The following is a 115,343-nucleotide window of genomic DNA, read 5'->3' as shown; positions in this document are numbered from 1 at the left end:
CTTGGGTGCGGTTATAAACATTGAGTTTGCGTAAAATCGCTGACACATGTTGTTTGATTGTGGTTTCTTGAATCGACATTTCAAAGGCGATTTGTTTATTCAATAAACCGTCGGCAATCATCGCTAGTACGCGGTATTGCTGTGGGGTTAGTTTTTCGAGGTTACGAGCAAATTCGCTTTGTTCGTCGTTGATCACCACATCGGTTAAATCTACTTCAGGTGGTAACCAAGTGTCGCCGTTGAGTACATGGCTAATTGCTTCACTGATGACATCTAAAGAAGATGACTTTGGAATATAGCCTGCAGCGCCAAGGCTCATCGCTTGTTTGATTATGGCGGGTGTCTCATTGGCAGAGACCATAATCACTAAGATATCAGGGTAATGGTTACGCAGTTGCGAAAGGGCTTGTAGGCCATTTGCACCTGGGATCGTAAGGTCTAAAAATATTAGTTCAATCTCAGGGTGAGCGCTTAACAGTGCAAACAAACCATCAATGTCACTGGTTTCTTTAATATGTTCTTCTGGCACTGATGTCGCGGCAGCTTGACGCAGCGCACTTCTAAATAACGGGTGATCATCGGCGATTATGGTGTTCACAGCTAAAGACATTCCCTCGATTCTCCAATGCGTTATGTTATAAGTGATTTTGCGCTTTGAAACAAGGTTTGCCTGAGGGGAAGTTTCAGACAAACCTTTCTCACACAAGGATTTAGATTCTATTTTAGAAACGGTAACCAACAGTGAAGGCTACAGTGCGAGGGTCGCCGTAGTAACCAATCAGGGTATTATCACCACCTAAACCTGGGGTGTATTTGCTGATATCAGTTGGGTCTGTTGGATCAGGTGCCACGAATTGGTAGCCACCAATCATGTACTCTTCATCCGTTAAGTTTTTACCGTAAAGACCTGCAGTCCAGTGACCATCTGTGCTGTACCAAGTGATACCCATATTAAAGATACCGTAAGCATCTTGCGTTAATAGGCTATCTTCTTCGAATAGCGCGTAGTCGCCTCTGTGGTAGTAGTTACCATTGACAACAAAGTCACCCATTTCTGTGTACATACGGTACGTTGCACCCAGGTTAAAGGTTAAATCAGGTGTGTTTGATACCGTAAAGCGATCTGATTTATCGAATGCTTCACCGGTTTCTGGGTCGTAATCAATTACGTTATCGAAGTTACTATCGATGTAACCTACTGATGCATCAAAGCTGAGTGACTCTGTTGCAACATAGTTTAGTTCAAGCTCAATACCATCTGATGTTGACTCACCAATGTTACCCAAGCGTTGATTTAGATCTGCTGCGCTATCGCCCGGTAATACAGAAATGTATTGACGGTCTTTATGGTCAAGGGTGAATAAAGTGACGTTTGCACGTAAGTTGTTGTTCCACTCACTCTTCATACCGATTTCGAATGAATCAACGATTTCTGGTTTTGCTGCTGGCTCTGCAGTGGTTGCACGTGGGTTGAAAGTACCTGACTTAAAGCCTTGCGCGTAACTAGCAAAGAACATGATGTCACGATTGTACTGGTATTCAACACCTGCACGTGGTGTGAAGCGTGACCATTCTTCTTCATCATCGAGTACTGTTGGAACCAGTTGACCTTCTGGGCGAGTGTAACCTGGTACCCAACCTGATTCTGGATAAACAATGTCAAAGATTAGGCCATTGTTAACCTGTGCTTCTTTTTTGTCTTTGGTGTAACGCGCGCCGAGTGTCATTGACCATTTATCGGTTAAATCAATTGAGCTTTGGATATACGCTGCTTTACTGTTTGAGTTACTACAGCCGCTTACTTCACGAGTCAGACCCGGGGCACCTAAGCTTTGACCTAAGATACCTAAAATAGCCTCAAATTGACCGCAAGATTCACCATCATAGTAGTAAAGGCCCGAAACCAATTTGTAGTTATCGCCTTGATGATTTAGCTGTAACTCATGAGTGGTTTGTTCATCATCGTAAATAGCAGGTACATCGAAAATTTGAATTGACGTGTTATCAAAGTCGATATTAGTCGGTGAGTAGCTCTCACGGCTTGAACCAATATATTTAATGCTAGTACGGTCAGTCATATCCCAACGAGCAGTTAGGCTATAGCCTTCTAGTTCAACTTTATTCCATGTTGGTAAGCTGGTGTAAGAGTCATACACGCTGTCTGGAACTGGTGCATCAGTAAGAATACTTGGTAGTAAACGGTAACCACCTTTTGCGTTTGATTTGTCTTCTGTTTTATCCCACGCGAAACGGAAGAATAAGTCGTCAGTCGGAGTGTATTCGAGTGTAACGCGTGCTGCTGTTACGTCTTTGTTGTAGTTTTCGCGGTCTTGGTTATCAAGAGCCGATGTTAAAAACTCGCCAAAGCCATCACGGTTAAGCGTCGCAAAACCAAAGCCAACGTAAAGTTTTTCGTCAACAATCGGTAATTGGCCAGTGATTTTTAAATCTTTCTGGTTATAGCTACCTACAGTGCCTTGAATATTTAAGGTAGCATCACCGCTCATTTCTTTGGTGACGTATTTAATCGCACCACCTATGGTATTTTTACCGTAAAGCGTCCCTTGTGGACCACGTAATACTTCGATTTGTTGCACATCAAGAAGGTCAAGCACGGCACCTTGAGGGCGAGCAAGGTAGACATCATCAATATAAATACCTACGCCTGGCTCATAGCCCCAAAGTGGATCTTGTTGACCTACACCACGAATAAACGCGGTAATTGTAGAGTTAGTGCCACGGCTTGCTTGCAGGGTGGTATTTGGCGAGAACTGCTGAACTTCGGTCATAACGACGATGCCATTTTCTGCCAGTTCTTCAGCACCCACTGAGGTTACAGCAACAGGAACTTCTTGCAGGTTTTCAACAGTTTTACGTGCTGTTACCTGAATACGTTCAAGTTCACCTTTTTTTGCTGCAGGTTCGGCTTGTTCTGCCGCTTGAGCACTGACACCTGCCAAAGCAAGTGATACAGCCAGAGTAAGTGGCGCGACTTTTGGGTTAAGCTTTATCATGTTGTATTCCTTGTTATTGTTGTCATTAGTCTTATGGCCACTCACATTGATGTTGCCGAAGACTTAATAAGATTTGCCCGTGTCACCTGTCAGTTAATGTAGAAGATAGTTGCAAAAATTGAATTAGTACCATAGTGCTATACCCGCCGCAGCCCTTTATTTATCAAGCAATTAAGCTATTTTTAAAGCAGATAGTACCTTAGTGTTATGTATTTTTTGAACGCTTAGGGTAAGACTGAAAGCATTATTCCGATGTCACCTCATCTGTGTAATAACAATAATTATAGGAATGTCTATGCTGAGCATGATAGGACTGTTAGGCGGTTTAATACTGCTGATCATTTTAACGCTGCGTGGGGTAAATTTATTTATCGCTGCGCCAATCTGTGCACTGTTAGTTGCACTTAGTAGTGGCATGGCCATTTTCCCTGTATCGGCAGATACAAACTTTATTAACGCCTATATGGATGGCTTTGCAGGCTTCTTAAGCGCATGGTTCTTTATGTTCTTACTGGGTTCTTTATTCGGTAAGTTCATGGAAGACACCGGTGCTGCTGACAGTGTTGCGAGCTACATTGTGGGTAAACTAGGTATGAAGCACGCCGTTCTTGCGGTTGTGATTGCCTGTGCAGTTTTAACCTACGGTGGCGTGAGCGTCTTTATTGTTGCGTTTTCTGTCTACCCAATGGCATTAAGTCTGTTTAAAGATGCAAACTTACCGCGCCGCTTTATTCCAGCAACGCTGGCATTTGGTTCGGTGACCTTTACCATGACTTCGGCAGGCTCGCCAGAAATTCAAAACTGGATCCCGGTTAAGCACCTTGGTACGTCACCCTATGCGGCTTGGGAAGTGAGCTTAGTGGTGGCTATATTCATGGCGACAGCAGGTTACTTTTGGTTAAACAAGATGATCAAAAAGGCCGTTGCTAACGGCGAGACCTTTGAAGCGCGTGATGATGACCCTGTCATTATTGAGCGTCGTCGTCCGCATCCAATTACGGGTGTGATCCCGCTGATCGTGGTGCTACTTTTATCATTTACGCTACATGATGTACTACAGCAAACCGCGCTTATTGTTGCCTTACTTGGTGGTGTACTGAGTATTGTGATTATTAACTTCAAGCATTTTCACGATATGGGTAACGCGATTAATGTTGGTACAACTGGCGCTTTAGTGGCAATCGGTAATACCGCTGCTGTGGTTGGCTTTGGCGCTGTGGCGAAAGTATCACCAGCATTTACCGCCGCTGTCGATGTGATGACCCATATGCCGGGGAATGAGTTGGTTGGTGCTGCGGTTGCGGTCAGTGTAATTGCTGGTTTAACTGGTTCGGCTTCTGGCGGGCAAGCTATTGCATTACCGCTTGTCGCACCGGGTTATTTAGACATGGGTGTAAACCCTGAACAACTGCACCGAGTAGTGGCAATTAGCTCTGGAGCCCTAGATACCTTGCCGCATAATGGTTATGTGGTCACAACAATACGCGCTATCTGTAAAGAAACGCATCAACGAGCGTATTGGTCAATGGCAGCGCTCACTGCGGTTATTCCGCTTATCGGTGTCGCCTTGGCACTTGGACTCTTTATTATCTTTTAAGGAACAGCAATGAAAACCAAATTAATAATTTTGCTATGGCTGGTTGTATTTAGTAGCACTGCGTTTGGCGCTGCCAACAAAGCCGACACCATGCTGGTGGAAAAACAGCATTTTACGACAAAAGATTTTACCACTGTGTCTGGTGTGACTTTAGAGCAAGTGGACATTGGCTGGGAAAGTTACGGAAAACTAAACGCCAATAAAGATAACGTGATTTTAATCACTCATTATTTCTCTGGTACTTCTCATGCCGCAGGTAAATATAAAGCGGATGATGCCCTACCGGGTTATTGGGATGCGATTATCGGCCCAGGTAAAGCTATCGATACGAATAAATATTATGTGATTAGCTCAGATACCCTAGTGAATGCCAACTGGCATGATGAAAATGTAATTACGACAGGCCCTGCATCAACTAATCCAAAAACAGGCAAACCTTATGGGTTAGATTTCCCTGTGGTTACGATTACTGACTTTGTGAATGTGCAAAAGCGCTTACTCGACAGCTTAGGTATCACTAAATTACATGCTGTGATGGGCGCATCAATGGGATCGTTTCAAGCACTTGAGTGGGCAACACGTTATCCAGATAAAGTAGAGCGTTTAATTCATGTGATTGGCGCTGCAACTATGGATGCATGGACAGTCGCGGCACTTGAAAAATGGGCGTTACCAATTCGTTTAGATAAAAACTGGCAGCAAGGTAATTACTACGGTAAAGAGCGCCCGTTAGATGGCTTAGCAGCAACCATGCTTAATATTACACAAGATGCGATGCATCCAATTATTTATAACGCGAGCTTCCCTGACTTTAATGTATTGGATGAAGGTGCGTTAAAAGATATTCGTACCTTGCCTAAGTTAAACCAAGTACTCGCTCAGCGCGCAATGGCACGAGCGAAAACGCAAGATGCCAACCATGTACTTTATTTGGTCCGGGCATCACAACTATTTACCGCTGGCATGCAAAGTGATTTAACAACGGCGCTTAAAAATGTCTCTGCCAAAACATTATTACTACCCGCAACGAACGACTTACTGCTTCGCCCTGAAAACATGCGTACAGTGTTTGACACCATGAAAGCGGCAGGTAAAGACGTTGAGATTTCAGAAATTGAAGGGGGTTGGGGACACCTTGATGGCATTTTCTCAATCGCCACGAAAGCGCAGCTTATCAGTGAGTTTTTAGAGGAGTAGCCCGATGAACAAAACAGTTTTAATTACTGGTGCAGCCAGTGGTATTGGTCTATATGTTGCCCAGCAACTGGCGATGCAAGGTCACACTATTATTGTGACTGATTTAAATCAGCAAGCAGCACAGCAAGCGGCAGCAGGCATTGTTGAGCAAGGTGGTAGCGCCGAAGGGTATGCACTTAATGTGGCAGACAGTGATGCAATAGAGCAGTTTTTTACTGAGCTTAATCAGCCAATTGATGTACTTATTAATAATGCAGGTATTCAGCACGTTGCGAAGCTTGAAGATTTTCCGGCTGATAAGTGGCAGTTCTTACAGCAAGTTATGCTCGTTGGCCCGGCGATGATGACCAAGGCAGTACTCCCTCGCATGCGTGAGCAAGATTTTGGTCGTATCATTAATATTGGCTCAATTCATGCGATGGTGGCGTCTAAATATAAGTCGGCTTATATCGCTGCAAAACATGGCTTAATCGGCTTTGCTAAAACCATGGCGCTCGAAACGGGTGATGCCAACATCACGATTAATACTGTGTGCCCAGCCTATGTAAAAACACCGCTTGTGGAGCAACAAATTGCCTCGCAAGCCAAAGAGCATGGCATTTCAGAGCAACAAGTGATCGACACAATTATGTTAGCACCGATGCCGAAAAAAGCATTTATCGGCTTAGATGAGATCCTGCATACCGTTAGCTTTTTAATGGCCGATGCAGCACGCAATATTACCGCCCAAGCAATTGCCATTGATGGCGGTTGGACTGCACAGTAGGAGGAGCCAATGGCAGGTTTTGATAAAGTAGTTACAAGTTACAGCGAAGCGATGGCTGGTCTTGAAGATGGCATGACAGTGATAGCCGGTGGTTTTGGCTTATGCGGTATTCCTGAAGGACTTATTGCGCAAATTAAACGTCAAGGCACCCGTGATTTAACCGTGGTATCGAATAACTGTGGTGTTGATGGTTTTGGTTTAGGAGTGCTACTTGAAGACAAGCAAATCAGCAAGATGGTTGCCTCTTACGTTGGTGAAAACGCGCTATTTGAGCAGCAACTATTAAATGGTGAACTTGAAGTTGAGCTCACACCGCAAGGCACTTTAGCTGAAAAAATGCGTGCTGGTGGTGCGGGTATTCCTGCATTTTATACCGCAACGGGTGTCGGTACACCGGTGGCTGACGGTAAAGAAACCCGCAATATTAATGGTCGCGATTATTTATTAGAGCCAAGCATTACTGGCGACTTTGCGATAGTTAAAGCGTGGAAAGCAGATCGCTACGGTAACTGTATTTATCGTCATACGGCGATGAACTTTAATCCGATGGCAGCAACCGCAGGCAAAATTACGGTTCTTGAAGTTGAAAAAATTGTTGAGCCAGGGGAGCTAGAGCCAAGCCAAATTCACACGCCGGGTATCTATATTGACCGAGTGATTAAAGGTGAATTTGAAAAACGCATCGAGAAAGTTACCACTAAGCAAGAGAATCAATAAGGAGCACGCTGATGGCATTATCACGAGAACAAATCGCTAAACGCGTGGCGATGGAACTACAGGATGGTTACTACGTTAACCTAGGCATAGGTATTCCAACCTTGGTCGCTAATTATGTCCCTGATGGCATCGAAGTGATGCTGCAATCAGAAAATGGTTTACTCGGTATGGGGCCATACCCAAGTGCAGACCAAGTTGATGCCGATATGATCAACGCAGGTAAAGAAACGGTCACCGCTGCAACGGGGGCGGCTATATTTAGCTCCGCAGAAAGCTTTGCCATGATCCGCGGCGGCCACGTTGATTTAACCGTGCTGGGCGCGTTTGAAGTAGATCAAAACGGCAACATAGCCAGTTGGATGATCCCGAAAAAGTTGGTTAAAGGGATGGGCGGTGCGATGGATTTAGTGGCTGGTGCTAAAAACATTATTTGTACTATGACCCATGCCAACAAGCATGGTGAATCAAAACTGCTGACCGAATGTAGTTTGCCGTTAACGGGCGTTGGTTGTATCAATAAAGTGATCACCGATTTGGCACTTTTAGAAATTAAAGACGGTGCATTTCATTTATTAGAGCGTGCTCCAGGTGTCTCGGTTGATGAGATTATTGCTAAGACACAGGGCAAACTTATTGTCTCTGGTGACGTTCCTGAGATGACTTTTAGCTAGTTTTGCGACTTTTAAGCAGCTAATTTGCCTAGATTTTATACTAACCCCCAGTAATGTGCTTTTTGTTCATGAGTTTTATGAACAAAAAGCCATTTATCACCATCAATGCAACTTACCCCCTAAACATTTCGTTAATCTATCGTTAACACTATGCTCCAAACCAGATCGCCATTTGCAGTAGGCCGATCAACGACAACAAATAATTATAATCTGGTGTGGAGTAATTCATGAAAGCAAGTAACACACAGCTCGCTTTAGCCGTTGCAGCGGCGTTAGCAAGTACATCAGCATTCGCACAAAGCGACACTGAACAACTACAGCAACAACTCGATGCACTTCAAAAAGAAGTGGATTCATTAAAAACATCTAGCGGCTTCAACCTAGAATTTGGTGGCCGCGTGCAACTTGATTACAACTATTTCGACGGTGCTTACAATGCCGACAATGATGGCGCTGGAGGCAGCGACTTCTTCCCGCGTCGTATCCGTACTTATGTTGAAAGTGAACATGGTAACTGGGATCACAAATTACTACTCGAATTTTCTGAAGGCACGGCTGAAATCGTGTTAGCGCGTGTACGTTATGCATTCGACAACGGCTTAAAAGTAAAAGCCGGTAAAATTCGTGAAGACATGTCGCTCAATGCGCTAACCAGTTCTAAACACATTAATACCATTGAGCGTAGCACCCTTGCTAACACCTTCTCGCCTTTCTTCCGCTGGGGTATCTCGGCTTATCAATACTTTAAAGATTCAGGCTTGCGTTACGCCGTGGGTGTTTACAAAAACGATGCATTTGGTGCCTCAGGCCATGACGAAGATGACAAACTGACATTGGCTGTAACAGGTCGCTTAACTTGGTCTAGTGCAGCGCCGGGTGATGTGATTCATTTAGGTGCTTGGCACTCTTATCGTGATATGGGCGACAATGATTTAAGCGCTCGTTTTGCCCGTGGTGAAGTGCGTGAAACCAATGTTCGCTTAGTGGATTACGCAGTCGGTGGTGAAACCGCAGCGCTAAATAGCATGTCACAAAGCGGTCTTGAATTTGCCTACCAAGCAAATGCATTCACTCTAGAGGCTGAATATGCCAGCCGCTACCTCGATACGGTAGATAGTAGTAACGAACTTGATGGTGAGCGTTTTGATGGCTTTCATGTCTCGGCAAGTTACTTCTTAGGCGGTGAGCAGCGCCGTTACAAAGCAGGCTCTGCATTATTTGTACAACCAAAAGGGATTAAAGATGCATGGGAGCTGGTTGCACGTGTGTCACAAATGAATGCTAGCAGCAAACAGCAAGGTACCGACGTAACCACTTATACATTAGGCACATCATATTACCTAAGCAGCGATATCAAATTTATGGGCAACCTGATTTACAGCGATGTTGATGGTGCCGGTGCTTCTACGCTGGTAGGTGATGAAGATTCAGGTATGGGCATCAGTGCTCGTATGCAGTACTTATTTTAGGAGTCGTGCATTATGACTATGTTTAAATCATTAAAAAGATCTGTTTTAGCAGCTTCATTATTAGTAGCCAGCCCACTGGCATTAGCAAACTTACACTTTTTGGTACCGGGTGGCCCAGGCGGCGGTTGGGATACCACAGCACGTGGTGTCGGTGAAGCAATGGTAAAAGCGGGCATTGAAGATAATGCATCGTTTCAGAATATGTCGGGCGGCGGCGGTGGCCGTGCAATTGCTTACTTGATTGAGTCGGGCACTAAAAAAGGCGATATGTTGATGGTTAACTCAACGCCTATCGTACTGCGCGCATTATCAGGCAAAATTCCTTACAGCTATCGCGATTTAACACCAGTTGCCAGCATGATTGCTGATTATGGTGCATTTGTGGTGCGTAATGACTCGCCATTTAAAACATGGCAAGACGTTATTGATGCAATGAAAAAAGACCCAGGCTCTGTAAAAGTAGCAGGTGGTTCTGCGCGCGGCAGCATGGATCACTTAGTGGCTGCACAAGCAGTTAAAGCGGCGGGTCTTGATGGTCGTCGATTACGTTACATTCCTTACGATGCCGGTGGTAAAGCGAAAGCAGGTTTATTGTCGGGCGAGGTCAACTTACTTTCAACAGGCTTAAGTGAAGCTCTCGAAGTCGCTAATGGTGGCCAGGCACGTATTTTAGCGGTGACTTCTGCAGATAAATTGCCAGATTACCCAGCAATTCCAACCTTAAAGTCGCTAGGTTACGACATGGAGTTCGTAAACTGGCGCGGCTTTTTTGCAACCCCAGATTTACCAGCAGACAAACTAGCCGAGTACACAGAAAAGCTACGTAAGTTGCAACAAACCCCTGAATGGGAAGCGGTTCGTGCCCGTAATGGTTGGCTAAATCTATTTCAAGAAAAAGAAGCGTTTATTAAATCGCTTGAGCAGCAAGAAGCGCAATTACGCGTTGTAATGAAAGAACTTGGTTTTATCCGAGGCTAAGGTTAGACGATGTTAAACCGTGAACTAATTGGACCAAGTTTATTCTTGGTCCTCTTTACCCTCTACGCCCTTGTGGCTTGGCAAATTCCACTTATGCCATTTGAAGAGTACGAAAGCGTTACTTCTGCAACCTTACCAAAAGTGTATGCGGTATTCGGTATCGTGGTGTGTGTACTATCGATTGGTGCCAACTTATTAAAGCAAGCACCTGCAGAAAAAGCAGAGCTACTCAGTAAGGGCAACTTACTACGTACCTTTGCACTGTTGGTGTTGATGGTTGCTTATAGCGCCATGCTTGAACCGTTCGGCTTTTTAATTGCCACCAGTGCATTTTTAATTACGGGCTTTTTTATCATGGGCGAACGCCGTAAGGCAGTGTTGTTGTTTGCTTCTGTGCCTGTGGCCGTGGTTTTTTGGTTTTTAATGACACAAGTACTGGGCATTTACTTAGTACCTGGCAATCTGTGGAGTTAAGTTATGCTTGATGGAATTATGTTAGGTTTGTCGACCGTACTCGACTGGAACAACTTGTTATATGTGATCGTAGGCTGCTTTGTTGGCACGTTCATAGGTATGCTACCGGGTCTTGGTCCAATTACTGCAATTGCGTTGATGATCCCGATCACTTACAGCATCGGTGCTGATTCGGGCATGATTTTAATGGCCGGTGTTTACTACGGGGCTATATTCGGTGGCTCTACTTCTTCTATTTTGATTAATGCGCCGGGTGTGGCGGGGACGGTAGCATCATCGTTTGATGGTTATCCGCTAGCAAAACAAGGTAAGGCAGGTAAAGCCCTTGCGATTGCAGCTTATTCATCCTTTATAGGTGGGACCATTGGCGCCATTTTATTGATGGTGGCTGCGCCATTATTAGCGAAAGTGTCATTAAGTTTCCAATCGCCTGATTATGTTGTACTGATGTTTTTAGGCTTAACGGCGATTGCTGCGTTCTCTAATAAAGGGCAATTTTTAAAAGCCATGATGATGACGGTATTTGGTTTAATGCTGGCAACGGTAGGTATTGATCCCTCTTCAGGTACCGAGCGCTTTACTTTTGGCCAAGCTGATTTATTAGATGGTATTAGCTTTTTATTAGTAGCAATGGCAACGTTTGCGTTGGCTGAGGCACTGATTAATGTGGCGCGCCCAGAAGCTGAGCCAGATAAAAAAATTGACGATCCTGATACGCCAAAAATTGGTTCAACAAAACTGACTAAAGAAGAAGTCAAAGATATGGCTCCTGTGGTTGGCCGCTCATCTTTACTTGGCTTTATAGTCGGTGTTTTACCGGGCGCAGGGGCAACCATTGCCAGCTTTATGGCCTACGCTACTGAGCGTAACCTTGCTCCAAAAGCGCTGAAAGATAAATTTGGTAAGGGTTCGATGCGTGGCTTAGCGGCACCTGAGTCGGCTAATAATGCAGCTTGTACTGGCTCATTTGTACCACTACTGACTTTAGGTATTCCAGGCTCTGGTACAACAGCTATTATGCTAGGTGCATTAATTGCCTACGGTATTCAGCCGGGCCCTATGTTAATGCAAGAAAACCCAAGCGTGTTTTGGGCTGTCATTGTCAGTATGTACTTTGGCAATATTGTACTGCTGATTTTGAATCTGCCGTTGATCCCATATTTCGCTAAAGTGTTGGCAATGCCTAAATCTGTGCTGACCGTGATGATTTTATTCTTCAGCTTAATTGGTGTGTATTTAGTGTCATTTAACACCTTTGATTTATTTATGATGGTGGGCTTTGCGCTGGTGGCCTTGGTGCTTCGCTTGTTAGCTTTCCCTATGGCGCCTTTATTACTTGGCTTTATCCTCGGTGATATGATTGAGCGAAACTTCCGCCGTGCCATGATGATTTCAGATGGTTCACTAAGCTTTTTATGGGACCGCCCATTAACACTAAGTATTTTTGTGATTTCGATCTTAGTGTTGTTGTTCCCACTGAAAGACTATATTGTCCAACGTCGTAAAGAAAAAGCAGCTACGCAAGCAGAGCAACATGCGTAGAACAAGGCACTGATATGAGATACACCAATAAGCTAAATCCATTTCAGCATGTGGTTAAAAAACCCAAGCGCTTAGAAACGCGACTCATTATTTGGGTTACCGGTCTATGTGTTTTACAGGCTGTATTGTTTGGCGCATTGGTGTATCAGATCACCGCAGAAAGCTTACATAACCACATGGGTGATAAAGCGCTTGCGCTCGCAACCAGTATTGCCTCACGGGATGACGTGCAAAATGCATTGCAAACCAAGCAAGGGCTTGATGAGTTAAATACGCAAATAGAGCATATTCGTGAACTCACCGCAGCCAGCTTTATCGTGATTGGCGATAAGAATACCCGTCGCATTGTTCACCCAGACCCCGACAAGCTCGGTAAGCCGATGGTGGGTGGTGATAGTAAAGCGGCGCTGCGTGGTGAGCGGTATGTGTCGATTGCTAAAGGGAGTTTGGGCGAATCTATCCGTGGCAAAGTCCCTGTGCTCTCAGAGCGAGGCGAAGTCATCGGCTTGGTATCGGTTGGCTTTTTAGTGCAATCAATTGAACCGCTTATTCGTGCTCGCAGTGCAGAAATCATGCTTTGGGGTTTGTTGTTAGTCGGTTTAAGTATTTTGGCCGCGGTGTATATTGGTCAACGGGTTCGTAATGCTATTTTTGGGTTACAGCCTGACGAAATAGCACGGTTGTTCTCTGAGCAAGATGCTATTTTGAATACTGTTCGTAGCGGCATTATCGCCCTCGATCCTGAAGGTAATGTACGTAACTTAAATCAACGTGCCTGCGAAATCCTCGGTAAACCGACCAGCTGTATTCATCAGCCACTTAAGCTTGCAGATTTGCTTCCTGAACATAGCGAGTTTTTAATGCATAACCAACAGCGTCCGATTGTTGGTTTTGAATTGTTTGCCGCCGATAAACGCATTGTGTTGTCGCGATATGCATTGCAAGTGCAAGGTCAGGCTGATGGCATTTTGCTGAGTATGCGCCCTGCGGATGAACTTGAATATTTATCGCAGCAATTAACCAAAGTGCAGGCCTTTGCTGAGTTATTACGAGTGCAAACGCATGATTACTCGAACAAGCTAAACTTAATTGGTGCGTTAATTCAGATGGGGCAAACGGATCAGGCGATTGAGCTAATTGGTCAAGAAAGTAAAGGCTCGCAAGCGCAGATCCATCATTTGCTCGAAAGGATCCAAGATCCGGTACTAGCAGGTTTATTGGTTGGTAAATACCATAAAGCCCGTGAATTAAACGTGATACTTGAGCTTAATCCAGATAGCTTATTAGGATCGATCACCCGTAAAGATATGCTTGAACGGGTTGTCTCGATACTTGGCAATTTGATTGATAACGCAATTGAAGCTGCTATTCGAGCTAGCGATACACGTACCCCTAAAGTTCGTGTTACGGTTGATGAAACCAGTAAAACATTATTGTTTGATGTTGAAGACAGCGGCTTTGGTTTAGGCGATGACAAGGATGTGATATTCACACCACAATACAGTTCTAAGTCAGGGGCAGAGCATGGTATTGGCCTTTATTTAGTTAAAACCAACTTAGATTCGTGTCGTGGTAGTTTAGAAATAGGTGAGTCTGATCTGATGGGAGCACGTTTAAGTGTCTACATTCCAAAATAATAAAAAATGATCAGCCTATAAATAAAAGGTAAAGAACATGACTTACTCAGTTGTCATTGTTGAAGACGAAGTAGAAGTAGCCCAATTATTGGCGCAATACTTATTACTTCCTCATGGCGTTGCTGGCCAACAAGGGGCGCGGCAAACACTGCGTCAGGGGCAATATCAGGTTGTGGGTATTGCAGGCAATCTTGCCACTGCGAAAGCGCTATTATCGGCGATTAATGCCGATTTAATTTTGCTCGATATTCATTTGCCCGATGGCAATGGTCTTGATTTACTTAATGAATTACGCCGCGAAGAAATGAAAAGCGAAGTAATGCTATTAACCGCAGCAAAAGAAGTAGAAACACTGGAAAAAGCCATGCAACTTGGTGCCTGTGACTTCTTAGTAAAACCATTAATGCTAAATCGTTTAGATCAAGCGTTGGCGCGATTCGAAGCAAGGCAACAATGTTTGTCAGATGCCGATGAAGTAACCCAATCTATGGTCGATACTTTATTTGGATCGCAAGAACAGTTAAAAGCCCCAGTCAGGTTGCCAAAAGGGGTGGATCAGCTTACTTTACAAAAGATCTTAAAAGCTTTTAAAGCGAATATTGGCACGGCTTTTACTGCTCAGCAAATGGGTGATTTAGTCGGCGTAAGCCGCTCAACAGCCCGTCGTTACCTAGAATACTTGCTTGAAGCTGAGCAAGTCAGTGCTGATCAGAGCTATGGAAGTATCGGGCGACCTGAGCGCTGTTATAAAATGACAAGTAGCTAATCGCATCATTTAATAGCCAAATCAGTGCTAAATTAGCGATTTTAGTAGCATAAACTCATTGTTCGGCACGTTAAAAAGTGCCGCTTATCCTGAGCATAGAAAAATTTTATAAAATTGATTGCATTTTAAGCGACTTCGATGGTGATGTTCGCTTTAAGTAATGCTATACTCCCGCCGAATAATTTTTCGACTTTATTAAGAGTAAAATAATGGCAGATTTATCGAAGTACAGAAATATTGGTATTTTCGCCCACGTTGACGCGGGTAAAACTACCACCACTGAGCGTATCCTTAAGCTTACGGGTAAAATTCATAAGACTGGTGAGGTACACGACGGTGAGTCTACTACTGACTTCATGGAACAAGAAGCTGAGCGCGGTATTACAATCCAATCAGCAGCTGTAACTTGTGAGTGGAAAGGCCACCGCTTAAACGTTATCGATACTCCGGGACACGTTGACTTTACAGTAGAAGTATACCGTTCACTTAAAGTACTAGACGGTGGTATCGGTGTATTCTGTGGTTCTGGTGGTGTTGAGCCGCAGTCAGAAACTAACTGGCGTTATGCGAACGAATCAGAAGTTGCACGTGTAATCTTCGTAAACAAATTAGACCGTATGGGTGCTGATTTTTACCGCGTTGTAGGTCAAGTTGAGAAAGTACTAGGTGCTAACCCACTAGTTATGACTTTACCAATCGGTATCGAAGACCAATTCACTGGTGTTGTAGACGTACTTGAGAAAAAAGCATACGTTTGGGACGAGACTGGTCTTCCTGAAAACTACGAAGTACAAGACGTTCCAGCTGACATGGTAGACAAAGTTGACGAATACCATGAGATGCTTGTTGAGTCTGCTGTTGAGCAAGACGAAGACCTAATGATGGCTTACATGGAAGGTGAAGAGCCTTCACTAGAAGACATCAAACGTTGTATCCGTAAAGGTACTCGTGATCTTGCGTTCTTCCCAACATACTGTGGTTCTGCATTCAAAAACAAAGGTATGCAGTTAGTATTAGACGCGGTTGTAGATTACCTACCTTCGCCTACAGAAGTTGACCCACAACCTCTAACTGATCCTGAAACAGGTGAGCCTACTGGTGAAGTAGCAACTGTTTCTGCAGATGAGCCACTTAAAGCGTTAGCGTTCAAAATCATGGACGACCGTTTCGGTGCACTTACGTTCATCCGTATCTACGCTGGTCGCATGAAGAAAGGTGACACAATCCTTAACTCAGCAACTGGTAAAACAGAGCGTATCGGCCGTATGGTTGAGATGCAAGCTGACGAGCGTAACGAACTTACTGAAGCACAAGCGGGTGACATCATCGCTGTTGTTGGTATGAAGAACGTTCAAACTGGTCACACTCTTTGTGATCCTAAGCATGAATGTACACTTGAAGCGATGATCTTCCCTGATCCAGTAATCTCAATCGCTGTTGCTCCTAAAGACAAAGGCGGTAACGAGAAGATGGGTATCGCGATCGGTAAAATGGTTGCAGAAGATCCTTCATTCCAAGTTGAAACTGACGAAGATTCAGGCGAAACCATCCTTAAAGGTATGGGTGAGCTTCACTTAGATATCAAAGTAGATATCCTTAAGCGTACTTACGGCGTAGACCTAGTTGTTGGTCAACCTCAGGTTGCTTACCGTGAAACTATCACGAAAGAAATCGAAGATAGCTACACGCATAAGAAACAATCTGGTGGTTCTGGTCAATTCGGTAAGATCGATTACCGCATCAAGCCAGGCGAGCAAAACTCAGGTTTCACGTTCTCTTCATCAGTTGTTGGTGGTAACGTACCTAAAGAATTCTGGCCTGCAGTTGAGAAAGGCTTCGCATCAATGATGCAAGAAGGTGTTCTAGCTGGCTTCCCAGTATTAGACGTTGAAGTTGAACTTTTCGACGGTGCTTTCCACGCAGTTGACTCATCAGCAATCGCGTTCGAAATCGCTGCTAAAGGCGCTTTCCGTCAGTCTATCCCTAAAGCGGGTGCACAACTTCTTGAGCCAATCATGAAAGTTGATGTATTCACTCCGGAAGACAACGTAGGTGACGTAATCGGTGACCTTAACCGTCGTCGTGGTATGATCAAAGACCAAGAAGCTGGCGCAATGGGCGTTCGCATCAAGGGTGATGTACCACTTTCTGAAATGTTCGGTTACATCGGCCACTTACGTACTATCACTTCTGGTCGTGGTCAGTTCTCTATGGAGTTCTCACACTACGCACCATGTCCTGCAAACGTTGCTGAAACAGTAATCGCTGCAGAAAAAGAGAAAAAAGCTGCTAAGTAATTAGCCTCTTAACTTCTTTTAAAAAAACCCGCACATGCTGCGGGTTTTTTATTACCTAAAAATCGTAAATATATTGTCGTAATTTTTTCGATTACAAAGTAATCATTTCTTTCCTTTGTATGTTAATTAACCATTCAGCTTTGAGTTATTAATGTACCGGTACAGGTATCGCACTTTTAAAGTATTTTCTAAATAGCTAATACGATTTAAGTGCTGCTGCTCTTAAATTGTACGATTTTAATACAAATTTCATTTTCAAGAAATATATAAGGTTATTAGTAAGTTGTAAGCTAATTACTTTGTTCTAGTAAAAAAGTGCTTTTTTGTACCTTGTGTACCTTTTTTAGTCTATGTAAAATGGCGCCCGAATGATTTTTTAATCATTTTGTATTAAACGTCTGCTTATTAAATATTACAACTATAGAAATATACTCATGAAAACGATTAAGTTAAGTCCTAATTGGACTCTACAGGGAAGCAAGATAGCACTGGCTATTCTTGTTGCATTAAGCGTTACTTTGCTAGGAGCATCAATTTTGATGCTATTGTTGCCTGTTCTGCTATTTATTACTCTATTAAATTTTTTAGAATTGCGCTTCTTACACTGTTACAAGGCGGGGATTTGTTATTCGCGAGGATTAGGTAAGCGTTACATCAACGCTGAAGATATTGTCACTGTTGAATTTAACCCAATGGCATTCATCACAGTATTTAAAATTACCTTAGCGAATGGTAAAACACACCAGTTTATGAACTGGCAGATTGATGAGCAGCAACAGATTGACATTGCTAAGCTCTATAAGTCAAAAGCAGGTTGTGCCATAAAGCCTAATCTGCAATGTAAAGCCTAATACTAGCAAGCCTCAATAATGCTAAATTAAGTGAACTGAAATAAAAAGGCCGCGAAATGCGGCCTTATTTATATATAGCGTCGTTTATTTTTTCATACGACGACGAAGTGCAAACGGTAAAGCAAGTAAGCTTAACCAAGCAAATGAACCAGAATCATCATCTTTTGACTCTTCTTCTGTTTCTTCTTCAACTTCTTCAGCTACATCTTCTACTTCATCATCAGCTTCATCGTTTGTGATGTTGATGTATAGCAGTTGTGCTTCTGATAGATTACCAGCGCTATCTTCTGCACGGATCATCAGCGTAAGCTTGTCTTCTTCTTCGAAGTCTAGCTCTTTAGCCACTGTGATTTCACCTGCAGCACTGATTGCAATTGCATCAGCATGCTCACCTTCAATGCTAAAGCTTACTACTGGGGTGTAATCAGCATCACCATCAGAGAAAACTAGTTGGCCAATCACAGCGCCAATTTCACTATTTTCTACGATTTCGAATGATTGACTCGCTTCGATTACTGGTGCCTGCTCTGCAGGAATAGGCTCTGCAGATTGAATATCAACAATTACTGGGTCGTGATCAGATGCGCGGTATGCATTGTCAGCGTATAGGCTAGCTTGTTGTGTCGATGACTTATACTCAAGGTTGTAGTCTAGGCTAATTGGCTCATCGGCATTGATATGCCAATCCGTAGCAGCAACAACTTTAGCTAGCATAGATTCAGAGACTAGTGCGTGGTCAAGGCTACCAATGCGGCCAGAGAAGCTATAAGAGTAACCTAATGTGTCGCCATCTAGTTCAGCAACCGCACTCTTCAGACCTTTATCTGCAAATGCACGAATAGGATCTTCCATCGCATAAGAGTTCATATCACCGACTAGGATGATATCTTCATCTTCAACTTCAGTTGGGTAAGTTGCTAACCAATCAGCATATGCATTTGCACCCGCAACACGGATTTCATTCCAACATGCTTGACCATCGCCTAAGTCAGCATTATTACCTTCAGCGCTACCACAGCCGCCTTTAGATTTTAGGTGGGCAACGGCAACAGTGAAGATTTCTTCGCTTTCAAGAGATTGGAAGCTTTGTGCAATTGGCGGGCGATTACTGTAATCGAAAGGTTCTACTGTAGTATGAGCAGCCTTACCAACTTCAGATACTTTATTTGAGCGATAAATCAGTGCTGTAGTGATTGCATCAGTACCAATTTGGTCAACACCGAAATCAACAAATGCGTAGGTATTTTCTGCATCTTCATCATTAAGTGCAGATACTAGGCTAGCAATAGCGCTATTTTCACCGAAACCGTCATTTTCGATTTCCATTAAGCCAATAACATCAGCGTTAATAGCTGTAATTGCACTAACTAATTTAGCTTCTTGGCGAATCAGCTCTTCTTCGCTATCTGCACCACGGCTAGTAGGGAAGCCTGCGCCTTGGCCATCACCATTGAAATAGTTTAAGACGTTGAAGCTTGCTACACGTAGGTCTGCATCTTCGTTAAGCTCTGGTGCATCTGTACGAGGGTTAGTCGCAGTGAACTCAGGTTGTACTGTAGGGTGAATACGGTAACGGTTGAAGCTGTAACCCATTACACCAGTAATCGTATTAACAGTATCGCCTAAACGTAACGTGTTATAGGCATCAAGGCCGGTACCTGGGTAGGCAATAGGATCAAGGTTTTGCTTTGTTGAACCATCGTCGATTAAGATTTGTTTTTTTAGGTTTTCAGCTTCAACAGCATTTGCTGCATCACCTGGTAGCGCAACTTGAGTACCTTGGTATAAACGCTCAGTACCTAAGTCAACTTCACCATAGCGACCAAGACCGTAGTTGTTATTAACGACTAAAGGTTGATCTATAGTTACTAACATACCTTCGTAAGCTTCAAGGTCTGCCACGTCAGTAACTGGTAAAGAAATAGCGGTTGCGTCAGTAGATAAACCTGTCGCACAGATCTCAACTTGGCTAACATCGCCTAGTTGTGTTGCGCTGTAGTATTCAGCCACGCTACCTTTAACGCGCACATGGTCACCAACAGCAACGTCGGTATCTGCGAAATAAACGAATACACCTTCAGAAGTAAGTGCATTTTCATCAATATCAGCAGCAAGTGAGCTAATGAAGAAGCCTTTTAGTTGATCATCACCTTGGAAGTCAGCTGTAACAACACCTTCAACTTCTACTTCAGTGTCGATAAGCGGGCTGTCGCCGCCTTCACCTTGAATTGCGCTGATTAAGGTTTTTTCTGCACCACACTCAAGAGGAGTAACTGGCTCTGGTTCAGGCGTTGGCTCTGTGCTCTCACCATATTGACCTATATTGCTGAAATCGTCTTGGTCGAATTGCTCCCACTCATCGCTTGGGTTAAACGCTGAGGTTGCATCAGTACGGCCTGAAGTGATTGAAGCTTTACGGCGAAGTGTTTTATTTTGTGTTGAAACGCCGCCTTCATCCCATGCTGAACCTGGATCTACGCCCAGTTGACCAAAGCTATCAACAATTGCACCATCTTTAGTTAGCACTAATGCGTCATCACCGTTGAAATAAGTGATTGTTGATTCAGTGTCCGCGTTGGCTTTTAACTCATCTGCAGAGCCTGCATTAACAATAACGTAAGTTGCGTTTGCTGCAAGAGTACCGGTTAAAGCTAAGCTGTTATTCGGGTCTGCTAGATCGCCGTTACCATTTGAGTATAAAGAGATGGTGTAACCGTCAAGCGATAGCTCAGCACCAGAAGTGTTGTAAAGCTCTACCGCTTTATTGTTAGAGCTTCCTTCAACGTATTCAGAGATGATTAGGTTGGCAGAAGCAGGTGCGCTCAGGCTTGCAATCACAAGCGCGAGCGGCGTTAATTTTGTATTTATCATTATTTTTCCCGTGTATGTATTATAAAAGTCCCAATATGGGACACAGTACTTTAAGAAAAATCTATGACAAATTAAATACAAAATGTTAATAAAATAGGAATAATTACCAATTTTTAGAACATTTACTTTAGATTAGTTATTTTTTAACCAAATAGCTGCTTGTTTTGCAAAATAAGTCAGGATGCCATCGGCGCCAGCACGTTTAAATGCTAGTAATGATTCCATGATTATTGCTTCTTCTGCAAGCCAGCCGTTATCAATGGCTGCTTTATGCATGGCATATTCACCACTTACTTGGTAAGCAAAAGTGGGTACACCAAACTCATCTTTTACGCGGCGTACTACATCTAAATAAGGCATACCTGGTTTTACCATCACCATGTCTGCACCTTCTTGCAGATCGAGGGCTACTTCACGAATTGCTTCATCAGAGTTCGCAGGGTCCATTTGATAGGTCTTTTTGTCGGCACCTTTTAAGTTGCCTGCAGAACCTACCGCATCACGGAATGGGCCATAATAGCTAGAGGCGTATTTAGCAGAGTAAGCCATGATACGAGTGTGGATATGGCCTTCGGCTTCGAGTGCTTCACGAATTGCACCAATACGTCCATCCATCATGTCTGATGGTGCAACTACATCCGCACCCGCTTCGGCATGCGATAGCGCTTGTTTAACTAAGATTTCAGTTGTTACATCGTTAATCACATAACCGTCTTCATCGATAATGCCGTCTTGACCATGAACGGTGAACGGGTCAAGTGCAACATCTGTGATCACACCTAATGTAGGAAAAGCTTCTTTAAGCGCACGAACAGTGCGTTGTGCTAATGCATCTGGGTTATAGGCTTCTTCAGCAAGTAGAGATTTTTTATCGCTCGGTGTTACCGGGAAAATAGCCACTGCAGGAACACCTAATTCAACAAGCTCTTTTGCTTCTTCAAGTAGTAAGTCGATAGAAAGACGCTCAATGCCAGGCATAGACTCAATAGCTTCGCGGCGGTTTTTACCTTCTAACACAAATACAGGAAAAATAAGGTCATTAACAGTTAGTTGGTTTTCAGCCATTAGGCGACGAGAGAAGTCATCACGACGCATGCGGCGCATACGTGTATAAGGGAAAAGGTCGAGTCCTGATTGGGCCATGCTTTGTATACTCCTAGTCTGGTAGAGGATAACTCACTACGCGATTTCGACCTGTTTGCTTGGCATGATATAAGGCTTTGTCGGCATAGTCAGTGAATAAACTTGGGTTATTAATGTCTTCAGCAATTGCGCTGTAAACACCTGCACTCAAAGTAAATTTAATCGTTGTTCCGGCAACTATTATATCAGTATTTTGGGCTGCTTTGCGTATTTGTTCGGCAATTTCTAATGCACCTGTCAGTGGCGTATTAGGCAACAGCACGACAAATTCTTCGCCTCCGTAGCGCGCCACTTCATCAAGAGGTCGTTTCAGGTGCTGTTTAATGACATCGGCAGCTGATTGAATGGTTTGATCACCGGTTAAATGACCGTAGGTGATGAGATGGACGCTCCCCTAAACGGCGTCAATGCGCCAAACTGGTTAACTCACACTCAGTTAAAAGGGAACGTCCGTCATGAAAATTAGCACATTATCAATTGATTTGGCAAAAAATGTATTCCAAGTCGCTGGCTTTAATTCTAACTATAAAAGAGAATGCAATAAACGTTTAAACAGAGCTAAACTCAACGCCTTCATGGCGAATACCCCTCCGTGCCGCGTGGTGATGGAAGCCTGTTATTCTTCCCACTACTGGGGAAGAGTATTTTCGTCTTACGGTCATACCGTTGACCTTATCCCTGCACAACACGTTACCCCCTTTGTTCGCGGTAATAAAAACGACAGTAACGATGCCCTTGCTATCTATGAAGCAAGCTTACGCCCTCATATTAAATTCGTTCCTATTAAAACCGAAGCTCAGCAAGAAATACTCATGCTCCATAAGATACGTGAGCGACTTCTGCAAAACAGGATTGCTGCAACCAACCAGTTACGCGGTTTATTGGTCGATTTTGGGTATGTATTTCCTGTCGGTATGAAGGCATTAGAGCAAGGGATAATTGCCTTAGAAAGTGATTCTGAGCTTCGCCCTCAGCTGCGCATAATGGTGAGTGATATTTACACTGAGTACAAAACCCTTGTTAAACGCATTAAAGCCATTGAAGCGATGCTTACTGCACACGTTGAACGGGATACAAACGCTAAAATACTTCACTCTATTCCTGGCGTGGGTGTACTCAATGCCTCGGCCTATGCAGCGTCAATCGGGAACGGTCAGGCATTTAAAAATGCAAAAGAGCTGGGCGTCTGGCTAGGATTAACTCCAAAACAATACGCGTCAGGCGATAAAAGTAAAATGTCTGGTATTACTAAGCGAGGTAACAGTTACCTGCGAAAACAACTTATTCACGGTGCTCGCGCCCTTATCGCCAGAAGCCACCATAAAACAGATGCGCTAAGCCAGTGGATAAACCAGTTGCGCGAGAAAAAACACTTTAATTGTGTGGTGGTCGCCACCGCACACAGATTGGCTCGACTGATGTGGATATTGCTGACCAAGCAAACTCTCTACTCTCCTCAGTATGTGCAGAATACACAAAAGGATGCTTAATTATGCGTATTTTACACACCAATCACACCCGAGTTTACGACTTAAGACAGCCTGGTTATGACATAGGTTTTAAAACCTGAGTGGGTGTTTGGGCACTTAAGTCGTAACATACGCTTATCCTGTATGTACTTCACTTATAATGAAACAAAAAGCGCACGCTAACCAAGGTTAACCAGATAAAGACACGAGATTAAATCTCGTTTGGGTGAATATTTTTTAGGTCCCTTGGTACGAAGCTCATTAGGAGCATGGCGCATGATAACCATGACACCATAGCTCGAATATATGTCAGTACCTTTGCTTTTCAGCAAGCTTGTGACGCATCATTACTGTGATATGAGATACATGATAATAAAATAAAGGCATCAATTTTGATGTTTATACATTAGCTCGTCTTGACTTCAAGGGAGCGTCCATATATGTCATTAATTACTTTGAAATGGTCAATATCTAACATGATGATGGCTAAAGGTGTTTGTTCACGTCGCGAGCGACGAATATCCATTAGTAGCTTTTTATCGAAGTAACGGCGGTTCTTGGTTTTTGTCAGCGCGTCTTCCATATTGAGTTGTTCAAGCTCTCGGTTTTTCTCTTCAAGCTCGCGTAATGTCACTTGTAACTCAAAGGTACGCTCCTCGATATTCGCTTCAAGGTCTTGGCGAGCTTGTTCTTGCAGTTCAAGGCGCTCGCGCATTAAAGTATCTTTAGCTTTGCTCTCAGCTAAGGCATTTTGTTGTGCTGCAACTTCAGCATCGCGCTGCATCAAAAACAGTTTTATAACTGCATAGCTTAAACTTAAGCTACAAACCAAAAAGCAAATAAAGGTAAGTGACAGCACTCCGATATTTAAATTAAACGGGTTAAATACCCCAAGTGCGCTGTAAATAATGGCGCAGAAGAAAGCGAATAGGGCGATTAGAAAAGCGCTACAAGGCTGTTTATACTCACGGTTAAACTGCTTTAGAGCAATACTTGCAAAGATGATAAGCACCACAGGTAAACTTAATAAGCAAAGTGTAATTGCAATATGAATTGGTAAGAGCCACATTATTACGGTGACAAGCACTACGACCCACGCTAGCCAATACTGAAAGCGATTTAAGCGAGATTTGGTAAAGCCGAATATATAGCCTTGCAAGGGCACAAATAACGCACCACAAATGAAAAATAGGCTCGGTATGGTGAGTTGTTGAAACGATGAACCGCTCGGTTGTAAGTAACGATAACCATAGCCATAAAGGTAGGCTAGCGACAACCAAAGTAAGGTAAGTAATAACCCAGTGTAGGCGAAATAGCGGCGTCTAGAAAAGCCATAAAGTACTAAATTAGTGAGTGCGAGCGATAAAATAAAACCGACTAATAAGCCGTACAATAAATTGAACTTACTTTTATGTTTTAGGTATTCAGAGGGGCTCCAAAGGCTTAGAGGTACTCTTAGGCCACCGTTGTTTTTAATTTTTAGGTAGATTTCGGAATGACTGGCTTTTGGAATAGTTAATGAGGCTAGCAGCGATTCATTTTTAATTTGCCGATTGGCTAAAGGAACGGCGTCACCTATTTTTGTGTTAAATAACACATGCCCACCTTGCAGGTGAAAGACGCTCACTTCATCGAGTAAAGGGTTATCTATCGATAATATCAGCGGTACATCATCTAATGAGGTGTTTTTTATCGATAGCTTGAGCCACAGAGGCTTTAAAGTCATGCCTAGATTTAAGGTTTCACCTCGGTTTTTCAGCCATTTTACATTAGCATTGCTAAATGCTTGTTGTTGAGTAATAGGATCAAGGGTGTACTCAACATTTAGCGTATGTTGAGACTTAAATTGTGAGCTAACAATAAGTGGGTTAGCCAATAAATAAGGAGTAAATAAAAAAACGAAGAGTACGCCACAAAGTGACCATAGGCGCTTCATCTTAACCCTTTATGGAAAATAATTGCTGAAAGTTTAGTGTAGTTTGTTTTGCCACTTCAGTAAATTCACAGCCTTTTAAATCAGCAATTTGCTGACACACATAAGGAAGGTTCTGAGGTTCATTGCGACGAGACTTCGGTCTTGGTCTAATATTTCTTGGCATTAAAAAAGGCGCATCAGTCTCGATTAACAAGCGTTCTAAAGGGATTGATGGCACTAAGGCTTGTAATTGCTCACCGCGGCGTTCATCGCAGACCCAACCCGTAACACCGATATAAAGCCCCATTGCTAGGTAACTTTGGAGCGCTTTTTCATCCCCCGTAAAACAGTGCAATACGCCTCGTACTTTGAAGTCACTTAAAATTGCGAGCATATCTTCACTAGCATCTCGCTCATGCAAGTAAACTGGCATATTCAGCTGCTCAGCAAGCTGCAGTTGGCGTCTAAAAACGCTACGCTGAACGTCCCGAGGAGAAAAGTCACGATTGTAATCGAGGCCACATTCACCAATAGCAACTACTTCATGGTTTTGGCTAAGCGTTGTTAAGTGTTCTTCAAGGTGTTCGTCGGCGGTTTTTGCATCATGAGGGTGAATTCCTGCAGTGCAAAATTGCTTAAATTGTTTGGCGAGGTTAAGAGAGGCTTGGCTACTTTGCAGATCGCAGCCAATAAGAAGCAGCTGCGTTACATTTGCCTCAGCGGCACGTTGTAACACAGCTTCATGAATATCATCAAATTGATGATTGCTTAAGTTGACGCCAGCATCAACCAGCGAAATGCTCATTAGTTAGTGCGCTTAACACGAATCGAACGGTTTTGGCCTTCAACTTTTAAAAGGAAAGAATTGAAAACGCCACGTTCAATAACCACAACATCTTGTTTTTTTAGACGTAAGCTATCAGAGCCAACTTGACGCCATTGTTGACCATTATCAAGTTCGATGATGAGTTCACCGTAAGGGGCTTTTTTCACGCTTTTTACACTGGCGCTAATTTGGTCATCGTTTACTTTAGCAACTTCTTTATGCTCTAAACCAAAGTCTTCATTTTTTGTTCTTACGATTTGTTCGTTTGTAGCTCCTGCTGCGGCAACAGGCGCTGGGGAAGCAGCTGCAGCTGAGCTTGCAACAGGTTGTTCAATTTGTTTTTTTGTCGCAGGCTTTGATAGTGATTTACCTGCCATCACGTTGTCGTAACAAAGTAAGCGGTTAAAATCATTTTCAACAAAAGTACACGCTTGTAGTGCTTGTAAGTTAACTTCGTTTGCTTGTGCAGTGCCAGTAATCGTTAACAGTGCAACTAATGGAATGAGTTGTTTTTTCATTTATTCCTCTGATTCCTGTTGAGGTTTGGCGGTATAAAATGCAGCCAAAATTAAACCTAATTCAAATAATAACAGCATGGGTAATGCTAGTAATGTTTGTGACAGTACATCAGGAGGTGTTAAAAACATGGCAACCACAAATACACCTACCACGATATAAGGTCGTTTTTCTTTTAAACTTTTTGTTGTTGTTGCGCCACTCCAGCATAACAGCATGATTGCAACTGGTATTTCAAAGGCAATACCAAAAGCAAAAAAGAGCTTTAAAGCAAAACTTAAGTAGCTACTAATATCAGGCGCTAATGTCATCATATCAGGGCCAGTGTTAGTGAAAAACCCTAAAATAATGGGTAGCACTACAAAGTAGCAAAATGCGATACCACTATAAAATAGCAAGATGCTAGAGGCCAAAATTGGCATTAGCATACGCTTTTCATGTTGATACAAGCCAGGTGCTATAAAGCTCCAAACTTGGTGCAGTATCATAGGAATAGCAGCAAATAACGCCACAAATAAGGTGAGTTTAAACGGTGCAAAAAAAGGTGCCGTTACATCCGTTGCGATCATGGTGGCAGTGCTAGGCAAGTTTGCAATAAGTGGTGCTGCAACAAAGCTATATATATCGTTGGCAAAGTACACCAAGGCGATAAATATTAGCAAAATGCTTAACAAAGCTTTCATGAGTCGATTTCGTAACTCAATTAAGTGGCCAACAAAGCCTGTGTGAGCTTGCTCGGTCATAGTTTACTATTCATCATCATTGTTATTGACCACAAAAGCAGAGATTAAATTCACTTTTTTTCGTCATTATTGTTACTTTCTGCTTTTTCAGGCGTGTCTTTTTTGTAACTGTGGGTGACTGACTGAGCAGCCTTTTGAAGTTCGTTTACAGAGTCTTGCAGATCTGGAGATAGTTCTTGCAAGTTTTGTTGCTCTGCTTTTTTTAAGTTTTCGTGAAGCTCATGGATACGGAGTTCTTCGTTCACTTCTGCTTTCACTGAGTTGGCGACTGACTTTAAGGTTTTTACCCAGCGGCTAACCGTGCGAATTGCCACAGGCAAGCGCTCTGGGCCTAATACAATTAGACCCACGATCAGTACGACAACAAGTTCCCACATCCCCATGTTGATTAAGCCTTATGGTCGTCTTTGCTTTTCTCTACGGTTTCTTTGTTTTGCGTGTTAGAAGCTTGTTCTATTTGCTCGCTTTTAGCGCTAGCTTGGTCATCATCAGATACGGCTTTTTTAAAGCCTTTTACTGCGCTACCTAAATCACCGCCGATGCCACGAAGTTTTTTTGTGCCAAATAACAATACGATGATTGCCAAAATAATGATTAATTGCCAAATACTGATACCACCAAAACCCATGGGTTACTCCGTTTTTTCAAATTTATCGAATAGACTTGTCTCGATTATACTCACCAAAACATAAATAGCACTTAGTTTATGCGCTACGCCATGCTGCAATAAAGCCTGCTACAGCAAAGCCTGCGGTAATTGCACTGGCAACTAAGTCATGCTGTAAATAACACAAGCCTGAAACAATCAAACAGCTACCAGCAAAGATGCTAAGTAACAAAGGTTTAGCAGATTGCGGTGCTGGCAATTGTACAGGTTGTTGTTGACGCTTTAAGTTTTGATAAATTAAATCAGGTAATTCAGGCATTTTTTCTGCCCAAAATGGCAAGTTCGCATACATTTTTTTCATTACTGCAAGCGGACCAACTTGTTCTTTGACCCAATCTTCTAGAAAAGGTTTAGCGGTTTTCCATAAATCAAGCTGCGGATACAGTTGCCTGCCAAGGCCTTCAACATACAACAGCGTCTTTTGCAGTAACACTAATTGCGGTTGAACTTGCATATTAAAGCGACGAGCCGTATTAAACAGGTTGACTAACACATGGCCAAACGAGATTTCGGCCAGTGGTTTATTGAAAATTGGCTCACACACAGTACGAATGGCAAACTCAAACTCTTCAATGCTGGTATCGGCGGGTACCCAGCCAGAATCAACGTGTAGTTGTGCTACTTGGCGGTAATCACGGTTAAAAAAGGCAATAAAGTTTTCTGCTAAATAGCGCTTATCTTCACGATTAAGGGTGCCTACAATACCGCAATCAATACCGATATATTTTGGGTTATGAGGGTTTTCGCGAGAAACGAAAATATTACCCGGGTGCATATCAGCGTGGAAGAAACTATCACGGAATACTTGTGTGAAAAATACTTCAACACCGCGCTCAGCTAGCAGCTGCATATTGGTATTTTGTGCCAGCAATGCTTCGGTATCAGATACTGGAATACCGTAAATGCGCTCCATTACTAATACGTTACTGCGGCTGTAGTCGCTGTAAACAAAAGGAATGTAGAGCGAATCTGAGTCTTCAAAGTTACGGCGTAGCTGAATCGCATTCGCCCCTTCACGCATTAAGTCGAGCTCATCGAGCAAGGTTTTTTTGTACTCGTTTACTACCTCAATAGGGCGTAAACGTTTGGCTTCTTTTAATAACTTAGCAACTAAGCGTGCGACTTTTTGCATTAGCATTAAGTCGGCATCAATTTGCTCTTTAATGTTAGGGCGAATGACTTTAATCACCACATCTTGTGGCGCGCCATGCTCATCAATTAAGGTTGCCGTGTGAACTTGTGCAATCGAGGCTGATGCTAAAGGTGTTTGCGAAAAATCACTAAACAATTCACTAATATCATTAATACCCAGCGCTTTTTCAATAAGCTGCTGGGCAAGTTCACCTTCAAAAGGTTCAACCTGATCTTGTAGTAGTGCAAGCTCTAATGCGACATCATGAGGGAGTAAATCACGGCGTGTTGAAAGCATTTGGCCAAACTTGATCCATACAGGGCCAAGCTCTTGCAGAGCAAGTCGTAAGCGCATACCTGCAGGTTTATCTTTATGTTGGTTGCGTAACCAAAATAAGCTGCCACGGGCGAGTTTGGCAAACCAAGGCACTCGTTTACGTGGAATTAATTCGTCTAAGCCATAGCTCAGTAGGGTTTTAGTGATGTAATAAAGACGAGCAGACGACACACAAGTTCCTTAGCGCATTAGCGAGACTGTAACAGCGCGTTAATTCGCATCTCTAATTGAGATACTTGGCTTTTTAATTGGCGGTTTTGCTGTTTAAATTCAGCAAGCTCAAGAGGGTGTATGGTCACTGCTAACTCATCTTGGCAAAGCGTTGTTAAGGTGTTTTCTAACTTACTTTTTGTTTGTGAACCACGACGCTTTAAAGCTTGAATAGAGAGCCACAACTGTTGTGCTGGGGCATCGCCAATGTACCGAGAAAAATGTTCTGGCCAATCAATATCAAGCTCAGCAAAGGCATTGCTAAAGCCTTGCGCAAGATTTAAATCGCCTTGTAAGTCGAGCTTATCTTGGCGAATGAGTTGCGTGAGCATTGATGGATCTTTAAGCGCCAACAAGGTGTCGATATCGGCGCTGATCATGCAATCAAAACTACGCTCTTGCGTACTGTATAAGTGAATTTGCTCGTCGCTGTAAACACACAAAATTGACTGTTGCCAATCACGTATCTCAATCAACAGCTGTTTATCAGCAATTGCTGCAAGCTTACCCTTTAACTGAGGGTCTAACTGCAGCAGTTGATTAATGATTCGTTCGACTAGTGATAACAGAGCGTTTGCTAACATCGCGTTACCTACTTAATTTACAGAATTTTTAGTATTTAAAACCACGGTGAAGGGCAACAATACCGCCAGTAAGGTTTTGATAACTGGTTTGTTCAAAACCAGCATCTTCCATCATGCCTTTTAATGTTTCTTGATCTGGATGCATACGGATTGATTCAGCAAGATATTGATAAGACTCGCCATCATTCGCAACCAGCTCACCCATCTTAGGTAAGATATTAAATGAGTAGAAATCGTAGGCTTTGCTTAATACTTCTTGTTCTGGTTTTGAGAACTCAAGCACGAGTAAACGGCCACCTGGCTTAAGAATACGATACATTGAACGCAGAGCTTTATCTTTATCGGTCACGTTACGAAGACCAAAGGCAATCGTAATTAAGTCGAAGCTGTTATCAGGAAATGGCAATGCTTCTGCATTCATTTGAACATATTCGATATTGCCAACACGACCTAGGTTACGCAGTTTCTCACGGCCAACTTTCAGCATCGAAGAGTTAATATCGCCTAAGATAACCTGACCGGTTTCACCCACTAGCTGACTAAATTTAGCGGTTAAATCACCTGTACCGCCGGCAAGATCTAATACATAGTGACCTTTGCGAACACCTGAACTTGCAATAGTTTGGCGTTTCCATAAACGATGAATACCGAACGACATAAGATCATTCATTACGTCATACTTTGCAGCGACTGAGTGGAATACATCTGCAACCATTGATGCTTTGTCGTTTTCAGCAACGGTTTTATAGCCAAAATGCGTGGTCTTTTCTTGATTCTCGTTCATGATTAATCTCTATCGTGGCAATAAAGACTAGTGTACTTGATTGTAGCTGTGGGGTGCAATTTGATTATAACTAAATCATCAGATTAGCGTGGCTTTTCATGACTTAGCGCAGTTTTAAACTTTATTGGCCGGCAATAAAACTACTTTGCCCTAGCGACTTGGCTTTAGCGGCTGCTAAAGAGGCTTTACGGGCTAAACTGTTAAAGTCGCCATCGCCTTCATGTTTAGCGATGCCTAGGGCTAGGGTGATAGCTGGAAGTTTGGTGCCATTTTTTGAGCTGACAAAGCGCAGCTTTTCTACACCATTTCGTACTTTTTCGGCAATTAAGTTGGCAGTTTCAGGCTCTATATCAGCAAGTAGGATGGTAAATTCATCTTTACTTGTGCGCCCAGGTAAACCGCTTTCTTGTACGTATTTTTGCACTTGCTTGGCGACTTTACTCAAAATAACTTCACCAATGACATCGCCATAGTTTTCAATAAAATGGTTTAAGTTCTCAATGTGAATAGAGATAGCACAAACCGCTTTATTTTGGCCGACCCAGAGCTGGGTTTGTTGATTCAAGTAATGGCGCTTGTATAAGCCGGTTTGTTGGTCGGTAATGTGTTGTTTGCGTAATTGAGTGAGCTGTTTTTGGGTTTTTTCTTGCAGCGATTTGGCTTTTGCTATTTCTTGCTTAAATTGACGGTGTTGATTGAGCAGCACTTCTGATTGCTTACCGAGCATTTTTAATGCGTGACGCGTTTGCTCAATATTGTTTTCATCGATTGAATGCACACAGTCACTAACTTGATCAGCAAAGCGCACAATATTTTGTTCGTTATTGCTAGCATTACGTGAAAGAGTGTTAATAACGGAATCAACGTTGCGAACAATGGCGGTTTTCATTTTATGGCCTTGCTCTATAAAATCGAAATAAAGCTGTTCTACATAGACACAATCGATGGTTTTTCTTTGTGCGATGGCACGGTCAATAGCGGCGTTAAGTTTTGGGTTAGACTGACTGACGTAGGTGTAAACAACTTGGTAGTTAAGTGGTGACGGCGGTAATGCATGATGTTCTAAAAAGATACATACCTTTGTCATTTTTTCTTGAGCAATAGCCATGGGATCATGGAACATCATTTTTCAATACCACTAAATACGCATATCAACCAATTAATCATCTCTTCCGTAAAGTTTATTTGCTTCCAAGCATAAATACCGAGTCTACAGTAATCTGTAATCAGTCTATTTAAAAGCAAAATCGCTAATTTTGGAACTTAAATTTGTTTCGTTTGTGTCTATTAGCTGATTTTCTCAACAACTTTAACAAGTGTAATTAAAAATTGCTTAAACCTTGCTCATTCTTATTTACACAACGCTGTTAATTTGAGCGTATTTAACCTGAGCTTGGTCGCATTTGCTTGGGTTTTAGCCAGTGCTGCGCTATTTTAGCGATACTGATTAAAACTAAAAAGAATGCTATGAAACAAACACTGTCGCGAACTTTAAACCGCTCTGTTATTGCGGTTGCTTTAGCTTGTACTTTAAGCGCTTGCCAAGTCACAAATATTGATGCTGATCAGCAATTTACTCAAGTAGCCGAAAATATTGTTAATTACCGCCAAAGCATCAGCCCATATGGTAAAGAAAATGGCGTTGATGGTTATTTATTAGAAAATCTATCGGCTGAATTTTTAGAACAAAAATACAAGAAGAATACTGAGCTACTTGCCGAGCTAGACGCTATCGACCGTGATAAGTTATCGGAAGAAAACCGCATTAACCTGACTATTTTGCGTGGCCAAGTGCAAAATAGTGTCGATGAATATGTGTTTAATGCGCATTATATGCCGCTGACATCTGAGTATGGCTTCCATTCTAGCCTATCATTTATGATATCAAGCTCAGATTACACAAAACCACAAGATTACCAGCTATATCTTGCTAAATTACAACAAATTCCCCGCTATTTTTCGCAAAATATCGGCTGGATGCGTAAAGGTCTTGAAGTGGGTTTAACTCAACCAAAGGCTGTTTTAGAGGGCTATCAAGACTCAATCACGGCTTATATTGTTGATGATGCGACACAGTCTGAATTTTACAAACCATTTTTAAATAACACGGCAGGTTTAAGTGATAGCGAGTTTGCAGCGCTACAAAAGCAAGCGCAAACCATTATCAAAGAACAAGTTATTCCGGCATATCAAGGTTACTTAACTTTCTTTAACAATGAGTATCAACCGGGTGCACGTACAGATATTGGTATTTCAAGTACGCCGAATGGCAAAGCGTTTTACGAAAATCGCGCTAAGTACTACACCACCACAGATATGACGCCAAAAGAAATCCATGAGCTAGGTTTACAAGAAGTGGCGCGTATTCGCGCAGAAATGGAAAAAATTATTGAGAAAGTAGGCTTTGAAGGCTCGTTTGCTGATTTTGTGCACTTTTTACGTACTGATCCGCAATTTTACGCAAAAACACCAAAAGATTTACTAAAAGAAGCGTCTTACATCGCCAAGAAAATGGATGCGCAGTTACCTAAGTTATTCCACACCTTGCCAAGAATGCCGTACGGTGTTGCACCGGTGCCAGAGAGTATTGCCCCCAAATATACAACCGGCCGTTACTCAGGTTCTCGCCGTGATGATCAAGCGGGTTATTACTGGGTTAATACCTATGCGTTAGATAAGCGCCCGTTGTATGTTCTTGAAGCATTAACTTTACACGAAGCTGTACCAGGGCATCATTTACAAATCTCGCTAAATGCTGAACTTGAGTCATTACCAAGCTATCGCCGTAATGCATATTTGTCGGCATTTGGTGAAGGTTGGGGCTTATATTCGGAGTTTTTAGGTATCGAAGCGGGCTTTTATCAAGACCCATACAGTGATTTTGGTCGTTTAACCTATGAAATGTGGCGTGCAGCACGTTTAGTGGTTGATACAGGTATGCATATGTATGGCTGGAGCCGCGAACGCGCAATGAAATTTATGAGCGAAAACACCGCGCTATCATTACATAACGTGAAGACCGAAACTGACCGTTATATTTCATGGCCTGCACAAGCGTTGTCATACAAAATTGGTGAGCTAACAATTAAACGTTTACGCCACGAAGCTGAGCAAGCACTTGGTCAAGATTTCGATATTCGCGAATTCCACCATCAAATATTACGTCATGGCTCAGTGCCAATGTCAGTGCTTGAAGAGCAAATTCAACTTTATATTAAAACTGAATTAGCCAAACGAGCAGCATAGCGGCATAAAAGAAACGAAAAGGCGTGACTTACATCACGCCTTTTTTGTTTATTGCACGTAATATAAACACCTTATATGCTTTGAAGGATTTCATTTCACAAAGGGGCCTTGGATGAGTGATTTTATAATTTTTAGTATCGATGTTTTTGCCAGCTTGTTTATTTTTGCACTCGGCATAGGTTTGCTGGTGATTGTGTGCTTTTACATTAGTGATGTGACGCAATCTAAGCAGGCGATTCGCCGTAATTACCCGGTAATCGGCCGCTTTCGTTATTTTTTTGAACGCCAAGGTGAATTCTTCCGACAATACTTTTTTGCCATGGATAGGGAAGAGCTACCATTTAATCGTGCTGAGCGAAGCTGGGTTTACCGCGCTGCGAAAAATGTTGACCGCACTACGGCCTTTGGTTCAACCCAAAGTCTTGAAGCAACGGGAACGGTGATGTTTATGAACTGTGCGTTCCCAACTTTAGATGAAGATGCACTCGACCCGAGCGAAGTCACGTTAGGGCCTTATTGCCAAGCTCCTTATACAACAAACTCGTTATTTAATATTTCTGGCATGAGCTTTGGTGCCTTATCTAAGCCAGCGGTGCGCGCACTATCGCGAGGTGCAAAGTTAGCGGGCTGTTGGATGAATACCGGTGAAGGAGGGCTCAGCCCTTACCACCTTGAAGGTGGTGCAGATATTGTGTTTCAGATTGGCACGGCAAAATATGGTGTTCGAGATGAGCACGGTAAATTAAGCACCGAAAAACTCAAAGCGATTGCTGATCACGAACAAGTTAAAATGTTCGAAATTAAAATGAGTCAAGGTGCTAAACCCGGTAAAGGGGGTATGTTACCAGGGCGCAAAGTGACCGCTGAAATTGCAAAAATTCGGGGTATTCCCGAAGGGCATGACTCGATTAGTCCAAATGGTCATCCAGAAATTAAATGCCCAGCAGATTTACTCGATATGATTGAAACGGTACGCAGTACCACAGGTAAGCCAACCGGTTTTAAAGCGGTGATTGGTGAATACACTTGGCTCGAGACCTTGTTCAGTGAAATTAATAATCGTGGTATTGAATCAGCGCCTGATTTCATCACTATTGATAGTGCCGACGGCGGTACGGGCGCAGCTCCTCAACCCTTGATGGATTCAGTTGGTTTACCGCTACGAGAGAGCCTGCCTTTGGTTGTTGATCTGCTAAAAAAACATGGTCTCAGAGAACGAGTGAAAGTGATTGCATCAGGTAAGCTAATCGTACCGTCAAAAGTGGCTTGGGCACTTGCATTGGGTGCTGATTTTATTGTGTCGGCGCGTGGTCATATGTTTTCGCTTGGTTGTATTCAGGCTCTACAATGTAATAAAGATACCTGCCCGACCGGTATTACGACTCATAATGAACGCTTACAGCGAGGCCTCGATGTGACCGATAAGGCACAACGTGTCGCCAATTATAATAAGTTTATTCATTATGGTGCAGGGCTGATTGCTCATTCATGTGGTGTATCAAGTGCCCGCGAGTTAGCTCGCCAGCATGTGCGAGTGGTACAAGAAAATGGTTTATCAGAGCCGCTCGATAAAATGTATGAGCACTACAATAAATAATCTTGTTGAATAATTAAAAGGCGCATTGAGCGCCTTTTTACTTTTTGACTATTAGTTTAATAAACTGATTAATAAAGAAAAGAATTCATCTTTATTGTTACAGCTTGTGGCATTGAGCATCAGTTGCTCGCCGAGTACGAGCGTTTGCTGTTGTACTGCTAAACGAGCTTGTGCATCTTCAATACCGTCTATATCTGCAACATGGGCTAAACCAATAGTACGGCGAATAAGTTCAGCGCCACAGTAACCAATTGCATCACGCAATACGTGTTGTAAGTAATCTTCGATAAAGGCGCGGTTTGCAAAGCTAATATCAGTTGCTTCGCTGCTTGCTAGGTTTAACCAATGTTGCTCAAATTGGCTATAACAGTCTTGTAAGCAGGTTAATAAATGGGTTTGATACTGGCGGCGTTTTGCTTGCTCTGTAATGCGGGCGTTTTGGGCACAGTAATTTAGTAGCAAGTTACCCATAAATGAGCCGATATCAAAGCCAACAGGGCCAAAAAAGCCAAACTCAGGGTCGATCATTTTAGTTGTTTTGCTATCAACAAAAATGCTGCCACTGTGCATATCGCCATGCAATAAAGTTTGTGGGCAAGATAAAAATTTAGCTTTTAATTTGGCCGCGGCCAGTTTTAAACCATCATTATTTCGAATACTTTCGACGTGTTCATTAAGCTCAGCAGGGAAATTATTGCGCTCATGCTCAATGTAAGGATCAGTAAAGAATAAGTCTTCTGTGATCTTACATAAATCAGGATTAATAAATTGACTGACTTTGGCTTTTTTATCTTCAGCAGATAAGTAAAAGTCTGAGTTATAAAAGCCTGTACGGCTTAAGTAGAGCGCAACGTGGCTGGCCAATAATGGAAATTGCTCTGCGTTGATTTGTGCACCACGTAAAATTTGTAACTCACCTAAATCTTCTAACACGGTTAATGCCAGCTCGACATCGTGATGCAATATCGCCACGGTATGCTCTGGGCACAACTTACCATGATTAATCAATACTTCGGCTTCGACTCTTGCGCGGTCTAACGATAATGGCCATGACTCACCTACGCAGCGGGCATAAGGGAGTGCTTGCTTTAGAATTACACTGTTGTTGTGCTGATCAGCAACCCGAAAAACTAAGTTTAAGTTTCCGTCTCCAAACTCGTATGCAGTCAGTGTTGCATCAGCAGGGAAGACTGAAATTAGTTCACTTTTAACAAGTTCTTTAATGTAATCAACAGCATGCTCTGCATTAAAGGCAGTGTATTTAGCCATGGCTCTATCTCGTAATACAATTAACTTTGAGCATTCTATACCTGTAACCGTTTAGATGTCCATACATCTAGCTTGTTAGTTGTCAAAACTGATGTAAAATAACTATTCACTTAAATTAGTTATTCATTAGTTATTCGGATTCAGTATGCAAGATCTCATCGCCAGCAGTATTAAATATCAGCAAGGTACGCTAACCGTGCTTGATCAGTATTTATTGCCACATCAACAGCATTGGCATGTATGTAACGATGTTGAAACGATGAAAGATTTGATTTTGACTTTGAAAATCCGGGGAGCGCCTTTAATCGGCTTAGGTGCTAGCTTATTGGTTGCACACCTAGCCGAGCAGGGCATGAGTCAATCAGCACTTGCGGTTGCTATAGATGAACTAGAAGCAACACGCCCAACAGCGGTAAACCTTATGCACTGCATGGCCAAGTTACGTGCAGCGCTTGCAGAGACTGATTATGTTGCAGCTGTTGTCGCAACTGCTGAGCAGTTATTTAAAGAAGATATTGCCCTTTGCGATAGCATGGCAGAACGTGGTGCGGCTTTGGTAAATAAGGGAGATAACATTTTAACGCACTGTAATACTGGTGCGTTAGCGACTGCGGGTGTCGGCACTGCATTAGGTGTGATTTATAAAGCGCAGCAACGCCATGGTGATATTCATGTTTGGGTTGATGAGACACGACCGTTACTGCAAGGCGGCCGCTTAACAGCTTTTGAGCTTGAGCGTTGGCAAATCCCTTATACTTTGATTTGCGATAACATGGCAGCCAGTTTAATGGCTGCGGGCAAAGTAGATAAAATATTTGTAGGGGCAGACCGTATTGCTGCAAACGGTGATTTTGCCAATAAAGTCGGCACTTATAATCTCGCTGTGTTAGCGGATTTCCATAACATTCCATTTTATGTCGTTGCACCACTTACGACACTTGATACACAAACGTTGTGTGGTGCAGATATCGAAATTGAGCAACGCAGTCCTAATGAAGTGCGCGGTGTTAGTGGTAGTTTTGGTGAAGCGATGTGGGCACCGACTAACGCGAAGGTTTATAACCCGGCATTTGATGTGACACCGGCGAGCCTAGTCACAGGTTGGGTGCTCGATAGCGGCGTTTATAACCAGTCCGATATCGAGCAAGGTATTCTAAAACAGTTAAAGTCGTAAATTACTCTGCGCTTTTTTTAGTGTAGAGCTCAATGCTATTTTGATTGTTGGCAGTTAAGAAGGTCACTGCCAGCTTGTCGTTTTTAGCATTAAGGCGCGATATATAGTGAGAAGGCTTCATTTGAAGTACTGACTCAACGCCCTGCATTGTGGCTAAATTAATGCTGAAAACTTCAGTATCAGTGGCGATATACAAACTATGTAGGTTACTTGCCATCGACACAATAGAAGGCTTTAACTCAGTTAGTTTGTCTGGTGTAGTCAGCTCACTATAGGTGTTGTTATCGCTGTCTAAAAGCAGGTATTTATCGTATTTAGAATGCACAATCAGCTGTGTATCGTCATACCATGCAATAGCTAGGGGTGTATCTATAGTGCTTTTAATCACTTCATCGCTGTTTGTGTGAAGAATCATTATTTGATTTAGCTGATTGCTAAGATCGGTATATAGCACGGCAACCTTGTTACCCCTTATAGCTGCCAGCTTGGTACTACCAGGAAGTGTCCAGTGCTTAATTTCTGAGAAATCAGCAGCATTTAATAATGTTAATTGCTGATCGGCTTTATTAAAGCTAACAAGTCGGCTACTGTCACTATTTGCTGCAATTACTGAACTATCTTCACCAATTTTGCCAGTGATATTGATGTATTGGTTTGCTTTTCTGAGCCAGTGTTGTCGTTCTGAAAACTCAAAGTCAGAGAAGTACACATCATTATTGGCTAATGCGACTAAGTCGTCTTCATGCTTATTCGCTGTGGCGATGTAGCTCATTGTTTTTGAATTAAGGTCAAAGACTGCGGCATCTTTATCGTGAAGGTCAGTACTGATCAACACACTTTCTTTGCTTAAAGGGTAAGCATAATTTGCTCGTTTTACTGGCGCTGTTATAGCGGGTTGTCGACTCATACTATCAAAAGAGAATGATTCAATAGTTGATGTGCCGCGGCTATACCAAATTAGTGAGTTGGTCTGCTCATCATATGTGGCTACCCATGCACGGTAATCGTTGGTAGTTAAAAGCTTTAGCGAGCTGCCATCTAAATTCGCCATGTATATCTCTACTTGGCCAACATTATGGCGCTCAAAGATGATGCGGCTCGGGTTTTTTATAGTTGTTAAAATAAAGTCCCCAGTGCCAGTGATATTGGGTGTGCTGATGCGAATTTCTTCACCGGTTTTTAAATCTTGTGCATATAAAGCATATAAATGTGTTAAGCCACGGTAATTATTACGCCTCGAAATTGCGACATCACCCACTTCAATGTACTGACTTGGCTGAGAATTAAGTAAAGATTGGTTGATACGTGGCTTTATTAACGCTTCACTTGATAACAGGTTGCTTGCTTGCCAAGTGATGCAATCGCTGTAGTCTTTGTTTTCACAAGAGCCGTAAAATAATCGCTCTCCATCCTCAGACCAACCCTGTAAAAAGATATTGCCAGAGGCAATCACGTATTCTTTTTTAGTGGTTAGGTCGACGACAAAAAGACTTTGACCATCATTTTCTAGAATATAAGCAAGCTTAGTTTTGTCATGGCTTAGCATTAAACGATAGTGAGAGCCTTTATGCCATGAAATGGTTTCAGCTTGCAGGTCTAAAAATGGCGCTTCGTTTTGTACTTCATCATTTGCTTTAGGCTGTTGTGAAAATAACCAAATAGCAGTAATCAATAAACCAAGCACTAACGCTGCAAAAGGCCATGGCCAGCGTGAAGAATGCGCTTTTTGTTCATTAATGGCCGTAGGTTTAACTTGAGTATCAGCGTCTTTATCTACTGTTATTACATTTTCTGTTTTTAGCGGCTCTGTACTCACAGTGTGATCAAGAGGCTTAACTTCAATAAATAGGCTATAACCTTTGCGATAATGGGTTTTAATGGTTTGCCCGGGCTGTTTTTCTGATTTAAGAGTTTTTCTTAGTTCAGAGATGGCACGGTTAATGGCATTGTCATCAACAAAGCTTTGTTGCCAAATATTCTCAACCAGCTCTTGGCGAGTGATAATGCGATCATTATGCTCAATAAAGAAACACAGTAATTTAAATAATAAAGGTTCTAGTTCACGCTTATGAGTGCCATCGCTGATGGTTTGCTGCTGAGTGTTAAGTTGCCACTCACCCACATAAATAACGGTATCGCGTAAGGGTGAAAATGCCGACCCCATGTTTAGTCCTTTAGCAAATAATTAGTACTTATTAATGGGGAGGATAATAGCAGCTTTTGTTCTTAATTTGGGTCTTTTTGTTTTATATTTGTAAATTAAAGGCTGTTTTTTGCAACATATAGCCAAGCTTGGTTGTTACATTGGAATGTTTCTGCAATTCGCTGATAATCATCTACTTCGTAAGCATCTGCCTGAGCAAGCTCTTGTTCGGTGATTAAATAAATAGTGCCATTAACAATATCACTTGGTTTACTTGTTTTGATTAAAGCCGGGTGAAAACGTTGACCACTACTTTTAAGTACGGCTTCGTCGGTGATCTCGACTTCACCAATGACATACCCAGTTAGCGTAGCAGGTTGACCTTCGAGCAAACGCCCGAAGGTATCAAGCTGAACCTGCGGGTACTGTAAGGTACCGTACGAGAATAGCTTTTCCATGTTAGTCCAGCAGTGGGAAGTTGGTAGCAATAGTTGACTCAGTACTTTTAGCGACCCAACCTTCGGTATTATTGAATAAGCGAATTGCTGTGAATTCAGGGTCGCTGCCCATATCAAACCAATGTGGTGTGAGTTCTGGTACTGAAATTAGGTCGCCTTGTTGGCAAAGCACTTGATACACTTTGTCGCCTAAGTGTAAGCAGAATAAACCTTGGCCTTTCACAAAAAAACGAACTTCATCTTCGCTATGTGTATGTTCAAACAAGAACTTACCGCGTAGTTCGCTGGCATTGGGATTACCCTTAGCAAGCGAAATAACATCCACTGTTTGATAGCCCCCTTCAGCTTTTAAGCGCTCTATATCTTTAGCATAAGCAGTTAAAATAGCGTCATGACTGGTCTCTTGGTCAATTTGTGCCGTTGCTTGCCACTGCTCAAAGCGAACGCCAACCGCATTCAGCTCACTCGCAATCGCGCTTAAGTCTTCACTGTGAAACAGTATATTGTTTGCGTTATTATCGTTATAAATAGTTAATTGGCTCATGCTAAAAGCTCCGCACTAAATTCCGAAAAGTCGTTGATATATGGGTGAGCATCGCTTACTGCTTGGCCATCGCGAACAAGGTGTAAAGTGCCAAGACCAGCAGCTTTAGCAGCATCAAGCTCTGCCACCACATCGCTTAAAAACAATACTTCGGCAGCGTCAAATGGCAGCTCGGCGATAATATTCTCATAAGAGCTTTGCTGTTGTTTTGCACCGACTTTAGTGTCGAAGTAATCACTAAATAAAGGTCTAACATCACCGTAATCAGAAAACTCAAAAATCAGGTGTTGGGCTTTTACTGAGCCTGATGAGTAGACATATAGACTTTTACCAGCTTGTTTTTGGGCTTGTAAAAAGTCATAAGCATCTGGGTAAAGGTGGCCAGTAAAATCACCACTCTCGTAGCCCGTTTGCCAAATTAAGCCTTGCAACTGCTTGAGTGGGGTAATTTTTTGATCTGTTTCAATCCAATGAATTAAATGTTTAATGACCGTGTCGATATCGGCTTCGGGTTGTTCAATATGTGCTTTAACGGCCTCAATTTGGGCTGCAACTTCCGGGTCTGTTTGATGTGACTTTACAAACTCAGGTAATTGCCCTGCCGCGTAAGGAAATAATACGTCTTTAACAAAAGAAATGCGGGTAATTGTGCCTTCAATATCGGTTAAAATCGCTTTGATCATGGCTGAACTCCAGCTTGAATACCTTCTAGTTTTAGGCGCTCAAGCTCACAGCTAAATAGGAACTCTAAGCCTTCTAAATGGCGAAGTACTTCTTTGATATCTCGACCAACGACATATAAACCATGGCCACGAATTAATACAGCATGCTCAATAGGGGTGTGAAGGTGATGATCACTGACTAGTAAGCTTAAACGGTCAATGTCTTGGTCATTATCAAAAATAGGAATAGTTAAGGTATCTAAGTGCGATTTGACACCGCTTAAAGACTTTTGCATTTCGTAGCCATGCAAATTGATAGCGTGGCCTTTGATCACACGCGATAACACAGTTGCTGCAACAGAATGGGTATGCAAAACAAATTTAGCTGATGGGATCAGCTTATACATATTCAAATGTAGCTCAGTTTCAGCTGATGGATTGCCAGAGCCTTTAGTACGATTGCCTTCATGATCAAATTCAATAAATGCATGAGTGCCGAGTTGACCTTTATCGAAACCACTTGCTGTGACGACATAACCGCTTGCAGTGCGGGCTGAAAAGTTACCACCAGTAGCAGGGACCCAGCCACGTTGGCTTACCCATTTACCAGCTTCAATTAGTTCTGAAATAGCGGTATTGTTATGCATATATTCCTCGACATTCTAAAAGTTATTTAGACGGCTATACATCTGTTTTAAGCAATGATAGCATCGCTTCGGGCGCAAAACCATCTTTAAGGAACCTCTGTGTTTGAAAGTAAATTGCCGAATTTAGGCACCAGTATTTTTAGTCAAATGACCGCTCTAGCAAATAAGCACCAAGCGCTTAATTTATCTCAGGGTTTTCCTGAATTTGATGCACCAGAATTACTAAAAAAACAGCTCAATCATTATGTACTTGAGGGGGTAAACCAATATGCGCCTTCAAGTGGGGTTGCAAAGCTACAACAGCAAATAGCGGCTTTGATTGCTAGAAAATACCATAACAACATAAATTACGAGCAACAAGTTACCGTCACTTCAGGGGCAACAGAGGCATTATTCGTAGCAATTCAAGCGCTTGTTAAAGAGGGTGATGAAGTTGTGGTATTTGACCCCGCGTATGACTCGTATCAACCGGCAATTGAGCTTGCTGGCGGTCGCTCAGTTCATGTTGCTTTGCATGCGCCAGACTACAAAATCGATTGGCAAGCTGTAGCTGATGTTATAACAGACAAAACACGTGTCATCATCATCAACACGCCACATAACCCAAGCGGTAAAATCTTTAAAACAGAAGATATTAATGCCCTTAAAGCGCTTGTTACTAAGCATGATTTATATGTAATTAGCGATGAAGTGTATGAGCACATTACCTTTGACGGCGCTTTGCATTTAAGTGCGCTGACCGACCCTGAGTTATTTGCACGCAGTTTTGTGATCTCAAGCTTTGGCAAAACTTTTCATAGCACCGGCTGGAAGATGGGTTATTGTGTTGCACCTGCCCAATTAATGGGGGAGTTTCGTAAAATTCACCAATATGTGACTTTTTCAAGCTTTACGCCTGCCCAGCATGCACTAGCCGATATGCTCGAGTTAGAGCCAGAACATGTTGATGAACTTAGTGGTTTTTATCAACAAAAACGCGACTTGCTCAGCGAATCACTAGCGCAAAGCCGTTTTAAAATATTACCAAGTGAAGGCACCTACTTTTTGCTACTCGATTATAGTGATGTGTCTGATCTTGATGATGTTGAGTTTTGCCAATGGCTGGTTGAGCAAGCGGGTGTTGCAGCTGTACCACTCAGTGTGTTTTATAACAGCGCAAGCAGCGACAAAGTGATTCGTTTATGTTTTGCTAAAAATGATGACACATTAAAACGTGCCGCGGAGATTTTATGCCAACTTTAACCTTAGCTTTAGTGCAGTCATCACTGCATTGGCTTGATAAAAGCGCCAACCTTGCGCACTTTACAGAGCAGCTTAACAGTTTTAACGAGCAAGTTGATTTAATTGTCTTGCCAGAAACATTTGCCACGGGTTTTGCGATTAATCTAGATTGCAGCGAACCAGAACAAGGCGAGGTACTTAGTTGGTTAAAAGCTACAGCTAAGCAAAAAAATGCTGTGGTTGCAGGCTCTGTTTTAGTTGCAAAAGGCGACAAAAAGGCTAATCGCTTTTATTGGGTTTGGCCAAATGGCGAAGTGAAATATTACGACAAACGCCATTTATTCTGTTTAGGTAACGAAGGCAATTTCGTCGCAGCAGGCGAGCAGCGCGAGATATTCGCAATCAATGATTTTCGCATTTTGCCGCAAGTGTGTTACGACTTACGCTTTCCTGTATTTCAGCGTAATTGCAACGACTACGATGTGATGATCAACGTAGCTAATTGGCCGGCGGCACGTCGCCATGTGTGGGATACTCTTCTAAAAGCACGCGCAATGGAAAACCTCTGTTATGTCGTGGGTGTGAATCGCATTGGTGCTGATGGTAATAATGTTGCCCACAGTGGTGGTACTGCCGTTTATGATTTTAAAGGCGACACCTTGGCTAAGCTTGAAGATGATCAATCGGGTATCATTATTCAGCGCTTAGAAAAGTCACCGCTTGATGACTTTCGAAGAGCGTTTCCTGCTCACTTAGATGCTGATCAATTTCAGTTACTGTAATTGCTCGAAGCCGCATACTCAAAAATTTGTTAAACTCATGGTTGGATTATTTACTATAAGCAATCATGAGTCGCAAAATCACCCCCGTTATTCTCGCTGGTGGCATAGGTTCTCGTTTATGGCCTTTGTCGCGTAAAGCGATGCCTAAGCAGTTTTTATCTTTACTTAGCGAAAAATCACTCTTACAGAGCACGTTGTTACGAGTGGCTGACTCACGATTTAATGCGCCAATTTTAGTGTGTAATGAAGAGCATCGTTTTATTGCTAAAACGCAAATTGCAGAAATCACAGATAATTATACTTTATTGCTTGAGCCTGAAGGTAAAAATACCGCGCCAGCGATTGCCTTGGCCGCTGAATTTGCACTGCAAAATGGTCTAACCGACCCCTTACTAGTCATGCCTGCTGATCACCATATCAGTGATTTTGATAAGCTTATTGTCTGCTTAGAAAATGCGATAGCGCTTTGTCAGCAACAACAATTAGTAACCTTTGCCATTACTCCCACTGAACCACATACCGGCTATGGTTATATTCGCCAAGGCGAGCAGTTAGCCCATGAAGGTTGTTTTAAGGTGGCTGAATTCAAAGAAAAACCAGCCCTGCAATTAGCCGAAAAATACCTTGCCAGTGGTGAGTATGGCTGGAATAGCGGCATGTTTTTATTTTTACCAGATGTGTACTTGAGTGAGCTTAATCGTTTTGCACCAAAGATTGCTGACAGTGTCGCAAAGGCGGCTAGCTTCACCGCAGATTTAGGTTTTCAACGGCCTGTTGCGGATGCGCTCACAGCATGCCCAAGTGATTCTATTGATTATGCTATTTTGGAGCGTAGCGCTAACGTTGCTGTTATTCCTGTTGATTTGAATTGGAGCGATGTTGGCAGCTTTTCAGCATTATCGAAAATCGCAGAAAAAGACCAGCATGGCAATTATTTAGCCTCGCAAGGGGTGAGTTTAGATAGCGAAAATAATCTACTTATCAGCGAAGCTGACCATACTATTGCAGCGCTTGGCGTGAGTAATCAAGCAATTATACATACTCACGATGCCACCTTAGTGGCAGACAAAAGTGCGCTCGATAAGCTCCCAGATTTACTTAAACAGCTTGCTGTTGTCGATAACGATAAACTAACCCACCATCAAGCCGTATTTAGACCTTGGGGCAACTATCGAACTTTAATTGAAAGTACAGGCTTTAAAGTAAAGAAAATAATCGTAAACAGCGGTGCAAAACTCTCAACTCAACGCCATCAGCACCGTGCAGAGCACTGGGTCGTCGTATCTGGCGTGGCAAGTGTGCGAGTAGGCGATGACGAATTTGAATTAACAGCTGATCAATCTTGTTATATTGCGGCTAAACAATTACACAGTCTTGCTAATCAACAAAACACGCCACTGATCGTTATCGAAGTACAAACCGGAGCGATACTTGATGAAACTGACATCGAGCGATTTGATGATAGGTATGGGAGGGAGTAGGTTGGTTTGAGCGGAGCGAAACCCAACGTAAGCGGAGCTATCAGGTTTCAGCCGTCAGACGTCAGTTGAGCGGTGGAGTTGTTGAGTGCAGTGTCTTACTCAGCATTCACTCTGTTCATTCTTTGAGTAGGTTGGTTTGAGCGGAGCGAAACCCAACGTAAGCGGAGCTATCAGCTTTCAGCCGTCAGACGTCAGTTGAGCGGTGGAGTTGTTGAGTGCAGTGTCTTACTCAGCATTCGCCCTATTCATTCTTCGGGTAGGTTGGTTTGAGCGAAGCGAAACCCAACGTAAGCGGAGCTATCAGCTATCAGCTATCAGCTTTCAGACGTCTGATCTGACCCCGATAAAGTAGACACGGGGTTTAATTAACTTGTTCGTACTGCATGGGACTTTTATACCCTAGGGTGCCATGCCTTCTTACTGAGTTGTAGTATTTTTCAATATAAAAATACGTTTGTGTTGTCATTTCACTACGACTCAGTTCATTTAAATTCTTTATCCACTCCTTTTTATACTGTGCGAAGAAGCTTTCTGAGCACGCGTTATCCCAGCAGTTGCCTTTTCTAGACATACTCACTGTGACACCTCTATTAGTTAACCACTTCACTGTTTCCTTTGCGACATACTGAGCTCCTTGGTCTGAATGAAAGAGCAAGTTCGCACCATCAGGTTTACGTGCTGACCATGCTTTTCTCAGTGTTTTAATAACTAACTCGGCGTTGTTTATACGGCTTGTTACCCAGCCAACAACCTTACGAGAATACAAATCAAGGATGACGCATAAATACTGCCAACCATCCTTACAGCGTACTTGTGTGATATCTGATACCCACACGGTATTTGCTGTATCAACATTAAACTGACGCCGTAATAAATTACTCGCTTTGATTGTACCTTCTATCTTCGCGCGACTTGTATAGCGTCTCTTACCTGATTTTGAACGATAGCCAACGCTTTGTAACAGCCTCTGCACACGTCCTTTACTGCAATCAAAGCCATGTGCTACCGCTGCTTCCCAAAGCTTTCTATAGCCCGGGATACAGTGCTCTTGGTCGCTAATATGCTTTAGAAACTTAAGTAACGAACTGTTCTCTTTCTGGCGTGTGCTAGGTAATTGCTTTAACCATTTATAATACCCAGCCGGCGACACAGATAACCAACTGCACAACTTTTTCACTGTGCGTTTGGCGTCTGTGACCTTGTGGATATATTCGAACCTTATTCTTTTAGGCTGTCGAAGTAGACCTTCGCCTTTTTTAAAACGTCATTCTCCAACTGAGCATCTTCGAGTTGCCTCTCAAGCTTGCGAATTTGGCGCTCTAAATCTGTGTATGATTTGTCTGGGCCTTGGTTCTTAAGTGGCTTTGCCGTTTTCTTTTTCGAGGTCATATGACTTCTCCAACTTGATAGCATGTCAGGATGAATTCCGTATTTATTTGCGACCATCTTAACTGTATCTGTGGTGTCTAACGACTCTTGAACGACTTTTATTTTAAATTCGAGGGAATATCTACGCTGTGACTTTACTTTCATGATTACTGACTCCAAAAAGGTGTCTACTTTTATGGAGTCAGATCAGTCAGTTGAGCGGTGGAGTTGTTAAGTGCGGTGTCTTACTCAGCATTCACTTTGTTCATTCTTCGGGTAGGTTGGTTTGAGCACAGCGAAGCCCAACATAATCCATGTAAACCTTTCCTCTGATTAGGCTTGACCTAGACTCTTTAAACTTTACTCTCGCTAACTCGCTAACTCGCTAACTCGCTAACTCGCTAACTAACTACCGACATAAAGCCTTATATTTTCAGCATTTGTGTACTGAGTGAATGCCATCGTATTCGCTGTGTTTATCAGTAATTGTTGCTGTTGTTTTTCTAGTTTTAGTTCTGCGCTAAGTAGCTCTTTGCGGATGTTAGGGTAGTCTGAAATCTCGTTTTGAATAGTTTTCAGGTAGGCGCGTGTGGCTCGTAGGGGCTGTAAAGCTTGCTGGTCAAATTCGGCAATGCACGACTCAAGCTCACTCAGTTGAAAGGGTGTTACAGCCAGCTCTAAAGAATCAAGATAATAAAGCAGCAGGCAAAGGTTCACATTTTTGCCTTGCTGGTCTTGATAGCCTAGTAGCTTTGCTTGCATGCCGTCTTTGCTGTAAAGCTGACATGCAAACTGCCAAAACTCTTCGCTGTTAAGCGGTTTCATCGGCAAAGGCCTGCTCTTTTTCTTCAAGCTCTTCAAGTGCCATGAGAAGCTCTTCTTCAACGTCATTAAGCTTGGGTGTTAAGCTTGCTTGCTTAGCGAGTAGCTCTGTCAGTTTGGCTTTATTTTCATCATTGTATAAGTCATTGTCGGCAAGTGCGTTTTCGATTTCACCAAGCTCTGTAGAGTACTTATCAAGTTGCTTTTCAAGCTTTTCGATTTGCTTTTTCAACGGCTGCACTGATTTTCTAAACTCAGCTTCTAAGCGCTTTTGCTCTTTGCGGTTAACGCTTGAATGGGCTTTAGGGGCGTTGTCTTCAGGGCTTTTAGCAGCTTCTTTATTGGCATTCAGTAGCCATTGGTAATAGGCATCAAGGTCATAACCAAATTGTGTTACTTCGCCGTTATCAACGAGGTAATACTCATCAGCGGTATTTTTAAGCATATGACGGTCGTGCGATACGGTCACCATAGCGCCTTCAAAGCCTTGCAGCGCCATAACTAAAGCATGGCGCATTTCTAAATCGAGGTGGTTGGTTGGCTCATCCAGTAACAGTAGGTTTGGCTTTTGGTACACCAGCATTGCTAGTACTAAACGGGCTTTTTCACCGCCAGAAAATGGCGCAACTGGCTCAAGTGCTTTATCGCCAAAGAATGCAAAGCCACCTAAAAAGTCACGCAATGATTGCTCTGGAGCTTGCGGATTTAAACGTTGTAAATGGGTCACTGCACTGGCTTTTAAATCGAGTGACTCGAGTTGATGCTGCGCAAAGTAACCAATATTTAAGCCCTGATGCTGAAATACTTCTCCTGCTTGAGGCTGTAAATCGCCAGCTAATAATTTAATCAGTGTTGATTTACCCGCACCATTACGGCCAAGCAGCGCAATACGGCTACCCGGCACTAGGTTTAGCTTGATGCTATGCAAAATGGTGGTGTCGCCATAGCCTGCTTTGGCTTGGTCGAGAGTCATTAATGGGTTTGGCAGTGCTGTTGGCTCAGCAAATTCAAAATCAAAGGGTGAGTCAACATGGGCTGGAGCCAGCTTTTCCATACGCTCTAGGGCTTTTACGCGGCTTTGTGCTTGCTTAGCCTTACTGGCTTTTGCTTTGAAGCGCGTAATGAATTTTTCTAGGTGAGCAATTTGTTCTTGTTGCTTTTCGAACATCGCTTGTTGTTGTAATAAGCGCTCTGCTTTTTGGCGTTCGAATTGCGAGTAATTGCCTTTATAAACATTTATTTTTTGTGCGTCTATGTGCCAAATTTGGTCAACAACGGCATCTAAGAATTCTCGGTCATGGGAAATAAGCACTAGAGTGCCTGTGTAGGCACGTAAAAAGCGCTCTAACCAGTAAACCGCATCGAGATCTAAGTGGTTGGTTGGCTCATCCAGCAGTAATAAATCGGCATCACGGATCAGTGCTTGTGCTAAGTTTAAGCGCATACGCCAGCCACCAGAAAAGGCGCTCACTGGGTTGTCTATTTGCTCATTACTAAAACCTAAACCGTGTAATAGCTCTCCTGCTTTTGCCTCAATGCTATAGCCTTGAATATGTTCTAGGCCAATATGTGCTTTTGCCTGCGCATCGCCGTCGTTATTTTGCTCAGCTTCGCGTAGTGCAATTCTTAGCGCGTAATATTCCGGATGACCCTGTAATACATAATCTAGAGCGCTGATTTCGAGCGCGGGTGTTTCTTGCTTCACAGAGGCAATTGACCAGTCTTTAGGAATTTGGTATTCACCGGCATCGAGTTGCAATTCAGACTTTAATAGCGCGAACAGCGTTGATTTACCACAGCCATTAGCGCCAACAAGGCCGACTTTATGCTCTGGGAATAAGGTTGCAGAGGCCCCTTTTAGTAAGGCGTTACCACCACGTAGAAGTTCGATGTCTGAAATTTGGATCATGAATGTTTACTTGCACAGCACTGATTAAATTGCCGCTATCATAACACGGATCACATTAGCCTTCGCAATCGTATCAAACAGAGAATTATTAGGCTAAAATAGCCGCCTACATGCCACGGGAGATCATTTATGAGACAAAAGAAACGCTTTATTGCTGGCGCATCATGCCCTGAGTGTAAGGCCATGGATACCATGATGCTTTATAAAGAACATGATGTGGAAAAAGTGGAGTGCGTACAGTGTGGCCACAAAATGACGCAACCAGAGCAGGCAGTGCAAGCCTCAACACGCCAATTTGAGCAAGTGATTGGTGTATTTAAGCCGGGCGATTAATTCCCGGCTCTATCACTACCTAATTACTCTATCACTACCTAATTAATAGTGCGGCGGTGGCGGCTCTTGCATTTGTGACATTAAAGATGGCTGCTGCGCTTCTTTAATCTTTTCTGCAAGTAACTCTGTCTGGCGTTTCATTTTAGCCAGCTGCTGTTGGTGCGCTTTAAGCTCATCGTTTAATATTTCAATTGTTTCATCTTGAAAAGCGACTTTCGCTTCAAGTTCCATTAGACGATCTTCAATTGTATTCATTTGATTCTCTTAGATTAAAACTTTCAGCGAATCCGCTGGAGCTTTCGGTTAATAACGCTTGGTTGTTATCAGTAAACGCAACATCTAACACCACGGCTGATTTCGGGCGGCTTCCTTCACGAGGAATCACTTGCCACGTTTGTAATTTTTTACCCGACTCTAGCTGCCATAAATCAACCAATCGATTGGGTGAACCGGTGGCAATTAAAGTGCCTTCATCGTTAAAACGGACGGCGGTAAAAATTTTCTGACGCGCAATATACGCCAGTTTGCTAACAAGATCACCAGTAGTCAGTTGCCATACATTTGCTTGCTTCATACTGTCTGCGGTAAATGCGTAACGACCTTGTGGATCAAGGGCGACTTGAGTAACGCGACTTGGGTGATTAAAGCGGTGGATCACTTGCCCTGTGCGAGTATCCCAAAAGTAAGCAACATAATCATTTGAGCCGCTAATGGCGTAGTGACCGTTAGGCGATAGATCAACAACATTGACTTTTTCTTGGTGGCCAAGGAACTCTATGCGCCTGCCACTCTCTAAGTCGAGGTAAACGACTACACCGTCGGCGCGGCCATATAATACACTGCGCCCTTGGTTACTTATCGCGATATCTCGAATTGTTGAGGCGTGTATTTTGTAATAACCCGTGTTGTTGCCCGTGGCAATGTCCCACACTGCAAAGGTGGACTTCTCAGCGGTAACTGCATGGCTATTGTCGTAAGAGATAGCAACAGTATGAACCAAGCTATCTTCATTTTGTTGTTGAAACCATTGGTATTTTAGCACCTGTTGTTGATTATCCCACAGTGCGACCCCATGGTGTATTGATGAGATTAAGCTGTATTTGCCATCGTGTGACAGCGCACTGGCGAAGGCACCTTTAGCCGCATGCTCATAGCGTGCAGTTGATTGCTCATGTTGCTCAGAGCAGGCTACAACTAAGCAAAGGCTGAGCAGATACAAAAAAGTACGAAATATCGACATATTACGAGTATTTCCCCTTAACTCTTAGTGATTGAGAGGTTAGACTAGGTCTCGTTGAAGGCCTAGGTTGTTAGTCTAATCGCTGATCATGCATAGGCATGACGTTAGTTATTAGACAAGCAGCCTACCATGTAGGTCGTTAATCTTTAACTAGTAATAATACAATAATTGACAACTGCAAAGTGTGTCGGAGATATAAAATGAGAAAGACGATTAAATTGTCATTGATTGCAGCGTCAGTTTTAGCGCTTACAGCTTGTAATCAGGAAGCAAAAAAAGAACAGCAAGTTGAAGTTAAACTAGAGACTGAAGCTCAACAACAAGCATACGGTATTGGTGCATCTGTTGGTAACTTCTTAAACCAAGACCTTGCTGATAAAAAAGCGCTAGGCGTTGAACTAGACGAAGCACTTCTTAAGCGTGGTTTTGAAGACGCACTAGCGGGTAACGCTAAACTTGATGACGAAAAAATTCGTGAAGTGTTAACGGCGCTTGATCAAAGCATTCGCACTAAGCAACAAGAAAAAGCGAAAGTAGAATCTGAAAAGAGCAAAGCTGAAGGCGAAAAATACCTAGCTGAAAACGCGAAAAAAGAAGGCGTTACAGTAACTGAGTCTGGCCTACAGTACGAAGTGATCACTGAAGGTGAAGGCGAAAAGCCAGTAGCAACTGACGTTGTTAAAGTACACTACAAAGGCACTTTATTAGACGGTACTGAGTTCGATAGCTCTTACTCACGTAACGAACCAACTACTTTCCCACTTAACCGTGTGATCCCAGGTTGGACTGAAGGTTTACAATTAATGCCAGTTGGCTCTAAGTACAAGTTCACTATTCCATCTGAACTTGCATACGGTGAGCGTGATCTTGGTAAGATCCCAGCAAACTCAACGCTTGTTTTCGAAGTAGAATTACTTGAAATCCAAAGCGATGACAAAGCTGTACCAGCTGAGTAATATTTAACTCAATAAAAAAGGGCTGAAAAGCCCTTTTTTTATGCGCGAAGTTTATTAACTAAATGCCGCTTCTTTCATTTTTAATGTGCCACTATCTGCATCAAGCTCAACCACAGTGCCAACAGGCAGAATAAATTGGCGTTTAATATGGCCAATCATAGCCCCACGATAGGCAGGAATTCCCAGCGGTTTTATATAATCTGCAAAAATATCGTCAAGGGTTAACGAGCCATAACCGCGGCCTGGCTTACAGTCATTACAATCGCCAAATACAAAGCCTGCAATTTTATCAAGTGCGCCCATAAGTTTTAGTGTGCTCATCATTCTGTCAATTCGATATGGCGCTTCGTCGATATCTTCTAAAAATAAAATTGCGCCATCAAAGTCAGGTAAATAATTCGAGCCTGCGAGGGCTGTCAGTACCGTTAAGTTACCGCCGATTAATCGTCCAGAGGCTTTACCTGGTGTAATCGTTTGGGTCAGGTACTGAGTGTTAACAAGCTCATCATCGGCTTTTGGTAAGTTTTGGAAATGCATCAACTTACGCGCTCCGAACATATTCTTAAATTGTGCAACATGAAACGAGTTCCAGTCACTCGATGCATTTGGACCATGAAAGCTGATTAACCCAGCTTGAGACAGTAAGGCGTTATGAAGAGCGGTAATATCTGAATAGCCCAATAGAGGTTTTGGATTGTTACGGATCATTGCGTAGTCGAGCAAAGGTAGAATACGGGCAGCGCCTGAACCGCCACGTAAACACAAAATGGCATCAACCTCTTTGTCGCTGAATAAACTGTTTAAATCGCCGGCTCGCATTACATCAGTGCCTGCTAAATGTCCGCGTCTTGCTAAAATGTTTGGTGCAAGCTTAGCCTTGTATCCCAGTGCCTCTATAACGCCTTTTGCTAGTATGATATCAGCCTGTTCGGCAGTGGCAGCTGACGGGCTACACACACCAATTGTGCCGCCTTTTTCCAGCGCTTTTGGCTTAATTAATGTTTGGGTACTGCTATTCTGCGCCGCCATTAAAGGAGCTGATGTTAAACTTGCGCCAGCGGCAAGGATTGAAAGTGACTTTAAAAATGACCGTTTATTCATAGCGAGCCTCATGTTTTTATAGTATGAGTATCGCATTGAAGAAAATATTTCAAATATTTGTTACAAAATGGAATAGATGATTCTTTTTGGCAAGGCAAAAACACTTCAGCAGAGAGTGTTTCTCTGCTGTGCAACTAAGCTGTTAGCTGGTGTGATTAGAATATAAGTTGTCGATTAACTCATCTTCTAGCTCAAAGCGCAGTTCAAGTGCTTCGCCTAAGATTGATAGGTCTTTATCAAACTCATCAAGCAAGTCATCTTTGTCAACTTCTGCGTATTTGTCGTTAAAGTCGAGTGCTACATCTGTGGTTTCAGAAATGCGCGGGTATAAGGCATTCGCCAGCTTTTGGCTCTCAGGACCTTTTTCTTCACACGCTTTGGCAATGTCGTCGTAAATTTCGAAATGGCCAGCAGAAAGGTAATCCATCAGAATTTGGCAAAAGTTTTGAATTTGCAGCTGATCAGGAAGGGCATGATCTTTCTTTTCGTACGGTGAAAAGCCTGCAATACGGCAGAACAACACAAGCAGCTCTTGACGTTCTGTGAGCCATTTGTCGATTACAGAGTGACTACCACCCCATTTTTGTTGAGCTTTTTCCAAACGCGTCAGCATATTTCATCTCCTCGCTGAGTAGGTTTTCCTTTGTATATATAAAAAGGAAATATGACACAAAGATCAACTAAATTCTTAGTGTCTAATTGCAACAGATTGTAAAAGTCATTCTAAAGACATACTTTTCAGCATTGAATAGGCCAAAAAATGACCTTGTTTTTAGAGTGGACTTTTTTTGCTCTCATTGCAGTGTATGGGAATTGATTCAAAACTACTAGTATTAATTTTGCAATTTTTATCTAAGCGGATGAGTTGTAATTTGCTGATTTAGAAAAGAAAAAACCACCAAAATTGGTGGTTTAATTCTTTTTCTTAGACTTGTTAAAACAAGCGTTCTTATTATTATGGGAAGATTGTTGTTCTTATTGTTATAAGATTTTTATTATTTTTTTGTTAACGCGGGGTAAGTTATACCAAGCTTTTTTGTATGTTGCAAATTTATTAATAGAAAGTTTTAAATTTATTTTGTTTTCGCTCAAAAAACGCACATTAGGCTTAGGTTGGCTGAAAAAACATGATCTATATCTAGCCTTGATTATCTATCCATAGTGAGACGCGCAATATGGTGATACAATCTGCTCAATTTCATTCAGTTCTAGGATTCTATACGCATGAGCGAATTAAAAAACGATCGTTATTTACGTGCACTACAAAAGCAACCTGTTGATGTCACACCGGTATGGATGATGCGCCAAGCTGGCCGCTATTTACCTGAATACCGTGCTACACGTGCCCAAGCAGGCGACTTTATGAGTTTATGTAAAAACGCTGAACTTGCTTGTGAAGTAACGTTACAGCCATTACGTCGTTATCCGCTTGATGCTGCAATTCTATTCAGTGATATTTTAACTATTCCTGATGCTATGGGCTTAGGTCTTTACTTTGAAACAGGTGAAGGTCCAAAATTTGAACGTCCGATTTCTTCATTAGCAGATGTTAAAAAAATCCCAAATATCGATCCAACTGATGAGCTTGGTTATGTGATGAATGCGGTAAGTACGATTCGTCGCGAATTAAAAGGTGAAGTACCGCTAATTGGTTTCTCTGGTTCACCTTGGACACTTGCCACTTACATGGTTGAAGGTGGTAGCAGCAAAACATTCGGTAAAATCAAGAAAATGGCCTTTGCAGAGCCACAAACACTGCACCTATTACTTGATAAATTAGCTGACTCAGTAATCGACTATTTAAACGCGCAAGTTAAAGCGGGCGCGCAATCGTTAATGGTATTTGACTCATGGGGCGGTGTATTAAGCCCACGTGACTACAATGAGTTTTCATTACAATACATGCACAAGATTGTTGATGGCTTAATTCGCGAACATGATGGCCGTAAAGTACCAGTGACGTTATTTACTAAAAATGGTGGTCAGTGGATTGAAGCCATTGCAGCAACAGGCTGTGATGCAGTAGGTCTAGACTGGACTATTAACATCGGTGATGCAAAACGTCGTGTTGGCGATAAAGTCGCGCTGCAAGGCAACATGGACCCAGCAATGCTGCATGGCACGCCTGAGCGCATTCGCCAAGAAGTTGCTACTATCCTAGAAGACTTTGGTACAGGCTCTGGCCATGTATTCAACCTAGGTCACGGTATTACACCAGATGTAGACCCAGAAAACGCAGGTGTATTTATCAACGCGGTTCATGAATTCAGTGGTAAATACCACAAATAAGCAAAAGCTAATCGTAAAAAAGCCCGCATTAAGCGGGCTTTTTGTTGTAATTTATTTCGTTACTTAAACAAACGATTTAAGCCATTTAATGCAGCTACGCGATAGGCTTCAGCCATAGTCGGGTAGTTGAACGTGGTATTTACAAAGTAATCAATGTTATTACCGCCGTTCTTTTGTTCCATAATCGCTTGACCGATGTGAACGATTTCAGAGGCACGCTCACCGAAGCAGTGCACACCCAGTACTTCTTTGGTATCAACATGGAATAAAATCTTTAAGCTACCCACCTCGGTGCCTGCAATTTGTGCACGTGCTAAATGCTTAAATTGAGCGCGGCCTACCTCGTAAGGGACTTTTGCAGCTGTTAACTCTTGCTCTGTTTTACCCACTGAACTCATTTCAGGAATTGTATAAATACCTGCTGGGATATCAATGATCAGCTTTTCATCACAGTTACCACATGCAATCGCATCGGCTGCAATACGGCCTTGGTCAAATGCTGCACTGGCAAGGCTTGGGTAACCTATTACATCGCCCACAGCATAAATGTTGTCGACTTCTGTTTGGTATGTTTCATTCACTCTAAGCTGGCCACGACCATCTGCTTTTAAGCCTACAGCTTCAAGGTTTAATGTGTCTGTGTTACCAGTACGACCATTGGCAAATAAAATACAGTCAGCTTTTACGCGCTTGCCTGATTTTAAGTGCATTACCACACAGTCATCGCGAGTTTCTACGCGATCAAACTCTTCATTATGACGAATAACAATACCGCTATTCCAAAAGTGATAGCTTAGAGCATCTGATATTTCCGCATCCATAAAGGCAAGTAGGCGGTCACGGGTATTCACTAGGTCAACCTTGGCACCTAAGCCTTTAAAAATAGAGGCGTATTCACAACCGATTACACCGGCACCATAAATCAGCACACGATGAGGGTCATCTTCAAGGCCTAAAATGGTATCGCTGTCGTAAATACGTGGATGTTTAAAGTCTACACCTGGTGGACGGTAAGGGCGCGAGCCAGTAGCAATAACGATTGTTTGTGCAGTAAGCGTTTCAAACGAACCGTCTAGGTGCGTCACTTTGATAGTGTGTTTATCAATAAATTCAGCATCACCTTGATACATATGAATGCGGTTACGTTCATAAAAGCTGCTGCGTAAATTAGATTGCTTTGAAATGACGTTACTTGCGTGGCGCAAAATATCTGGGAAAGTTAAGCGGTTAGGGCGTTCACTAATATTAAATAGCGGGTTTGCTTTATATTCAATATAACGACTTACAGAGTGACGTAATGCTTTTGACGGGATAGTACCCCAGTGCACACAACCGCCACCTACTGCTTCTTGACGCTCAATAACAGCGACTTTTTTGTTACTTTTAGATAGGTTCATGGCGGTACCTTCACCGCCAGGACCTGTACCTATGATGATCGCATCATATTGATAAGATGGAGTATCTTTTTGCTTTACTTGTTGTTTGGCCACAGCCGCTCCTATGTTAACTAAAAGAGGCTTTTAACAACCTCGCATTTAGTGCAAGCCAAGCCTGCTTTTGGTTTTCCCAAGCGGCTTCAAGCTCGTGATATTGTGTCATTAATGCTGATTTTTCACACTGTTTCATCATTTTATTACGTTTGATTTCTAACACGCGTTTTTGCAAGGCACAGAAGTGTTGCAGTTTTTTCAGCAGTAAATCGTACTCAGATTGTAATAATGTAAGCTTATCTTGCGCTAAAGGCAATTTTGCAAGGCGACCTTGAGTCTTATTCATCAAGGTTTCTGCTTTGGCCTTTTCGATTCGCTCAATCGGTGTGCGCTTTAATTTTGAAGCAAGACCGATTGCCGCTAAAGAGCGGATCATCCACTTAGTTGGATCATAGTGATACCACTTAATGCCATTGCGATAGTCGCTAGCAAAAATGTGGTGGAAGTTATGATAGCCTTCACCGTATGTGAATAGCGCTAAAAAGCCATTATCACGGGCGGTGTTTTTTTCTGTGTACGGACGTGAACCCCAAATATGTGCCAGCGAGTTGATAAAAAAGGTAAAATGTTGGCTCAATACCAAGCGCAGTAAACCAACCAGTAATAACATGCCCCATACATCGCCAAGCATTAAACCAAGTAGTAGAGGAATACCAAAATTAGTCGCGACGACTAACTTCATATAGTGACGGTGTTGCCACATAACAACTTTGTTTTTTTGTAAGTCTCGGCAGTTACTATAGTTACCGTATTGCTCGCCTTGATAATCGCGCAGCATCCAACCTATGTGGCTATACCAAAAGCCATTAGTAGCGGCGTAAGGGTCTTTGATTGGATCATCGACTTGACCATGGTGAATACGGTGATCGCTACTCCAGTGCAAAGCACTATTTTGTAATGCAAAAGCGCCGCCTAAGGCAAAAATTACTTCAATAACAGGATGCACATCATAGGCTTTGTGTGCCCATAAACGGTGATAACCTGCAGTAATAGAAAGTCCGGCGTAGAACATACAGCCAACAAAGGCTATCCACTGTGTACTGGTGTATCCGTAGCTAAAGCCATACCAAGGAACAAGGGTGATCGCGGCCAAAAATGTAAGGCTAAAAAATAGCACATTGGTCCAAATAATCGGTGGTTTTTTCATCTGAATAAATCTCGGCGTACAGTTGTACGCTAAAATAGTGTTTCATTCTCTCCGCGTCAAGTATTAGACTGTCTCATTAACCGAAAAATCATTAAAAGTTCACGCTGGGAGTTTCCATGTCGGGTGTTAGAGCGCAACAGAAACAAAAAACACGACAAGCACTAATCGAGGCTGCATTCAATCAATTGAGTGCCGATCATAGTTTTTCTAATTTAAGCTTACGTGAAGTTGCCCGTGAAGCAGGGATTGCCCCCACCTCTTTTTACCGCCACTTTAAAGACATGAATGAGCTTGGTTTGACCATGGTTGATGAAGCTGGTTTAACACTGCGCCAGCTTATGCGCCAAGCGCGCCGCCGTATTGAGAGCGGCGGTAGTGTGATCACGACATCAATCGTGACCTTTATGGAGTTCATCGATAACTCGAGCAACCAATTTAGATTGTTATTGCGTGAGCGCTCAGGAACTTCAAAAGCATTTCGTGCTGCGGTTGCTCGTGAAATTAAACATTTCATTTTAGAGCTTGCGCATTACCTTGAAAGCGAAACTCCGTGCGACCCAACTCATGCATATATTCAAGCCGAAGCCATGGTGACTTTAGTATTTAACGCCGGTGCCGAAGCCCTCGATATTGAAGGGACACAACGTGAAGAACTGGTTGAACGCTTGATCTGGCAATTACGCTATATTGCTCGCGGTGCCACTTTGTATGGTCGTGATAGTAAAGGTAGTGTAGAAAAAACAGCCTAAAGCATGGTGGATTTTTGTTCCCATTTTGTGTATCGTTTTTTGTTTAAATCAGTAACTGAATTCTAAATAGTCAGTTACGCCACAAAATAAATAAATAGCGAGGACGCATATGCTCACCAAGGATCCGGTGAATGATACTCATGCCCATTTTTTAGAACAGAGTGAAGAAACAACGGTAAAAAACAGCCCAAGCTTTCGGGAGCTGAGCCGCAGTTTGTTACACTCGTTACCAAAAAGTGTGCAAAAGAAAATTCAAGATAACCTACTTGGCGTATTAGACACTCATCAGGTCTCACAATTTCGAGATGACAAACGCTGCCAGTTTTGGATTAACCAAAATGGTTGGAAGCGAGTTCCCTACAGTCAGTTTCGCCATGTCTATAGCCGAATTGCGCTATACCCAAAAAGCGCCACTATTTCAAAGATCCATAGCTCAGAGGCTGCTAGCAATGCAACATCAGCTGATTTGAGAGATCAACAAGCTAGGCTATTACATAGCAATGGCAACGAAGGACAACCTAACAGGATAGATCAACACATAACTTATACTCGTCGTGTTATCCGCCCAACAGCAACTCAACAATTTCAACCTACGTTAGCTCTTTATAAGCCTGTTGCAAATAGTAAGGTAGAGTTAAAAGCATCTCACCAAGTTCGGCAAAATTTCACAACTCATGTGCTCCAAGCATCTGAAACGGTAGAAATGTTAGCTCAACAATATACAGGCTATAAAAATGCGAACCTTATTTATGATTACAATTTGGGGGTTAGTCGTGCTAAGCCCGCACCGGTAGGTACTGGATTGATAGTTCCCAATGGTTGGAAATTAAATATAGAAGGCTCCTGCAGTAATTGCCGCAGTATAGATATTGTTTGGCAAGGGCCTACAAATGGTCAAATTACATTGCAATTAGAAAAAAAGCGCCCAGATGAAATATCGTTTTGGCAGCATTATTTTGTTGTGAAGCCAGGTGTTTATGCTGTCACTGTGACTGCGTCAGGTCTTGTGGAAACCACCTCTTTTACAGTGCTTCAACCAACACAAGAATATGAAATTGAGTTGCTTGATCAAGCAGGTAACCCACAGGCAAACATGGGCTATAAAATTCGCTTGCGTAATGGGCATGTAGTCAGTGGAGTATTAGATAGTAAGGGTTATGCCCACGTATCAGGCCCTGACTTTGAAAACGCTAAAATAAGCTTTCATGAGTTAGATGACAAAGACTGGCAGGTGGCCAGCCCTTCCCGTAATGAATAAATTTATAAGGATATAATTTATGACCTTACAACATACTGTGTCGCAAGGCGAAACCTTGCTACGCATTGCTCGTCAATATGGGTTTAGAACCTCTAATGGTCTTTACTTGCATCCGCTTAATGCTGAGTTTCGTTCTTTAAGGCCTGATCCTAACCAAATTTACCCCGGCGACGTAATTGCTATTCCAGCAAAAGTTGAAAAATTCATGCCACTGAAAACAGATAGTAAAAACTCTTTTATGGTGCGTGATGAAAAAGAATTCTTTCGTTTAAAACTAGCTTACGAAAATGGCGAGCAAATTACCGGAAAGCGCATTGTACTGAATATCGCAGGGCAAACAATTGATACCGTCATAGCAGAAGATGGTTTAATTGAAGTAGAGCTCACCGAAAATGAAACGCTTACAGGGCAAGTAGATTTATATCTCAATGACGAAGACACCACACCAACAAAGAGTTTTGCTATTCAAGTTGGGCACTTAGACCCTATTGAAACCTTGTCAGGAGTGCAAGGGCGTTGCAATTTACTTGGATTTGATTGTGGAAAGGTTGATGGAATTAATGGATCAAAAACACAAACAGGTGTTAAAGCTTTTCAGCTTGCGCAGCAGTTGCAAGTTGATGGCATAGCAGGGCCAATTACTAAACGTCGTCTTGTTGACGTATACGGAGCATAAGTAATGAGCCATGCAATGCCAATGGCAGTAAATCTTGTTAATACACTTGTTATTAATACCGGTGCGGGTGCAACAACAAAGCATATTATTGTAAAAGTACTGGGCGATGTTGATGTAGAAATACAGCTATTTTCACAAGGCAACAAGGTCGTAGTTGAAAAACAAGCAGCGCAGCACTACCGTTTTAATAACCTGTCGCAAGATACATCTTATACACTTAAAGCAATTATTGCTGGTAAGGCCGAGTTTACACTTGTTAATGAGCAGCAATTTGCAGACTATTTTAATTCAAACACGGTAAAGTCATTTAATATTGGTAGTAAGGGCGGCCCGCAACTACTTCAGCATAAAATTTTACCTAAAGGCCATGTAGAACTCACCTTACTTGCCGAACCGCCTTGCTTTGGGGTGTTTTTTGATGGCACAGGTAATAATCGTTTTAACGACATACAAGACTCAACAGACAGCAAGGAGCCTACGAATGTTGTTAAGTTGTTTGAGTTATATCCCGCTGAAGACTTTCAAGCACGCCATTACGTAGAAGGGATTGGTACCAAAGCGAATAAAAGCGATTCAACACTAGATATGGGCTTGGCGTTTAGTTTTGACGAGCGTATAAAACAAGCATTAACCAGAACTTCCGAGTTTTTCAAAAAATTTGCATACACAAAAACTGGGTTTATAGATGTATTTGGCTTTAGCCGAGGTGCAGCCCAAGCGCGAGCGTTTATTAATCAGGTCAATGCAATATATCAAGACAAGCCAAATTATTGGGGCGGCATTAAGCCTGTTATTCGTTTTGTGGGCTTATTTGATAGTGTTGCATCTATTGGCGGCGATGGCGATAATAACCACAGCGAATTTTACGCCGATGACGAACTTGACTACCCCATTAACTTAAATTTAGCGAGCAGCAGTGCCGGGTATGTGATGCACTTAGCTGCGTTTGATGAAAAGCGCGATAAATTCCCTCTTAGCTCATTACTCAATAGTAATAAGCAACTATCAGAAAACCACAAAGAAATTGAGCTGCCTGGCGTGCACTCAGATATTGGTGGCGGTTATGGCCCCGTCGAAACGAGCATTCTTTACCCTCGGCAGTATATCGCGGGTCAAGCCGGTGAGCCAGAGCACGACAAAGAACTCGTACAGCTTAAACAGTCACTCGAACAAAAATATTATTGGCCAACAATTAATATTCAATTTAAAGCAAGCCGGCCAAGAATAAACCGGCAACCAAAGCGAATTTGGAATAAATCAGAAAATACAATTTACACCAGCTACAGGCCGTATTGGCGCCGGAAGTTAAGTAATATTCTGCCGCATTATAGTTTAACGCTAATGCACGAAACGGCTGTAAATCAAGGGGTGCCGTTGCAAAACCTAGCAGAGCTTGCCAATCGTAAACAAGCCGATGGTCAGGCTTTTCCTTATGTTTTACCAAGCGAGCTTAAATCACTTGTAGCTACAGCGCGCAGTTTTGGCCCGCAAAGTGAAGCCTGGCATGCTTTATACAAAGACTACATTCACCATAGTGTTAAATACGCGGCATCGATTGATGCGATAGCTCACGGCCCCGAAGAAGAAGCAGAATTTACCACCCAAAACCAACAGCGCGAGCTTTTTTATAACCAGCCAAACCAAGCTGAAACAAGCTTACAATGGCAATCACAACTAATAAATGGATACCGACTATGGACAAGTTTATAAAACCACTCATCTCAATTGCATGTGCTTTGTTTTTGGCCGGTTGCTCGTCAACGGGAAAAATAGATTACATGGTAGCGGGCGTAGGCACTGAGAATGGGAATGCTATTTGGGGGCGCTCAGTGGTATTTGATAATACATGGGGCATACCATCAGGGGCTATTGGTTGCTGTTATGGAGAAACAAGAGCGACAGTTGGTGTATACGACCAAAAATTCCCCGAAAAAGTGGCGGTTGAATGGCTCGATAAATCAGAAAATAGAATTTATTACGGTGAAGTGGCCATAGACAAGGCAGGGTATAAATTAGCTAAAAATTTACCTACTTATACATGGGTAAGCACAGGAGAGATAGAAACAAATATAACCCCCTACTTGATTATTGGTATGGGAGTAACTGGCGAGATTAAGGTTTGGTTATCAAATACAAGCTCAGAAATGAATAGGGTTGGTCGTGTATTACATGAACTTGGCTCTGGGCAAGCGCAATGGCGCGAGAATAAATAAAAACCGACTATGGACAAGCTTATAAAACCACTCATCTCAATTGCATATGCTTTGTTTTTGGCCGGTTGCTCGTCAACGGGAAAAATAGATTACATGGTTGCAGGAGGTGCAACAGAAAAAGGTAACCAAATTTGGGTGCAGGCAATTACTTTTGATGATAATTGGGGGGGGCCTATGGGAAGCCTCGGCTGTTGTTGGGAAAGTGCAGGCAAAACAAGTGGTGTATACGACCAAAAATTCCCCGAAAAAGTGGTAGTTGAGTGGCTCGATAAATCTGAAAATAGAATTTATTACGGTGAAGTAGCCATAGATAAGGCTGGGTATAAATTAGCTAAAACCTTACCTGCTTATACATGGGTAAGCACAGGAGAGATAGAAACAAATATAACCCCTTACTTGATTATTGGTATGGGAGAAACTGGCGAAATTAAGGTTTGGTTATCAAATACAAGCTCAGAAATGAATAGAATTGGTCGTGTATTACATGAACTTGGCTCTGGGCAAGCGCAATGGCGTGAGAATCAATGATGTTTTTAGATCACCTCACTAAATAATTAGATTTTTTCCTCATACTGTTACTTTATGTGGATGTGATAACTATCACATTTAAAAGTTAATCTAAGCAATAGAAGCTTTACCTTCCGAAACTTTAAACGTTCAATGCATTCAATTGGGTTTAATTAACCTTTAAAGTGTGGTTTTGTGGATTTTTAATTCCGGCAAGGTGATTTAAAAATCGGTTTTGTGGAAAAATTATGCTTGCAAGCAGGTTTTTTGAATGTTAAAAATACAGCCACTGAACACACATTTAGTAAATTAAGATGCAAATTACACATTCAATTACATTAAAACTAAACCTCTTACTGCTTAAATCAGTGAGCGGGGCTTAGTGTATTTGCATTTGTAGAACATTAAAAAACCCCGCAACCGCGGGGTTTTTTTTATCTCGCTAATGGGTCATTGGGAACGAGGACAGTTTATGAAAGATAAGGTTTGGATTTTTGACACAACGTTACGTGATGGTGAGCAAGCATTAAAAGCAAGCCTAACCGAAGACGACAAAATTCAACTTGCGCATACCATTAGCCGCTTAAATGTGGATGTAATGGAAGTGGGTTTTCCGGTATCTAGCCCGGCAGATTTTCGCTCTGTACAGCGCATTGCGACTGAAGTAAAAGGGCCGATTATTTGTGGCTTAGCACGTGCTGTTGCAAAAGATATTGAAGCATGTGGTGAAGCACTTCGCCCGGCAGAGCAGGGCCGTATTCATACATTTATTGCAACCAGTCCATTACACCTTGAACACAAATTACGTATGAGCTTAGACGATGCAACGGCAATGGCTGTTAAGTCGATTAAACTTGCGCGTAACTACACCGATGACGTTGAGTTTTCGTGTGAAGATGCAGGTCGTACACCGCATTGGGATTTATGCCGTATCGTTGAAAGCGCTATTGATGCCGGTGCATCAACTATCAACTTACCTGACACCGTAGGCTATGTAACGCCAGACGAATACGCTGCGATGATCCATCACTTAATGAACAATGTGCCAAATATCGACAAGGCGCGTTTAAGCGTGCATTGTCATAACGATTTAGGTTTAGCGGTTGCTAACTCAATCGCTGCAGTGCAAGCCGGTGCTCGCCAAATCGAATGTACAATAAATGGCATTGGTGAGCGTGCAGGTAACTGCTCGCTTGAAGAAGTGGCGATGATCATGAAGATGCGTGAAGACCACTTAAAAGTTCATACCGATATTCGCAGTGAAGAGATTTACCGTGCTTCGCGCCAAGTCGCGAAGATTTGTAATATGCCAGTACAACCAAACAAAGCAATTGTTGGTGAAAATGCCTTTGCACACAGCTCAGGGATCCACCAAGACGGCGTATTAAAAGCCCAAAACACTTACGAAATTATGTCGCCAGAAAGTGTCGGTGTACCTAATAATCAATTAAACATGACTTCGCGTTCAGGTCGTCATGTTATTGAGCATCGTTTAGAAGAGTTAGGCTATCAAAAATCTGATTACGATATGGATAGCTTATACACCAGCTTCTTAGCATTAGCAGACCAAAAAGGTACTGTGTATGACTACGACTTAGAAGCGATGATTTACTTTAACCAAATCAAAGATAAAGACGAGAAGTACCAACTTGAGTTTGTTAACTCTACGTCTAACTCACAATCGGTGGCGAGCTCAACAATCGGCATGACAATTGATGGCGAGTCTAAGCAAGAGGCAGCAACAGGTAACGGCCCTGTTGAAGCATCATTCTTAGCAATTGAGCGCTTAACGGGTATGTCGGTCGAAATGATTGAATACAACCTAGAAGCAACAGGCCAAGGTGCCAGCTCACTAGGACAAGTGAATATTATCGCTAAATACGATGGTCGCCCATATCACGGCGCGGGCATTGCAGCGGATGTGGTTGAAGCGTCGGTACGCGCCATGATCCGCGTTTATAACTTAATTTATCGTGCACAAAAAGTGTCTGATTTAAAACAACAGAGGAAAGCAGGATGAGTCAATCGAATTACAGTATCGCAGTATTAGCAGGCGACGGGATTGGTCCAGAAGTTATGGCAGCAGCAGAAACCGTCTTGGATGCTGTAAGCGAAAAGTTTGGTTTTACTTTGACTCGTCATCACCACGCGATTGGTGGTGCTGCCATTGATGAGTTTGGTCAGGCACTGCCGCAAAGCACTCTTAGTGCTTGTGAAAATGCCGATGCGATTTTATTTGGCTCAGTAGGTGGCCCTAAGTGGGAAAACTTACCACCGAACGAGCAACCAGAGCGAGCTTCACTGTTGCCACTGCGTAAGCATTTTGGTTTGTTCTGTAATTTACGCCCAGCACAATTACTACCAGCACTAAGCGCTGCGTCACCGCTGCGTGCAGATATCAGTGCACAAGGTTTTGATATCTTATGTGTTCGCGAGCTAACAGGCGGTATTTATTTCGGTGAAAAAGGCCGCAGCGGCGAAGGGGAGCAAGAAGCCGCTTTCGATACCCAAACATATTCTCGTAAAGAAATTGAGCGCATCGCACGCTTTGCCTTTGAAGCCGCTAAGCTGCGTAGTAATCATGTTACCTCGGTTGATAAAGCGAATGTATTAGCGACCAGCGTACTTTGGCGTGAAGTGGTCTCTGAAGTGAGCAAAGATTACCCAGAGGTAAGTCTTGACTACATTTATGTTGATAACGCGGCAATGCAGTTAGTTAAACAGCCAAGTCAGTTTGATGTATTACTTTGCGATAACTTGTTTGGCGACATTTTGTCTGATGAGTGCGCGATGATCACAGGCTCTATGGGCTTATTACCATCAGCGAGTTTAAATCAGTCTGGCTTTGGTTTGTATGAGCCAGCTGGTGGCTCAGCACCTGATATCGCTGGTAAAGGGGTTGCAAACCCAATCGCACAAATTTTAAGTGCTGCGCTTATGTTGCGTTACTCACTAGGGCAAGATGAAGCGGCTCGTACGATTGAAAAAGCGGTGGCAGAAGCGGTTGAAGCAGGTGTTGGTACGCCCGATATCTACCCAAATGCAGGGTATACCACCAGTGATGTTGCTGCGGCAATTGTGGCACGTATTTAATTAAAAATTGTTTGCGCTGAGCTCGTCACTCAGCGTAACTAAAATGAGGGAATAGCAAGTGGCCCAAACCTTATACGATAAAATTTGGCAAGCTCATGTAGTCGCCAGTATTAATGATCAAACTGATTTACTTTATATCGACCGTCACCTAGTTCATGAAGTTACTTCGCCGCAGGCCTTTGCTGGCTTACGTGAGAAAAACCGCAAAGTACGTTGCCCAGAAAAAACTTTTGCGACTATGGACCATAACGTTTCAACAAAAAGTCGCTCATTAGATGCTGCGAGTGAAGTGTCGAAAAATCAATTAATGGCACTGGATGCAAACTGTAAAGAGTTTGGTATTCAGCTTTATGATTTAAATTCGATTAATCAAGGTATTGTGCATGTAATGGGGCCTGAGCAGGGCATTACCTTACCGGGCACAACCATAGTGTGTGGTGACAGCCATACCTCTACCCATGGTGCATTTGGCGCACTAGCGCACGGTATTGGTACTTCAGAAGTTGAGCATGTTCTAGCCACTCAAACGCTACAGCAGAAAAAAGCCAAGTCGTTAAAAATTCAAATTAATGGTCGCCTACGCCCAACTGTTACTGCAAAAGATTTAATCATGGCGGTGATTGGTAAATTAGGCACTGCGGGTGGTACTGGCTATGTTGCTGAGTTTTGTGGCGAAGGGATCGAAGCGCTGTCTATGGAAGCGCGTATGACGCTTTGTAATATGAGTATTGAAATGGGCGCAAAAGCGGGTTTAATCGCACCAGATCAAACAACTTATGATTATTTAAAAGGTCGCCCATTTGCACCACAAGGTGCTGACTTTGATAGTGCCGTTGCCTACTGGCAAACACTAAAAACTGATGAAGGCGCAGAGTTTGATCATGTTGTTGAATTAGAGGCTGCTGATATTCAACCGCAAATTACGTGGGGTACCAGCCCTGAGCAAGTGATTGGCGTAGATGAATTCATTCCTGATCCTGAGCAAGAACCAGATCTAATCAAAGCTGATGCAATTCGCAGCGCACTAAAGTATATGGGTTTAAAAGCCGGTGATAAATTGTCTTCAGCAACTGTTGATACCGTTTTTATTGGCTCATGTACAAATAGCCGAATTGAAGATTTACGTGCTGCTGCGCAAATTGTTGAAGGTAAGCAGGTTGCAGCGGGTGTTGAAGCACTGATTGTTCCTGGTTCTGGCCTTGTTAAAAAACAAGCCGAAGACGAAGGCCTTGCAGATATCTTCAAAGCAGCTGGCTTTGAATGGCGTGAGCCAGGTTGTTCAATGTGCTTAGCAATGAATGACGATAGATTAGAAGCCGGTAAACGCTGCGCGTCGACCTCTAATCGTAACTTTGAAGGTCGCCAAGGTCGCGGTGGCCGCACTCACTTAGTGAGCCCTGCAATGGCTGCGGCAGCGGCAATTCATGGTCGTTTTGTTGATATCAGAGGAGAAGCCTAATGAGCGTATTTTTTAGTGGCTTAATGGCCCCGTTAGATAAAAACAATGTTGATACTGACCAAATTATTCCAAAGCAGTTTTTAACGTCGACCAGCCGTGATGGCTTTGATGCGGCGCTTTTCTACGATTGGCGTTATTTAGATAACGGCGAGCCAAACCCTGAGTTTATTTTGAACCGCCCTTGTTACCAAGGTGCGCAAATTCTTTTAACTCGCGACAATTTTGGTTGTGGCTCATCGCGTGAGCACGCGCCATGGGCATTAAAGCAATATGGTTTTGAAGTTATCTTAGCGGAAAGCTTTGCCGATATTTTCTTTAATAACTGCGGCAATAACCAAATGCTTGCTATCGCATTACCAGCAGAAACGCTTGAGCAATTATTTGTGCTGAGTGAACAGCATGATGATATTCATATCGAAGTTGATTTAGAAAACCAACAACTTCGTAGCGATAAGTTTGACACTATTCACTTTGATATTCGCCATGACATTAAAGAGCGTTTATTAAGCGGCTTAGACTTTATCGGTGTGACTGAAACACTTAACAGCCAAATTGATGCCTTTGAGCAGCAACTTGCAGCAGAACGCCCTTGGCAATAACCTGTTTTTTCCATGTGAACCTAAACGCGGCCAAGGCCGCGTTTTTTTGTTTTTTATCGTAATTGTTTTCTTTATGGTCTTTAAACCATTAGCCTAGACTGAAATTTTATTTAGGGAACACACCATGAAATACTTAGTAGCATCGATGCTCGTGGCAGCATCATCAGTAGCGGCTGCGCGACCTGCACCGTTAGTGTCAATTCCAAGCCATGATGGCTTTTTTGATAATATTGCCGCCCATTGCGGTAAAGCTTACGAAGGTAAAGTGAGCGTTGATAACGCTGCTGGCCCGAGCTCATTTGCGGGCAAAAAGTTAGTAATGCATGTACGTCGTTGTAACGAGCGTGAGTTACAAGTGCCATTTCATGTAGGTGATGATGCATCTCGTACTTGGATCATCACAAAAACGGGCAGTGGTTTGAGTTTAAAGCATGACCATCGTCATAAAGATGGCAGCGATGATAAATCAACCATGTATGGTGGCCATACTCTTGATGCGGGTTTTGCTAACGCGCAGTCGTTCCCGGCTGATCAGTACTCAAAAGAGTTGTTTGTGAGCCAAGGTATTCCCCAATCAATGGGTAACACGTGGCAAATGTATATTTATCCTAAGCAATTTACGTATCGCTTAGTGCGTGAAGGGCGTGAATTTCGTGTTGATTTTGACTTAACTAAACCTATCACGCCGCCAAGCGCGCCGTGGGGATATGAAGACTAGTGCTATTTAGCTTCGTCTTCACACTGTAAAACAACCGTTAAAGGTGGCTGATAGGCGCGTGGTTTAGTTGGAAAACGTTCATACTCCTGCACCCCATCAGTCACTCTTAGCATAAATGGTTTGTCTCTACATAAGCGACTTGCATGGCGCAGTAAAAATACGCTTTGATTGCGAAAGTGCTTGTAGTCGTCAGACTGAATTTCGAGGTGGTAGCGGCCGTCGGCCAATTTAGTTTGGTAGTAGTGGACTTTTTCGTCGAAGTCATAGAGCTTTTCGGTTTCGCCTTTTGCTGCCTGCGCATTACTGCACCCCGCTAACATTAAAACGGCGCTGATTAATAGTGCTTGTGTACTTCTCACTTCACTCATAAACACTTAACTCCATGTGATTAATACCTTGTTTCATCGAGATGTTGAACCTGAGTTAGCATCCATAGTCAAACTAAGGTAACGTTACGTCTTACATGTAGTCTAACACCCAAAAAGGGAAAATGTGATGCTCAATAAAATAAAACAGCTGTTTTCAGCGCTGAATGATACCCAATCTAACATTGCTGAGCATGACCTAAAAACCGCCGTTGCTGCGTTATTAATTGAGGTTATGCGTGCAGATAATGAGTTACAAGATGATGAGCAACAGACCCTGAATGAGACCTTAAAGAAGTATTTCTCGCTCAACGAAGAAGAGGTTCAAGAGTTAGTTGCAAGTGCATCGCAAAGCTTAGATGATGCAATAGATTACTTTCAGTTTTCAAAACAAGTTAATGCCCAGTGCAGTGCCGAGCAGCGTATTGAAATCATCGAGCTGTTGTGGCGTTTAGCCTACGCAGATGGCAATTTAGATAAGCATGAAGAAATGGTTATTCGCCGCGTCGCAAGCTTGTTGTATGTAACTCATGAAGACTTTATCGCTGCTAAGCTAGCAGCGACAAAGCTAAGTTAGTAGCGATAAAACTAGGCTAGCAATTATTTATTTAATTTGCTCGCTACGCTCACAAGTTGCTGGGCAAGGCTGGCAACTTGTTCGGCTGTATCAGCATCGCTGATGCGGCCTTGCTCATCTAATTTAGTGTGAATAGCAGGTACTGCGAGTTGATCTGCAAGTACTAAACTACCAATACCTGATAAAATATCACGCACGTGATTTAAACCACGTAAGCCACCTAAACCACCCGGTGAAGATGCATAAAGTGCAGTCACTTTATTACGAAATGCAGGCACTGCGCCTTGCTCTGTACGAGAAGCCCAGTCGATTGCGTTTTTAAGTGGCGCTGTAATTGAGCCATTATATTCTGGGCTTGCTAATAAAATGCCATCAGCAGCGCGAAGCTTATCTTTTAATAATTGTGCGCCTGCAGGTGTACCTTGCGCTTCAATATCTTCATCAAATAAAGGTAAGTCTAAATCACTTAATTTAATCACTTCTACTTCAGCACCACTTTCGAGGGCGAAGCGTGCAGCTTCATTAATCAGTTTTTGATTAAAGCTGTCTTTACGTAGGCTGCCTGCTAGGGCAATAATTTTAGGTGCTGTCATGATGGCTTCCTTTTTTAAGCTTCACTGTTGATATACTCACTGTAGCAAAAAACAGCTTGCAGAAAAGCCAAATAAACGCAAAACTTATGTGCGTATATGCACACAAGGAGCCGTTATGGCGATTCAATTTGATGATTGGCAAGATGTAAAAGTTGCTTATGAGGTGGCAAGGCTCGGCACGTTAACCGCTGCTGCCGAATCGTTAGGTGTTCATCACAGCACAGTGCTTAGAAGAATCAACAATTTAGAAGATAACCTTGATGCGCGGTTATTCCACCGTCATGCCCGAGGCTATACAGTGACAGAAATTGGCGCTAAGTTGTTTGCGACTGCAAAATCGATTAACGCTGAACTTGAAAAACTTCACAACGATATTATTGCCGCTGATAGCCAACTGCGAGGCAGTTTATTATTAACTACTGTAAGTGGTTTTATTGATGTGCTTAGTGATGTCTGTGAGCAGTTTCAAAACCTGCACCCGCAAGTGCAACTCGAAGTTATTCTTGATCAAAACCGTTTACGCCTTGATCACGGTCAAGCGCATATTGCCGTGCGAGCGGGCCCTCGGCCTGATGAAGGCGACTATATTGCCCAGCATTTAGCTGAACTTTCGTCAGGGTTTTATGCCTCTAAAAGTTATATTGAAAAGTATGGCATGCCAAAGAATATTGAGCAGTTGCAACAGCATAGTTTTGTTTCTGGGGTGGCTGGCTACAACGGTAAAGTGCCTTATTTTGCATGGGTTGATCAACATATTGAACCTTCGCAAATTAAGTTACGGGTGTCTGAAACATCAGAAGCTACAAGGGCGATTGTGAGAGGCCTAGGAATTGGTGGTTTACAGCATGAAGTGGCAAGCCAATACCCTGATCTGCTGCCAGTGCTTCCTAAAGAGCTAAACTGGCCAACGGATCTTTGGCTGGTAACGCATCACTTGGTGCATCGTACAGCCAAAGTCCAAGCATTTAGTCAGCTTTTAAAAGCCTATTTTAAAGATTTAAAAGCTTAAACAGACTTTTTAACGCTAATGCCTAGCCGTTTGGCTAGGCGCACAAGGTTGGCTCTATCAACACTTAAGCTGCGTGCTGTGGCTGCCCAGTTTAGGTTGTGTAGTTCAAGTTGTTGCATAATTAATTGATAACTAAAAGCGTCAGTAGCCTCTTTAAGCGATAAGCGAGTGGCTTTTTGTTCGTTAACTGCAACAGGGCTTGGTTCAGCAACGGCCATTTTAGCGATATCACAATGGTCAGGCTCGATTGTGACAATGCTTTGTTGCCATTGCTGCTGCTTGGCTTTGAGTGCTGCGCGACTGATCACATGTTCAAGCTCTCTCACATTGCCTGGCCAATCATATTGACGCAGTAGTAACTGTGTATCGCTACTAAGCTTAAGTTGTTTAATTGCCAGTTTTTTAGATGTTTGCTCAATAAAAAAGCCTGCCAATAAAATAACATCGTTATCGCGCTCTTTTAGTGGTGCAACATACAATGGGTAAACGCTTAAGCGGTGATAAAGGTCTGCACGAAAGCGCCCCGCAGCGACTTCTTGTTTTAAATCGCGGTTGGTAGCTGCAATCACTCTGACATCAACATAACGGCTTTGATCTTCCCCCACAGTTTGTACTTCACCACTTTGTAATACGCGCAATAGCTTACTTTGCATAGCAAGCGGAAGCTCGCCAATTTCATCTAAAAACAGGGTACCACCATCGGCGAGTTGAAACTTACCCTGGCGAGCAGTATGTGCCCCAGTAAATGCGCCTTTACTGTGACCAAAAAATTCACTTTCGGCTAAGTTCTCTGGTAACGATGCGCAGTTTAAGTGGATCAACGGCATGTCGCGGCGTTTTGAGTTTAAGTGGATATTGCGTGCAACGAGTTCTTTACCGACGCCTGTATCGCCTTGTATCAATACGCTAAATTCTGAGGCAGCCACCAGCTGAATATCATTTTTAAGGGTCAGCATTGCTTGGCTATTACCAATAATTTCGACACCTTCTCGTGTTAGCGCTTCAAGGTTAAGCTGCTGCGCAACTTGATAGTTGTGCTGTGCGTGCTGCATAAAATGCTGCAAGGTTAGGGCATGCTCAACATAGCCTGCAGCTAGCTGTTTTAGTTGATTGAGCTCGTTCATTGCTAAAGCGTCAAAGGCATGTTCATCTAAACTATCAAAGGTCAAAACACCCAATAGTTCGTTGTTATCTTTGCTGCTCAGCAGCGGCACGCCCATGCAGGCATGAACAGGAAAGTCGCCATGCTGGCTTTGTAATAAACCATCGTAAGGGTCGGGTAGGCCACAATCTTTGGCAAATTTTAGCGGTTCACTGCCACGGCATATTTCAAATAAGCGCGGATGCTCCGCTATTTTAAAGCGTCTTCCTAACGTATCGTCCGACAACCCATGAAGGGCTACGGGCTTTAACACATCGCCTTGTTTCAATAATAAGGCAACTGCATCACATTCAAGCCAATCATTAATGCAACTCAACAGATAACTGAAATTATGATCAACACTGCTTGCTTTGGTAAGTGCAAGTGCAACATCAAGAAGGGATTTTTTGAGCATCATGTCAATTTGACCTGAATGTGTTTTATTGATGTTTTTAATAGTGTGTCATTTTGACTTATTTATCAAGTGTCCAAGTTTAATGCATTGATATTTAATGGTTTTTATTTTTGGCTTGAACTGTGCAATAGCTGGGGAAATTAAACGCTGAGAGCACGAATGAAAGTCATTAATTTAACTGAACCTATGCCAACTAAGATCAAATTTTATCAACTCAGCCAGTGGCCGTTATGGGCATTAGCATTTCGGCCTTTTTTCTTGGCGGCAGGTGCCTTAGCTGTATTTGCTATGAGTTACTGGTTTTTAATCTTGGCGGGCTATGCACAGTGGCACCTAACAATGCCCGCAACGCTTTGGCATGCTCACGAAATGCTGTTTGGTTTTGCGGGCGTGGTTGCCATGGGCTTTTTGCTCACCGCCGCACAAACTTGGACAGGTGTGGCGAGTGTAAGTGGTATTAAACTTTGTTTGCTTAGCATGATTTGGCTTGCTGCAAGGCTTAGTTTTTTTATTGAGATTGCAGGGTTCGAGCAGCTAAACCTTTATATTGTTAGTGCGCTACAACTCGTTTGGTGGCTAGCTGGAATTATTATTCTAGCTGACATGCTGATACAGGCAAAAAGCAGCCATAACTACTTATTTGTTGTCATCGCATCTTTGCTCTGTGCGCTCAATGTGATTTTTTTGAGCTTAGTTGTACTTAATAAAATGTCGCTGGCACTGGGGGTTGTTGATACCGCTGTACTTATCATGACACTGCTAGTTGGTGTTGTGGCTGGGCGAGTTGTGCCATTTTTTACCGCGCGCGGCCTTAACCTAAGTGAACAAGTTAGAACCCCCAAGCTCGATAAATTAGTCGTATTTAGCTCATTTTTCGCCATTGCGTGGTTTTTTATGAGTCAGCTATTTTTTAGCGCAATGAGCACCGGTTGGGTTTTTGCTTGGCTTGCTTGTTTACATTCAGCCCGGTGTGTTTTGTGGTGGCATAAAGGCATTCTAAAAGTGCCTTTGCTATGGTCATTACATGTGGCTTATTGGGCTTTATCTGTGGGTTTAATACTCATCGCGCTGAGTTATTTCAGCTCTATTATCTTATTCAAAGATGCGCTTCATCTGATCACTGTTGGCACCATAGGTGTGATGATCATCGCCATGATGGTACGTGTCTCTCATGGTCACACTGGGCGCGCATTACAAGCCCCTGCGTACATTAGTTTGGCATTTGTACTCATTGTGATAGCTGCCATTGTACGTTCGTTACTTCCCGTTTATTTAGGTCATCACCTTGCATGGCAGTTAAGTGCGTTGCTGTGGGTTGCTGGCTTTAGCTTATTTTTATTTCATTGTGCGCCCATCTTAGTGAATCGTCGTGTTGATGGTCGCCGCGGTTAATCTCTCCAATAGGAAAAACTATGTTATCTGAAAAAACGATCCAGATTGTTAAAAGTACTTTGCCGTTGCTTGCACAAGCAGGCCCTCAAGTGACTGAGTATTTTTATGATCGTATGTTTAGCTACAACCCAGAGCTTAAAAATATTTTTAATATGACACATCAGCAATCGGGCTCTCAGCAATTTGCGCTGTTTAATGCCTTAGCTGCCTACGCGGCAAATATTGATAACTTGGCAGTGTTAAAAGATGCGCTTGCGCGCATTAATCATAAACACACCAGTTACCATATTTTGCCAGAGCATTATCCTATTGTTGGTGGGCATTTGATTGCGACTTTAAAAGAGTTATTGCCAGAACAATTTACCCCTGAGGTTGAGTATGCATGGCGTGAAGCTTATTCGTTATTAGCTGATGTATGTATTAATGAGGAGATGTCGCTATATCAAAAAACCAAAAAGGCGCCGGGAGGATGGTTTGGTACCCGTACTTTCACTATTACAGAAAAACGTATGGAGTCATCGCAAATTTGTAGTTTCACATTAACGCCTGCCGATGCAAAGCCTGTTGTGGCGTATTTACCGGGCCAATATTTAGGGATTAAAGTAACGCCTGCAAACAGTGATTTAACGCAAGTGAGGCAATACTCTTTATCGCAGCAAAGTAATAGTTGTAATTACCGTATTAGCGTGAAAAAAGAAGGCTTGGTATCTAACTACCTACATAGCTTAAGTGAGGGGGATGAGGTAGAAATTTACCCACCCGCAGGCGACTTTGTGCTTCGCGAAATTGACTCGCCTGTTGTATTGATTTCAGCGGGAGTTGGTCAAACCCCGATGATGGCGATGCTCGAAACACTATTAAGTAATCAACCTAATCAGCCAATTCATTACCTGCATGCTTGCGACAGTGAAACGCAGTTTGCCTTTAAAGAGTACTTATTTAAGCAACAGCAAGCGCACGCTTCATTACATTGTGTTACCTGGTTTAAAGATGGCAAGGGGGGCGATTTTGCGGGCTTAATGGATGTAAACCACGTCGCTGACAGCTTACCAATAAGCAAAGGTGACTTTTACCTGTGTGGCCCAATCGCATTTATGGCAATGATAAAAGAGCAACTACTAGGTATTGGGGTTGCAAGTGAACGCATTCATTATGAGGTGTTTGGCCCTCACCAAAGCCTATGATGTAAAAGGCGCAGCCTAAGCTGCGCCTTTTGTTAGTTAACTTCGCACTCTACATTAGGAAGTGGAATACGGAGCTCTTTTTTGGGGTAGTAAAGCAGGCATTGCTCACCTGCTTTTTGCAACACAAACTTCTCAGAAGGAATTGAATGGGCACCCATAATTGGCAGGCCATCAGGCCCTTTGTTGGTGCCGTGGTCAATCAGTAACTCTGCGCTTTTAGTAAACACATCATCGGCTAAGGTGACCAGTGCACCGCCCTTAGCAGACTGAATAGCCTGCTGTATATCAGTAATCACTCCCGGGTTTACCCGAACAAGCGTAGCATCTTGCGGTTGCTCTGCTTGAGTACTTTTACAGCCTGCTATGCTTGCCAGTAAGGTGCAGGTTAAGAACAGTGCTTTATTCATTATCACCTTCCTTAGCTGGTAGCGGACGGGTTAAATCCATATTATTTTTGTAAAGTGTAGTATTAGCTTTTAGCGCAATACCAGCTTCATCAGCAGCATAAGATGAGGTTGTCGCTTGCTTAGCTGTGGCACTTTGCGTTACCACTGGGCAACTATCATTCTCAATATGATAAAGCGCTGCACTCAGAAGTGTTTCATCACTATCACCTAACTGGTGGTTAAAGTCGTCATCGAGTTCACAGCCTTTTACATCTGCATCGAATTGCGGTGAAGGAGTTGGTACTAAGCCGTCAGAGTATTCGCCAAAGCCTTTGTAATTCACACCCGTTAGCTGAATGGTGTAGTAAGTGGTTGCACAGTTATGCGTTGGGGTAAAACCATATGGTTTACCGCAGGTTTTACCACCTATTAAAATAACTTCAGTATCTATGCCTTTTAAGCCATTGATAAGTGCTTCTGATGCTGAACATGTATTATCAGTGCTGAGTACATAGACTTTCGATAAATTTAAGTCAGGTAGTGTGTTACCTGTTCCCTCGAAAGTAGAATAATCGACTTCAATATCAATAAACGGGTATGGGTCGCTCTCGGGCTGCTTGTCATTTTCAATGACTTGATAGTAAAAATAGTCACTCGTATTAGCTGGACCTGCAATCATATAGGCAAGTTGCGAAGAAAGCGCTAATAAACCACCGCCATTGTATCTAAGGTCGATCACAAGCTCGTCGATATTGTCGGTTTTGAACTTATTCACAGCACTTATCAGCTCAGGCTGAGCAATACTTATATGGCTGTTAAACTGCATGTAGCCAACTTTAGTGCCATCTCCTGTGGTAATAGTATCGACATTTTGTACAGGTGTTTGGGTTATATTACCTGCGATTAGAGTAAACGATTTTTCGGTGCCATCATTACTGCGTACAACAAAATTGTGCGAGTCGCCAGCTGTCGGCCCAAATAGCGCTTCATTTAGAATATCTACGCCTTGTTGAGTATTAGTGTCAATGCTGACGTCGTCGACCATTAAAATAGTATCACCGCGTTGTAAGCCTGCATTTGCAGCTGGTGAGTCACTCTCTAAATAGGCTACACGTAACTCTCGTGGCGGAACATTACTGATAAATGCCCAATTGATACCATAGCCAGAAACCACACCTGATTGCGACTCTTGAAAATACTCTTCTGTTGGCCTGCTGAAATGGAATTGATCTTTATAAGCACCAGAATCTGTTTTTTCGAAGGTTTTTAATTGATCAAAGTAAGCGGCGACAGAGCTGAAGTTAGCTGGGTCATTGTCTTCTATTTCATCGTACCAAAGATAGGTTTCGTCACTCCATGAACGTAGCCACATCTTCTCAGTAAACTCAGAGCCTGCTGTATCTGGGTAAGGTTGATTATCGTTATATGGATCATTGCCAGTTCGCGGTACAGTGCATTGATCTTTAAATTCGCTTGATGGATCAAAGACACCAGCCGTCCAAGTGGGTTCAGAAGTTGTTGGTGGTGGATTCGTGGTATCGGTATTGCTCGATGAGCCACCACCGCCGCAGCCAGATAAAGAAATGCCTGAAGCCGCTAAGAAGACAGCTAAAGCGAGTTTGTTATTTTTAAACATGGTGCTTCCTTTCTTATATAAATTGTTTAAAAACTAACAATTACTTAATCTGAAAGCAATAAATTATAGCGTCTGAAATGTAAACGAATGTGCTGCTAGTTATAAAGACTTACGATTGCTAATTTCAGCTATTTCAAGCTTTTGCCACGATTCAAATAATTTACGTTGTTTATCAGATATTTTTAAGCCATAGGTTTTTTGCATATAAAAATAGGTATCGGCTATTTGCTTTCTTGCATAAATGGGTGGCTCAAATACGCGTTGCTTAAAATCGATTTTTACGGGACATGCTCCGTAACTTGCACTTGATGTTGACACCATACCGTAGCGAAAGTTTGAACGGTCAGCATTGATCTCGCCTATAGCGGGGGCAAGGTTATTAATGTCAGCTTCCATTTGACGAAACTTTTCACTGACCTTTTTACAGTTTTTGCGACCGCCATCCTGCCAGCATTGTAATTGATGACCAAACTCCCAGGCAGGCACAATGTGCTCCCACTCTATTCTTTTTGCGCGAGCATTCTCTTTTCCTGAACGGGTGACAGAGTTTCTAGGAATATAGCCACACGCATCAGGGTCTGGCACAAGTTTTTTACCTTGGCGCTTGATATCGCAACCACAATATAAGCTTTTACTATTGCTTGGTAGATTCTTAATTAAATGCTTTTTGGTACTGTAAAAGCTCGAAAACTCTTTAGCGGATATAGGAAAAGTGAAAATAAAACAAAGGGCTAAGTATAGAAATAAACGCATATCCATCACATCAGTGAACTACAGGAACAGCTATTCTAGAGCGACTATTCTAAAAAGGAAAAGTTTTTCAACTCAGCTATAGTTGTTAGGCCGTTTTTATTAAAGGAATTACAACCATGTTATTAGGTGCTTTTTCTGTAAGTCTAAATGTAAAAGATATTCGTGCTTCAAAGCAGTTTTATGAAAAGCTAGGTTTCAAAGAGTTTGCTGGGGAGATAGAGCAGCATTGGCTAATTATGAAAAACGGTGAACATTTGATTGGTTTGTTTCAAGGTATGTTTGATAAAACCATGCTGACCTTTAATCCTGGGTGGGATCAAAATGCCGAAGCTTTGGATGAATTTGCAACCTTTGAGCAATTAGCTGCACAATTTCAGCAACAAGGATTAGAAATACAAAAGGCCGGTGACGCGAGTTTTATTATCACCGACCCAGATGGCAATCCTATTTTGATTGACCAACACGTGTAGCTGGCTTTTTACGTTTAATTCGAACGTTTTGTAGTAACAAGAGAACTCCTGTAATACAAAATAGTACGCTGGTGGCTGAGAAGCTGATGAGTAGTGGATTGTTAAAGTTCTCACGCTCATCATAATCCATAATGTGTAGCATCCAGAAAAAGTCGAAAATGCGCCACAGGGTGCTGCGCACAGTTATAACTTTACCGGTTTGGCTATCTAAATATAAGGTTGTTGTTAACCAATCATCGAAGCTAATTTGCCAAACATTGGCTTTGTGACCGACTTCTCTAGGCCCTTTTGTTAATAACTGCGCTTGCGTTATTTTTGCGTCAATAAGCAGGTGAGCTTGCGCATTTTCAATGATTTGCGCTTTACTCGGTGCAGGCATTTTAGCACCTGTTCTGCCATCAAAAATAAACGTACCGCTAAAGGATGTAACTTCTATAATCGGGGTATTTAAAAAATGGCTATATTTAATACCCTCGATTTGCTCGAATTGCGCTGTTATTTTATCAATTGAAGCAGGGTAGTCCGACAATAAAAATGGGCTACTTAAACTGCGATTAGCCAGATGCTTACCATGCACTTTTTCAAGTGGTAATGAGCTCATTACCAGCCCACCTAAGAGCCAAAAAAAGATCTGCAAAGCAAGTAAGTAGCCAAGCCATTTATGCCCTTTACGAGCATACTTAAACAGGCGTTTATTCATTATTACCCCGTTATTATTGTTATGTGGGCGCTATTTTAGGTTGTTTAGCTAGATTGCCAATGCGGCATAATGTCGCATTAACTGTATTCTAGATTTGGTATATATACAAAACTGAGTTAAAGTTTCAGTCGATATCAATAGAGGGTAAAAACGAGAGTATGTCGGAAATTCAATTTTTAAATGTAGATCTGGAGCTTGAGTCAAAGCACGATATAAGTGCGCTTGTTGCTGATTTGAAGAAAAACGCCATGGTTTTACATTATGACCAAGATGAATACCGCCAACTAGCACGTATTGAAGCAACCGCAGATATCAGCTCTCCAGATAAAGCAATTAACCAGCTTTGCGAGCTTATTGAGTCTTGCTCGCGCAATGCATTAAAACAGTGGTTATCGTGCTCAAAGCGTACATTTGATATAGGCTTTGAATCAGGTAATTCGCCTAAATGCTTTAACCAACCCCTGCATGCCGATACCTTGTTACGTATCTCTGCAATTGGCGCAGGGATTGAAATTACTATTTATCCTGTTGAAAAATAGCCAGAATTTATCGCTCTACAACAGCTGCGGTCATTCTTGATACGCAGCAAAGCTCTCCTGCGGCATTGGTAATTTTTATATCCCAAACAGAAGTTCGCTTACCTAAATGCAGCGGTCTCGCAGTTGCTGTTAACGTTCCTTTGCGTGACGCTTTCATGTGGTTGGCATTAATCTCTTGGCCAACAGCATAAAACTTATTGAAATCAACCACGAAATTGGCTGCATAGCTTGCCACTGTCTCTGCTAATACAACGTTTGCTCCGCCATGGACCATGCCCATAGGGTTATGATGCTCAGGAATAGCAGGCATGGTTGCCATTAAATAATCATCGCCAATTTCAGTTACCTCAATGCCCATAGTTTTCATTAAAGTGCCTTGACCGGTAATCCCTTGTTCCAGCTCTTTGCAAAGCTCTAACGTGATTGGTTGGTGCCAAATACTCATTGTGTTTCCTTAGCCTGCTAATTAAAGCTAATACCTTATGGCATCTTTCGGTGTGGTTCAATGTTAGTTTTGTAGCAATATGATGGGGTTAATTTAAATTTGCGATTTTCAAATAACTGTATATACTCACAGTTAAATGTACTGTATGGAAAACCAGTTGTATGCGCCCATTAACTAAACGCCAATCGCAAATTTTAGAACTAATTAAAGTCTTTATTAAAGATACAGGCATGCCACCTACGCGTGCTGAAATAGCTCAAACATTGGGTTTTAAAAGTGCCAACGCTGCTGAAGAACACCTAAAAGCACTGGCAAAAAAAGGCATGATCAAAATGAAGCCTGGGGCGAGTCGCGGTATTCAGTTAATTGAAGAAGATGAGCCAGAGCAACTAGGCTTACCTTTAATTGGCCGTGTTGCAGCCGGTGAACCTATTTTGGCGCAAGAGCATGTTGAAAGTCACTGCCAAGTTGATCCTTCATTATTTAAACCTGCTGCCGATTTCTTACTGCGTGTAAATGGTATGAGTATGAAAGACATTGGTATTATGGATGGCGATTTGCTTGCAGTACATAGAACACAAGTTGCTGAAAACGGGCAAGTAGTTGTAGCTCGAGTCGATGAAGATGTAACAGTTAAGCGTCTAGAAAAAGCGGGTCGCAAAGTACTTTTACACGCTGAGAACGAAGAGTTTTCGCCTATTGAGGTTGACCTTGAGCATGAGTCGTTCAACATCGAGGGGTTAGCGGTAGGTGTTATTCGTAACGCTGACTGGATGTAAACGTTCCCAATTTGGTGCATTAAATTGACTCAATTTGGTGCGCCACTGAAATTTTACTACTTAATTAGGATTTGTGAATCCTTACTCTTCATTTAAAGCCTTATATAGCGCAGTTTTCCTCTCTTTTTATATTTCGTTCTTACTCCTAAACATTAAATAAAGCGCTGATTATAGTTGTTATTTCTGCACCAAAATAAACATTTATTATCATTAAAACTTGCTTATTGGTCATTTTTTAACTAATTGGTTAATACACTGTATTAACACCTAATTAATAAAAAGACACAAAAATGTGCGAGGTGTTAGTCATGGGGTCGGTATCATAAGTGGGTCAAAATGATACGTAGTCGCTCTGAACAATAAGAAAAACGAATGGGCACCTTGTTGTATCGCCTTTTCGCTTTGCGTCTTGCAATAGCATCTAAAGGAGCCGTCACATGGGTAAACTGCGTTACGCCTTGTGGCTTATATTGTTTGCACTTCCTGAGCTTGCATTGGCAAATAGCCAATACAATATGCGTAAAGGGGTGACCGATATAAGTAATAATGTTTATGAGTTACACATGACGATATTTATTATCTGCTGTGTAATCGGCATCATCGTATTTGCGGTGATGTTTTGGGCTTTAATACACCACCGTAAATCCAAAGGGGCCAAGCCTGCCCAATTTCATGAAAGTACAAAAGTTGAAATACTTTGGACTGCCATTCCATTTGTCATCTTAATCGCCATGGCTGTGCCTGCCACAAAAACCTTAATTGCCATGGAAGATGCCTCTAAAGCCGATATCACCATTAAAGTGACTGGCTCACAATGGAAGTGGCATTACGAGTACATGGGCGAAGACATTGCTTATTACTCGATTCTATCTACACCTAAAGACCAAATAGACAACCAAGCAGAGAAAACTGAGCATTATTTGCTTGAAGTAGATAAACCGCTAGTACTTCCTATCAATAAAAAAGTTCGCTTTTTAATGACCTCAGACGATGTAATTCATTCATGGTGGGTGCCTGATTTTGCGGTTAAAAAGGATGCAAATCCTGGGTTTATCAATGAAGCGTGGACACGTATTAACGAGCCAGGAGTATACCGTGGTCAATGTGCTGAGTTATGCGGTAAAGATCATGGCTTTATGCCTGTTGTGGTGAAAGCCTTACCTGAAGATGAATTTGCTAATTGGCTTGCAGATGCCAAGCAAGAAAAAGCCAATGCGGCCGCAGCAGATGCTGCTTTGCTTGATCAAACATTACCGAAAGAAGAGCTTATGGTCTTAGGTGAACAAGTGTATATGGCAAGCTGTGCTGCATGTCACCAACCTACCGGTATGGGCTTACCAGGCGTTTTTCCAGCACTTAAAGGCAGCCCGATTGTATTAGGTGATGTAAAAGATCACATAGATATCGTATTACACGGTAAGCCTGGCACAGCAATGCAAGCGTTCGATAAACAGCTTTCAATTAAGCAACTTGCTGCGGTTATTACTTATAAGCGAAACGCGTGGGGTAATGATACCGGCGATGTTATCCAACCGAGTCAAATTCAAGCCGCGATTGATGCAGCAGCGGAGGCGAACTAATGAGTAATGTTATTAACGAGCAAGCAACAGGGCATGCGCATCACGACCATCATCATCCAGCTAAAGGTTTTAAGCGTTGGCTTTACACTACCAATCATAAAGACATTGGTAGTTTATACCTGATTTTTTCACTCACCATGTTTTTAATTGGTGGAGCGATGGCAATGGTGATCCGCGCTGAACTGTTTCAGCCTGGATTACAGTTAGTTGATCCGCACTTTTTTAACCAAATGACTACCGTACATGGTTTGATCATGGTGTTTGGTGCTGTTATGCCTGCATTTACTGGGCTTGCAAACTGGATGGTACCTATGATGATAGGCGCACCAGATATGGCCTTACCACGTATGAATAACTGGAGCTTTTGGATTTTGCCATTTGCATTTTTAATCCTATTGGCTTCGTTACTTATGCCTGGTGGTGGTCCTGCGTTTGGTTGGACTTTCTACGCACCACTATCAACAACTTACAGCAACGATAACACTGCACTTTTTGTGTTTGCCGTACATATCATGGGTATCAGCTCAATTATGGGTGCGATTAACGTTATCGTGACTATCGTCAACCTAAGAGCGCCAGGTATGACGTGGATGAAGCTGCCGCTATTTGTTTGGACATGGTTAATCACTGCATTCTTGTTAATTGCTGTTATGCCAGTTCTAGCAGGGGCGGTCACTATGGTGTTGACCGATAAATACTTTGCAACCAGCTTTTTTGATGCAGCCGGTGGGGGCGACCCTGTGATGTTCCAGCACATTTTCTGGTTCTTCGGTCACCCCGAAGTGTACATCATGATTTTGCCGGCCTTTGGCATTATATCGACTATCGTACCGACCTTCTCGCGCAAAAAGCTATTTGGCTATGCGTCTATGGTGTATGCAACTTCATCGATTGCGCTGCTAAGTTTTATCGTTTGGGCACATCATATGTTTACCACAGGGATGCCTGTGGCAGGCGAGTTGTTTTTCATGTACGCCACCATGCTTATCTCGGTACCAACGGGCGTTAAAGTGTTTAACTGGGTGGCCACCATGTGGCGAGGTTCGATTAGCTTCGAAATTCCGATGATGTTTGCAATCGCCTTTATTGTGTTATTCACCTTAGGTGGTTTCTCTGGCTTGATGCTTGCGATTACACCAGCAGATTTTCAGTATCACGATACCTATTTTGTGGTGGCTCACTTCCATTATGTGCTTGTGACGGGGGCTGTGTTCTCAATTATGGCGGGAGCCTATTATTGGCTACCGAAATGGACTGGCAACATGTACAACGAAACGCTGGCGAAATGGCATTTTTGGTTATCGCTAATCAGTGTCAACGTGTTGTTCTTCCCTATGCACTTTGTTGGCCTTGCTGGTATGCCGCGTCGTATTCCTGACTATGCTCTGCAATTCGCTGACTTTAACGCCATTATCAGTATTGGTGGTTTTGCATTTGGCTTATCGCAACTGTTGTTTGTATTGGTGGTATTTAAATGTGCTCGAGGTGGCGAAAAGGCACCTGCCAAAGTATGGGATGGGGCTGAAGGTTTAGAGTGGGAAGTCGATTCTCCAGCGCCTTATCACACCTTTGAAACACCGCCGGAGATTAAGTAATGAACCATGCACCTTTGCTAAAAAAACTGCTGATTACATGCTTGCTCATGTTCGCATTTGCTTTTGCAATGGTGCCGCTTTACGACGTGTTTTGCGACGTTACAGGGTTGAATGGTAAGCCATCATTAGAAAAAGCGAGCGCGAGTGAATCAATAAATACACAGCGCCAAGTTGATGTCAGCTTTACCACTCACGCCCAAAGCGGCGCGCCATTTAAGGTGCAGTCTGAGCAATACAGCGTGGCGGTACAACCAGGTGCCATGCGTGAAGTTAAATTTTCAGCAAAGAACACCAGTAATGAAGACAAAGTCATGCAAGCAATTCCATCAGTATCACCGGGTAAAGCGGCAAAGTACTTACATAAAATAGCCTGTTTTTGCTTTGATCAGCAGCCAATGAAAGCCGGTGAAGAAATGGAATTTACCTTGTTGTTTTATGTTGATACAGAGTTACCCGACGATGTTGAGGAACTGACGTTGTCGTATACCGTGTTTGATATTAGCGGGCATGTTGTGGCTAAAAACGATTAAAAGCCGCCAAGCTAATTGCTAATTGGGAGCAAACAAAATGAATCAAAATTATGAAAAATACTATGTTCCAGCCGAGAGTCCTTGGCCAATAGTTGGTGCCATCGCGATGTTTTTAATTGCTGTCGGTGCTGGTTTAACTGTGATGCAAGTAAGTGGTGAGGGCAGTAGTGGCCAGTATGTCTTGTATCTAGGCATTGCCATATTAATTTATATGGTTTTTAGCTGGTTTAGAAACGTTATTGAAGAGTCTCATAAAGGGCTTTACTCAGCACAAATGGACCGCTCCTTCAGACAAGGTATGAGCTGGTTCATATTCTCTGAGGTTATGTTCTTTATGGCGTTTTTTGGCGCTCTTTTTTATGCACGTATGATTTCGGTGCCTTGGCTCGGTGGCGCTGGTAATAACGCTATGACCAATGAAGTGCTCTGGCCAACCTTTGAAGCCGTATGGCCGCTATTAACTACGCCAGCGGGCGAGACCACACAGGCTATGGGCTGGCAAGGTCTGCCTCTGATCAACACGCTTATTCTGCTTACCTCATCGGTCACAATTCACTTTGCTCATGTTGCGATAGAAAACAATAAGCGCGGCGCCCTAAAGGTATTTTTATCTTTAACCGTGCTGTTAGGTGTGATTTTCCTTGGCTTACAAGTTTACGAGTATATGCATGCTTACCAAGATTTAGGTTTGACCTTAGATGCGGGCGTTTATGGGAATACCTTTTTCTTGTTAACTGGCTTTCACGGTATGCACGTGACACTAGGCACCATTATTTTATTTGTGGTGCTGCTGAGAATTTTTAAAGGCCACTTCACGAGTGAAAAGCATTTTGCCTTTCAAGCGGCTGCTTGGTATTGGCACTTTGTTGATGTGGTGTGGTTGTGTTTATTTGTGTTTGTGTACGTGCTGTAGCTTTGTGAAGCGGCGACGGGTTGGTGTGAATAAAGCCCAATTTCATTGCGGCAATGATGAGCACCAGCACAATACCTGAAAACAGCACTCGACGACCTAAGTAATGCGACATGGGTTTCGAGTGCTCTTTTGCTGACATCATCACAAACAGCGCTCTAAATAGGTTGAACAGAATATAAAGTAATAACAAAACAATAATGATTTTAATCATATTAGGTATTCCAAATGCAGTTAATTTTATGGCGTAAACAAAAGCTTAGCTCAATTATCGCAATTTGCGTTGTGATACTTGCAGTGCTTATTTGTTTGCGACTAAGCGTTTGGCAATACCAGCGAGGCGAGCAAAAACAGCAGCAACTAAGCCAGTTAGCCGTTTCGAAAGAGCAAGGAGTTTTGAGCTGGCAAGAGCTGCAAAGTTTACCTAGAGAGCTGAATAAAACGGGCTTGCAAGTCAAGGTCTCTGGCGAGGTAAATAAACAACAGTACTGGCTGCTTGATAATCAAATTTATCAGGGGCAAGTGGGCTATGACTTACTAGTAGCGATGACAATTGCAGGTGAAAGCGTGCCTTTAATCGTTAACTTTGGTTGGCTAAAAGCTCCAACAAACCGTAGCCAGTTGCCAACCGTTGTGTGGCCAGAATCAACAAGCTTTACGGCTACTGTGCAATTGAAACAAGGCAGCTTACAAGGTTTCACACTTGCCGATGAGATTGGTGCAGAGCAAGGCTGGCCTAAGCGTATTCAAGGCATCGACTTAGCAATTTTTAGTGCTCAATTAGCAAAGCCCTTACAAGACTTTATTGGTTATCGCAATGAAGCAGATGGTATTGCAACCCCGCATTACCAGAGTGTCGTGATGGGGCCAGAAAAACATTACGCCTATGCCGTGCAGTGGTTATTAATCGGCTTAGCGTGTGTTGTTATTGCTTATTTTGCGATGAGAAGGAGAGGTTATGAAAATAAACCCGCTTAGTTTATTCGTTTTATGCTGTTTTGTGCCGCTGGCACTTGCTTATGCAGCATTAAAGCTTGAGTGGTTACCGAGTGGTTCGAGTAATCATGGTGAGCTTTTAAGCGAAGAAGTTAAATTAGCTGATTGGCAACAAGGCGATCCTAAACAATGGACAATTGCGCTTAATTACCCAAAAGAGTGCAGTGAAGTTTGTGCAAACCAATTAGCCAGTCTAGATAACCTATATGTCGCTTTAGGTAAAAATCAGCAAAAAGTGGATGTGGCGGTACTGACAAATCAACAGCAGGTATCGGCAAATTGGCGTCAATTAGCAGTAAGTCCTGCGCTCAAAGCGGGAGACTTATACTTGGTTGATCACATGGGCTTAGTGGTTTTGCATTACCCCTACACGGCTGAGCCAGAACAAAACAGACTGATTCAAAAAGGCTTACTTAAAGACTTAAAGAAACTACTTAACTATGCGCGTTCAAGTTAAACCTCATTAAGGGGATAAAGATGTATAAAAATTATAAATATTTAGTCTTAATTACGGTTTTCTTCTCTATCTTAGTTGTTGGGCTTGGTGCCTATACACGGCTGAGTGATGCTGGGCTTGGTTGCCCTGACTGGCCTGGTTGCTATGGATTTTTAACTGTGCCAAAACATGAAACTGCTTTGTTACATGTTGAACAAAACTACCCTGATATGATGTTTGAAGCAGCAAAAGCATGGAAAGAAATGATCCATCGCTATTTTGCCGGTGCCCTTGGTTTACTTATTTTAGCCTTGTTTGTTTTTGCCTGGTTAAAACGCCAATATCCAAATACGCCGGTTAAACTGCCATTAGCACTATTATTATTGGTGGTATTCCAAGCCGTATTGGGCATGTGGACTGTCACTATGAACCTACAGCCTTTGGTTGTTATGGGGCATTTGCTCGGCGGTTTTAGTATCTTGTCGTTGCTGTTTTTATTGTATCTACGTTTAAAGACCGACCCTGTTGCTAGCAGTGATAGCGGCGCAAAGCCATATTATCAGTTAGCGCTGGTGGGCTTGGTGGTGCTAATACTGCAAATTGCGTTGGGTGGCTGGCTTGCAGCAAATTACGCCGCTCCGCATTGTAATGGCTTACCGCTGTGTAGCTACGGACAACCGTTTTCTTTGAAGAGTGTGTTTCAGCTACCGCTTGAGCACAGCACCTATGAATATGGCGTTTTATCGCAGCAGGCGCGTATGTCTATTCATCTGCTACACCGTATTTGGGCGCTGGTTACTTGTGTGGTGTTAGCGCTGATCATGTGGCGCATATATTCACGCTGTTACTCTCGAAAAATTAAGCACTGCACAGTCACTGTATTAATCGCTTTGTTGTGCCAAATCTGTTTAGGTCTAGCTGTTGTGCACTGGCACTTCCCATTAAGTGTAGCGCTTGCGCACAACCTAATGGCCGCATTGTTACTGCTTAGCATGGTAAGACTATGCTTCCACTTAAAAATAAGAACCTAGGAGGCTGTGATGGCATTATTACTAAGCTCAGAAAAATCATTATTTATTCAAAGCTCAGAGTTACTTAAAGATTACTTAGCTATCAGTAAATTTAAAGTAGTTGCCATGCTTGTACTAACTGCTTGGGTTGGTTTGGCATTGGCTCCCGATGTTGGGCGAGGGGTATTTGTGCAGCTTGCAAGTTTGCTAGGTATTGGCTTGCTGTCGGCTGCTGCTGCCGTGATCAATCATGTTGTTGATAGTGAAATCGACAGCAAAATGGCACGTACACGTCATCGTCCTGTGGCAAAAGGTCGGCTCAGTAAACAACATGCTTTGAGCTTTGCTGCAACTATAGGAATACTAGGTTTTGTTATGCTTATGGTATGGGCGAATACACTCACCGCCATTCTTACTTTGTTTGCGCTTGTCGGCTATGCCTTTATTTACACCTCATTTTTAAAGCGTGCCACACCGCAAAATATTGTTATTGGTGGTTTGGCAGGTGCTATGCCGCCGTTGCTAGGGTGGGTATCTGAAACAGGCCATATGGCCGCGGCTCCTTGGCTGTTAGTGATGATTATATTTACTTGGACTCCCCCGCATTTTTGGGCCTTGGCGATTGCACGTAAAAGCGATTATGAGCGGGCAAAAATCCCTATGTTGCCTGTTACTCACGGTATCGAATTTTGTAAAACTTGCGTTGTTGGCTACAGCATTTTGCTTGCTTTGGTATGTGTGCTGCCTTATTTAATTGGCATGTCAGGGCTAATTTACTTATTAGGTGCAAGCGTTTTAAACGCGATATTCATTTATAAAGCGTTAAAACTAAAAATTGCCCCAAAAGATGATACAGCAATGGACTTATTTCGTTTTTCAATCGTGCATTTAATGCTACTCTTTATCGCCTTATTCATTGATAAATGGTTAGTTTTATGACGCGAATCGTCGCTTTTTTATGTTTCAGTGCGGTATTGTTTGTAACCGGTTGTGGTAAAAACAACACCGCTCCTGAAGTCGAAGCACTGGTTTATGAGCAAGCAAAGCTGATTAGTCCGTTTTTATTAACCGATCAACATGGTGCGCCCGCTGATAACAGTCAGTTTATGGGGCATTGGAATTTGGTCTTTTTAGGCTACACCAGTTGCCCTGATATATGTCCAATGACATTGGCGAAACTAACGGCAGTACAAAAGCAGTTAAGCCAAGATTACAAAGTGCAGGTATGGTTTGTTGCCGTAGATCCAAAACGTGATACAACCGAAAAACGCAAAGCCTACATTGATTACTTTAATCCTGATTTTCTTGCAGTATCAGGCCCACACAAACAGCTTTTTCCATTTGTCAGAGAGCTTGGCTTAATTTACGCAATTAACGATAGTGATGAGCAAGAGTATGCAGTTGATCATAGCGCGTCGGTAGTGATGGTTGATGGCGATGGCTCGGTACGTGCGATTTTTAAGCCTGAATTTAAACAAGGCAGCGTGCCATTAATAAACGCCACAACTTTGACTGAAGAGTTCAAAAAAATAGCAGATTATTACGCAAAGTAAACTTTCTTGGTTAAGGGAGTCATTTTCCGCAAAAGAAAAGCTTCCTTTTTTGATATAAATGTCTAAGCTACTAAAAAATTTTACTATTTTTTGATTCAAATTATGGCATTTTTATTTAGTCAGTCTAAGCTTTTGTTATGAATTGTTTAAAGCAGGGAAGGTATAAGTAATGTTAAAGCTCCCTACAGAATTAGCTATTAGTCAGGTCGAAACACTCCATCAAGATTTGCTACAAGAGTTGTCAGCAAATGATGATATCTGTTTGGATATCAGTGAAGTGACCCGTGCTGACACAGCATCAATTCAGCTTTTATGTGCATTACAGAAGCATTTACTTTCGGTGCAACACAAAATTATTTGGGTTGGCGAGAGTAAGCCGTTGCAACAGGCAATTAATAGTTTGGGCTTAAGCCATTATCTTGTGCTTGAGAATGCCAATTAAGAGGTTTTTATGAAAAGAATTTTAGCAGTAGACGATTCTGCATCTATGCGCCAAATGGTTGGTTTTACGCTTAAAAAAGCTGGCTTTGATGTGACAGAAGCGAAAGACGGCAGCGAAGCTTTAAATATCGCAAAACAACAAGGCTTTGATGCTGTTATTTCTGATGTGAATATGCCGGTAATGGATGGTATTACCCTTATTCGTGAATTACGTAGCTTACCTAATTACAAGTTCACACCTTTACTGATGCTGACTACAGAGTCGGGTCTTGATAAAAAGTCTGAAGGTAAAGCTGCTGGTGCAACTGGTTGGATTGTTAAGCCATTTAATCCTGAGCAATTGTTAGCGGTATTGAAAAAAGTGATTCGCTAATAATAGGAGCGGGGCATGAGTATAGATCTAAGCCAATTTTTTGAAGTATTCTTCGAAGAAAGCTTCGAAGGACTCGACGCTATGGAGGCTGAGTTATTAAACTTAGTGCCTGGCGAAGAAGACTTAGAGACCATAAATACAATTTTTCGCGCTGCGCATTCAATAAAAGGAGGTAGCGGTACCTTTGGCTTTAGTGCTGTTGCAGACTTTACTCATGTTCTCGAAACCCTTTTAGATCAAATTCGTGAAGGTTCGCGGGATCTTACTGCTGAGCATGTAAATTTACTTTTAAAATCAGTTGACTGTTTACGGGCTTTACTCAGAACTTTACAAGCTGAGCAGCAGCCAGACTTAACTGAAGCTGATGAATTGCGTATTAAATTTGAAGAAATTCTTGGTATGCGTGCTGCAAGTAAAGCACCAGAGCCAACGCAAGAAGCTGTTAGCGAAAGCAGCTTTAATACCTATCAAATCGATTTCAAACCACATCATCACTTATTTAAAACCGGTAATGAACCACTGTACATGATCAGTGAGTTGGCTGAGCTAGGTGAGCTTGAAACACAAGCCTTTCAAGATGATGTGCCTGATATCACTAACCTTGCCCCTGAAGACTGTTTCTTATCGTGGCGCTTTTTCTTAACCACAGACAAAGAGCAAAGCTGCATCGAAGAAATTTTCGAATGGGTTGAAGATGACGCTGATATCACCATCACCCTATGTGGTGGTTTGTTTGGTGATGAAGAGGTTGCCGCTGTTGAAACTGTTGCTGAAGAAACTGCGCCAGCAAAAGAGGCTGAGCCTGCAGAAGTTAAACCAGCTACTGATTCTAAAAAGCCAGCGCCAGTTAAAGCAACCACAGCCAATGCAGAATCAACCTCAATCAGGGTTGGTATCGACAAAGTTGATTCATTGATCAACATGGTGGGTGAATTAGTGATTACCCAAGCGATGTTAAGTCAATTGGGTGAGCAAGAGATCACTGAAGCAACTATAGCCTCATTACAAGAGGGCTTAGCACAACTGGCACATAATACCCGTGACTTACAAGAAAATGTCATGCGTATTCGCATGTTGCCAATAAGCTTTGTGTTTAGTCGCTTTCCTCGCTTAGTGCGCGATATCTCGCAAAAGCTTGATAAACAAGTCGAGCTTAAATTACTTGGTGAACAAACCGAACTAGATAAAACCGTGATGGAGAAGCTTTCTGATCCTATGGTGCATCTAGTGAGAAATTCCTTAGATCATGGTTTAGAAACCGTTGATAAACGCGTTGCAGCGGGAAAAGACCCTGTTGGTACTGTAACGCTCAATGCGTTTCATCAAGGTGGCAATATCGTTATCGAAATTATGGACGATGGTCAGGGCCTGAACACCACTAAAATTCGTGAAAAGGCGATTAAAAACGGCCTAATTTCAGAAACTGATGAGTTGTCTGATAACGAAATCAACGAGCTTATTTTCTTACCAGGATTTTCTACAGCCGATCAAGTCAGCGACTTATCAGGTCGTGGCGTTGGTATGGATGTAGTAAGGCGCAATATCGAAGCACTTAGCGGCTCTGTTGAAGTGGCTTCTGCACCAGGCGTGGGGTCGACATTTACAATTCGCTTACCGCTAACGTTGGCTATTTTAGATGGGCAGTTAGTCCGAATTGCTGAGCATACTTACATCATCCCGCTGATTTCGATAATTGAGTCATTGCAAATCGATATTAGTAAAGTGAGTCGGGTAGGCAAAGACTTAGATGTGCTGCGCTTACGTGACGAATATATTCCAATCTTAAGGCTTTATAATATTTTCAATCATAAAGGGGCGATTGAAACGCTTGATAAAACCCTGTTGGTTGTCGTTGAGAGTGACAACCAAAAAGTAGGTTTATTAGTTGATGACTTATTGTCGCAACAGCAAGTGGTAATCAAAAGCTTAGAGGCCAATTATCAAAAAGTTGATGGTGTCTCGGGGGCGACAATTCTAGGGGATGGTCGTGTTTCTTTGATTGTTGATATTAGTGGTTTGATTAAATTATCTGGGCTTAGAAAGCCTGGGAGCCAAGAATTGATTATTGAATCAAAAGCGAATTTGGAGGCGTCATGATTGCACAGCACGACGACCTGCATAACAAACTAAACCTTGAACAAGATCAAGATGTAAAACAGTTTTTAACCTTCTTCATGGCTGAAGAAGAGTATGGTGTTGATATTTTAACGGTGCAAGAAATTCGCAGTTGGGAAGAAATTACGGTGATCCCTAATTCACCGGATTTCGTCAAAGGGGTTATCAACCTGCGCGGCACCATAGTGCCGATTATTGATTTAAGGCTACGTTTTGGTATTTCAGCCATTGAATACGGACCGTTAACCGTTGTAATTGTTCTAAAAGTACAGCTTGAAAATACATGTAAAATTATGGGCATCGCCGTTGATGCCGTCTCGGATGTCTATAGCATTGCTGAGCATGAAGCGAAGGCAGTGCCACATTTGTCTGACTCAGACAACGCGCAATTTGTTGCGGGTTTAGTCAATGTGGGTGAGAAAATGGTCGCATTACTTGACCTACAAAAAACAATGGACATTTAACTGGGTAGATTAACAAGAAGGTGAAGGGTATGGGATGGTTTAGCAGTCCTAAAAATGTTGAGTCGGAAAATGATTTAGTTATTGCGGCACTTAGAAAGTCGCAAGCGATGATTGAGTTTCAACCGTCGGGGCAGATCATAACTGCCAATGCTAATTTCTTAAACACCATGGGTTACCGACTCGAAGAAATCCAAGGGCAACACCACTCTATGTTTGTTGCTGAAAAAGAGTCGCAAAGCCCTGAGTATCAACAGTTTTGGCAGCGATTACGCAGCGGTGAGTTCTTCACTGATGAATTTAAGCGTGTCGGTAAAAATGGCAAACAAGTTTGGATCCAAGGTACCTATAACCCAATTATTGATAGCAATGGTAATGTCACTAAAGTTATCAAATTTGCTACAGACATCACACCGCAAAAAGAGCTTGAACGTCAGTCAAAACGTGATGCTGATTTATCAAATGCGCTGCGTGTATGCCAAGCTAATGTGATGATTGCCGATAACGATTTAAAAATTATCTTTGTTAATGAGCAAGTAAAGCAAATGCTGCAAGCTCGCGAATCAACTTTACAAACAGTGCTACCTAGCTTCTCTGTGGCGAATTTAGTGGGTACGTGTGTTGATGATTTTCATAAACAACCATCACATCAACGTGAATTACTAAAAACATTATCTGAACCATACAAAACCACATTGCGTTTGGCGGGGCTTATTTTTAGCTTGATTGCGACTCCTTGGGTGAGCGCTTCGGGTAAGCGTTTAGGTACTATTGTTGAGTGGCAAGATATTACTGATAGCGTAAATAAAGCGGATGCTGAAAAGCGTGCAGCAGAAGAAAACTTGCGAGTACGCCGAGCACTTGATCGCGTGGCAACTAACACCATGATTGCTGATTCTGGTAACAACATTATTTACATGAACGAAGCCGTTCTGAACATGATGAAAATTGCTGAAAGTGATTTACGTAAAGATTTACCTAACTTCAACAGTAATAATTTAATTGGTCAAAATATTGATGTGTTCCATAAGAATCCAGCACATCAACGTAACATGCTTGCTAAGTTAAGTGATACGTACAGTACTGAAATTCAAGTCGGCGGCCGTACTTTTGGTTTGGTTGCAAACCCTATTTTTACCCCAGACAACGAGCGTATTGGTACGGTTGTGGAGTGGGAAGATAGAACAGCTGAAGTCGCTATTGAAAAAGAAATTGCCGGCCTTGTTGCTGCAGCGGGTAGTGGTGACTTAGAAGCCCGTGTAGAAGAAGCGGGTAAACAAGGTTTCTTCTTACGTCTAGCGCAGGGCTTAAATAGCCTAGTTAGTATTGTTGATGATGCAGTAAAAGACACAGGCAATATGCTGGATGCTATGGCGAACGGTGACTTATCAAAACGTATTGAGCAAGACTACCAAGGCTCGTTCGATAAGTTAAAACGTGATGCAAATGCCACGGCTGATAAGCTTACTGAAGTGATTAATCGCATTAATACTTCGGCAACGCTGGTTGCCAGTGGTGCAGAAGAAATCTCACAAGGTAATGCTGATTTAAGTCAACGTACTGAAGAGCAGGCTTCATCACTTGAAGAAACAGCATCAAGCATGGAAGAGATGACCAGTACGGTTCGTCAAAATGCTGATAATGCTAAAGAAGTGAATGAACTTGCTGAAGAAACACGTACTAAAGCACAAAAAGGTGGCGAAGTTGTAAATCGCGCTGTAACCAGTATGTCGGCAATTAATGAATCAAGTAAGAAGATTGCAGACATTATCAGTGTCATTGATGAAATTGCTTTCCAAACAAATCTACTTGCGCTTAATGCCGCTGTCGAAGCAGCACGTGCAGGTGAACAAGGCCGTGGTTTCGCGGTTGTTGCTGGTGAGGTCCGTAACTTAGCGCAACGTTCAGCAGCTGCAGCAAAAGAAATCAAAGAATTGATCCGAGACAGTGTTGGAAAAGTTGAAGATGGTACATTACTGGTTAATGAATCGGGTTCAACATTACAAGAAATTGTTACTGCAGTACAAAGAGTTACTGCAATGATTTCTGATATTGCCCAAGCTTCTGAAGAGCAAAGCTCTGGTATTGAGCAGGTCAATAAAGCCATTGCCCAAATGGATGAAATGACCCAGCAAAATGCAGCATTAGTTGAAGAAGCCTCTGCCGCGGGTGAATCAATGGCAGAGCAAGCGAATGATATGCGCCGCTTGTTAAACTTCTTCTCGTTATCGAATAACGAGATGGATATTACAAGCCGTGCAAGTTCAGCGCCTGCAGCTAAACAGCCAAGCTCACCAGTACGTTCGGCACCTAAAGGTAATAACTTTGTTGACCCTAGTGATGAGTGGGAAGAGTTTTAAAACTCTTCCCAATTAAATTCTAACTAGTTAATTGCATCTAATGTTACAGCTGCAGGGTCAAGCACATGAAAGAGTTTTTACTAACGGATAGTGACTTTAAAGCTATTTCGTCACAAGTGTACGATGCTTGCGGCATTGTTTTAGCTGAGCATAAGCGCGAGATGGTTTACTCGCGCTTAGCAAGGCGTATTCGCCAACATAAGCTTAAGAACTTTAAAGAATATTTAGACTTTCTTGAAGAGAATAAAGAACAAGAGTTTAGTGAGTTTATTAATGCCATAACTACTAATCTGACTTCTTTCTTTCGTGAGCCACATCACTTTAGTTATCTAAAAAATACCATAGTCCCCAAACTGCTGATTAGTAATGCTAAACAAAAGCGTGTAAGGGTGTGGTCTGCTGGCTGCTCGACCGGCGAAGAGCCTTATACCATTGCTATGACCTTAAGCGGTTTATTCCCATCTGATTGGGATGTGAAAATTCTAGCTACTGACTTAGACTCAAATGTGCTCGCTAAAGCACAGGCTGGCACCTATACCGCTGCCAATGTGAATGGTTTAGACAAAAGCCAACTTAAGCGCTGGTTTCTAAAAAGCCATGACGGTCAGTTATATAAAGTAAAACCTGAACTACAAAAGAATATTTTTTTTAAACGTCTAAACTTATTACAGAGCTGGCCTATGAAAGGGCCGTTTGATGTTATTTTTTGTCGCAATGTAGTTATCTACTTCGATAAGCCGACGAAAGATACTCTATTTAAACGTTATTACGATTTGTTGACCGATTCAGGTCATTTATTCTTGGGGCATTCCGAAACACTGGGTAAGGACCACAAAGAGTTTAAGAATTTAGGCCAAACTATCTATCAAAAAGGTGGTCTATGAGTAGTCATTTTAAACCTGTATTGTCTGGTTTTGAGCACGTTAAACGGTTTTGGGATGGCAAGCGCCATAAAGTGGTTGCTAAAGTATTACCAGGCGAATTTTATGTGTCTAAGTCTGATGAGTTGATCACAACTGTGTTAGGGTCGTGTATTGCTGCATGTATTTACGATGAAGGCTTAGGTATTGGTGGTATGAATCATTTTATGCTGCCAGCAGAAAAAGGTGTTGATCCGAGTAACGCACATAGCCTTAATTGCCGTTATGGTAACTGGGCAATGGAATACTTGATCAATGAAATCCTAAAAAATGGTGCTTCTAGACGCAACCTCAAAGTAAAGCTGTTTGGCGGCGGGAAAATAATCCGCTCAATGACAGATATTGGTGTTGGTAACATTCGTTTTGCAAATGCCTATGTACTTGAGGAAGGTTTAGATTTAGTATCCCCTGATGTTGGCGGGCCTTGGCCACGTAAGGTGATGTTTGATCCACAAACAGGCAAGGCGCAGGTTAAGAAAATGCGTGAATTGCATTCTGATAAGCTTGAAAAACGTGAAATTAAATACTTACACGATATTGAGCAGCAAGATGCAGAAACGGATATTGAATTATTTTAGGAGAGCAAATGATCAAAGTACTCATAGTTGATGATTCTGCTTTGATCCGTGGTTTACTCAAGGAAGTTCTCGAGCAAGCGCAAGACATTCAGGTCGTTGGTGCGGCAGAAGACCCTTATCAAGCCCGAGATTTAATTAAGCGGCTTAATCCCGATGTCTTAACGCTTGATATCGAAATGCCGAAAATGGATGGGTTAAGTTTTTTAAAAAACTTGATGCGCCTTCGTCCTATGCCAGTTGTGATGATTTCTACACTGACTCAAAAAGGCTCACCAATCACACTGGAAGCCCTCGAAATTGGTGCTGTTGACTTTATTGCTAAGCCAACTATCAATGTCACTGAAAATCTTCAGCGTTATGCCCATTTATTACATCAAAAAGTGCGTACTGCAGCTGGCGCTAGAGTGCGAGCTTTTAAAGAAACAAAAGTTGAAGACGACAGCTCTTTAACAGCATTGCAATTTAAGGCAAACAGCGTGCTTGCAATTGGCGCTTCAACAGGCGGCACAGAAGCAATTAAAGAAGTGCTCGTGCGTATGCCAGAAAGCTGCCCACCGATTGTTATTACACAACATATCCCTCCAGTATTTAGTACCTCGTTTGCAATGCGCATGGATAGAACGTGTAAAATCAACGTTAAAGAAGCTGAGCATGGCGATAAGCTACAACCAGGCTGGGCGTATATTGCACCGGGCGATCAGCATTTGAGTGTAGTAAAAAAAGCCGGAGGTCTGTTTTGTCAGCTTGATTCAAGTGAGCTGGTTAATCGCCATCGTCCAGCGGTTGATGTGCTATTTAACTCCTTAGTCGTGGCTTGCCCTAAAGCGACGGTAGCTGCGTTATTGACAGGTATGGGCAGCGATGGCGCCAAAGGCATGCTTGCATTAAATCAAGCTGGGGCTTACACCATAGCACAGGATGAATTGTCGTCAGTGGTATGGGGCATGCCTAAAGCCGCAGTCGAACTCAATGCGGCTAATGAAGTGGTTCGCCTTGATAAGGTTGCAGCGCAAATGCTAAAACAAGCTGCTAAGGTACAATAACCCAAGGTTGAGAGAACCAGTAGTAACTGCCTTTTTTCGCGATAGAAGGGGCTGTGCAGTTAAAGCGAGAGCGGCCTTTTTTCAGTTTTTCAGGTGAGGTGATCTTCACCGTATCTTTACTAAGCCAGGTTAAATCAGCTTGACCAATACCTGATACATAACAAGCAAACTGGCTTTTATGAAAGTCCTGCATATCAAATTGAATGCTTAAACTTGGCGGGTTTTCGTCCGTCACGCTATCTGAATAGGTGAGCTGTTTGATTGTGAATGCTTGAGAGTCTAGTTTAGTGGCAAGCGTATCAAGCTTTGAATAAAAGCCCGATGCCGGAAAGCGTGGTAACCGGGTAAAGTCAGAATGGATACCTACAGCCCCTGAATGCTGACCTATACCAACAAAGCCTAGCGATTTTACTAGTTGTTGCAGTGAATTATTAAACTCGCCATAAGGGTAAGCAAGGTATTTGTAATCATGGCCAATTTCTTCTTTAATGCGCTGCTGGGCAGATAAAATGTCTTCTTTAGTACGTGCAAGCCATGCTTCTTCAGTCTCGCCTGGTTGTTTGCGGTGTAAGTAATTATGAATTTGCGTATGGTTGCTAATTAAGGCGCCTTTTTTCGATAGCTCCTTTAACTGCTGCCACGTCATTACATAGCTTTTGCCTTCATCAATTAGCTCGGGATTTACGAAAATAGTGTACGGATAGTCAAATTTTTCTAAGATGGGCGCAGCTTCTTCATAGTTATTTTTGTAGCCATCATCGAAGGTTATTGCGACGGTTTTATCTGTTAGCGGTTGGCCAGCTTGTAACGAGGTAATGAGTTCATCTAGTGGAATAACGTTGAAGTTATTATCTTTTAAATATTGCATATGTTCAGTGAATGTTTCGTTACTGACGCTGGTTACCGCAGGAAGGCTTTCACTGACGTGGTGATACTGTAGAATGACTGCGCCATGGGCACGCAAAGATAAACCTAACAGGACTGCAAATACTAAATGAAACATTTTCTTAAACGTCATAAGGCACACCATAAAAGTTTACTGTTATTAGCCGGTCCGATGATTTTATCAAATATTACCGTGCCAATGTTAGGTTTAGTTGATACTGCTGTAATCGGCCACTTAGGAAGCGCTCACTATTTAGCTGGTATAGCGCTCGGTTCAGCAGTTATCTCGTTATTATTTTGGCTAGCAGGCTTTTTGCGCATGAGCACCACAGGGTTAGTTGCGCAGGCTTATGGTAAAAGCGATCACACCTTACTCGCTGAGCTATTAAAGCGCAGCTTGTTACTAGCAACAGCGGTAGCGCTGTTATTAATAGCGCTGAGTATACCTATTCAATCCTTAATGGCATATTTATCAAATGCTAATGAAGCTGTTTTAGAACAAGCAAATAGCTATTTTTCGATTCGTATTTTTAGTGCGCCAGCTGCTTTGTGTAACTTGGTTTTACTTGGTTGGATGCTAGGTGTTCATTATGGCCGCGGGCCATTCTATTTATTACTTATCACCAATATAACCAATATTGTGCTCGATATTTATTTTGTGGTGTTTCTTGATTGGGGTGTGGCTGGAGCTGCGTGGGCATCTTTAATCGCTGATTATATCGCCCTTGCTTTTGCACTGATGTTAGTTGTACAGCTTGCCAAAAAGCAGGGGGTTAATCTTGCTGTGAAAGCCTGGTTAAGTGTTGCTAAGTTACTTGATTTAGTAAGCTTAAATCGCGATATTTTTATTCGCTCACTAGCACTTCAGCTATGTTTTAGCTTTATGACTTTTTATGGCGCACGTATCGGCGAAACAACCTTAGCGGCTAATGCCGTATTGCTAAACTTTTTAATGTTGGTGAGCTTTGCGCTTGATGGTATTGCTTATGCAAGTGAGGCAAAGGTCGGTAAAGCGAAAGGTGAGCACAGCGCTAAGCAGATTAAGTTATGGGTTAATTTGAGCTTGTTTTGGGGTGGGTTATTTGCGGTGTTTTATAGCCTTTTATTTTTATTATTTGGCGAGGCAATTATTCGCTTTCTTACCGATGTGCCCGAAGTTATCAGCCTTGCAACGGTTTACCTTCCTTGGGTGATTATATTGCCTATCGCGGCGATGGGTTGCTTCTTATTTGATGGTGTATTTGTCGGCTTAACCCGTGCTAAAGACATGCGTAATACTATGTTATTTAGTGCTCTAGTGGGCTTTTTTGGACTGTTTTGGGTAGTGAGTAGCTGGCAAAATCATGGTTTATGGTTTGCGATGACCAGCTTTATGCTAATGCGCGGGTTAACGCTGTGGTTTCGCTATCGTAAAATTGTCAATAATCAGCAATTATTAGATTAAATTACTTCCACAAATCAGGGTCGTGATTTTTGGGAGACGAGCGCTCTAAAACTTGCGCAAAACGGTTGGCAAAAATACCTAAGTAGCCCCAACCAGCAAAGAATAAAGCCACTGCTAGTATGGCTAGGCCAATTAATTGAAATAGTGCGGGTCCATAGTAACCTATGGCAATAAAAATCACGGCTAGCACAAATAGTGCTAGGCCGCGAAGAAAGCGTTTTAAGCTTAACTTGGGGTCGCTACCTAAGCGAAATACCCATTTTTTAAGCATGCTTTAGATACCGGTTAGTAGTAAGAGTGCTCACCAGATTGGTGATCAGTAATGTCTCTTACACCGTTGATTTCGTCAAACTTGGCGATCATTTCTTTCTCGATGCCTTCTTTTAGTGTGACGTCAATCATTGAACAACCGTTACAGCCACCACCAAATTGCAGTACCGCGATGCCGTCAGCAGTAATTTCTACTAGGCTAACTTGGCCGCCGTGGTTAGCGAGCTGAGGATTAACTTCAGTTTCAAGCATATGTTGAACACGTTCTTGCAGTGATGCATCGTCGCTAAGTTTACGTGCTTTTGCATTCGGCGCTTTAAGCGTTAACTGAGTACCCATTTTGTCAGTTACAAAATCGATTTCAGCTTCTTCTAAGAAAGGGGCGCTTTCTGCATCAACAACGGCATCAAAACCATTGAATGGTAGACGAATATCAGTCGCTTCAACGGCGTCTTCTGGGCAGTAAGAAACACCACACTCAGCCTGCGAAGTACCTGGGTTTACTACAAACACACGAATGTTTGTTTGTTCAGCTTGGTCTGCTAAAAGTTTAGCAAAATGAGATTGTGCAGATTCAGAAATAGAGATCATAAAACGGACTATACTTGACTAAATTACTCGGATACTGTGTATCATACTCCGCTCATCGTGTTGTCGCCAGTGTTGAGCGTAAAAAGTTGCATCTATTTTATCGAATGGTAGCGTTAAAACATCAAATAATTACGGGTGCTATCTATGCGTTTCATAATAACAATATTAACCATGCTAGTGAGCGTCAGCGCATTAGCAAAACCTCTTTCTTATTACTTTGAACAAGATGTGAAATTTGACCCAAGTATTCCGACCCCTGAACAGGTGCTAGGCTACGAAGTGGGTGAGTGGCATGTACGTCACGATCAACTTGTGCAATATATGCAAATTCTTGCTGAAAAAAGTGACCGAATGAATTTTAAAGTAATCGGTCGCACTCATGAGCAGCGTCCACTGGTGATGCTAACGGTTACAGCGTCCGACAAACTTGGTCAAGTTGAGCAAATCCGCAAGGCGCATTTAGCTCGCCTAAATGGTGGGGAAAGTGACTCAAGCAAACAGCCAGCGGTTGTTTGGATGGGTTACAGTGTTCACGGTAATGAATCATCAGGCAGCAACGCATCGCTTCTCGTTGCTTATTACCTTGCAGCTGCACAGGGGCCAGAAATCGATGCCTTACTTAACAACACGGTTATTTTACTCGACCCATCATTAAACCCTGATGGCTTAGCGCGTTTTGCAAATTGGGCAAACAGCAACCGTGGCATGAAGTTATCATCAGATCCACAAACTCGCGAGCATATCGAAAGTTGGCCAAGCAGTCGTACTAACCATTACTTGTTTGATTTAAACCGTGACTGGTTGTTACTGCAGCACCCTGAATCGCGTGCGCGTATTGCACAGTTTCACCAATGGAAACCGAATATCCTAACTGACTTTCATGAAATGGGCCCAAACAGCACTTACTTTTTCCAACCAGGGATCCCAACTCGTAAGCACCCAATCACGCCTGAAGAAAATGTCACGCTGACTAAAGCAATTGCAAACTATCATGCAAAAACACTTGATGAGCACAATGCACTTTACTTCACAGAAGAAAGCTTTGATGACTTTTACTATGGTAAAGGCTCAACTTACCCAGACGTAAATGGCGGTGTAGGCATCTTATTTGAACAAGCGAGCTCGCGTGGTCACTTACAAGAAACTATTAACGGCCCGTTAAGCTTCCCGTTTACGATTAAAAATCAGTTATTAACAAGCTTATCGACGTTCCAAGCGGCGATTGATAACCGTACAGACTTACTTGATTATCAAGCAAAATTTTACAACAAAGCAGTTGATCTTGCTGGTGATGAAGACTTTAAAGGGTATGTTGTCAAAGGCGGCGCTGATCAAAGCCGCATGCAATACTTCCTTGATTTACTTAGACAACATCAAATCAATGCGTACATGTTAGAAGAGCCGCTAAAAGTAAACGGTCAAAGCTTTTCTGAGCAGAGCTATTATGTGCCATTAGCACAGCCACAATTTCGTTTAATTAAAGCGATTTTCAGTGAGCAACAGCGTTTTGTTGATAATACCTTTTATGATGTATCTGGCTGGACACTTGCTCATGCCTTCAACCTAGAATTTGCAAAGGTAAGCAGCAACTGGGGCTTAAATGTGGCTAAAATGCCTTGGCAACAAAGTGTTAAGTCAAGCTTTGCAGCATTACCGCAAAGCTATGCCTATGCATTTAAATGGGATGATTACCTAGCGCCAAAAATGCTTAATAGCTTGCTTGAACAAGGTGTGAAAGCACGCGTGGCATTAAGCCCACTTACAGCAAAAACGCCATCAGGTGAAATAGCTTTTGAACCAGGTAGTATTCTTGTTCCTGCTGGTCTGCAAACTGATAGCAACTGGGTTAGTTATTTAAACCAAGCACAGAATGAGTTTGGCATTGAAATTACGCCAATTAGTTCGGGCCTCACGGTTAAAGGTGCTGATTTAGGTTCTCGTGCAATGGCGGTTGTGAAAGCGCCTAAAGTATTACTCGTGGGTGGTCAAGGAACTAGCCAGTATGAGCTTGGTGAAGTGTGGTATTACTTAGATCGTTTTGTAGGCACCGCGCCAAGCATTATCGAAATGGAGCGCTTAGGTAACATCGACCTTGAAAACTACAGCCATATTATTTTAGCGCACGGAAATTTCAATCGCCTTGATGATGCGACTAAAGTTGCTATTAAGTCGTGGGTTCGTAAAGGCGGTGTTATTTGGGGTCATAAAGGTGGTGCTAAGTTCTTAGCTGATCAGCAGCTACTAAAAGCAAACTACTTATCTCGTCGCGATGTAGCCAGTGCCTTTGATACAACAGGACTTACTTATGCTGATAAAGATGACTTAGCTGGTCGTCAGCGTATTGCCGGTGCAATTTTTGATACCTCAGTGGATTTATCTCACCCACTTACGTATTCGCTTAACCGTAATACATTACCTGTATTTAAGAATAGCACTTGGCTACTTGAGAAGTCAGATGCCCCATTTGTTAATGTGCTTACTTACACAGATAAACCGCTTCTAGCTGGCTTTACTGATGACGTAAATGTAGAGCAAGTCGCGGGCGCGGCAGGCCTCATTGCGCATTCATATGGCAAAGGCAGTGTGATAGGCATGACAGATAACCCTGTATTCCGTGGTTACTGGTACGGCACGAGTCGATTACTAAGCAATGCCTTATTTTTTGGTAATGCCTTTCATGCCTCTGGTGATAAGTAATCACAATTAATCATAATGCAGGTTGCCTAACCCCGTTAGGCAAGTGAGCATAGCCCATACTTGCTTTGCCCCTGCATGTTTTATGGCTTCTGTCGCAGCATTTATGGTTGCGCCAGAGGTCATCACATCATCAATAATCGCCACGGTTTTTCCTGTTAAATCTTGCTGACAAACAAAGGCATTTTGTAGATTTTTAACTCTCTTCGCTTTACTTAACTGTGATTGCGCTTTGGTTGCTTTTTGCTTGTAAAGAGCTGAGCTAACAGTACATTGCTGGTTTTTCAAAACAGGCAGCCAAGTTTGGCTTACCTGATTAAAGCCGCGCGCTAAAAAGCGTTGATTATGCAGTGGTAGCACAATAAAAAGATCGGGCCAACTTGAATTAACTTGATGAGCTAATTGCAGCTGCCTCTGTATTACTTGTTGTAGCGCCACACGAAAATACTGCTGGTCATTAAACTTCAATTGCTTGAGCCAAAGTTTAAAAGGCGCTTGATACCAAGCACAGGCAATTAAATGATCAAAATTACTATCAGGAAATACATCACAGATATCTGGTCGGTGTAATAAATTTGGATGGTGTGTAAGGTCAAATAAATTAAGGTCATCTAAACAATACTGACACAAAGCTTGATCAGCCTGTATGTGATTCTGGCAGCTAATGCAAAAGTTGGGGAATAGTGCGTCTAGCCCTAGTTTTAAGGCATGAGGTAAGTGAGACATTGCATTCATTCCTTTAAACGCTATTATGAGCGCTAAGTGTGGTTGGGAAATACAAAATATGCAAAATGATATGGTGCTATTACATGGCTGGGGAATGAACCAAGGGGTTTGGCAAGTGATCAAACCTGAGCTTGAGTTTTTTCATGATGGTGAAGTCCGATGCCTTGATTTACCTGGCTTTGGTAACGCGCAGTCAATCCCTACACCTTACACTTTGCATGCTGCAGCTGAGCAATTAAGTACACAGCTAAATGAAGAGTCTATTCTTATTGGCTGGTCGTTGGGCGGGCTTTTGGCCTTGTATATTGCAGCACATTGGCCTGACAAAGTAGCAAAGGTTGTGTTGGTTGCCTCAACGCCTTTTTTTGCGCAAACCGACGAGTGGCCAGGTATTAAACCTGACGTATTGAACGCATTTAAAGATCAGCTGGTTAGCCATAGAGAAAAAACGATAGAACGGTTTTTGGCGATACAAGCGATGGGCAGTGAATCAGCACGGGATGATATTAAGCAATTAAAAGCACTTTTAAACCAATACCCTGCGCCTCAAGAGCAAGCTTTAAGTGCGGGCTTAGACATTTTACAGCAGGATGATTTACGTGAGCTATTCGCTAACCTTAGCGTACCTGTACGTGGTATTTTCGGTCGCTTAGATTCATTAGTACCTTATCGCGCGATTGAAAAAATGCATGCCTTACAACCTCAGTTTGAATATGAAGTTTTAGATAAGGCCTCACACGCGCCTTTTATTTCACATAAAGCGGCATTTATATCAGCACTGAAATCAATGTGTTAAGCAAAACTCGCTGAGAGGCCAGAAAAATAGCGGGATTTAGCTTTATTTTGCTCGTTTTATGAGCGATACTTAACGGGTAGATCTCACTGTTGGAGGGTGTTATGCCAATCAGTTCTGTTTTTAATAATGCGGTAGAAGGTTATAACCGTGCAAGCCAAGGTATCGAAAAGGCGAGCGCTGAGATTAGCCGTGCCTCAATTGATCAGCAAGATGATGCCCAATTAGCTCAACAACGCCAATTACAAGCGGCAACTCCAAATGAAGCTGTAACTCCGCCAGTTTCACAACCCGCCCCAATCGATGAGTCGCTTGTTAATTTAAAAGTTGAAGAGTTTAATGCAAAAGCCAATATCAACACGATTCAGACTGCTGATGAAGTGCTCGGTACATTAATAGATATTAAAGTTTAGTACTTATGAATATCGTCACTCCGTTTCCTTCGATTAATATCAACACAGCGAATGTGCACACCGAAAGTGCTCGCCGTGATAATCAGTTACGTGAAGTGATCCCGCCTCCTGCTGCTACCAAGCCGAGTAACGCAGAAAATAAAACCCTGAATGATGGCGACAAAACCAAGCAGCCAGGTTCTGAGGCTGGTACCTATGATGCTAAAGGTCGTCTAGCTGAAGACAAGGTGATTGAAGAACGTCAGCAAGGTGGTGAGCAGGGTGAGCCTGAACAATCAGAGCAAGAACAGCAAGAAGCTAAACAAGAGCAGCAAAAAGAGCAAAAGGTTGCTGAGCAAGAGCAACAAGACGCTGAGCAAATTAAAGAGCTAAAAGCCCGAGATACCGAAGTGCGTATTCATGAACAAGCGCATGCAACCGTAGGGGGGCAATATGCTGGCTCGCCAAGCTATGAGTATCAACGCGGCCCTGATGGTACAAACTATGCCGTGGGCGGCGAGGTGCAAATTGACGTTGCTGAAATTAAAGGCGACCCAAAAGCTACAATCGAAAAAATGCAGACGGTGCGTGCAGCTGCGCTTGCACCACAAGAGCCTTCAAGTGCTGACCGCTCAATTGCTGCCGATGCCACACAAAAGCTTATGGCAGCGCAAGCTGAGCTTGCCAGTCAATCAGCTGATGGCGATGCTGACTCAGGCAAATCGACTTTCAAAATAAACAGTGAGTATGCCGAAGATAGCGCTACTCAAACCAGCGAAACTAAAACAGCCAAGCGTGATGTTGAAGTAGACGAGCGTGCAGCGCGTATTGCTAATTTTTATCAAGCAGCTACTTCGCCCACTAACCAAAACCAGTTCTCTGCCTTTATTTAACTAATATCAATTAACAGTATCAGTTAATCACTTTGTGGTTAAAACTTGTCGCTAACGAAGTTTAAATACTACATAACTACTCACTTAATTTATTAATTACTCTAACAGTTTCTTACATTTAGACTACAAAAACGAATATTGTTTCCATTGCGGGTCCTTACTCGCTTTGGTAGATTGTCCACGATTTATAATTAGGATGATTAAACAATGAAATACACTCTTCTTGCTTGCGCATTATCACTTGCTTCTACCGCTGTCATGGCAGAAAACACCTCGCCTCTAAGCTATGACTTTGTTGAAGCAGGATATAAAAAGACAGAAATTGATGGCTTAGATGAGCGATCTCTTAAAGGTTATGGCTTTAATTTCAGTAAGCAGTTTGCTGAGAATTGGTATGTTACAGGTCATTATTCAATTTTAAATGATGATGTGACTGCAACGAATGAATTCAATGGCTCAGGTGTTTACGATAGCAATGATAATTATTTAGGTGATACTGTCATAGCTTATACTTTCGATTATGATATTGATATGACGTGTTACGAAATTGGTTTAGGTTATATTTATTCGCTATCCGATCGCACTAAAGTTGATTTTTCAGCAAAGATTGGCCAGTTAAAGAGAGAAATTGACCTTAATGTTAAAGAAGTTGTCTCATACCAAGATCAAGTTTTTAATAGCTTTTCAGAGAATCACTCAAATTCAGAAACCGCAGATATTTTGTCTGCTAACGCGCAAATCAGACATCTATTAACTGATTCATTTGAGATCAACGCTGGCGTTGGCTACGAGCGTTTGCACGACGAAGAGAGCGAAAATAATGCTGTATTTCATGTAGGGGCAAACTATGCCTTTACACCAGCTTGGCTGATAAGCGCAAGCTATCGTGATGCAAATGATTACTCAGACCTTGCACTTTCGGTTCGTTATAACTTCTAATTTTTTAGCAGCTAGGGATGCCTTTCCCTAGCTGTTTTCACTACTCACTTTGTTTCTGTAATCGTATTTTGTACAAAACGCTACATTTTGTATAAATATCCTGCAATGCGTTTGTTTTTACCGCTCTGGTGTTTATTTAATGTTAATTTTGTGTCTCAAGTGTGTACAGGTCGGTTTGACCATGTAACCCCCCCTCTGTATATGTTTGCCTGCTAAATAATTTAGTGTGTCAGCTCAAGCAATTTATGAGCTGTTTAGAATTAAATCAGTGGGAATCATATGCAACCTTGCAATAAGAAAATCGCACACTTGAAGAAAAGTTCAGTAGCCGTACTTACAGCCTTGTATGTTGGTGCTACAGGCTATGCTGCGGCAGAGCCTGGCTTTAACAAAGTGTCAGATAAAGGCTTTTATCAGCCAACATTTACAGCTGAAGATATCGCGAATTATCAACAAGAAAAACAAATCGAAGATCATCCAAGCTTACTCAAAGGGAGTGCTCAACGCTTAAACCAGCACTATCAAAGTCAGCAGCCGGAACATGTTTTTCAACCTCAAGATGGGGTGACAGGCATTCAAACTTACATTGTGCAAATGCATGATGAGCCTGTGGCAAGTTATCAAGGTGATATTCAAGGTTTCAGCGCTACAGCTATTACTGAATCTCGCTCTTTAATGGTTAAAGAGCGTATTGATACAGCGTCGCAAAGTGTGCGCGCGTATCAAGGTTTTTTAAAGCAACGTCAAACAGCAGTATTAAGTAAGGCGCGTGCAATAGGTGCCAATATTGCGATTAAAAAGCAATTTACTCTTGCAAATAACGCGGTAGTGGTCGAAATGACACAAGCTGATGCAGAGCTACTTGCGACACAATCAGGCGTAAAGCGTATTACTCCTAACCGCATTTTTGAATTACGCACAGACCGTGGTCCTGAGTTTATTGGTGCTGATCAATTATGGCAGGGTGCAACACCGGCTTCATCGGTAGGTGTTAAAGGTGAAGGTATGGTTGTAGGTATTATTGATACAGGTATCAATACAGACCATCCAGCATTTGCTAGCGACGAACAATACAGTGAGAAAAATCCACTAGGTGCAGGTAACTTTGTAGGCGACTGTGAGGAAGAACCTGAGCTATGTAATGATAAGCTAATTGGTGTTCGCTCATACCCAGAAATCACTGCAATGAATGCTGATTATCAATTTGCACGTGCAGATCGCCGTCCTGAAAATGGTGAAGACTACAATGGTCACGGTTCTCACACAGCAAGCACTACGGCGGGTAATTACATCGAAAACACACCGCTTCAAGCTGCAACCGGTGAGAAAGTAAGTGATGGTGAAAACTTACCATTTACGTTTGAAAGTACCAGTGGTGTGGCACCTCGTGCGCACATTATTTCGTACCAAGTGTGTTATGCAGGAAACTCAGGTGATCTATATTCTGGCTGTCCTGAGTCAGCTATCTTATCCGCATTTGAAGATGCAATTGAAGATGGTGTAGATGCAATCAACTTCTCAATTGGTGGTGGTGAAAGCTTCCCGTGGGAAGACCCAATGGAAATGGCTTTCTTAAGTGCGCGTGAAGCAGGTATTTCAGTAGCAGCAGCAGCGGGTAACTCAGGCCCATATTATATGTCTGCGGATCATACTTCGCCTTGGGTAACCACAGTAGGTGCATCAACCCATGATCGTGTAATGGACCTAGGTGCTAAAACCATCAATAACTTCCAAGGCACTCGCGCGCCTTTTGCTGGTGAGTATACAGGTAAGAGTTTCTCTGGCGGTATCACAGGTGAAGTTGTACTTGCTGAAAAATACGATGACCCGAATGAAAGTGATGATTACGATGCTGCAAGTTGTAATGCCCCTTTCCCAGCAGGCACGTTTACGGCTGACCAAATTGTAGTATGTTTACGTGGTGACATTGCGCGTGTCGACAAAGCAAAGAACGTGGCAGCTGGTGGAGCAGGTGGCTTCATTTTGCAAAACATTAGCTCGACAGAAAACATTGTTGCTGATAACTATGTGATCCCAGGTATTCACTTACCAGCCAATGCACGCTATACAATTCGTAATTGGGTTAATGCTAACCCAGATGGCGCTGCTATTGCGACAATAGGCGAGCCAGAAAATAACTATTCATTTGATGAAGAAGCAGGTAATCAACTTGCTATCTTTAGTTCTATGGGGCCAAGTTATTACATCAATAACCTTGTTCCAGATGTGACGGCACCAGGTGTGGATATTTACGCAGCGAATGCTGATGACCAACCATTTACAGCTAACCCTCGTGCATCTGATTGGACTTTCATGAGTGGTACTTCAATGGCTACGCCGCATGTTACTGGTGCAATGACGCTACTTATGCAAATGCACCCTGATTGGACGCCTGCAGAAATTCAATCAGCACTAATGATGACTGCGAACAAAGTACGTATTTCTAACGGCGTTACTTTAATTGACCCATACTACAACTTCATGGCTGGTGGCGGTGCGATTGACGTAGCACAAGCTGCCAATGCGGGTCTTATCATGGATGAGACTATTGAAAACTATCATGATGCGAACCCGCGCAATGGTGGTTTAGTAGAGTGGCTTAACCTACCTTCGTTAGTTAACCAAGACTGCGAACTTGAATGTACGTGGATGCGTACAGTTAAGGCAACAAAAGATGGTACTTGGGATGCAACTGCTTATGGTTGGGCTGTTGAAGGTGAAGAAGAAAGCTTTGGTGTAGAAGTTAGCGTAACACCAAGTAATTTCACACTTCAAGCTGGTGAAACACAGGATGTGATGGTTACTATGAAGTTGCCAAATATCATCGAATCTAAGCTTGATCCTGTTGAAGAAGGTGCACCTTGGGACAATATCTTAAATAAAGATGCTTGGTTCAACGGTAAAGTGTTATTCAAGAACACTAATGGCGACTCGCCTGATGCTCATTTCACATTAGTTGCGAAAAACGTCATTGATGAGCTACCAACCATGGTTGATATCGATATGGCACGTGCAAGTGCATCAGAATCAATCGTTGTTAATACCGATAGCTACAGTGAATTTACGCCGACTTATTATGGTCTAGTAAAACCAACAGAAGTTACCGCAAATATCTTAGGTGTTGCACCTTATGTGACAAAAGACCGCGTTGAAAAAGCGTGGGATATCCAGGCATTTGAAGTACCAGAAGGTACAAAACGCTTAATGGTTAAAGTTGCATCTACCGAGCAAACTACAGATTTAGAAGATCTTGCTGAGCCTCGCTGGCAAATGAAAAAAGCACACTTGGTTGTGGGTTATGATGCTAATGAAAGCGGCTCATTCATGGTGTCTGATGAAGAGATTGCGGAAGATTCTACTGCACTGATCAAAGCGCTTAATGAGGAAATGATTTGTTATTCTTCAAGTAGTGTTGAAGATAACTACTGTAACATTATTGACCCTAAGCCTGGTAAATACTGGTTTGCGACCGCAGCGCTTGCGGGTGCTCGTGATGTTGGCTATCAAACTGTCACACATTATGCGATTGTTAAAGAGCAAAATACCGGTGAATTCAGTGTATCAGCGCCACAGCAGCACAGCGGCAATGGTAACTATGAAATTGCTGTAAATTGGGATTTACCAGATGCGCAACCGAATGATGTTTATTATGGCGGCTTTGCATTAGGTAATGCTGCGGGAGCTGAAGGCACCCTTGGTTTCACATCGGTTAATTTAAAGCGTGATGCAGAAGCACTTACTTTAAATGTTGACCAAGACACTGCTCGCGCTATGGACCTAGTTAACGTTAATGTAAAACTTAAAGCCAACTATGAATCTAAAGCGCGTGACTATTCATTGTCTTTGACGATTCCTGATGGCATGCAAGTTTGGCCTGAAACGCTAACTTCAAACAATGAAGAAGTTGCAGCTTCGTTAGTTGTAGAAGGCAACACGTTAACTATTCAAGGTACACAAGACGCAACGCGTAACGTACAACGTGATTATGTGGTAACTAACAACATCACTAATGAGATGTGTAAAACGCCAATGATTGATGAATTCTCGACAGGAGGATATATCGATTTATGGGGTGATTTCCGCATTCAACCTGAAGCTGCTTGGTATGAAGGTGGCTCAAATGTGTACTTTGATGTGCCAATTGATTGGTTATTCTATAAAGAGGGTGCGAAGTTTGAAATTTACAACCAAGTAAATAATAACGAAGTACGTTTACACCCAACAGGTGCAATGCAGTTCACACCTATTTGGTGGATGATGAGTGCACACCGCGGTCCTGGTTTCTTAGTTGAAGCATTGGCACCATTCTGGCGTGGTTCGTTTGAAATCGAAAATCTTCGCCATCCAACGGATCCAACAGGTCTAACGATTGCTTCTCAGTATAAAGAAGAGCGTCCTGACTTAGGTGATCTCGTATTCATGGAATTCGATAATGTGACTGATAAATACACAGGCGACACGTTTGACTATGAAGTGATTTTACGTAGTGGTATCGATGACCATGAAGGTATGTTCGAAGCTATTTTTGCTTACGATAACCTAGGCGCAGGTGTTGATGAAGGGACTATCTTTATTGAAGGTGGTGATAGTGTTTACTCTACAACTGCCGGCTTTAAAGACGGTGCATTAAGCAATGTGGTTGGTTATGACGACCTTGGCAAGATCTTACAAGATGACTTAGTGATCTGTTTTGATTATGTTGGCCCAGAGCAAAGTGAAGTTGAGTTTAACTTTACTGCTACGGTTATGCCTGATGCGAAAGGTTCTGTGCAAGATATCACCCTTGATTACCAACTAGGTAGCCAAGAAGGTGGCTCGTTAATGCACTCAATCGGCGTACAAAGCAACCTGAAAATGAGCGACATCGCTGATATGACGGTAGCAGAAAATGGCCGTATCGATGGTGTTGATGTGATGGTTGTTGATGCAGACCAGTCGCCAAATGAATTAGTGGTAACCGGTGAGAATGTTACGGCTGAAGTTGACGGAATGTCGTTTAACTTAATCCCTGATGCACATTTCCATGGTGAAACAATGGTGACTGTTACAGTACAAGACAAAGCAAACCCAGCAGACAAAGTAAGCAAAGAATTCTTGCTTATGGTTGAGTCTGATGGTGTAGAGCTCGGCTGTACTGATGCTGCTGCAACTAACTATGATGCGACTGCGAATGAAGATGATGGTAGCTGTGAATTCGCTTCACAAGTAACACCAGAAACTGAAGCTGAAACAAAGAGCTCTTCAAGCGGCTCATTAGGTCACTTCATTGTGTTACTCCTGCCATTACTTGCACTTCGTCGTCGTAAGTAATAGCGATAAAGGCTCAGTTTATTGAGCCTTTCATAGCAACGAGACTGATTAAATTGCTATACAAATAAAAAACCGCGTAAGTTTACACTTACGCGGTTTTTTCGACTTATGCCTACAGCCTATTATTTTTTCACTTTTGCATTGGCAAATGCATCTGCAAAGGCATTACCCATGGCAACATTGCCAAATTCGCGTTTTTGCTTAGGTGCGCTTTTCGCTTTCGCAGCTGGCTTAGGTTTGCTAGCGGGTGCAGCTTTATTGCTAGTATCAACATCATCGTCTAAACGCATGGTAAAGCTAATACGTTTACGCGCAGCATCTACTTCAACTACTTTTACTTTTACAATATCGCCAGCTTTAACCACTTCACGTGGGTCAGAAATAAACTTGTTAGTAATCGCAGAAATATGCACTAAACCATCTTGGTGTACGCCCACATCAACGAAGGCACCAAAGTTAGCAACGTTAGACACTACACCTTCTAAAATCATACCTGGTTTTAGGTCGTTAATGGTTTCAACACCGGCTTTAAATTCAGCTGTTTTAAACTCAGGACGCGGGTCACGACCCGGTTTATCAAGTTCTTTGATAATGTCGGTAACCGTTGGTAAACCAAATTTTTCGTCTGTGTAGTCGTTTGCAACGAGCTTATTTAGGATGTCAGAGTTACCAATTAGGCTGTTTACATCTAAGCTGTTCTTCTCGCAGATACGCTTAACAACCGGGTAGGCTTCAGGGTGAACTGACGAGTTATCAAGAGGATCTGAGCCTGTGCTGATACGTAAGAAACCGGCAGCT

Annotated in this window: 108 protein-coding genes and 1 pseudogene (2 of these 109 only partly in view); 65 read left to right on the top strand and 44 right to left on the bottom strand. The window is 42.6% G+C overall.

What is annotated here, in order from left to right; all coding sequences use genetic code 11:
• Positions 1 to 610, bottom strand: the 5' portion of a protein-coding gene (locus J8Z28_RS17080) for a response regulator transcription factor (protein WP_054552322.1). Its footprint begins 53 nt before the window's first position; the window shows 610 of its 663 coding nt (coding positions 1-610); the start codon lies at positions 608 to 610; its stop codon lies off the left edge, out of view.
• Positions 611 to 722: 112 nt separating this feature from the next.
• Entirely contained in the window at positions 723 to 3,014 is a 2,292-nt protein-coding gene (locus J8Z28_RS17075) for a TonB-dependent receptor (RefSeq protein ID WP_062566309.1), read from the bottom strand.
• A gap of 295 nt (positions 3,015 to 3,309) precedes the next feature.
• Here J8Z28_RS17075 and J8Z28_RS17070 point away from each other — a divergent pair, with 295 nt between their 5' ends.
• The 13 genes from J8Z28_RS17070 (at position 3,310) to J8Z28_RS17010 (ending at position 17,976) form a co-directional block, all read left to right on the top strand.
• Entirely contained in the window at positions 3,310 to 4,611 is a 1,302-nt protein-coding gene (locus J8Z28_RS17070; protein ID WP_054562937.1) for a GntP family permease, read from the top strand.
• A gap of 9 nt (positions 4,612 to 4,620) precedes the next feature.
• A complete protein-coding gene (locus J8Z28_RS17065) occupies positions 4,621 to 5,808 on the top strand; it encodes an E22 family MetX-like putative esterase (RefSeq protein WP_062566308.1) in 1,188 nt (395 codons plus the stop codon).
• 4 nt (positions 5,809 to 5,812) lie between these two features.
• The gene (locus J8Z28_RS17060; RefSeq protein WP_062566307.1) at positions 5,813 to 6,574 is read left to right on the top strand and encodes a 3-hydroxybutyrate dehydrogenase; all 762 of its coding nucleotides are present in this window, start codon (positions 5,813 to 5,815) and stop codon (positions 6,572 to 6,574) included.
• 9 nt (positions 6,575 to 6,583) lie between these two features.
• Complete coding sequence (locus J8Z28_RS17055) at positions 6,584 to 7,291, top strand: CoA transferase subunit A (protein WP_062566306.1); 708 nt, start codon at positions 6,584 to 6,586, stop codon at positions 7,289 to 7,291.
• Between the two features lie 11 nt (positions 7,292 to 7,302).
• Positions 7,303 to 7,962 carry a 3-oxoacid CoA-transferase subunit B gene (locus tag J8Z28_RS17050; RefSeq protein WP_054562936.1) on the top strand — a complete coding sequence of 220 codons (660 nt, stop codon included), beginning with the start codon at positions 7,303 to 7,305 and terminating at the stop codon, positions 7,960 to 7,962.
• A gap of 227 nt (positions 7,963 to 8,189) precedes the next feature.
• Positions 8,190 to 9,431 (top strand): OprO/OprP family phosphate-selective porin, encoded by a 1,242-nt coding sequence (locus tag J8Z28_RS17045; protein ID WP_054552329.1) that lies wholly within the window; start codon positions 8,190 to 8,192, stop codon positions 9,429 to 9,431.
• A gap of 12 nt (positions 9,432 to 9,443) precedes the next feature.
• On the top strand, positions 9,444 to 10,409 hold the full coding sequence (locus J8Z28_RS17040; RefSeq protein ID WP_370316435.1) for a Bug family tripartite tricarboxylate transporter substrate binding protein: 966 nt from the start codon (positions 9,444 to 9,446) through the stop codon (positions 10,407 to 10,409).
• A 9-nt stretch (positions 10,410 to 10,418) separates the two neighbouring features.
• A complete protein-coding gene (locus J8Z28_RS17035; protein ID WP_054562934.1) occupies positions 10,419 to 10,883 on the top strand; it encodes a tripartite tricarboxylate transporter TctB family protein in 465 nt (154 codons plus the stop codon).
• A gap of 3 nt (positions 10,884 to 10,886) precedes the next feature.
• Entirely contained in the window at positions 10,887 to 12,425 is a 1,539-nt protein-coding gene (locus tag J8Z28_RS17030) for a tripartite tricarboxylate transporter permease (protein ID WP_054552331.1), read from the top strand.
• A 14-nt stretch (positions 12,426 to 12,439) separates the two neighbouring features.
• On the top strand, positions 12,440 to 14,062 hold the full coding sequence (locus J8Z28_RS17025) for an ATP-binding protein (RefSeq protein ID WP_062566305.1): 1,623 nt from the start codon (positions 12,440 to 12,442) through the stop codon (positions 14,060 to 14,062).
• A 37-nt stretch (positions 14,063 to 14,099) separates the two neighbouring features.
• A complete protein-coding gene (locus J8Z28_RS17020; protein ID WP_054552333.1) occupies positions 14,100 to 14,828 on the top strand; it encodes a response regulator in 729 nt (242 codons plus the stop codon).
• A gap of 209 nt (positions 14,829 to 15,037) precedes the next feature.
• Positions 15,038 to 17,125, top strand: a complete 2,088-nt coding sequence (fusA, locus tag J8Z28_RS17015) for an elongation factor G (protein ID WP_062566304.1) — start codon at positions 15,038 to 15,040, stop codon at positions 17,123 to 17,125.
• 434 nt (positions 17,126 to 17,559) lie between these two features.
• Positions 17,560 to 17,976, top strand: a complete 417-nt coding sequence (locus tag J8Z28_RS17010) for a hypothetical protein (RefSeq protein ID WP_130167370.1) — start codon at positions 17,560 to 17,562, stop codon at positions 17,974 to 17,976.
• 84 nt (positions 17,977 to 18,060) lie between these two features.
• Here J8Z28_RS17010 and J8Z28_RS17005 read toward each other — a convergent pair whose 3' ends face one another.
• The 3 genes and pseudogenes from J8Z28_RS17005 to J8Z28_RS16995 form a co-directional block, all read right to left on the bottom strand.
• On the bottom strand, positions 18,061 to 20,847 hold the full coding sequence (locus J8Z28_RS17005; protein WP_250659687.1) for an ExeM/NucH family extracellular endonuclease: 2,787 nt from the start codon (positions 20,845 to 20,847) through the stop codon (positions 18,061 to 18,063).
• A gap of 132 nt (positions 20,848 to 20,979) precedes the next feature.
• Positions 20,980 to 21,990, bottom strand: coding sequence for a porphobilinogen synthase (hemB, locus tag J8Z28_RS17000; RefSeq protein WP_062566302.1), 1,011 nt, complete (start codon positions 21,988 to 21,990; stop codon positions 20,980 to 20,982).
• A 13-nt stretch (positions 21,991 to 22,003) separates the two neighbouring features.
• Positions 22,004 to 22,366: pseudogene (locus tag J8Z28_RS16995) on the bottom strand (GGDEF domain-containing protein); the annotation flags it as partial.
• Between the two features lie 79 nt (positions 22,367 to 22,445).
• On the opposite strand from J8Z28_RS16995, the gene J8Z28_RS16990 reads away from it, so the two are divergent.
• On the top strand, positions 22,446 to 23,480 hold the full coding sequence (locus J8Z28_RS16990; protein WP_008113199.1) for an IS110 family RNA-guided transposase: 1,035 nt from the start codon (positions 22,446 to 22,448) through the stop codon (positions 23,478 to 23,480).
• 385 nt (positions 23,481 to 23,865) lie between these two features.
• On the opposite strand, the gene J8Z28_RS16985 is transcribed toward J8Z28_RS16990, so the two are convergent.
• From J8Z28_RS16985 to J8Z28_RS16940, 10 genes are all read right to left on the bottom strand, one after another.
• Positions 23,866 to 25,395 carry a sensor domain-containing diguanylate cyclase gene (locus J8Z28_RS16985; RefSeq protein ID WP_250659686.1) on the bottom strand — a complete coding sequence of 510 codons (1,530 nt, stop codon included), beginning with the start codon at positions 25,393 to 25,395 and terminating at the stop codon, positions 23,866 to 23,868.
• Position 25,396: 1 nt separating this feature from the next.
• Positions 25,397 to 26,179, bottom strand: a complete 783-nt coding sequence (locus tag J8Z28_RS16980) for a TatD family hydrolase (RefSeq protein WP_062566301.1) — start codon at positions 26,177 to 26,179, stop codon at positions 25,397 to 25,399.
• A complete protein-coding gene (locus tag J8Z28_RS16975; protein WP_062566300.1) occupies positions 26,179 to 26,718 on the bottom strand; it encodes a hypothetical protein in 540 nt (179 codons plus the stop codon). Before J8Z28_RS16975 ends, J8Z28_RS16980 begins: the two co-directional genes overlap by 1 nt.
• Positions 26,719 to 27,459, bottom strand: a complete 741-nt coding sequence (tatC, locus tag J8Z28_RS16970; protein ID WP_054552341.1) for a twin-arginine translocase subunit TatC — start codon at positions 27,457 to 27,459, stop codon at positions 26,719 to 26,721.
• 50 nt (positions 27,460 to 27,509) lie between these two features.
• Entirely contained in the window at positions 27,510 to 27,842 is a 333-nt protein-coding gene (tatB, locus tag J8Z28_RS16965; protein ID WP_054562925.1) for a Sec-independent protein translocase protein TatB, read from the bottom strand.
• Positions 27,843 to 27,847: 5 nt separating this feature from the next.
• Positions 27,848 to 28,087: a Sec-independent protein translocase subunit TatA gene (tatA, locus tag J8Z28_RS16960; RefSeq protein WP_054562924.1), complete on the bottom strand. Its 240-nt coding sequence runs from the start codon at positions 28,085 to 28,087 to the stop codon at positions 27,848 to 27,850.
• A gap of 76 nt (positions 28,088 to 28,163) precedes the next feature.
• Positions 28,164 to 29,765 (bottom strand): ubiquinone biosynthesis regulatory protein kinase UbiB, encoded by a 1,602-nt coding sequence (gene ubiB, locus J8Z28_RS16955; RefSeq protein WP_055198579.1) that lies wholly within the window; start codon positions 29,763 to 29,765, stop codon positions 28,164 to 28,166.
• A 17-nt stretch (positions 29,766 to 29,782) separates the two neighbouring features.
• A complete protein-coding gene (locus J8Z28_RS16950) occupies positions 29,783 to 30,388 on the bottom strand; it encodes a ubiquinone biosynthesis accessory factor UbiJ (RefSeq protein WP_058586104.1) in 606 nt (201 codons plus the stop codon).
• A 28-nt stretch (positions 30,389 to 30,416) separates the two neighbouring features.
• Positions 30,417 to 31,172, bottom strand: coding sequence for a bifunctional demethylmenaquinone methyltransferase/2-methoxy-6-polyprenyl-1,4-benzoquinol methylase UbiE (ubiE, locus tag J8Z28_RS16945; RefSeq protein ID WP_062566299.1), 756 nt, complete (start codon positions 31,170 to 31,172; stop codon positions 30,417 to 30,419).
• A 121-nt stretch (positions 31,173 to 31,293) separates the two neighbouring features.
• Positions 31,294 to 32,280, bottom strand: a complete 987-nt coding sequence (locus J8Z28_RS16940; protein WP_062566389.1) for a GGDEF domain-containing protein — start codon at positions 32,278 to 32,280, stop codon at positions 31,294 to 31,296.
• A gap of 359 nt (positions 32,281 to 32,639) precedes the next feature.
• On the opposite strand from J8Z28_RS16940, the gene J8Z28_RS16935 reads away from it, so the two are divergent.
• Together J8Z28_RS16935 and J8Z28_RS16930 are read left to right on the top strand one after the other, a co-directional pair.
• A complete protein-coding gene (locus J8Z28_RS16935) occupies positions 32,640 to 34,418 on the top strand; it encodes a DUF885 domain-containing protein (protein ID WP_062566298.1) in 1,779 nt (592 codons plus the stop codon).
• A gap of 112 nt (positions 34,419 to 34,530) precedes the next feature.
• Positions 34,531 to 36,015: an FMN-binding glutamate synthase family protein gene (locus J8Z28_RS16930; RefSeq protein ID WP_063527844.1), complete on the top strand. Its 1,485-nt coding sequence runs from the start codon at positions 34,531 to 34,533 to the stop codon at positions 36,013 to 36,015.
• Positions 36,016 to 36,066: 51 nt separating this feature from the next.
• Here the strand turns inward: J8Z28_RS16930 and mtnK are convergent, their stop codons facing one another.
• The gene (mtnK, locus tag J8Z28_RS16925) at positions 36,067 to 37,284 is read right to left on the bottom strand and encodes an S-methyl-5-thioribose kinase (RefSeq protein ID WP_062566296.1); all 1,218 of its coding nucleotides are present in this window, start codon (positions 37,282 to 37,284) and stop codon (positions 36,067 to 36,069) included.
• Between the two features lie 145 nt (positions 37,285 to 37,429).
• Here mtnK and mtnA point away from each other — a divergent pair, with 145 nt between their 5' ends.
• Positions 37,430 to 38,458: an S-methyl-5-thioribose-1-phosphate isomerase gene (mtnA, locus tag J8Z28_RS16920; protein ID WP_062566295.1), complete on the top strand. Its 1,029-nt coding sequence runs from the start codon at positions 37,430 to 37,432 to the stop codon at positions 38,456 to 38,458.
• 1 nt (position 38,459) lies between these two features.
• Here the strand turns inward: mtnA and J8Z28_RS16915 are convergent, their stop codons facing one another.
• The 5 genes from J8Z28_RS16915 to J8Z28_RS16895 form a co-directional block, all read right to left on the bottom strand.
• Entirely contained in the window at positions 38,460 to 40,622 is a 2,163-nt protein-coding gene (locus tag J8Z28_RS16915; protein ID WP_062566294.1) for a winged helix-turn-helix domain-containing protein, read from the bottom strand.
• Positions 40,623 to 40,717: 95 nt separating this feature from the next.
• Complete coding sequence (locus J8Z28_RS16910) at positions 40,718 to 41,059, bottom strand: gamma-glutamylcyclotransferase family protein (RefSeq protein ID WP_062566293.1); 342 nt, start codon at positions 41,057 to 41,059, stop codon at positions 40,718 to 40,720.
• 1 nt (position 41,060) lies between these two features.
• Positions 41,061 to 41,603: a 1,2-dihydroxy-3-keto-5-methylthiopentene dioxygenase gene (locus J8Z28_RS16905; protein WP_062566292.1), complete on the bottom strand. Its 543-nt coding sequence runs from the start codon at positions 41,601 to 41,603 to the stop codon at positions 41,061 to 41,063.
• Positions 41,600 to 42,286, bottom strand: coding sequence for an acireductone synthase (gene mtnC / locus J8Z28_RS16900; RefSeq protein WP_062566291.1), 687 nt, complete (start codon positions 42,284 to 42,286; stop codon positions 41,600 to 41,602). Before mtnC ends, J8Z28_RS16905 begins: the two co-directional genes overlap by 4 nt.
• On the bottom strand, positions 42,283 to 42,912 hold the full coding sequence (locus J8Z28_RS16895) for a methylthioribulose 1-phosphate dehydratase (RefSeq protein ID WP_055020556.1): 630 nt from the start codon (positions 42,910 to 42,912) through the stop codon (positions 42,283 to 42,285). Before J8Z28_RS16895 ends, mtnC begins: the two co-directional genes overlap by 4 nt.
• Before the next feature lie 99 nt (positions 42,913 to 43,011).
• On the opposite strand from J8Z28_RS16895, the gene J8Z28_RS16890 reads away from it, so the two are divergent.
• The 3 genes from J8Z28_RS16890 to J8Z28_RS16880 all read left to right on the top strand — a co-directional run bounded on the left by J8Z28_RS16890 (position 43,012) and on the right by J8Z28_RS16880 (position 46,396).
• Entirely contained in the window at positions 43,012 to 44,154 is a 1,143-nt protein-coding gene (locus tag J8Z28_RS16890; protein WP_062566290.1) for a methionine aminotransferase, read from the top strand.
• Positions 44,142 to 44,915 carry an amidohydrolase gene (locus tag J8Z28_RS16885; RefSeq protein WP_062566289.1) on the top strand — a complete coding sequence of 258 codons (774 nt, stop codon included), beginning with the start codon at positions 44,142 to 44,144 and terminating at the stop codon, positions 44,913 to 44,915. The genes J8Z28_RS16890 and J8Z28_RS16885 overlap by 13 nt, the downstream gene beginning before the upstream one ends.
• A 65-nt stretch (positions 44,916 to 44,980) precedes the next feature.
• Positions 44,981 to 46,396, top strand: a complete 1,416-nt coding sequence (locus J8Z28_RS16880) for a mannose-1-phosphate guanylyltransferase/mannose-6-phosphate isomerase (RefSeq protein WP_208855497.1) — start codon at positions 44,981 to 44,983, stop codon at positions 46,394 to 46,396.
• Between the two features lie 361 nt (positions 46,397 to 46,757).
• Here J8Z28_RS16880 and J8Z28_RS16875 read toward each other — a convergent pair.
• The 3 genes from J8Z28_RS16875 to J8Z28_RS16865 form a co-directional block, all read right to left on the bottom strand.
• Positions 46,758 to 47,929 (bottom strand): IS3 family transposase gene (locus J8Z28_RS16875; protein WP_250659685.1). Its coding sequence is split into 2 segments (ribosomal slippage): positions 46,758 to 47,656 and positions 47,656 to 47,929, totalling 1,173 coding nucleotides; the frame shifts between segments, so codons are not numbered across the junction.
• Between the two features lie 240 nt (positions 47,930 to 48,169).
• Entirely contained in the window at positions 48,170 to 48,589 is a 420-nt protein-coding gene (locus tag J8Z28_RS16870) for a TIGR02444 family protein (RefSeq protein WP_062564764.1), read from the bottom strand.
• Complete coding sequence (locus J8Z28_RS16865; RefSeq protein WP_062564765.1) at positions 48,576 to 50,495, bottom strand: ATP-binding cassette domain-containing protein; 1,920 nt, start codon at positions 50,493 to 50,495, stop codon at positions 48,576 to 48,578. Before J8Z28_RS16865 ends, J8Z28_RS16870 begins: the two co-directional genes overlap by 14 nt.
• Before the next feature lie 129 nt (positions 50,496 to 50,624).
• On the opposite strand from J8Z28_RS16865, the gene J8Z28_RS16860 reads away from it, so the two are divergent.
• Positions 50,625 to 50,828, top strand: coding sequence for a YheV family putative zinc ribbon protein (locus tag J8Z28_RS16860; protein ID WP_054562906.1), 204 nt, complete (start codon positions 50,625 to 50,627; stop codon positions 50,826 to 50,828).
• A 42-nt stretch (positions 50,829 to 50,870) separates the two neighbouring features.
• Here the strand turns inward: J8Z28_RS16860 and J8Z28_RS16855 are convergent, their stop codons facing one another.
• Positions 50,871 to 51,083, bottom strand: a complete 213-nt coding sequence (locus J8Z28_RS16855; protein ID WP_054554490.1) for a SlyX family protein — start codon at positions 51,081 to 51,083, stop codon at positions 50,871 to 50,873.
• Entirely contained in the window at positions 51,070 to 52,068 is a 999-nt protein-coding gene (locus tag J8Z28_RS16850; RefSeq protein WP_062564766.1) for a WD40 repeat domain-containing protein, read from the bottom strand. The genes J8Z28_RS16855 and J8Z28_RS16850 overlap by 14 nt, the downstream gene beginning before the upstream one ends.
• 200 nt (positions 52,069 to 52,268) lie before the next feature.
• Here J8Z28_RS16850 and fkpA point away from each other — a divergent pair, with 200 nt between their 5' ends.
• Positions 52,269 to 53,024 (top strand): FKBP-type peptidyl-prolyl cis-trans isomerase, encoded by a 756-nt coding sequence (fkpA, locus tag J8Z28_RS16845; protein WP_062564767.1) that lies wholly within the window; start codon positions 52,269 to 52,271, stop codon positions 53,022 to 53,024.
• Positions 53,025 to 53,078: 54 nt separating this feature from the next.
• Here fkpA and J8Z28_RS16840 read toward each other — a convergent pair whose 3' ends face one another.
• Positions 53,079 to 54,125, bottom strand: coding sequence for a S66 peptidase family protein (locus J8Z28_RS16840; RefSeq protein WP_208855480.1), 1,047 nt, complete (start codon positions 54,123 to 54,125; stop codon positions 53,079 to 53,081).
• Between the two features lie 142 nt (positions 54,126 to 54,267).
• Complete coding sequence (locus J8Z28_RS16835; protein ID WP_054562902.1) at positions 54,268 to 54,738, bottom strand: Rsd/AlgQ family anti-sigma factor; 471 nt, start codon at positions 54,736 to 54,738, stop codon at positions 54,268 to 54,270.
• 611 nt (positions 54,739 to 55,349) lie between these two features.
• Between J8Z28_RS16835 and hemE the strand changes: the two genes are divergently transcribed.
• Complete coding sequence (gene hemE, locus J8Z28_RS16830) at positions 55,350 to 56,414, top strand: uroporphyrinogen decarboxylase (RefSeq protein WP_054562901.1); 1,065 nt, start codon at positions 55,350 to 55,352, stop codon at positions 56,412 to 56,414.
• A 59-nt stretch (positions 56,415 to 56,473) separates the two neighbouring features.
• Here the strand turns inward: hemE and sthA are convergent, their stop codons facing one another.
• Entirely contained in the window at positions 56,474 to 57,904 is a 1,431-nt protein-coding gene (gene sthA, locus J8Z28_RS16825) for a Si-specific NAD(P)(+) transhydrogenase (RefSeq protein WP_062564769.1), read from the bottom strand.
• A 13-nt stretch (positions 57,905 to 57,917) separates the two neighbouring features.
• On the bottom strand, positions 57,918 to 59,051 hold the full coding sequence (locus J8Z28_RS16820) for an acyl-CoA desaturase (protein WP_058586121.1): 1,134 nt from the start codon (positions 59,049 to 59,051) through the stop codon (positions 57,918 to 57,920).
• 116 nt (positions 59,052 to 59,167) lie between these two features.
• Here J8Z28_RS16820 and fabR point away from each other — a divergent pair, with 116 nt between their 5' ends.
• The 11 genes from fabR to J8Z28_RS16765 all read left to right on the top strand — a co-directional run bounded on the left by fabR (position 59,168) and on the right by J8Z28_RS16765 (position 70,323).
• The gene (gene fabR / locus J8Z28_RS16815) at positions 59,168 to 59,800 is read left to right on the top strand and encodes an HTH-type transcriptional repressor FabR (protein WP_054554482.1); all 633 of its coding nucleotides are present in this window, start codon (positions 59,168 to 59,170) and stop codon (positions 59,798 to 59,800) included.
• 109 nt (positions 59,801 to 59,909) lie between these two features.
• Positions 59,910 to 61,058 carry a hypothetical protein gene (locus J8Z28_RS16810; RefSeq protein ID WP_062564770.1) on the top strand — a complete coding sequence of 383 codons (1,149 nt, stop codon included), beginning with the start codon at positions 59,910 to 59,912 and terminating at the stop codon, positions 61,056 to 61,058.
• A 19-nt stretch (positions 61,059 to 61,077) separates the two neighbouring features.
• Positions 61,078 to 61,734, top strand: a complete 657-nt coding sequence (locus J8Z28_RS16805; protein WP_062564771.1) for a PGRP and LysM peptidoglycan-binding domain-containing protein — start codon at positions 61,078 to 61,080, stop codon at positions 61,732 to 61,734.
• A gap of 3 nt (positions 61,735 to 61,737) precedes the next feature.
• Positions 61,738 to 63,444, top strand: coding sequence for a T6SS phospholipase effector Tle1-like catalytic domain-containing protein (locus J8Z28_RS16800; RefSeq protein WP_062564772.1), 1,707 nt, complete (start codon positions 61,738 to 61,740; stop codon positions 63,442 to 63,444).
• A complete protein-coding gene (locus J8Z28_RS16795) occupies positions 63,429 to 63,947 on the top strand; it encodes a hypothetical protein (RefSeq protein WP_062564773.1) in 519 nt (172 codons plus the stop codon). Before J8Z28_RS16800 ends, J8Z28_RS16795 begins: the two co-directional genes overlap by 16 nt.
• Positions 63,948 to 63,956: 9 nt before the next feature.
• The gene (locus tag J8Z28_RS16790) at positions 63,957 to 64,475 is read left to right on the top strand and encodes a DUF2931 family protein (RefSeq protein ID WP_062564774.1); all 519 of its coding nucleotides are present in this window, start codon (positions 63,957 to 63,959) and stop codon (positions 64,473 to 64,475) included.
• 451 nt (positions 64,476 to 64,926) lie between these two features.
• A complete protein-coding gene (leuA, locus tag J8Z28_RS16785; RefSeq protein ID WP_062564775.1) occupies positions 64,927 to 66,474 on the top strand; it encodes a 2-isopropylmalate synthase in 1,548 nt (515 codons plus the stop codon).
• Entirely contained in the window at positions 66,471 to 67,547 is a 1,077-nt protein-coding gene (gene leuB, locus J8Z28_RS16780) for a 3-isopropylmalate dehydrogenase (RefSeq protein WP_054554475.1), read from the top strand. Before leuA ends, leuB begins: the two co-directional genes overlap by 4 nt.
• A 58-nt stretch (positions 67,548 to 67,605) precedes the next feature.
• Complete coding sequence (gene leuC / locus J8Z28_RS16775) at positions 67,606 to 69,006, top strand: 3-isopropylmalate dehydratase large subunit (RefSeq protein ID WP_054554474.1); 1,401 nt, start codon at positions 67,606 to 67,608, stop codon at positions 69,004 to 69,006.
• Positions 69,006 to 69,605 (top strand): 3-isopropylmalate dehydratase small subunit, encoded by a 600-nt coding sequence (gene leuD, locus J8Z28_RS16770; RefSeq protein ID WP_054562894.1) that lies wholly within the window; start codon positions 69,006 to 69,008, stop codon positions 69,603 to 69,605. The genes leuC and leuD overlap by 1 nt, the downstream gene beginning before the upstream one ends.
• A 124-nt stretch (positions 69,606 to 69,729) precedes the next feature.
• A complete protein-coding gene (locus tag J8Z28_RS16765; RefSeq protein ID WP_054562892.1) occupies positions 69,730 to 70,323 on the top strand; it encodes a hypothetical protein in 594 nt (197 codons plus the stop codon).
• 2 nt (positions 70,324 to 70,325) lie between these two features.
• Here J8Z28_RS16765 and J8Z28_RS16760 read toward each other — a convergent pair whose 3' ends face one another.
• On the bottom strand, positions 70,326 to 70,691 hold the full coding sequence (locus J8Z28_RS16760) for a hypothetical protein (RefSeq protein ID WP_055198597.1): 366 nt from the start codon (positions 70,689 to 70,691) through the stop codon (positions 70,326 to 70,328).
• Between the two features lie 127 nt (positions 70,692 to 70,818).
• On the opposite strand from J8Z28_RS16760, the gene J8Z28_RS16755 reads away from it, so the two are divergent.
• Entirely contained in the window at positions 70,819 to 71,265 is a 447-nt protein-coding gene (locus J8Z28_RS16755; RefSeq protein WP_055198598.1) for a tellurite resistance TerB family protein, read from the top strand.
• A 23-nt stretch (positions 71,266 to 71,288) separates the two neighbouring features.
• Here J8Z28_RS16755 and J8Z28_RS16750 read toward each other — a convergent pair whose 3' ends face one another.
• The gene (locus J8Z28_RS16750; protein ID WP_054562889.1) at positions 71,289 to 71,858 is read right to left on the bottom strand and encodes an NADPH-dependent FMN reductase; all 570 of its coding nucleotides are present in this window, start codon (positions 71,856 to 71,858) and stop codon (positions 71,289 to 71,291) included.
• A 115-nt stretch (positions 71,859 to 71,973) separates the two neighbouring features.
• On the opposite strand from J8Z28_RS16750, the gene J8Z28_RS16745 reads away from it, so the two are divergent.
• On the top strand, positions 71,974 to 72,867 hold the full coding sequence (locus J8Z28_RS16745) for a LysR family transcriptional regulator (RefSeq protein WP_062564776.1): 894 nt from the start codon (positions 71,974 to 71,976) through the stop codon (positions 72,865 to 72,867).
• On the opposite strand, the gene norR is transcribed toward J8Z28_RS16745, so the two are convergent.
• On the bottom strand, positions 72,864 to 74,426 hold the full coding sequence (norR, locus tag J8Z28_RS16740) for a nitric oxide reductase transcriptional regulator NorR (RefSeq protein WP_062564777.1): 1,563 nt from the start codon (positions 74,424 to 74,426) through the stop codon (positions 72,864 to 72,866). The two genes, J8Z28_RS16745 and norR, sit on opposite strands and share 4 nt — an antisense overlap.
• A gap of 156 nt (positions 74,427 to 74,582) precedes the next feature.
• On the opposite strand from norR, the gene J8Z28_RS16735 reads away from it, so the two are divergent.
• Entirely contained in the window at positions 74,583 to 75,815 is a 1,233-nt protein-coding gene (locus J8Z28_RS16735; protein ID WP_062564778.1) for an NnrS family protein, read from the top strand.
• Between the two features lie 20 nt (positions 75,816 to 75,835).
• Positions 75,836 to 76,999 carry an NO-inducible flavohemoprotein gene (gene hmpA, locus J8Z28_RS16730; protein ID WP_062564779.1) on the top strand — a complete coding sequence of 388 codons (1,164 nt, stop codon included), beginning with the start codon at positions 75,836 to 75,838 and terminating at the stop codon, positions 76,997 to 76,999.
• A 32-nt stretch (positions 77,000 to 77,031) separates the two neighbouring features.
• Here hmpA and J8Z28_RS16725 read toward each other — a convergent pair whose 3' ends face one another.
• The 3 genes from J8Z28_RS16725 to J8Z28_RS16715 all read right to left on the bottom strand — a co-directional run bounded on the left by J8Z28_RS16725 (position 77,032) and on the right by J8Z28_RS16715 (position 79,774).
• Positions 77,032 to 77,406, bottom strand: a complete 375-nt coding sequence (locus tag J8Z28_RS16725; protein ID WP_062564780.1) for a hypothetical protein — start codon at positions 77,404 to 77,406, stop codon at positions 77,032 to 77,034.
• Entirely contained in the window at positions 77,399 to 79,021 is a 1,623-nt protein-coding gene (locus J8Z28_RS16720) for a S41 family peptidase (protein WP_062564781.1), read from the bottom strand. The genes J8Z28_RS16725 and J8Z28_RS16720 overlap by 8 nt, the downstream gene beginning before the upstream one ends.
• 99 nt (positions 79,022 to 79,120) lie before the next feature.
• Positions 79,121 to 79,774 (bottom strand): endonuclease, encoded by a 654-nt coding sequence (locus tag J8Z28_RS16715; protein ID WP_082710871.1) that lies wholly within the window; start codon positions 79,772 to 79,774, stop codon positions 79,121 to 79,123.
• 116 nt (positions 79,775 to 79,890) lie between these two features.
• Between J8Z28_RS16715 and J8Z28_RS16710 the strand changes: the two genes are divergently transcribed.
• Positions 79,891 to 80,244 (top strand): VOC family protein, encoded by a 354-nt coding sequence (locus tag J8Z28_RS16710; protein ID WP_054562881.1) that lies wholly within the window; start codon positions 79,891 to 79,893, stop codon positions 80,242 to 80,244.
• Here J8Z28_RS16710 and J8Z28_RS16705 read toward each other — a convergent pair.
• Positions 80,219 to 80,944 carry a PepSY-associated transmembrane domain-containing protein gene (locus tag J8Z28_RS16705; RefSeq protein ID WP_062564783.1) on the bottom strand — a complete coding sequence of 242 codons (726 nt, stop codon included), beginning with the start codon at positions 80,942 to 80,944 and terminating at the stop codon, positions 80,219 to 80,221. The two genes, J8Z28_RS16710 and J8Z28_RS16705, sit on opposite strands and share 26 nt — an antisense overlap.
• 158 nt (positions 80,945 to 81,102) lie before the next feature.
• On the opposite strand from J8Z28_RS16705, the gene J8Z28_RS16700 reads away from it, so the two are divergent.
• Entirely contained in the window at positions 81,103 to 81,483 is a 381-nt protein-coding gene (locus J8Z28_RS16700; RefSeq protein WP_054554459.1) for a hypothetical protein, read from the top strand.
• 7 nt (positions 81,484 to 81,490) lie between these two features.
• Here the strand turns inward: J8Z28_RS16700 and J8Z28_RS16695 are convergent, their stop codons facing one another.
• A complete protein-coding gene (locus J8Z28_RS16695) occupies positions 81,491 to 81,928 on the bottom strand; it encodes a PaaI family thioesterase (protein WP_054562879.1) in 438 nt (145 codons plus the stop codon).
• Positions 81,929 to 82,089: 161 nt separating this feature from the next.
• On the opposite strand from J8Z28_RS16695, the gene lexA reads away from it, so the two are divergent.
• From lexA to J8Z28_RS16670, 5 genes are all read left to right on the top strand, one after another.
• Complete coding sequence (lexA, locus tag J8Z28_RS16690) at positions 82,090 to 82,707, top strand: transcriptional repressor LexA (protein ID WP_054554457.1); 618 nt, start codon at positions 82,090 to 82,092, stop codon at positions 82,705 to 82,707.
• Positions 82,708 to 83,144: 437 nt separating this feature from the next.
• Positions 83,145 to 84,287, top strand: coding sequence for a cytochrome c oxidase subunit II (coxB, locus tag J8Z28_RS16685; protein WP_054562878.1), 1,143 nt, complete (start codon positions 83,145 to 83,147; stop codon positions 84,285 to 84,287).
• Positions 84,287 to 85,882, top strand: a complete 1,596-nt coding sequence (ctaD, locus tag J8Z28_RS16680; protein ID WP_054554455.1) for a cytochrome c oxidase subunit I — start codon at positions 84,287 to 84,289, stop codon at positions 85,880 to 85,882. Before coxB ends, ctaD begins: the two co-directional genes overlap by 1 nt.
• Positions 85,882 to 86,412 (top strand): cytochrome c oxidase assembly protein, encoded by a 531-nt coding sequence (locus J8Z28_RS16675; protein WP_054554454.1) that lies wholly within the window; start codon positions 85,882 to 85,884, stop codon positions 86,410 to 86,412. Before ctaD ends, J8Z28_RS16675 begins: the two co-directional genes overlap by 1 nt.
• Before the next feature lie 37 nt (positions 86,413 to 86,449).
• Entirely contained in the window at positions 86,450 to 87,325 is an 876-nt protein-coding gene (locus tag J8Z28_RS16670; RefSeq protein ID WP_054562877.1) for a cytochrome c oxidase subunit 3, read from the top strand.
• Here the strand turns inward: J8Z28_RS16670 and J8Z28_RS21930 are convergent.
• Positions 87,225 to 87,536 (bottom strand): DUF2909 domain-containing protein, encoded by a 312-nt coding sequence (locus tag J8Z28_RS21930; RefSeq protein WP_082710866.1) that lies wholly within the window; start codon positions 87,534 to 87,536, stop codon positions 87,225 to 87,227. The genes J8Z28_RS16670 and J8Z28_RS21930 overlap by 101 nt on opposite strands.
• A gap of 14 nt (positions 87,537 to 87,550) precedes the next feature.
• On the opposite strand from J8Z28_RS21930, the gene J8Z28_RS16660 reads away from it, so the two are divergent.
• The 13 genes from J8Z28_RS16660 (at position 87,551) to J8Z28_RS16600 (ending at position 99,608) form a co-directional block, all read left to right on the top strand.
• Positions 87,551 to 88,300 carry an SURF1 family protein gene (locus J8Z28_RS16660; protein ID WP_062564784.1) on the top strand — a complete coding sequence of 250 codons (750 nt, stop codon included), beginning with the start codon at positions 87,551 to 87,553 and terminating at the stop codon, positions 88,298 to 88,300.
• On the top strand, positions 88,281 to 88,775 hold the full coding sequence (locus J8Z28_RS16655) for a redox-active disulfide-containing membrane protein (protein WP_054562875.1): 495 nt from the start codon (positions 88,281 to 88,283) through the stop codon (positions 88,773 to 88,775). Before J8Z28_RS16660 ends, J8Z28_RS16655 begins: the two co-directional genes overlap by 20 nt.
• A 20-nt stretch (positions 88,776 to 88,795) precedes the next feature.
• The gene (locus J8Z28_RS16650) at positions 88,796 to 89,785 is read left to right on the top strand and encodes a COX15/CtaA family protein (RefSeq protein WP_054562874.1); all 990 of its coding nucleotides are present in this window, start codon (positions 88,796 to 88,798) and stop codon (positions 89,783 to 89,785) included.
• 9 nt (positions 89,786 to 89,794) lie between these two features.
• Positions 89,795 to 90,703 (top strand): heme o synthase, encoded by a 909-nt coding sequence (cyoE, locus tag J8Z28_RS16645; RefSeq protein WP_054562873.1) that lies wholly within the window; start codon positions 89,795 to 89,797, stop codon positions 90,701 to 90,703.
• Complete coding sequence (locus J8Z28_RS16640) at positions 90,700 to 91,317, top strand: SCO family protein (RefSeq protein ID WP_062564785.1); 618 nt, start codon at positions 90,700 to 90,702, stop codon at positions 91,315 to 91,317. Before cyoE ends, J8Z28_RS16640 begins: the two co-directional genes overlap by 4 nt.
• A 169-nt stretch (positions 91,318 to 91,486) precedes the next feature.
• Positions 91,487 to 91,759 (top strand): STAS domain-containing protein, encoded by a 273-nt coding sequence (locus J8Z28_RS16635; protein WP_054562871.1) that lies wholly within the window; start codon positions 91,487 to 91,489, stop codon positions 91,757 to 91,759.
• A 9-nt stretch (positions 91,760 to 91,768) separates the two neighbouring features.
• Positions 91,769 to 92,131 carry a response regulator gene (locus J8Z28_RS16630; protein WP_054562870.1) on the top strand — a complete coding sequence of 121 codons (363 nt, stop codon included), beginning with the start codon at positions 91,769 to 91,771 and terminating at the stop codon, positions 92,129 to 92,131.
• A 15-nt stretch (positions 92,132 to 92,146) separates the two neighbouring features.
• Positions 92,147 to 94,228 carry a chemotaxis protein CheA gene (locus tag J8Z28_RS16625; RefSeq protein WP_250659684.1) on the top strand — a complete coding sequence of 694 codons (2,082 nt, stop codon included), beginning with the start codon at positions 92,147 to 92,149 and terminating at the stop codon, positions 94,226 to 94,228.
• Entirely contained in the window at positions 94,225 to 94,710 is a 486-nt protein-coding gene (locus tag J8Z28_RS16620) for a chemotaxis protein CheW (RefSeq protein WP_054562868.1), read from the top strand. Before J8Z28_RS16625 ends, J8Z28_RS16620 begins: the two co-directional genes overlap by 4 nt.
• A gap of 29 nt (positions 94,711 to 94,739) precedes the next feature.
• Positions 94,740 to 97,067, top strand: a complete 2,328-nt coding sequence (locus J8Z28_RS16615) for a methyl-accepting chemotaxis protein (RefSeq protein WP_062564788.1) — start codon at positions 94,740 to 94,742, stop codon at positions 97,065 to 97,067.
• Between the two features lie 65 nt (positions 97,068 to 97,132).
• A complete protein-coding gene (locus tag J8Z28_RS16610) occupies positions 97,133 to 97,951 on the top strand; it encodes a CheR family methyltransferase (RefSeq protein WP_062564789.1) in 819 nt (272 codons plus the stop codon).
• On the top strand, positions 97,948 to 98,565 hold the full coding sequence (cheD, locus tag J8Z28_RS16605) for a chemoreceptor glutamine deamidase CheD (protein ID WP_250659683.1): 618 nt from the start codon (positions 97,948 to 97,950) through the stop codon (positions 98,563 to 98,565). The genes J8Z28_RS16610 and cheD overlap by 4 nt, the downstream gene beginning before the upstream one ends.
• A gap of 8 nt (positions 98,566 to 98,573) precedes the next feature.
• Positions 98,574 to 99,608, top strand: a complete 1,035-nt coding sequence (locus tag J8Z28_RS16600) for a protein-glutamate methylesterase/protein-glutamine glutaminase (protein WP_054562864.1) — start codon at positions 98,574 to 98,576, stop codon at positions 99,606 to 99,608.
• Here the strand turns inward: J8Z28_RS16600 and J8Z28_RS16595 are convergent.
• A complete protein-coding gene (locus tag J8Z28_RS16595) occupies positions 99,595 to 100,626 on the bottom strand; it encodes a polysaccharide deacetylase family protein (protein ID WP_062564790.1) in 1,032 nt (343 codons plus the stop codon). The genes J8Z28_RS16600 and J8Z28_RS16595 overlap by 14 nt on opposite strands.
• On the opposite strand from J8Z28_RS16595, the gene dinF reads away from it, so the two are divergent.
• Complete coding sequence (gene dinF / locus J8Z28_RS16590; protein ID WP_082710868.1) at positions 100,603 to 101,937, top strand: MATE family efflux transporter DinF; 1,335 nt, start codon at positions 100,603 to 100,605, stop codon at positions 101,935 to 101,937. The two genes, J8Z28_RS16595 and dinF, sit on opposite strands and share 24 nt — an antisense overlap.
• 1 nt (position 101,938) lies before the next feature.
• Here dinF and J8Z28_RS16585 read toward each other — a convergent pair whose 3' ends face one another.
• Both J8Z28_RS16585 and nfuA read right to left on the bottom strand, forming a co-directional pair.
• Positions 101,939 to 102,208 carry a hypothetical protein gene (locus tag J8Z28_RS16585; RefSeq protein WP_054562862.1) on the bottom strand — a complete coding sequence of 90 codons (270 nt, stop codon included), beginning with the start codon at positions 102,206 to 102,208 and terminating at the stop codon, positions 101,939 to 101,941.
• 14 nt (positions 102,209 to 102,222) lie between these two features.
• Positions 102,223 to 102,798 (bottom strand): Fe-S biogenesis protein NfuA, encoded by a 576-nt coding sequence (gene nfuA / locus J8Z28_RS16580; RefSeq protein WP_054554437.1) that lies wholly within the window; start codon positions 102,796 to 102,798, stop codon positions 102,223 to 102,225.
• Positions 102,799 to 102,942: 144 nt separating this feature from the next.
• Between nfuA and J8Z28_RS16575 the strand changes: the two genes are divergently transcribed.
• On the top strand, positions 102,943 to 105,495 hold the full coding sequence (locus J8Z28_RS16575) for a M14 metallopeptidase family protein (RefSeq protein ID WP_062564791.1): 2,553 nt from the start codon (positions 102,943 to 102,945) through the stop codon (positions 105,493 to 105,495).
• A 6-nt stretch (positions 105,496 to 105,501) separates the two neighbouring features.
• On the opposite strand, the gene J8Z28_RS16570 is transcribed toward J8Z28_RS16575, so the two are convergent.
• Positions 105,502 to 106,218, bottom strand: a complete 717-nt coding sequence (locus J8Z28_RS16570) for a ComF family protein (protein ID WP_062564792.1) — start codon at positions 106,216 to 106,218, stop codon at positions 105,502 to 105,504.
• Positions 106,219 to 106,276: 58 nt separating this feature from the next.
• Here J8Z28_RS16570 and bioH point away from each other — a divergent pair, with 58 nt between their 5' ends.
• The 5 genes from bioH to J8Z28_RS16545 all read left to right on the top strand — a co-directional run bounded on the left by bioH (position 106,277) and on the right by J8Z28_RS16545 (position 114,545).
• The gene (gene bioH / locus J8Z28_RS16565) at positions 106,277 to 107,014 is read left to right on the top strand and encodes a pimeloyl-ACP methyl ester esterase BioH (protein ID WP_062564825.1); all 738 of its coding nucleotides are present in this window, start codon (positions 106,277 to 106,279) and stop codon (positions 107,012 to 107,014) included.
• A 101-nt stretch (positions 107,015 to 107,115) separates the two neighbouring features.
• Positions 107,116 to 107,424: a hypothetical protein gene (locus J8Z28_RS16560; RefSeq protein ID WP_054554434.1), complete on the top strand. Its 309-nt coding sequence runs from the start codon at positions 107,116 to 107,118 to the stop codon at positions 107,422 to 107,424.
• A 5-nt stretch (positions 107,425 to 107,429) separates the two neighbouring features.
• Complete coding sequence (locus J8Z28_RS16555) at positions 107,430 to 108,296, top strand: putative metalloprotease CJM1_0395 family protein (protein ID WP_062564793.1); 867 nt, start codon at positions 107,430 to 107,432, stop codon at positions 108,294 to 108,296.
• A gap of 207 nt (positions 108,297 to 108,503) precedes the next feature.
• Positions 108,504 to 109,235 (top strand): outer membrane beta-barrel protein, encoded by a 732-nt coding sequence (locus J8Z28_RS16550; RefSeq protein ID WP_062564794.1) that lies wholly within the window; start codon positions 108,504 to 108,506, stop codon positions 109,233 to 109,235.
• Between the two features lie 279 nt (positions 109,236 to 109,514).
• Positions 109,515 to 114,545: a S8 family serine peptidase gene (locus J8Z28_RS16545; protein ID WP_250659682.1), complete on the top strand. Its 5,031-nt coding sequence runs from the start codon at positions 109,515 to 109,517 to the stop codon at positions 114,543 to 114,545.
• Between the two features lie 122 nt (positions 114,546 to 114,667).
• On the opposite strand, the gene J8Z28_RS16540 is transcribed toward J8Z28_RS16545, so the two are convergent.
• On the bottom strand, positions 114,668 to 115,343 hold the 3' portion of the coding sequence (locus tag J8Z28_RS16540) for a Tex family protein (protein ID WP_062564796.1). Its footprint extends 1,640 nt past the window's final position; the window shows 676 of its 2,316 coding nt (coding positions 1,641-2,316); its start codon lies beyond the right edge, outside the window; its stop codon occupies positions 114,668 to 114,670.

Origin of the sequence: Pseudoalteromonas sp. SCSIO 43088 (assembly GCF_023650795.1) — a bacterium.
In the GTDB taxonomy this organism is placed as follows: domain Bacteria; phylum Pseudomonadota; class Gammaproteobacteria; order Enterobacterales; family Alteromonadaceae; genus Pseudoalteromonas; species Pseudoalteromonas shioyasakiensis.
This window is presented reverse-complemented; position numbering and strand designations above follow the sequence as displayed.

Excerpts from the sequence above, each read along its gene's own strand:
- J8Z28_RS16765 (WP_054562892.1), top strand. The coding sequence starts at position 69,730 with ATGAAATACTTAGTAGCATCGATGCTCGTGGCAGCATCATCAGTAGCG.
- J8Z28_RS17075 (WP_062566309.1), bottom strand. The coding sequence starts at position 3,014 with ATGATAAAGCTTAACCCAAAAGTCGCGCCACTTACTCTGGCTGTATCA.
- tatC (WP_054552341.1), bottom strand. The coding sequence starts at position 27,459 with ATGACCGAGCAAGCTCACACAGGCTTTGTTGGCCACTTAATTGAGTTA.
- J8Z28_RS16755 (WP_055198598.1), top strand. The coding sequence starts at position 70,819 with ATGCTCAATAAAATAAAACAGCTGTTTTCAGCGCTGAATGATACCCAA.
- J8Z28_RS17030 (WP_054552331.1), top strand. The coding sequence starts at position 10,887 with ATGCTTGATGGAATTATGTTAGGTTTGTCGACCGTACTCGACTGGAAC.
- J8Z28_RS16870 (WP_062564764.1), bottom strand. The coding sequence starts at position 48,589 with ATGAAACCGCTTAACAGCGAAGAGTTTTGGCAGTTTGCATGTCAGCTT.
- ubiE (WP_062566299.1), bottom strand. The coding sequence starts at position 31,172 with ATGAACGAGAATCAAGAAAAGACCACGCATTTTGGCTATAAAACCGTT.
- J8Z28_RS16835 (WP_054562902.1), bottom strand. The coding sequence starts at position 54,738 with ATGCTGACGCGTTTGGAAAAAGCTCAACAAAAATGGGGTGGTAGTCAC.
- J8Z28_RS17050 (WP_054562936.1), top strand. The coding sequence starts at position 7,303 with ATGGCATTATCACGAGAACAAATCGCTAAACGCGTGGCGATGGAACTA.
- J8Z28_RS16880 (WP_208855497.1), top strand. The coding sequence starts at position 44,981 with ATGAGTCGCAAAATCACCCCCGTTATTCTCGCTGGTGGCATAGGTTCT.
- J8Z28_RS17040 (WP_370316435.1), top strand. The coding sequence starts at position 9,444 with ATGACTATGTTTAAATCATTAAAAAGATCTGTTTTAGCAGCTTCATTA.
- J8Z28_RS16990 (WP_008113199.1), top strand. The coding sequence starts at position 22,446 with ATGAAAATTAGCACATTATCAATTGATTTGGCAAAAAATGTATTCCAA.
- J8Z28_RS17045 (WP_054552329.1), top strand. The coding sequence starts at position 8,190 with ATGAAAGCAAGTAACACACAGCTCGCTTTAGCCGTTGCAGCGGCGTTA.
- fabR (WP_054554482.1), top strand. The coding sequence starts at position 59,168 with ATGTCGGGTGTTAGAGCGCAACAGAAACAAAAAACACGACAAGCACTA.
- J8Z28_RS16555 (WP_062564793.1), top strand. The coding sequence starts at position 107,430 with ATGAATATCGTCACTCCGTTTCCTTCGATTAATATCAACACAGCGAAT.
- hmpA (WP_062564779.1), top strand. The coding sequence starts at position 75,836 with ATGTTATCTGAAAAAACGATCCAGATTGTTAAAAGTACTTTGCCGTTG.
- J8Z28_RS16705 (WP_062564783.1), bottom strand. The coding sequence starts at position 80,944 with ATGAATAAACGCCTGTTTAAGTATGCTCGTAAAGGGCATAAATGGCTT.
- J8Z28_RS16630 (WP_054562870.1), top strand. The coding sequence starts at position 91,769 with ATGAAAAGAATTTTAGCAGTAGACGATTCTGCATCTATGCGCCAAATG.
- J8Z28_RS16860 (WP_054562906.1), top strand. The coding sequence starts at position 50,625 with ATGAGACAAAAGAAACGCTTTATTGCTGGCGCATCATGCCCTGAGTGT.
- J8Z28_RS16760 (WP_055198597.1), bottom strand. The coding sequence starts at position 70,691 with ATGAGTGAAGTGAGAAGTACACAAGCACTATTAATCAGCGCCGTTTTA.
- J8Z28_RS16570 (WP_062564792.1), bottom strand. The coding sequence starts at position 106,218 with ATGTCTCACTTACCTCATGCCTTAAAACTAGGGCTAGACGCACTATTC.
- J8Z28_RS16905 (WP_062566292.1), bottom strand. The coding sequence starts at position 41,603 with ATGAGCCAATTAACTATTTATAACGATAATAACGCAAACAATATACTG.
- J8Z28_RS16715 (WP_082710871.1), bottom strand. The coding sequence starts at position 79,774 with ATGCGTTTATTTCTATACTTAGCCCTTTGTTTTATTTTCACTTTTCCT.
- J8Z28_RS16975 (WP_062566300.1), bottom strand. The coding sequence starts at position 26,718 with ATGAAAAAACAACTCATTCCATTAGTTGCACTGTTAACGATTACTGGC.
- bioH (WP_062564825.1), top strand. The coding sequence starts at position 106,277 with ATGCAAAATGATATGGTGCTATTACATGGCTGGGGAATGAACCAAGGG.
- hemB (WP_062566302.1), bottom strand. The coding sequence starts at position 21,990 with ATGGCCCAATCAGGACTCGACCTTTTCCCTTATACACGTATGCGCCGC.
- J8Z28_RS16795 (WP_062564773.1), top strand. The coding sequence starts at position 63,429 with ATGGACAAGTTTATAAAACCACTCATCTCAATTGCATGTGCTTTGTTT.
- cyoE (WP_054562873.1), top strand. The coding sequence starts at position 89,795 with ATGGCATTATTACTAAGCTCAGAAAAATCATTATTTATTCAAAGCTCA.
- ctaD (WP_054554455.1), top strand. The coding sequence starts at position 84,287 with ATGAGTAATGTTATTAACGAGCAAGCAACAGGGCATGCGCATCACGAC.
- J8Z28_RS16620 (WP_054562868.1), top strand. The coding sequence starts at position 94,225 with ATGATTGCACAGCACGACGACCTGCATAACAAACTAAACCTTGAACAA.
- J8Z28_RS16545 (WP_250659682.1), top strand. The coding sequence starts at position 109,515 with ATGCAACCTTGCAATAAGAAAATCGCACACTTGAAGAAAAGTTCAGTA.
- J8Z28_RS16655 (WP_054562875.1), top strand. The coding sequence starts at position 88,281 with ATGAAAATAAACCCGCTTAGTTTATTCGTTTTATGCTGTTTTGTGCCG.
- tatA (WP_054562924.1), bottom strand. The coding sequence starts at position 28,087 with ATGGGTTTTGGTGGTATCAGTATTTGGCAATTAATCATTATTTTGGCA.
- J8Z28_RS17020 (WP_054552333.1), top strand. The coding sequence starts at position 14,100 with ATGACTTACTCAGTTGTCATTGTTGAAGACGAAGTAGAAGTAGCCCAA.
- J8Z28_RS16615 (WP_062564788.1), top strand. The coding sequence starts at position 94,740 with ATGGGATGGTTTAGCAGTCCTAAAAATGTTGAGTCGGAAAATGATTTA.
- J8Z28_RS16950 (WP_058586104.1), bottom strand. The coding sequence starts at position 30,388 with ATGTTAGCAAACGCTCTGTTATCACTAGTCGAACGAATCATTAATCAA.
- J8Z28_RS16855 (WP_054554490.1), bottom strand. The coding sequence starts at position 51,083 with ATGAATACAATTGAAGATCGTCTAATGGAACTTGAAGCGAAAGTCGCT.
- J8Z28_RS16720 (WP_062564781.1), bottom strand. The coding sequence starts at position 79,021 with ATGTTTAAAAATAACAAACTCGCTTTAGCTGTCTTCTTAGCGGCTTCA.
- coxB (WP_054562878.1), top strand. The coding sequence starts at position 83,145 with ATGGGTAAACTGCGTTACGCCTTGTGGCTTATATTGTTTGCACTTCCT.
- J8Z28_RS16865 (WP_062564765.1), bottom strand. The coding sequence starts at position 50,495 with ATGATCCAAATTTCAGACATCGAACTTCTACGTGGTGGTAACGCCTTA.
- J8Z28_RS16710 (WP_054562881.1), top strand. The coding sequence starts at position 79,891 with ATGTTATTAGGTGCTTTTTCTGTAAGTCTAAATGTAAAAGATATTCGT.
- fusA (WP_062566304.1), top strand. The coding sequence starts at position 15,038 with ATGGCAGATTTATCGAAGTACAGAAATATTGGTATTTTCGCCCACGTT.
- fkpA (WP_062564767.1), top strand. The coding sequence starts at position 52,269 with ATGAGAAAGACGATTAAATTGTCATTGATTGCAGCGTCAGTTTTAGCG.
- J8Z28_RS16625 (WP_250659684.1), top strand. The coding sequence starts at position 92,147 with ATGAGTATAGATCTAAGCCAATTTTTTGAAGTATTCTTCGAAGAAAGC.
- mtnC (WP_062566291.1), bottom strand. The coding sequence starts at position 42,286 with ATGATCAAAGCGATTTTAACCGATATTGAAGGCACAATTACCCGCATT.
- nfuA (WP_054554437.1), bottom strand. The coding sequence starts at position 102,798 with ATGATCTCTATTTCTGAATCTGCACAATCTCATTTTGCTAAACTTTTA.
- J8Z28_RS16745 (WP_062564776.1), top strand. The coding sequence starts at position 71,974 with ATGGCGATTCAATTTGATGATTGGCAAGATGTAAAAGTTGCTTATGAG.
- J8Z28_RS16660 (WP_062564784.1), top strand. The coding sequence starts at position 87,551 with ATGCAGTTAATTTTATGGCGTAAACAAAAGCTTAGCTCAATTATCGCA.
- J8Z28_RS16840 (WP_208855480.1), bottom strand. The coding sequence starts at position 54,125 with ATGAATAAACGGTCATTTTTAAAGTCACTTTCAATCCTTGCCGCTGGC.
- tatB (WP_054562925.1), bottom strand. The coding sequence starts at position 27,842 with ATGGGGATGTGGGAACTTGTTGTCGTACTGATCGTGGGTCTAATTGTA.
- J8Z28_RS16560 (WP_054554434.1), top strand. The coding sequence starts at position 107,116 with ATGCCAATCAGTTCTGTTTTTAATAATGCGGTAGAAGGTTATAACCGT.
- J8Z28_RS16750 (WP_054562889.1), bottom strand. The coding sequence starts at position 71,858 with ATGACAGCACCTAAAATTATTGCCCTAGCAGGCAGCCTACGTAAAGAC.
- J8Z28_RS17005 (WP_250659687.1), bottom strand. The coding sequence starts at position 20,847 with ATGATAAATACAAAATTAACGCCGCTCGCGCTTGTGATTGCAAGCCTG.
- leuA (WP_062564775.1), top strand. The coding sequence starts at position 64,927 with ATGAAAGATAAGGTTTGGATTTTTGACACAACGTTACGTGATGGTGAG.
- J8Z28_RS17055 (WP_062566306.1), top strand. The coding sequence starts at position 6,584 with ATGGCAGGTTTTGATAAAGTAGTTACAAGTTACAGCGAAGCGATGGCT.
- J8Z28_RS16550 (WP_062564794.1), top strand. The coding sequence starts at position 108,504 with ATGAAATACACTCTTCTTGCTTGCGCATTATCACTTGCTTCTACCGCT.
- J8Z28_RS17070 (WP_054562937.1), top strand. The coding sequence starts at position 3,310 with ATGCTGAGCATGATAGGACTGTTAGGCGGTTTAATACTGCTGATCATT.
- J8Z28_RS16585 (WP_054562862.1), bottom strand. The coding sequence starts at position 102,208 with ATGCTTAAAAAATGGGTATTTCGCTTAGGTAGCGACCCCAAGTTAAGC.
- mtnA (WP_062566295.1), top strand. The coding sequence starts at position 37,430 with ATGCAAGATCTCATCGCCAGCAGTATTAAATATCAGCAAGGTACGCTA.
- J8Z28_RS17035 (WP_054562934.1), top strand. The coding sequence starts at position 10,419 with ATGTTAAACCGTGAACTAATTGGACCAAGTTTATTCTTGGTCCTCTTT.
- leuB (WP_054554475.1), top strand. The coding sequence starts at position 66,471 with ATGAGTCAATCGAATTACAGTATCGCAGTATTAGCAGGCGACGGGATT.
- J8Z28_RS16935 (WP_062566298.1), top strand. The coding sequence starts at position 32,640 with ATGAAACAAACACTGTCGCGAACTTTAAACCGCTCTGTTATTGCGGTT.
- cheD (WP_250659683.1), top strand. The coding sequence starts at position 97,948 with ATGAGTAGTCATTTTAAACCTGTATTGTCTGGTTTTGAGCACGTTAAA.
- J8Z28_RS16700 (WP_054554459.1), top strand. The coding sequence starts at position 81,103 with ATGTCGGAAATTCAATTTTTAAATGTAGATCTGGAGCTTGAGTCAAAG.
- J8Z28_RS16790 (WP_062564774.1), top strand. The coding sequence starts at position 63,957 with ATGGACAAGCTTATAAAACCACTCATCTCAATTGCATATGCTTTGTTT.
- J8Z28_RS16980 (WP_062566301.1), bottom strand. The coding sequence starts at position 26,179 with ATGAGCATTTCGCTGGTTGATGCTGGCGTCAACTTAAGCAATCATCAA.
- J8Z28_RS16595 (WP_062564790.1), bottom strand. The coding sequence starts at position 100,626 with ATGACGTTTAAGAAAATGTTTCATTTAGTATTTGCAGTCCTGTTAGGT.
- J8Z28_RS16575 (WP_062564791.1), top strand. The coding sequence starts at position 102,943 with ATGCGTTTCATAATAACAATATTAACCATGCTAGTGAGCGTCAGCGCA.
- J8Z28_RS17065 (WP_062566308.1), top strand. The coding sequence starts at position 4,621 with ATGAAAACCAAATTAATAATTTTGCTATGGCTGGTTGTATTTAGTAGC.
- leuD (WP_054562894.1), top strand. The coding sequence starts at position 69,006 with ATGAGCGTATTTTTTAGTGGCTTAATGGCCCCGTTAGATAAAAACAAT.
- J8Z28_RS16635 (WP_054562871.1), top strand. The coding sequence starts at position 91,487 with ATGTTAAAGCTCCCTACAGAATTAGCTATTAGTCAGGTCGAAACACTC.
- J8Z28_RS16930 (WP_063527844.1), top strand. The coding sequence starts at position 34,531 with ATGAGTGATTTTATAATTTTTAGTATCGATGTTTTTGCCAGCTTGTTT.
- J8Z28_RS16985 (WP_250659686.1), bottom strand. The coding sequence starts at position 25,395 with ATGAAGCGCCTATGGTCACTTTGTGGCGTACTCTTCGTTTTTTTATTT.
- J8Z28_RS16695 (WP_054562879.1), bottom strand. The coding sequence starts at position 81,928 with ATGAGTATTTGGCACCAACCAATCACGTTAGAGCTTTGCAAAGAGCTG.
- J8Z28_RS16895 (WP_055020556.1), bottom strand. The coding sequence starts at position 42,912 with ATGCATAACAATACCGCTATTTCAGAACTAATTGAAGCTGGTAAATGG.
- J8Z28_RS16820 (WP_058586121.1), bottom strand. The coding sequence starts at position 59,051 with ATGAAAAAACCACCGATTATTTGGACCAATGTGCTATTTTTTAGCCTT.
- J8Z28_RS16640 (WP_062564785.1), top strand. The coding sequence starts at position 90,700 with ATGACGCGAATCGTCGCTTTTTTATGTTTCAGTGCGGTATTGTTTGTA.
- norR (WP_062564777.1), bottom strand. The coding sequence starts at position 74,426 with ATGATGCTCAAAAAATCCCTTCTTGATGTTGCACTTGCACTTACCAAA.
- lexA (WP_054554457.1), top strand. The coding sequence starts at position 82,090 with ATGCGCCCATTAACTAAACGCCAATCGCAAATTTTAGAACTAATTAAA.
- J8Z28_RS16725 (WP_062564780.1), bottom strand. The coding sequence starts at position 77,406 with ATGAATAAAGCACTGTTCTTAACCTGCACCTTACTGGCAAGCATAGCA.
- J8Z28_RS16800 (WP_062564772.1), top strand. The coding sequence starts at position 61,738 with ATGAGCCATGCAATGCCAATGGCAGTAAATCTTGTTAATACACTTGTT.
- J8Z28_RS16810 (WP_062564770.1), top strand. The coding sequence starts at position 59,910 with ATGCTCACCAAGGATCCGGTGAATGATACTCATGCCCATTTTTTAGAA.
- mtnK (WP_062566296.1), bottom strand. The coding sequence starts at position 37,284 with ATGGCTAAATACACTGCCTTTAATGCAGAGCATGCTGTTGATTACATT.
- J8Z28_RS17025 (WP_062566305.1), top strand. The coding sequence starts at position 12,440 with ATGAGATACACCAATAAGCTAAATCCATTTCAGCATGTGGTTAAAAAA.
- J8Z28_RS16850 (WP_062564766.1), bottom strand. The coding sequence starts at position 52,068 with ATGTCGATATTTCGTACTTTTTTGTATCTGCTCAGCCTTTGCTTAGTT.
- J8Z28_RS16885 (WP_062566289.1), top strand. The coding sequence starts at position 44,142 with ATGCCAACTTTAACCTTAGCTTTAGTGCAGTCATCACTGCATTGGCTT.
- J8Z28_RS16670 (WP_054562877.1), top strand. The coding sequence starts at position 86,450 with ATGAATCAAAATTATGAAAAATACTATGTTCCAGCCGAGAGTCCTTGG.
- J8Z28_RS16675 (WP_054554454.1), top strand. The coding sequence starts at position 85,882 with ATGAACCATGCACCTTTGCTAAAAAAACTGCTGATTACATGCTTGCTC.
- J8Z28_RS16805 (WP_062564771.1), top strand. The coding sequence starts at position 61,078 with ATGACCTTACAACATACTGTGTCGCAAGGCGAAACCTTGCTACGCATT.
- J8Z28_RS16910 (WP_062566293.1), bottom strand. The coding sequence starts at position 41,059 with ATGGAAAAGCTATTCTCGTACGGTACCTTACAGTACCCGCAGGTTCAG.
- J8Z28_RS21930 (WP_082710866.1), bottom strand. The coding sequence starts at position 87,536 with ATGATTAAAATCATTATTGTTTTGTTATTACTTTATATTCTGTTCAAC.
- dinF (WP_082710868.1), top strand. The coding sequence starts at position 100,603 with ATGAAACATTTTCTTAAACGTCATAAGGCACACCATAAAAGTTTACTG.
- J8Z28_RS16915 (WP_062566294.1), bottom strand. The coding sequence starts at position 40,622 with ATGGGGTCGGCATTTTCACCCTTACGCGATACCGTTATTTATGTGGGT.
- J8Z28_RS16650 (WP_054562874.1), top strand. The coding sequence starts at position 88,796 with ATGTATAAAAATTATAAATATTTAGTCTTAATTACGGTTTTCTTCTCT.
- J8Z28_RS16610 (WP_062564789.1), top strand. The coding sequence starts at position 97,133 with ATGAAAGAGTTTTTACTAACGGATAGTGACTTTAAAGCTATTTCGTCA.
- J8Z28_RS16940 (WP_062566389.1), bottom strand. The coding sequence starts at position 32,280 with ATGGCTATTGCTCAAGAAAAAATGACAAAGGTATGTATCTTTTTAGAA.
- J8Z28_RS17060 (WP_062566307.1), top strand. The coding sequence starts at position 5,813 with ATGAACAAAACAGTTTTAATTACTGGTGCAGCCAGTGGTATTGGTCTA.
- J8Z28_RS17010 (WP_130167370.1), top strand. The coding sequence starts at position 17,560 with ATGAAAACGATTAAGTTAAGTCCTAATTGGACTCTACAGGGAAGCAAG.
- J8Z28_RS16735 (WP_062564778.1), top strand. The coding sequence starts at position 74,583 with ATGAAAGTCATTAATTTAACTGAACCTATGCCAACTAAGATCAAATTT.
- J8Z28_RS16600 (WP_054562864.1), top strand. The coding sequence starts at position 98,574 with ATGATCAAAGTACTCATAGTTGATGATTCTGCTTTGATCCGTGGTTTA.
- hemE (WP_054562901.1), top strand. The coding sequence starts at position 55,350 with ATGAGCGAATTAAAAAACGATCGTTATTTACGTGCACTACAAAAGCAA.